Genomic DNA, 110,970 nt, shown 5'->3' on the forward strand with positions numbered 1-110,970 from the left:
GTGCCGAAGTGGCGCCCGTCCTGGCCGGTCTGGTCGACGACGCCGGGCTGTTCCCGCCCACCGCCCTCCCCATGGACGCCGCGCTGGCGCGGCACCGCCGGGATCTCGCGGCGGCGCACCCGATGCTGACGCACCGCTTCCTCTGCCCCGCGAGCCGCTGGGACGAGCTGGCCGGCCGGCTGCGTCCGGGCGAGGAGCGGCTCCGCGTCGGGGTGATCCTCGACGGTGTGCTGCCGCCCCTGGAGTCCGACCGGCACGTCGTCGAGCTGGTCGAGGTGCCGCTGGGCATGGGCGGGCGGGCCGCGGTGGCGGCGGTCCTGCAGCGGACGGCGGACGTTCCGGTGCCCGTGTTCGTCGAGCCCGTGCGCGGCCCGGACCAGGTCGCCGCGATCGGGCAGATCGCCGAATGGCGGGAGCGGGACGCCGCGGCCCCCCGGGGCGCGAAGGTGCGTTGCGGCGGGCTGCGGGCGGGCGCGTTCCCGGCGGGGACGGAGCTGGCGGCGTTCGTGACGGCGTGCGCCGGTCTCGGTGTGCCGTTCAAGGCGACCGCCGGCCTGCACCGGGCGCTGCCCTACGTCGATGCCGCGACGGGTTTCCGGCATCACGGTTTCCTGAACCTGGTCCTGGCCACGGCGCGCGCCGTGCAGGGCGAGGGTCCGGAGGAGGTCGCCAAGTGCTTCGCGGAGGGCGCGGACGTCCCTGCGGCGCTGGCGGCGCTGCCCGCCGATGTGGCGGAGCGGACGCGCGCGCTCCTGGTGTCCTACGGCTCGTGCAGCACGGACGAGCCGGTCGAGCAGGTCGCCCGGTACGGGCTGGCGAAAGGTGCGCTGTGATGGTCTGGCTCGATGAGGAGCAGGCGGGGTTCGGCATCGAGCACCTGCCCTACGGCGTGTTCTCGAAAGCCCCGGACGCGCCGCGCGTCGGGGTGCGGATCGCCGGACGCGTCCTCGACCTGGCCCCCGTGCTCGACGACGAGGTGTTCGCCGCAGGCGAGCTGAACGGCTTCATGAGCCGCGGCCCCGCGTTCTGGCGGACGACCCGCGACCGCGTCACCGAGCTTTTGGACGACCCGCGCCGCGCGGACGCGGTGGCGCCCCACCTCCACCGGATAGAAGACGTGCGCCTGCACCTGCCGTTCCAGGTCGCCGACTACGTCGACTTCTACTGCTCGCTGGAGCACGCCTCCAACCTCGGCCGGATCTTCCGGCCCGACGAGGAGCCGCTCAAGCCGAACTGGCGGCACCTGCCCGTCGGCTACCACGGCCGCGCCGGGACGGTGGTGGTGTCCGGGACGCCCGTGCGGCGCCCCCGGGGGCTGCTGGGACGTCCGGGCGGGCCGGTGTTCGGCCCGTCGGAGCGGCTCGACATCGAGGCGGAGGTCGGGTTCGTCGTCGGGACGCCGTCGCGGCTCGGCGAGCCGGTCCCCGGCGCGGCGTTCGCGGACCACGTGTTCGGGGCGGTGCTGGTCAACGACTGGTCGGCGCGCGACATCCAGGCGTTCGAGTACGTGCCGCTCGGCCCGTTCCTCGGCAAGTCGTTCGCGACGTCCGTCGCCGCGTGGGTGACCCCGCTGGCGGCGCTGGACGCGGCGCGGGTCGCGGGCCCCCGCCAGGACCCGCCGCCGTCGCCCCACCTGGCCCGGGGGGAGGCGGCCGGGCTGAACCTGATGCTGGAGGTCGCGCTGAACGGCGAGGCGGTGTCCCGGCCGCCGTTCGCCGGGATGTACTGGACGCCGGACCAGATGCTCGCCCACATGACGGCGAACGGCGCGGCCCTCCGCACCGGCGACCTGTTCGCGTCGGGGACGGTGTCGGGCGCCGCCGCCGCCGAGCGGGGCTCGCTGATCGAGCTGACCTGGAACGGCGCCGAGCCGCTCAAGCTCGCGGACGGGGGCCGCCGCGCGTTCCTCGAAGACGGCGACGAGGTCGTCCTGTCGGCCACCGCCCCCGGACCGGACGGCGCCACGATCGCCCTCGCCCCCGTCGCGGGCCGCATCGAACCCGCCCCGACCTCCCGCTGACCCTCTGGTCACGCGTCGTCGAGATGCGGCGTGTTGGGCACTTTCGATCTCCGAAGTGCCCAACACGCCGCATCTCGACGGGTGATGACCGCTCGGTCAGTGGACGTCGGACAGGACCGACCGGAAGGCGCCGTCGGGGTCGTAGGCGCGGCGGACGGCGAGCAGCCGCTCCAGCACCTGCGGCGCGTAGGCGGTCCGGATGCGGTCGGGGCCCTCGGTCAGCCCGAGGTGGTTGACGTCCGGGCCGCCCGCCGACAGGCGCCGCAGGCCCGCCCACGCCCGCTCCATCCAGGCGCGCTCGGCGGCGCCGTCGCCGTCCGCCCAGTTGGCGATCACCTCGACGAGGTGGCCGGCGGCCCGGTGGGAGAAGGGGGTGGCGGGGGCGTCCGGCGCGGCGATCGCGCCGCCGAGGGGGCGGAACAGCAGCTCGCTGAGCGGCGACCCCGCCTCCTCGATCGCGCTGACGGAGTGCTCGACGGCCGCGCCGTCCAGCCCGGTCAGCCACTCCGACCGCACGTCCCAGCGCATGCCGTCGGGGGCGGCCTCGTCGGTGGAGGTGTGGAAGGCGCAGAGGTCGGTGGGCCCGACGGTGTCCAGCAGCGGGCGCCCGATGCGCCGCAGCCGCGCCACGTGCTCGTCCTCGCCCGCGGTGGAGAACACCGGGAGCAGCAGCACCGGGCGCCCGCGCACCTCGGCGGGGAAGAACGGGTCGGGCGGCGCGCAGGTGAGGACGGCGGCCCAGCTCAGCGACGCGGGCGCATCCGCGGTCGCCTCGATCACCTGGGAGATCACCGACGCGGCGCCGGCCAGCGGGTGGACGAGCGTCCCGGCGGCCGGCCGGACGAGCGGGAACAGCCGCATCCGCAGCTCGGTCAGCACGCCGAGGCCGCCACCGCCGCCGCGCAGCGCCCAGTACAGGTCGGGATGGGAGTCGGGGCCGACGTCGAGGGTCTCGCCCTCGGCGGTCACGACGGTGGCGCCGAGCAGGTTGTCGCCGGCGAGGCCGTGGGAGCGGCCGAGCCAGCCGAGGCCGGTGCCGAGGGTGAAGCCGGGGACGCCGACCTTGGACACCGAGCCGCCGGCGGTGGCCAGCCCGTGCGCCTGCAACGCGGGGTCCACCTGCCCCCAGCGCAGCCCGGCGCCGATGCGGGCGACGCGGCGCGCCGGGTCGACGTCGACGCCGGTGAGGTCGCGCACGTCGATGACGACGCCGCCCTCCACCAGCGCCCGCCCCGCGAAGTTGTGGCCGCCCGACCGCACGGTCAGCGGCAGGCCCCGGTCGCGGGCGTGGCGGACGGCGAGCGCGACGTCGCGGGCGTCGGCGCAGCGCGCTATGAGCAGGGGGCGGGCCGTGACGGCCTCGTTCCAGACGCGGCGCAGGCCGTCGTAGCCGCCGTCACCGGGCGCGACGAGCCGTCCGCGGAATCCTTCGATCACATCGGGCACCGTAGGCCGGGCGGGTCCGCCCCCCGGACCGCGCCGGTCCGCTGACCGGACCCGCGTCAGGGAGCGGCGCAGGTCCGGCGGACGTGGTCCAGCGCGAGGGGCTCCAGCCGCTCGCGCAGGCCGAAGAACAGCTCGGCGGCCCGGTGGCCCGCCCAGTCGGGCGGCAGCAGGTCCCGCGGCAGGCCGGGGTCGAGGTAGGGGAACTTGCGCCAGTGGTAGAGCGCGAGGGTGTAGTCGACGAAGGCGCGCGCGGCGTCCCCGCCGGGGTCGCGCTCCCAGTGCTCGGCGATCGGCGCGCACCAGTCGACGAACTCGGCGTACAGGCCGGCGAGCTCGGCCAGGTCCCAGGCGTCGCCGACCAGGGCGGCGAGCTCCTGGAACCCGGCGTACTGCGCCTCGAAGACGAGGACGTAGCGCTCGAAGCCGAGCCGGGCGACGGTGGTGCGCAGCTCGTCGGTCATGCGGCGCGGCGCCATCCACAGGCCGTTGCTGAGGTTGCCGAAGCCGAGCCAGGAGAGCTGGGAGCGGAGGACGTGCCGCTTGGCGCGCTCGTTCTCGGGCACCGAGAACGACACGAGCACCCAGCCGTCGCCGAGGTAGGTGGGGCGGCGCGGGCCGTAGATGCGGCGCTCGGTGTCGGCGAGGGCGTCGAGGGCGTGGTCGGTGAGGCGCAGCCCGCGCGCGCCGCGCCGCCGCTCGGGCTCCAGCAGGCCCTTGCGGCGCATCCGCAGCAGTGCCGAGCGGGTGGCGGCCTCATCGACGTCCAGCTCGCTCATCAACTGGACGATCTTGGCGATGGCGAACCAGCCGCCGAGCGGCCGCATGTACGCCCCGCACACGTCCATGATCAGCATGCGCGGGCGGCCGCCGGCGGCGTCGGCCGCGGTGCCGGCCCGCGGCGACGCCGCCATCGACGGCGTGGCGCCCGTCCAGCCGCCGTCGATGTGCTCGCTCGCGGTCGCGTCCATGGACCCAGTGTGCCGGTCGGCGGGGGCGGGCGGGAAACCGGCGGGGGCCGGTCCGTCCAGCGGAACGGCGCCCTCACCTCCGGCGACGCGGCGGCGGTAGAACCGAGCCCACGATCGTCATTCGGGTGACGCTCGTCACAGGAACGATTGTCCGGAGGTGGCTATGACCGTGCGAGCACGACGCGCCGTGGCGGGACTGGCGGTGGCCGCGCTGCTCGGCGGCCTCGCCGCCTGCGGCGACGACGACGGGAAGAAGACGGCGGCGGGCGGCTCCGGCGGCGACGACGGCATCGGCTGCGCCGCCGCCAAGGGCAAGACGGTCGGGTTCAGCGAGCCGCTGCCCGACCCCAACTTCCAGGCCCTGGAGAAGATCCTCACCAAGTCGCTCGGCAAGTACGGCGCGAAGCTGAGGCCGGTCAACGCCAACCTCAACCCCGGCAAGCAGATCTCCGACATCCAGACCCTGCTCCAGCAGCGCGTGGACGTTCTCATCGCCAACCCCGTGGACCCGAACGCGACCCAGGGCGCGTTCGCCCAGGCGCGGCAGAAGAAGATCCCCATCATCGTGCTCGACACCAAGGTCGGCGGCCCCTACTACACGAGCGTCCACGACGACGTGGAGTACGCCGCCGCCGAGGGCGCCCGGCAGCTCAAGACGCTCGCCGCCGGCGGCAAGGTCGCCGCGATCTACGGGCCGAGCTTCGCCGAGCTGCTCAACTGGGAGAAGGCCGCCTTCGACGCCGCCGCCAAGGAGGCCGGGCTCGACGTCGTCGACCGCCAGGTCAACCAGAAGATCACCCCGGACGCGGCCAAGGGCATCGCCGAGGCGTGGCGGCAGAAGTACGGCGCGCAGCTCAAGGGCATCTGGACGTTCAACGACGTGTCCGCGATCGGCGCCGCGTCCGCGATCGGCGGCGACTTCAAGCCCGCCATCGTGTCCATCAACGGGCAGCCGGACGCGATCCCGCTGGTGCAGGCCGGGAAGATCAGCATGACCTTCGGCGTGCCCTACGACAAGACCGGCCAGGCGATGGCGTACGCGGCCCTGCGCGCCCTCTGCGGCGCCAAGGTGCCCGCCGAGATCACCGTGCCCACCGTCAAGATCGACAAGGCGGGCGCGGGCAGCTGGCAGCCGATCGCGCAGCGCGTCGACAACCCGTTCAAGGTCGCCTTCGAGCAGCGGGCCGGCAAGACCTACGTCAAGCTGGACTGAGATGACCGACGTCCCTGAGGGGCCGCCGCTGCTCCGCGTGGCGGGCGCGGCCAAGCGCTTCGGCGCCGTCCACGCCCTGCGCGGCGCCGACCTCGTCGTCCGGGCCGGCGAGGTCGTCTGCCTCGCCGGGGAGAACGGGTCGGGCAAGTCGACGCTCGCCCGGATCGTGGCGGGCTCGCTCGCCCCCGACGCCGGGACCGTCGAGCTGGACGGCGCGCCGGCGGCGTTCGGGAGCCCGCGCGCCGCCCTCGCCGCCGGCGTCTGCCTGGTGTCGCAGGAGCCGACGCTCGTCCCCGGCCTGTCGGTCGCCGAGAACGTCCTGCTGCACCGCTTCCGGGGGCCGCTCCGCCCGGTCCGCCGGTCCGCGCTGGCCGCCGAGGCGGCCCCGTACCTGGAGCGGGCGGGCCTGCGGATCGACCCGGCGACCCCGGCCGGCGCCCTGCCGCCCGGCGAGCGCGAGCTCGTCGAGCTGGCCAAGGCGCTCGCGGCGGGCCCGCGGCTGCTCGTGCTGGACGAGGCGACGACCCGCATGCCCGACCCCGAGCGCCTGTTCGGCGTCGTCGACCGGCTCGCCGCCGGCGGCACCGGCGTCGTCCTCATCACCCACCGGCTCCGCGAGATCCGCCGCGCCTGCGGCCGGGCGACCGTGCTGCGCGACGGCGCGACCGTCGCCGAGCTCGGCCCGGACGAGCTGACCGACGAGCGGCTGTCGGCCGCCATGGTCGGCCGCGACCTCGGCGAGTACTTCCACAAGCGCGACGTCGCGGTGGGGGAGGAGGTGCTCGGCGTCCGCGATCTGGTCACCGACCGGTCCCCGCACCCGATCACCTTCGGCGTGCGCGCCGGGGAGATCGTCGGGCTGGCGGGGCTGGTCGGCGCGGGCCGCAGCGAGCTGCTGGAGACGCTGGCGGGCGCGCGGCGCGCCCGGGGAGGCGGCGTCCTGCTGGACGGCGCCCCGCTGGCGGCGGCGTCCCCGCGCGCGGCCCGCCGCGCCGGGATCGCGCTGGTGCCCGAGGACCGGTTCGCGCAGGCGCTCGCCGCCGCGCACTCCATCCGCGACAACCTCGCCGTGCCGTGGCTGCGGGCGCTGCGCCGCACCGACCGCGCCGCCGACCGCGAGCGCGCGCACCGCGCCGTCGCCGACTACCGGGTCCGCAGCGCGTCGGTGGACGCCCCGGTCGCGACGCTGTCGGGCGGCAACGCCCAGAAGCTCGTGCTCGCCAAGGCGCTCGGGCACCGCCCGCGGGTGCTGCTCCTCGACGAGCCGACGCGCGGCGTCGACATCGGCGCCCGCTCCGACATCTACGAACTGGTCACCGGCCTCGCCGCCGAGGGGACCGCGATCGTGCTGGCCTCCTCGGACCTGCTGGAGCTGCTCGGTCTCGCCGACCGCGTCATCGTGCTCGCCGAGGGGCGCCCGGTGGGGGAGCTGGACCGGGACGAGGCCACCGAAGAGAGGATCGCCCTGCTCGCGCTGGGCGGAGGGGAACGTGATGACGCTGTCTGAAGCGGCCGACGACCGGACCCGCGACGCGGCGCCCGCGCGCGGCGCGGCGCGGGCGCGGGGCGCCGCGCAGGCCACCTCGCAGTACCTCGGGGTGCTCGCCGTCCTCGGGCTGCTGGTGGTGCTGCTCGCGGTGACGCAGCCGGAGTTCCTGACGGTCGACAACTTCCTGAACATCGCCGAGCTCAACGTCGTGCTGCTGCTGCTCGCCGTCGGCCTCACCTTCGTCCTGCTGACCGGCGGCATCGACCTGTCGGTCGGCAGCATGATGGGGTTCTCGGCGATCGTCTGCTGGAAGCTGCTCGGGACGATGCCCGCGCCCCTGGCGATGCTGCTGGCCGTGCTGGTCGCCCTGGCGGCCGCGTTCGCCACCAACGGCCTGCTGATCGGCCGGGCGGGGCTGTCGTTCCTCGTCGTGACGATCGGCACCGGCTCGCTGCTGCACGGCCTCGCGCAGATCTGGTCCGGCGGGCAGTCGCAGACCGTCTACCAGCACTCCTTCCTGGTCAGCGTCGGGACCAAGCACGTGGCGGGCGTCCCGGTGACCGTCCTGATCGCCGCCGGGGTGTTCGCCGTCGCGCTGGTGGTGCTGCGCTACAGCGGGTTCGGGCGGATGGTGTACGCGGTCGGCGGCAATCCCGAGGCGGCCCGCCTCGCCGGGATCAACGTCACCGCCGTGCGGGTGGCCGTCTACACGCTGTGCGGCACGCTCGCCGGGCTCGCCGGCGTCATCAGCGCGGCGCGGATCACCTCCGCCTCGCCCGACGCCGGCATCGGGCTGGAGCTGACGGCCGGCGCGGCCGTCCTGCTCGGCGGCACGTCCTTCATGGGCGGCCGGGGCTCGCTGCTCGGCACGCTGCTCGGCGTGCTGTTCCTCGGCGTCCTGCAGAACGGCGTGACTCTCGCCGGGGTGAGCCCGTTCTGGAGCAACGTCGTCTCCGGCGCGGTGCTGATCGTGGCGATCGGCATCGACCGCCTGCGCACCGGAAAGGCCATGCCGTGACTCCCGAACAGCACGCCCTGCGCGAGGCCGTCGCCGACTTCGCGCGCCGCCGCATCGTCCCGGCACTGCCCGAAGGCGACGCCGAACTCCCGCTGAAAACGCACCGCGAGCTGTATGCGGGCGCGGCCGAACTCGGACTGACCGGCCTGCTCATCCCCGAGGAGTACGGGGGCGGCGGCGGGACGCAGCTCGACAACGCCCTGGTCGCCGAGGAGCTCGGCGCCGCCGACGCGGGCATCGCCGCCGGGCTGAACCTCACCATGACCGTCCCCGGCCTCCTGCTCGCCGCCGGCACGCCCGAGCAGCGCGCGCGCTGGCTCCCGGACGTCGCGGCGGGCCGGACCGTCCTCGCTGGCGCGATGAACGAACCCGACGTCGCGGGCTCGGAACTGTTCAATCCCGCCCCGTCCGCAGACTCCGGCTACCGGACGCGCGCGCTTCGCGACGGCGACGGTTACGTCCTGCACGGCGCGAAAGCGCAATGGGTCACCAACGCCGGTGCGGCCGACGCCTACGTGGTGTTCGCCCGCACCGCCGAAGGCGTGCCCGGCGTCGACTCCACCAGCGCGTTCTGGGTGCCGGCGGACGCCCCCGGCCTGTCGTTCGGGCCGCGCAGCCGCCTGCTCGGGCTGCGCACCGGCTTCCACGCCGAGGTCGTGCTCGACGGCGTCCGCGTGCCCGAGGACGCCCGCATCGGTCCCGAGGGGCAGGCGCTGCGGCTGCTCATGACGAGCACGCCCGGCATGGCCGTCGGGCTCGCCGCGGTGTTCGTCGGCGTCGCCCGCGCCGCCGCCGACCTGGCCCGCGCGCACACCGCCGAGCGGCGGAGCTGGGGCCGCCCGCTGCGCGAGCACCAGGCCGTCGCGCTGGAGCTGGCGGAGCTGGCGGTGACGGTCCGCGCCGCGCGGCTGCTCGTCCACGAGGCCGCCAGGGCGCTCGACGAGGGCGCGGACCCGGCGGAGCTCGCCGTCCTCGTCCCTGCCGCCAAGACCCGCGCGGTGGACGCCGCGATCGACTGCGCGCAGCGCGCCGTCCGCCTGCACGGCGCCACCGGCGTCACCACGGGCGCGGGCCCGGAGAAGCTGCTGCGCGACGCCTGGACCGGCTACGCCTGCGACTTCACCCGCGACATGCTCCACCTCGGCATCGCCGCCGCCCTCGCGGCGGGCGGCTAGGCGGGGCGCTCGGTGAGGCGGACGGCCGACAGGCCCGAGGTGCGCGCGGCGTCCGCCAGCTCCTCCGGCGTCGGCTCGCGGTCGACGTTCAGCTTGACGCCGAGCCGGCCCGCCCCCTTGACGCCGACCTCGGCGAAGCGCCGCCGGTAGAGGTCGGCGACCTCGGCCGGGTCCTCGATCAGCTCCGCGCGCATCGGGACGGCGCGGCCGTCCAGGACCGCCTCGACGTCGGCGCCGCCGCGCAGGTTGGCGCGCCACGGGCTGCTGGTGAACACGTACAGCCCCTCGGGGAGGGGCTGGCGGGCCACCGGCAGCTCGAAGGCGCGCCCCGAGCGGCGGCCGGTGAAGCGCAGCAGCATCAGGCCCTGCGCGGGCTTGCCGCGGCCGCGCCGCAGCGACCGCCGCATCAGCGGGTTGACGATCTTCATGACGGCGTTCGGCGGGTGCCGCCGCACGACCGCCGGGGTGCCTTCGGCCATGGTGTCCTTCCTGGTGAGCGGGCTTTCGGTGCTATTGTGCCGCCCCCGCGCGAGCGGTCAGGACGACGGGGCGCCGAGGCGGGCGGACAGGACGTCGAAGAAGGGCGAGTCGGTGTCCAGGCCGCGCGGGTCGGCCGGGTGCCGCGCCGGGGCGGGCGGCGTCGCGAGGCCGGTGAAGCCGCCGCGGAAGAACACCAGCGGCCGCCCCCCGTCCGCGGACCCGAGGGCGGTGACGCGGACGAGCGCGAGCTCGTGGTCCCCGGCCTCGTGGACGGCGTGCGGCTCGGCGTCGAGCCAGGCGAGCGCGCCGTCCAGGACCGGGTGGCCCGCCGGCGAGGGCGTCCAGGCGACGGACCCGAACCGGTCGGCGCCCTTGCTCGCGAAGACCCGGCAGCAGTCCTCCTGGTCCCGGCCGAGCAGCGTGATCGCGAAGCCGGTGGCGCGGCGCAGCCGCGGCCAGGTCGACGACGTCGCGGCGGCGCAGAAGGACACCAGCGGCGGGTCCAGCGACACCGAGGTGAAGGAGTTGACGGCGAGGCCCTCGGGGCGGCCGTCCACCATCGCCGCGACGACCACGACGCCGGTCGGGAAGTGGCCGAGGACCCGGCGGAAACCTGCGGAATCGAACTTCTCTGTCACGGTCGTCATGCAACCGCACCGGCCGACCTCCGGCCATGTCCGAGGACCGCTGACCGAGACGGGGCTTCCCGTCGCGCCATCCTTTCGTTAGATTCATGACGGTCGTCATTCAAATGAAGGAGTTGTGGTGACCGGAGTCCGCGTCCGCGCCCTCGACGCCGAGATCGACGGCGCGACCACCCGCTACCTGGAGGCCGGCGAGGGCCCGCCGCTGGTGCTGCTGCACGGCGGCGCCTGGGGGGAGTGCGCCGCGACCGCCTGGACGGCCAACCTCGCGCCGCTCGCCGCCGCCGGCCGCCGGGTGATCGCCCCCGACTGGCTCGGCTTCGGCGGCACCGCCAAGATCGTGGACTTCGCCGACCGCGCCGGCCGGATGCTGCGCCACCTGGCCCGCCTGCTGGAGGCCCTGGACGTCGCCGAGGCCGACGTCGTCGGCCTGTCCATGGGCGGCTCGCACCTGCTGCGCGACCGCACCTCGCCCCGCCCGCTGCTGCCCGTCCGCCGGATGGTGCTGGTCAGCGCGGGCGGCCCGCCGCTCGCCGGACCGGTGCTGCGCGAGCTGATGGACTTCGACGGCACGGCCGAGTCGATGCGCGCGCAGGTCCGCTTCGCGTTCGCCGACCCCGCCTGGGCCGACGACGACGCGACCGTGCTGCCCCGGCTGGAGGCCGCGCTCGCCCCCGGCGCCTACGAGGCGTTCGCCTCGCTCGCGCTGCGCGCGCCCGGCGCCGTCCCGCCGCCGCCCGGCGACCCCTTCGACTACGACCGCATCGACGTGCCGGTCCTGCTGACGGCGGGCACCGCCGACCGGCTGAAGCCCGTCGGCCAGATCCGGGAGGCGGCGCGCCGCATCCCCGGCGCGCGCCTGGAGCTGTTCCCCGGCTGCGGGCACTGCCCGCAGATCGAGGCGGCGGACGCCTGGAACGCGGCCGTCCTCGCCTTTCTCGACAAGGAGACCCTGTGAGCGAAGTCCTGGAGGCCGGCGCCGCGCGCCGGCCCGCCGAGCCCGACCGGATCGAGGTGGACGGCCTGCCGGTCGCCTACCGCAGGGACGGCGCGGGCGACCCGCTGCTGTTCCTGCACGGGCACTGGCTGCCCGCCGGCCCGGACCCGCTGCTCGCCGCGCTCGCCGCGCACGCCGACGTCATCGCGCCCGAGGCGCCCGGCTTCGGCGGCACCCCCTGCCCCGGCTGGGTGACCGGCCGCTACGACGTCGTGCTGCTCTACCGGTCGCTGCTCGACGCGCTCGGCCTGGACCGCGTCCACCTCGCCGGCTACGGCCTCGGCGGCTGGCTCGCCGCCGACTTCGCGATCGCCCACCCGCACCGCGTCGCGAGCCTCACCGTCCTCGCCCCGTTCGGGCTGCGCGTGCCCGGCCGCCCCATCGCCGACGTGTTCATCGCGAACCCCGCCGGCTACGACGACCTGTACTTCAACGGCGAGCCCGTCGAGGGCGCCGTCCCGGGCCCCGGCACCCCCGAGCAGGGCGGCCCCGAGGGGTTCGCGCGCCGCTACGGCGACATGGGCGCGGCGGCCCGCCTCATCTGGGACATGCGCTACGACCTGAAGCTGGAGCACCGGCTGCCGCTGCTCGGCCTGCCCGCCCTCGTCGTGGCGGGCGAGGACGACCGCGTCGTGCCCGCCGAGCACACCGACCGCTGGGCCGACCTGCTCGGCGCCGAGGCCGCCGCCGTCCCCGGCGGCCACGCCTTCCCCTTCCAGCGGCCCGCGGAGACCGCGGACCGCATCGCCTCGCTCGTCTCGAAGGTGTCCCATGGCTAACCGGCTGCAGTTCCACGTCTTCCACCTCATGCCCTACCCGCACATCCCGCCGGGCGAGGAGCTGGAGTCGACGTGGGTGACGCTGCCCAACGAGTACTTCGACCCGCAGGTCGCGCACCGCCTCTACAACGACAACCTCGACCAGCTCGTCGCCTGCGAGCGGTTCGGGTACGACGGCATCCTCGTCAACGAGCACCACCAGAACGCCTTCGGCACCATCAACGCCCCGAACCTGTGGGCCGCGCACCTCGCCGCCCGCACCAGCCGCATCCGCATCGGCGTCATCGGCAACGCGCTGCCGCTGCACCAGAACCCGCTGCGGGTCGCCGAGGAGATCGCGATGCTCGACATCGTGTCCGGCGGCCGCATCATCTCCGGGCACGTGCGCGGCATGGGCGCCGAGTACCACTCCTCCGGCGTGAACCCGACGACGTCCAAGGCCCGCTTCTGGGAGGCCCACGACCTCATCGTCAAGGCGTGGACCGAGCCCGGCCCCTTCACCTGGCAGGGCGACCACTACGACATCGAGCACGTCAACCCCTGGCCCCGCCCCCTCCAGGACCCGCACCCGCCGGTGTGGATGCCCGGCACCGGCTCCACCGACACCATCGACGAGGTCGCCAAGCGCCGCTTCTCCTACATGCAGACGACGACGTCGAACTGGCTCACCAAGAAGTCGTTCAAGCTGTTCCGCGAGATCTGCCAGGAGAAGTACGGCTACGAGGCCGCGCCGACGCAGCTCGGCCGCGTCGTCCCGACCTACGTCGCCGAGACCGACGAGCAGGCGCGCCGCGAGTTCATGCCGCACGTCATGTGGTTCTTCCGCACCGGCCTGAAGATCCCCATGCACCACCTGATGCCGCCCGGCTACAACACCGCCGACTCGATGCTGCGCACCATCAAGGGCCGCCAGGCCGCCGGGGTGAAGAACTTCTGGGAGATGGAGTACGAGGAGCTGATCGACCAGGGCTACATCGTCGTCGGCTCCCCGCAGACCGTCATCGAGGCGTACGAGAGGATGATCGAGGAGTACGGGCTCGGCATGGCGATCAGCGCGGGCGGCCCGCTCGGGTCGATGCCGCACTGGATGGTCATGAAGAACCTGCAGATCATGGCGGAGGAGGTCATCCCGCACTTCCGCGAGCCCGACGGCCGCCCCGACCACCTGCGCCAGGACCGGCCCGCGCCCGAGACGCACGCCGAGATGGCGGCCCGGCACGGCGGCGCGAAGCTGACGCCCGTCGTCCGGCTCGCCGACGGCCGGGACCTGCCGACGCCGCTCGGCCACATCCCCGAGATCGCGGACGGCGCCGACACCCGGCCGCCCGCCCTCCGGTCATGATCGGCGGCGCGCCGGCCGACCGGTACGCCGGGCCGCTGCTCGGCAGCCCGAACCGGCTGAAGCTCGCGGTGTTCTCGGCGAACATGGCGGGCGGCGCGAACCTGACGCACGCGCCCGAGGCGCCGCAGGGGACGTGGACCGAGAGCGTCCGCATCGCCCAGGCCGCCGACCGGGCCGGGATCGAGGCGCTGATCCCCGTCGCCCGCTGGCGCGGCATGGCGGCCCCGGCGCGCCGCGAGGCCCACCGCTCGTTCGAGTCGTTCACCTGGGCGGCCGGGATCGCCGCCGTCACCGGCCGCATCCAGGTGTTCGCGACGTTCCACATCCCGGTCACCCACCCCGTCGCCGCCGCCAAGCAGATCGCCACCGTGGACCACATCTCCGGCGGCCGGTTCGCGGTGAACGTCGTGGCGGGCTGGAACGAGGACGAGTTCGGCATGTTCGGGCTGGAGCAGCGCGAGCACGACGACCGGTACGCCGTCGCCGACGAGTGGACGACGTTCCTCAAGCGGATCTGGGCCGCCGAGGAGGAGTTCGACTTCACCGGCCGCTACTTCACCGCCCGCCGCGTCCTGTCGGAGCCGAAGCCCGTGCAGCGCGGCCGCCCCGTCATCATGAACGCCGGGTTCAGCCCGGCGGGCCGCGACTTCGCCGCCCGCCACGCCGACCTCACCTTCGCGATGGTGCCGGGCGTCGAGCAGGCCGCCCGCGTCGTCCCCGAGCTGAAAGCCCAGGTGGAGCGCGACCACGGCCGCAAGCTGTCGGTGTTCGCCGGAGCGCACGTGGTGTGCGCGGGCACCGAGGACGAGGCGCGCCGCGCGTACGCGCGGATGGTGGACGAGGTCGGTGACCGGGAGGCCGCCGCCAACGCCATCCGGCTGCTCATCCCGAACTCGGCCAGCGGCGACTTCGACGCCGACGGCATGGCCGCCGCCGCCATCGCCGGGTTCTTCGCGCTGCCGCTCGTCGGCACCCCCGACTCGGTCGTCGCGCAGATGGCCGAACTCGCCGACGCCGGGCTGGACGGCCTCGCGCTGTCCTGGCTGGACTACCACGCCGGCCTCGACCAGTACGTCCGCGAGCTGCGGCCCCGGCTCATCGCCGCCGGGCTGCGGGAGAGGTGACGCCATGATCGTGCTGCTGCCGGGCGACGCGCCCCCCGACGCCCTCGGCCCGCTGCCCGGCGGCGTGGAGCTCGCCGTCCTGGACCGCGAGGCGCCCGCCGCCACCGAGTTCTGCGTCCTCGACCCGCGCCTGCGCGACCGCTTCGCGGCCGTGCTGCCCGAGCTCACCGGCCTGAAGGTCGTGCAGACCCTCAACGCCGGCGTGGACTGGGTGCCGAAGCTCCCGGACGGCGTCACGCTCTGCAACTCCGGGACCGTCCACGACGGCCCGGTCGCCGAGTGGATCGTGGCGGTGCTGCTCGCCACCAACAAGGAGCTGCCCCGCTACCTGGACCGCCAGCGCGCGGGGGAGTGGGACGCCGCGGGCAACACCGCGCACGCCGCCGGTCCCGGCTCCGCCGACCTCGCCGAGCAGCACGTCCTGGTCATCGGGCACGGCTCGATCGGGCGGGCGCTGGAGCGGCGCCTCGTCCCGTTCGGCACCCGCGTGACCGGCGTCGCCCTGCACCCGCGCGACGGCGTGCACGGCCCGGACGAGCTGCCGGACCTGCTGCCGCAGGCCGACGCCGTCGTGCTGCTCGCCCCCGCCACCGACCGCACCCGCGGCATGGTCGACGCGGCGTTCCTGGACCGGATGCGGCCCGGCGCGCTGCTCGTCAACGCCGCCCGCGGCGCGCTGGTCGACACCGGCGCGCTGCTGGACGCCCTGCGCGCGGGCCGCGTCCGCGCCGCCCTCGACGCCACCGACCCCGAACCGCTGCCCGCCGGGCACCCGCTGTGGAGCGCGCCCGGCGCCCTCATCACCCCGCACGTCGCCGGCTCGTCCGCGCACTGGCGCGGCCGCGCCTACCGCATGGTCGGCGAGCAGATCCGCCGCCACGCCGCGGGCGAGCCGCTCGCCCACGTCCGCCGCCACGGCTACTGATCAGGAGACCCCGCATGACCAACCCGATCGGCGTCCTGCTGCCCAACGGCGTGCCCGGCTGCTCCGGCGAGACGCTGCGCACCTGGATCACCGAGATCGACGACGGGCCGTTCAGCTCGCTCGGCGTCGCCGACCGCTACGTCTACGTCAACCACGAGATCATGATGACGCTGGCGGCGGCGGCCGCCCTCACCCGCCGCGTCCGGCTGCTGAGCGCCGCGCTGCTCTCGCCGCTCCGCCCGACGCCGCTGTTCGCCAAGCAGGCCGCCACCCTCGCGCTGCTCGCGCCCGGCCGCGTCACGCTCGGCGTCGCCATCGGCAACCGCACCAACGACTACGAGGCCGCCGGCATCCCCTGGGAGCGGCGCGGCCGCATCCTGGACGAGCAGCTCGCCGCGCTGGAGGACCTGCGCGACCTGAAGGGCGAGGACAACCGCGTCGGCCCCGAGCTCGGCGCCCTGGAGGTGCTGATCGGCGGCGCGTCCGACCCGGCGCTGCGCCGCCTCGTCGCGCACGGCGACGGCCTCGTCAGCGGCGGCCTGCGGCCCGAGGTGTTCGCCTTCGAGGCGTTCGCGACCGTCAAGGCGTGGGAGGGCGCCGGGCGCACCGGCCGCCCCCGGCTGGTGGCGAGCACCTGGTACGCCTCCAGCGAGAAGACCGACGACCTGGCCGCCGCCCGTCTCGCCTCCTACCTCAAGCACGGCGGCCCGCCCGAGCACGTCATCTCCGGCATCGCCCGCGGCCGCGACGGCATCGAGGCCGCCGTGCGCGGCTACCGCGACCAGGGCGCCGACGAGGTGGTGTTCTTCCCGCTCCTCGACGACCCCGCCGAGCTGGACTGGCTCGCCGGCGTCGTCGCGGACCTGCCCGACATCGAGCGCGGCGAGCCCCACCCCGACTTCTCGCTGTTCGCCGACACCCCCGGCATGGGCGGGCGGCACGCGTGACCGCCGCGCCGCCCGCCACGATGCGCGGCCTGCGGGTCGGCGCGTTCGGCCGCGTCCCCGAGGTCGCCGCCGACCTGCCGAGGCCCGCCGCCGGCCCCGGCACCACGCTCGTGCGGATGGCCGCGGCCGCGCTCGGCCACCTGGACCGCAGCGTCGCTTCGGGCACGTTCCCGCGCCGCCCGCCGCTGCCGTACGTGCCGTGCGGCGACGGCGCGGGCTGGGTGGAGGAGTCGGCCGCGTTCCCGCGCGGCGCCCTGGTGTGGCTGCGCGGCGGCGGCCTCGGCGTCGCCCGCGACGGTGTCGCCGCCGAGTACGCCGCCGTCCCCGACGAGGCGGTGCACCTCGCGCCGGACGGCGCGGACCCGCTGCTCGCGGCCTGCTTCTTCTCGCCCGCGACGTCGGCGCACCTGTCGGTGCACGAGCTGGCGGACGTTCGCGCCGGGCAGCACGTCCTCGTCACCGGCGGCGCGGGCGCCGTCGGCTCCCTCGCGGTGCAGCTCGCGCTGCGGGCGGGCGCCGACGTCACCGCGCTGGTATCGAGGCCCGAGCGGGCGCCGCTCGTCCCGGACGGCGCGCGCGTCCTCGTCGGCGGCGTCGACGGGGGCGCCGGCGACGGCCCCTACGACGCGCTGGTCGAGACCGTCGGCGGCCCCGGCCTGCCGGCCCGGCTGGACGCGGTACGGCCCGGCGGCGTCGCCGTGATCGTCGGCTACACCGCCGGGACGCGCGTCGAGCTGGACCTGCCGGCGCGCTGCGTCCACGACGTCGACCTGCGGTTCCTCAACATGATCCGGCGCGCGCCGCAGGCGTTCGCGCTCGCGGACGGCCTCCTGTCCCGCCTGTCGGCGGGGGACCTCACCCTCGCCGTGGACCGCTACCGGCTGGACGAGGCGGCCGCCGCCTGGCAGGCCCTCGCCGCCGGCGGCGCGCGGGGCCGGGTGGTGCTGGAGGCGACCGGTGATCGATGACGTCTTCGTGTTCGACCTGGTCGTGCACCTGCACGACATGAGCGAGGCGAACCTGCTGGCCGGGGCGCCGTGGGCGCGGCACGTCCGCGGCATGTCCCTCGGCCTCGGCGACGCGCTGCGCGCCGTGCACGGCGACCGCACCGCCTTCGACACCCGCCTCGCCGCCGAGACGATGGGCGCGATGGTGTTCGGCGACCCGCCCGGCACCGAGCCGACGGACGTGGCGATGGCGCAGGTCGTCCCGGTCTTCGACTGGTACGACGACTGGTGGGCGCCCGTCGAGCTGCAAGCGGAGTTCGCCCGCGCCTACCCGGGCCGCGCCCTGTTCTGCGGCGGCGTCGACCCCGGCCACCGGGGCGTCGCGGCCGCCCTGGAGCACCTGGAATGGCAGGTCACCGAGCTCGGCGCGGTCTCGCTGAAGTTCTACAACGGGCACGTCGAGCGCGGCTGGCGCTGCGACGACGAGAAGCTCGCCTACCCGATCTACGAGCGGGCCCGCGAGCTCGGCATCACCGTCCTGCAGTTCCACAAGGGCAACCCGTTCGGCACCGAGAACCTCGAACAGCTCCACCCCGGCGACCTCCAGGCCGCCGCCCGCGACTTCCCCGACCTCACCTTCGTCGTCCACCACCTGGCGATGCCCTACTTCGACGAGTGCGTCAACATCGCCGCCCGCTTCCCCAACGTCCACCTCGCCCTGTCCGCGACCGTCAACTTCCTGCCCGTCCGGCCCCGGCTGATCCAGCGGCAGATGGGCGAGCTGCTGGCGAGCGTCGGCGCCGACCGGCTGCTGTGGGGCTCGGAGGCCGCGCTCGCCGGCCCGCCCCGCCCCTACCTGGAGGCGTTCATGGCCCTGGAGATCCCCGACGACCTGCGCGCGGGCTACGGCTACCCGCAGATCACCCTCGACGACAAGCGCAAGATCCTCGGCCTGAACGCCGCCCGCCTGTTCGGCGTCCCGGTCCCCGGCGCGGAGGGGGAGGCCGATGGGCGACCCTGACGGCCCCGACGTCCCGGCGGTCGTCGGGGCGCTGAACACGGTGCTGCGCGGGCACGGCGGCGGCGTCCGCCTCGTCCGCGACGGCGCCGTGCCCGCCGTCCGCTACACCGGCATGTGCGCGGGCTGCCCCGGCCGCCCCGCCTGCCACGAGGGCCTCGTCGCGCCCGCCCTGCTCGCCCTGCCGGGCGTGCGCGGCGTCGAGGCGCCCGGCACCCGCCTGGACGGGACGGCGCGCGACCTCCTGCAGCAGTTCACCCGAGCCGAGGGAGGCTCAGCATGATCACCGCGTCCGCCGTCCGCACCGTCCCCGCCCTCGCCGCCGTTCCGGGCGGCGAGGCCGACACCGACTCCGTCCTCGGCAAGGTCCGCCTCATCCTGGAGGCGTTCGGGCCCGACGACGAGGCGCTGTCGCTCGCCGAGCTCGTCCGCCGCACCGGCCTCCGCAAGGCCACCGTGCACCGCCTCAGCCAGGAGCTGGTCGCCTGGGGCGCCATGGAGCGCGCCGGGCTCGGCTACCGCCTCGGCCTGCGGCTGTTCGAGCTCGGCCAGCGCGCGCCGCGCCGCCGCGTCCTCCGCGACATCGCGCTGCCCTACCTGGAGGAGCTCGCCGAGGCCACCCGCGAGACGGTGCACTGCGCGGTCCGCGACGGCGGCGAGGTCCTCTACATCGAGAAGCTCGGCGGTCACCGCAGCGTCGCCCGCCCGTCCCGCGCCGGCGGGCGGATGCCGCTGCACTGCACGGCGACCGGCAAGGTGCTGCTCGCCCACGCCCCCTCCCGCCTCGTCGAGGAGCTGCTCGCCGGGCCGCTGCCGCGCCTCACCGGCCACACCGTCGTCGCGCCGCGGCTGCTCCGCACCGAGCTCGCCCGCATCCGCCGCGACGGGTACGCGGTGGAGAGCGAGGAGACCCGCGTCGGCTACCTGTCGGTCGCCGCGCCGATCCGGGCCTGCCGCGGCCACGTCGCCGGCGCCGTCTCGGTCGCCGCGCCCACCTCCCGCAGCCGGCTCGGGCGCCTCGTGCCCGCCGTCCTCGCCGCGACCGAGAAGGTGTCGCGGCGCCTCGCCGAGCACGAACGAGAGAGGGAGGAACAGTGATCGTGGTGACCGGGCCGACCGGCAACGTCGGCGCCGAGATCGTCCGGCTGCTCGCCGGCGAGGCCGCCCCCGGCCCCTACCGGGTCGCCGCCCACGACCCCGGCCGCATCGCCCGCGAGTACGGCGAGGACGTCCCGGCGGTGGCGTTCGACTACGACGACCGCGCCACCTGGCCCGCCGTCCTGGACGGCGTGCGGACGCTGTTCCTGCTGTTCCCGCTGCCGCACCCGCGCACCGTCAAGACCCGCATGATCCCGTTCATCGACGCCGCCGTCGCCGCCGGGTGCGAGCACATCGTCTACATCACCGTGCCCGGCGCCGACCGGCTGCGGTTCGTCCCCCACTACGCCGTCGAGCGGCACATCGAGGCGACCGGCGTCGGCCACACGTTCCTGCGCTGCGGCTACTTCTCGCAGAACCTGTGCCGCGCGATCTCCACCCACGGCGTCGACATCATGGACCACGGCGAGATCTTCATCCCGGCGGGGCGCGGGCGCACCACGTTCCTGGACGCCCGCGACGCCGCCGCCGTCGCCCTCGACCTGCTCACCGGCCCGGCCCTCGAGGGCGGCGCGGCCCACACCCTCACCGGCCCCCGCCGGCTGGACTTCGACGAGGCCGCCGCCGTCCTCGCCGACGTCCTCGGCCGCCCCGTCCGCTACGCCCGCCCGTCCTACCCGCGCTTCTGGCGGCGCCTGCGCAGCCGCGGCGTCACCCGCGACACCCTGCTGTTCATGACGATCGTCTACACGCTCACCCGCACGGGCCGCAACGAGCCCCTCACCGGCGAGCTCGCGGCCCTCCTCGGCCGCGACCCGACCCCCTTCGAGCAGTGGGCCCGCGACTACAAGGACCGCTTCGAGCACCGCGCCTGGACCTGACCCCGCCCGGGTCCGCTGACCAGAACACCGCCCTGCCCGGCGCGCCCGGCACCGCCCCATCATGGCGGCGCCGGGACGCCCCCGCCGTCCCGGCTTCGGGGATCCCTGCCACGCCGAACCGAGGACGGTGATGTCGTCGATGACCACCGACGGCCCCACGCCCGACACGCCCGCACCCGATGACCGCGAGCCGGTCGCCTACCTGGGGCTGCCCGCGCGGCTCGCCCCCGCCCCGGACGGGCCCGCCGCCCCCGGCCCGACCCTGTACCGGACCGCCGGGGGCCTCGTCGCGGACGGCCTCTCCCCGAGCGCCGGTCCCGGCCGCCTGCTGCGTGTCGGCGCCTCCCCGCACGCGCCGGCCGGGACCGTGCGCGCCCGCGACGGCCTCGCCGAGTCCATCGTGATGGGACCGGTCACCGTCGCCCTGGACAGCCACCCCGCCATCGCCTACGGGCTGCGCGCCGGGCTGCTGGAGGCCGCCGAGGAGCCCGGCGGCGCGCCCGCCGGCGTCCGCGTCGAGGTGGACGGCCCGGCCGCGCTCGGCGTCGCCTGCACGGTCCGGCCCGCCCGCGACGCCGACGAGGCGCCCGCCTCCCAGCGCGTCCTGTACGGCTGGTTCCTCGGCATGCCGCTCGTCCACAACGTCGCGGTGCCCGGCTACTACGGCGGCACCGCGCCCGACGAGCCCGACCCCGCGCTGCCGTCCATGCGCTGCTACCTGACCGCGCCCGTCGACGAGGCCGCCCCCAGCTCGCCGGTGCGCCGCGTCCCGACCGCCGGCGGCATGCGGACGCTGCCCTCGCACCAGAACACCACCGACAAGCACCCCGGCCCGCAGCCGCACAACAACTACGGCTACTTCGTCGTCCCCGGCCCGGCCGCGACCGAGGACACCGTCCGGTCCCGCCCGGCCCCGCCCGACGGGCTGCCCGCCGAACCGCTCGCCTACGCCATGCGGCTCGGCGGCCGCTGGACCGGCCTGAACAACCACCTCGTCATCGAGCACGGCGTCGCCACCGGCCTGCTCGCGCTCGTCCCGCTGGAGTACGGCGGGCAGATGTGGACGTCGTTCCCCGGCCGCACGCAGCTCGCCGTCGAATGCGAAGGCAGCGGCGTCGTCCCCGACGAGGCGCCCGCCCGCCTCACCGAGGGCACGCTCGACATCAAGAAGGCCGACCTGGACCTCATGGGCCACCGGCCGAACAGCCCCGCCGCGCCCGGCGCCCGCCGCATCCCGGTGTCCTGCGCGGGCCTGGCGTTCCGCCCCGACCGGCTGCGGGTGCGGGCCGGCGAGGACGTCGCGATCGAGCTGACCGCCACCGACGTCATGCACAACCTGGAGATCGAGGACCTCGGCTTCTACGTGCAGGCCGACGCGGGCGAGACCGCCGTCGGCGGCCTGCGCGCCGACCGCCCCGGCACCTACGCCTTCCACTGCTCGCTGATGGCGCACCGCGCCGCCGGCATGACCGGGACGCTGGTGGTGGAGCCGTGACCGCCCTCGCGCCCGTCCCCGCCGAGGCGCCGCTGCCCGGCCGCCGCCAGACCCTCGTGGTGTTCGGCGGGCTGCTGCTCGCCCTGCTCGTCGTCGGCCTCGACCAGACGACCGTCGCGGTCGCCGCCCCCACCATCGTGCAGAAGCTCGGCGGCCTGAGCAGCCTGCCGTGGGTGTTCAGCGCCAACCTGCTCGCCGCGGCCGCCGCCGCGCCCCTGTTCGGCAAGCTCAGCGACCTGTACGGGCGGCGCCCGCTGTTCCTCGCCGCGCTCGCGGTGTTCGTCGCCGGGTCCCTGGCCTGCGGCCTCGCCCAGAACACCGGGCAGCTCATCGCGTTCCGCGCCGTGCAGGGCGTCGGGTCGGGCGGCATGACGGCCATGGTCGTGGTCGTCGTCGGCGCGCTCACCGGCCCCCGGTCCCGCGCCGCCTACCAGGGCTACATCGGCGCCGAGCTCGCCGTCGCGCAGGTCGTCGGGCCCTGGCTCGGCGGCTACCTCACCGACCACGCGAGCTGGCGGTGGGTGTTCCTGCTCAACGTGCCGGTCGGGCTCGCCGCGCTCGCCATCGCCTGGCTGACGCTGCGGGTCCCGCGCGCCACCGTGCGGCCCGCCATCGACTGGCTCGGCGCCGCGCTGCTGGTCGGCGGGCTGGCGAGCCTGCTGCTCGCGCTGTCGTGGGGCGGCTCCAAGTACGCCTGGTCGTCCGGTCAGGTCGTCGGGCTGCTGGCGGCGGGCGTCGCGCTGCTCGCGGCGTTCGGGTTCGCCGAGAGCCGCGCCGCCGAGCCGATCGTCCCCCTGGCGTTCTTCCGCAACCGGGTGTCGGCGGTCGCGCTCGTGCTGATGCTGCTGGTCGGCATGAGCCTGTTCAGCCTCACCTTCTACATGCCGGCGATGCTCCAGATCGTCATCGGCGTCAGCGCCACCGACTCGGGCTTCCTGGTGCTGCCGCTCCAGCTCGGCGTGCTCGCCACCTCGATCGCCTCCGGGCACGCGGTGGCGGCGACCGGCCGGTACCGCTGGTGGCCGGTCGCGGGGACGGTCGTCGCGGCGGCCGGCGTGTTCCTGCTGTCGCGGATCTCCCCGGACACCGGGCAGGCGACGGCGCTGCTGTTCATGGTGGTGGTCGGGCTCGGCCTCGGCTGCCTGGTGCAGCTCCTCGTCGTCGTCGCGCAGAACGCGGTGGACCGCCGCGACCTCGGCAGCGTCACCGCGTCGGCCGGGCTGTTCCGCATCCTCGGCGGCGCGGTCGGCGCGGGCGTGTTCGGCGCGATCCTGAACGCCCGGCTGCCGGACGCCGTCGCCGCGCACGTCCCGCGCGGCGCCCTGCCGCCCGGGATGCCGGTCGGGTTCCTCACCCAGAACCCGGCCCAGGTGAAGAAGCTGCCGCCGCCCGCGCGGACCGGGCTCGCCGCCGCGTTCGCCGACACCTTCCACGTCATCTTCCTGGCGGCGCTGCCGCTCGCCGCCCTCGCGATCGTCGCGGCCCTGCTGCTCAAGCAGATCCCGATGCGCGACGACGCGGAGGACGCCGGGCCCGCCGAGGACGCCGGGACGGTCCCGCCGGCGGTCGTGGAGGACTGACGCGCGCCCCCATGTTCCCCCAGGTCGGAGCCGGGGTAGGGCTCCGGTCGGGGGGAACATGGGGGAGCAGCGTGTCGTGGTGACGGGCGCGACCGGCAACGTCGGCCGGTACGTGCTGGAGGATCTCCGGGAGCGGGGCGTCCCGGTGCGGGCGGCGACGCCGCACCCGCGAGGCGGGGCCGCCCGGTTCGACTGGACGGACGCCGCCACCTGGCGGCCCGCGTTCGAGGACGCCTCGGCGGTGTTCGTGGTGCGGCCGCCGCAGCTCTCGGACGTCGCCCGCGACATGGTCCCGGCGCTGGACGAGGCCCGCCGCCTCGGCGTGCGGCGCTTCGTCCTGCTGTCGCTCCAGGGCGCCGAGCGCAACCCCGTCGTCCCGCACCACAAGCTGGAGCGGTACCTGCGCGCGACCGGCGACGGCTGGACGTTCGTCCGCCCGTCGTTCTTCATGCAGAACCTCAGCACCACCCACGCCGCCGACGTCCGCGACCACGACCGGATCATCGTCCCGGCGGGCGGCGGCCGGACCGCGTTCGTGGACGTGCGCGACGTCGCGGCCGTCGCCGCCGCCGCGCTCGCCGACGACGCCCACGCCGGCCGCGCCTACACCCCGACGGGTCCGGACGCCCTCACCTACGACCAGGTCGCGTCCGTCCTGTCGGCCGAGCTGGGCCGCCCCGTCGACTACGTGCGGCCGTCCGCGCTCCAGTACTGGTGGCACGCCCGCCGCACCGGCATGCCCCCGGCGATGGCCCTGGTCACCCTCGGCATCTACACCACCGCGCGCCTCGGCCTCGCCGCCGGCCTCACCGGCGACGTCGAGCGCGTCACCGGCCGCCCGCCCCGCGCCCTGGCGCGCTTCGCGCACGACGAGCGCGCCGCCTGGCTGCGCTGACGCTCGTCCGCCAGGCCGGTCAGGCCGCCTGCTCGGGCGCCCAGCGCAGCAGGCGGCGGCGGGCGAGCAGCAGCAGCGCGTCCAGCGCGAAGCCGAGCAGCGACACCGCCGCCACCGACACGTACAGCCGGTCGGTCTCCAGCTGCCGCCAGCCGGCCACCATCAGGTGGCCGAGGCCGTCGCTGGAGGCCACCATCTCGCCGATGTAGACGCCGATGACGGCGCCGACCAGCCCGATCCGCGCCCCCGACAGCAGGCCGGGCAGCGCGGCGGGCAGCACGACGCGCAGCGCGACGGCCGCCCGCGAGGCGCCCGCGGCGCGCGCCGACCACACCAGCGGCACCGGCACCTGCGACGCGGCCGCCGCCGTCGCGGCGGCGATCGGGAACACCGCCTCGGCGAAGCCGAGCGCGACCTTGGCGCCCGAGCCGAGCCCGAGCAGGATGACCAGCGCGGGGAACAGCGCGATCTTCGGGGTGGCGAAGCCGAGCCCGACGAGCGGCCGCAGCGCCGCCCGCGCCGTCGCCGAGCGGCCCATCGCGAGGCCCATGGCGGCGCCGGCGGCGAGCGCGAGCGCGAACGCCGCGAGCGTCCGGCCGAGGGTGACGCCGAGCTCGTGCGGCAGCGTCCCGTCCCGCCACAGGGCGGCGGCGGCGCGCGCCACCGCGCCCGGCGCGGGCAGCACGAACGGGTCGGCGAGCGCCCCGGTCGCCGCGGCGGCCCACCAGGCGCCGAGCACCGCGAGGACCGCGAGCAGCGGCCCGCAGCGGGCGAGCAGCCGGCTCATACCTCCCCCTCCCACCACGGCAGCAGCCGCCGGACGGCGAGCGCGTACCCGGTGTCCAGCACCAGGCCGGTCGCGGCGACCAGCACGGTCACCGCCCACACCCGCGTGTACTCGCCGATGTCGTAGGCGTCGAACAGGTAGGCGCCGACGCCCTGCCCGCGCACCAGCAGCTCCGCGCCGACCAGCGTGAACAGCGACACCGCGAGCGCGATCCGCAGCCCCGACAGCACCTGCGGCAGCGCGGCGGGCAGCACCACCGCGGCGAGCCGCCGGACCCGTCCCGCGCCCGCCGCGCGCGCCGTCCAGAGCAGCCGCGGCTCGACGCCGGCGGCCCCGTGCGCCGCCGACACGGTGAGCGGGATCAGGCAGCCGAGCGCGATCACCGCGACCCGCGCGGTCTCGTCCGCCCGCCCGGCCGGCATCCGCTGCCCGAGGACGAGCAGCAGCGGCACGACGAGCGCGACCTTCGGCACCGGGTACAGCAGCGCGAGCAGCGGCTCGACGAGGCGGCGGAGCAGCGGCGCCCGCCCCATCGCGACGCCGAGCGGGACGCCGGCCAGCACCGCGCAGCCGAGCCCGGCCGCCCACCGCGCCGCCGAGACCGCGAGCTGGTCGCGGAAGGCGGCGTCGCCGAGCACCGCCGCCGTCCCGGCGAGCACCCGCGACAGCGGCGGCAGCGACGCGTCCGGCGCGAGCCCGAGCCGGGGCGCGGCCTCCCAGCAGCCGCAGAGCACCGCGACCGACGCGGCCGACACCGCGAGGCGCCGCGCCGGGCTCATGCCGCCCCGCCCGCGCGCAGCAGCTCCCAGACGCGGGCGTGCAGGGCCGGGTAGGCGGGGTCGGCGAGGACCTTCTCGCGGTCGCGCGGCCGCGCGAACCCCGGCTCGATCACCTCCAGCACCCGCGCGGGGCGCCGCGACAGCACCACCACCCGGTCCGACAGGTACAGGGCCTCCTCCACGCTGTGGGTGACGAACACCACCGTCTTGCCCGTCCGCTCCCAGACGGCGAGCAGCTCCTCCTGGAGCAGCGCGCGGGTCTGGGCGTCCAGCGCGCCGAACGGCTCGTCCATCAGCAGCACGTCGGGGTCCTGCGCGAGCGTCCGGGCGATCGCCACCCGCTGCTTCATGCCGCCCGACAGCTCCGCCGGGTAGAGCCGCGCCACCTCCGCGAGCCCGACCGTCTCCAGCAGCCGCGCGGTCGCGGCGGGCCGCTCGGCGCGCGGGACGCCGCGCCGGGCGAGCGCCCACGCCACGTTCCCGGCGACCGTCCGCCAGGGGAACAGCGCGAACTCCTGGAAGACGATGCCGCGGTCGGGGCCGGGCGCGGTCACCGGCCGGCCGTCGCAGTCGACGGTGCCGCCGCTCGCCGCGACGAACCCGCCGATGATGTAGAGCAGGGTGGACTTCCCGCAGCCCGACGGGCCGACCAGGCTGACGAACTCGCCGGGCCGCACGTCCAGGTCGACGCCGCCGATCGCGCGGACGGTGCCGCGCCGCCGGCCGGTGTACTCCTTGGCGACGCCGGCGAGACGCAGCTTGGGCCGCGTCCCGCCCGGCGGCCCGGCGGCCGTCACGCGCCGTCCCGCAGGGTGAGCGACGGGTCGGTCTGCGCGGCCGCGTCGAGCTTCTCGTGCAGCACCCCGGCGCCCTGGAAGAAGTCCCAGGTGGCCTGGAGCGCGGCGACGTCCACCGCGCCGCCCGCCGGCCGGTGGTAGTCCTGGCGGGTCATCAGGTAGCCGCGCAGCGCCCCCGCCGGAATCTTGGCGATCTTCGCCTCGGCGGCGATGACGGCGTCCCGGTGGGCCGGGTCGGCGACGTACCGCGCGACGGCGGCGAAGTCCTTCATGAAGCAGCGCGCCGCCTCCGGGTGGGCCTTGACGAACCGCCGGTTGAACACCTGGAGGAGCTGCGGCATGTTGTCGTGCACGTCGGCGACCTGGAACAGCGGCCGGAACCGCCCGGTCGCCATCGCCTTGGCGTAGAAGGGCTGCGCGAACACGCCGGCGTCCACCCGGCCCGAGGCGAGCGCCTCCTCCTGCTGGGCGTAGGGCAGCTCGGGGTTCTGGTAGTCCTTGCCGGCCCGCAGCCCCGCCCGCTCCTGGAGGTAGCGGACCTGCACGTAGTAGGTGGGGGTGCCGATGCCCGCCGTCGCGACCTTGCGGCCCCGCAGGTCGGCGGCCGAGCGGACCGGGCCGTCCTTGCGCACCAGCCAGGTGGTGGTGAAGTTCGGCTTGCGCTCGGCGAACATCTCCCCGGCGACGACCATGCCGGCGCCCTTCTCCACCGCCGCGCCGACGGCGAGCGCCCCGACGGTCGCGCCGTCCAGCGTTCCGGCGGCGAGCTCCTGCGCGCCCTGCGCGGTGTTGGTGAGCTGCTTCCACACCGGCCGGTAGCAGCGCCCCTGGTTCGGGGCCGCGGCGGGCAGCGCCTGCATCACGTACTTGATCTCGTCGCCCGGCACGCCCCAGGCCATCCGGAGGGCGACCGGGCCGCTCCCGCCCGAGGATCCGCCGCAGCCGGCGGCCAGCGCCGCGACCGCGGTCCCGGCGAGGAGGGCCTTCATCCGCATGTGCTCGTCTCCCTCCGCGTCCGGGCCCGTCCGGCCCGGTGCGAAGAGTCTCGGTCGGCCGCTGGAACGTCCCAAGACGGCCGTTCCGTTGGACGGACCCCGTTCCTTGGATCGGAGCAGGTCACGGGCCGACGATCGTCGCGTGACACGAGCCGATTCGCAGACACGGAGCCGGGCGCCGGGCCGTCAGGACTGGTCCACCTGGCCGCACTACAACGCCGCGGCGGCCGGGTTCCGCGGCTACTGGTACCCGGTGACCTGGTCCAGCCACGTCACCGGGAAGCCCACCGGGATCCGGCTGTGCGGGGACGCGATCGTCCTCGTCCGCGACAGGGGGACGGTGCACGCGCTGCACGACCGCTGCCCGCACCGCGGCGTCCCGCTGTCGCTCGGCCGCCGCGAGTTCCCCGGCACGCTGAGCTGCGCCTACCACGGCTGGACGTTCGACCTGGCGGACGGCGACCTCGTCGCCGCGATCACCGACGGGCCGCGGTCGCCGATCTGCGGCAAGGCCCGCGTCGCGACCTACCCCGTCGCCGAGCGCCTCGGCATGGTCTGGGTGTACGTCCCGATCGCCGGCGAGGACGCCCCGCCGATCGACGAGCAGCTCCCCGAGGAGCTCGTCGGGACGCCCTTCGTCATGGGCGGCCGCATCGACGACCGCACCGGCAACTGGCGGTTCGCCTGCGAGAACGGCTACGACGAGGGCCACGCCAAGTACCTGCACCGCACGTCGCTGTGGCGCCTGTTCAAGGCGATGCCGACGTGGAACGTGACACGCATCGAGCAGCGCGGCCGCTGGATCTACCGCCGCCAGCTGGAGCAGTACTGGGAGGCCGACTTCCCCGGCCTCGGCCGCTGGACCAACAAGCGCTGGTGGAAGCTGTCGCCGCCCGCCGCCAAGGACGGCGCCGCCTCCAACATCGGCAACACCGGCGCCGCGAAGAAGGTCGACCCGGTCATCGCCGCCCAGGACTTCCCCGGCTTCGCGTCGGTGTCGATGCCGGGCGTGCTGCGCATCGCCTACCCCGGCTTCATCCACTACGAGTTCTACGTGCCCGTCGACGCCGACCACCACCGCTACGTCGGCGTGATGGTCAACTTCCTGGAGGGCGCCGCGACCGCCCGCTTCTACCTCAAGTACCTCGGCTGGATCCGGTGGCTGTTCCACGGCCAGTTCTCCGGCCAGGACGCCTGGATGGTCGACGTCACCGACGCCCCGCCCGAGAAGCTCTACCGCCCCGACGTGTCGCTGACCGCCTGGCGGGGCCTCGCCGAGAAGGACTACACCGCCAAGCTCGCCGCCGTCGAGAACCCCGCCGCCCCCAAGAACAAGGACGCCTGACATGCGCGCCCTCCTCCTCACCGCCCTCCTCGCCGCCGCCGGCACCGCCGGCTGGCGCTGGGCCCGCCGCCACAGCCGCACCCAGGTCCACCGGATCAACCAGTGAGCTGGACGGAGGCGGCGCGCGCCCGCATCGACCGGGCGCGCCTGCGCGAGCTGGTCTGCGGCCTGGTCGCCATCCCGAGCCCGACCGGCGACGAGGCGCCGCTCGCCCGCCACGCGGCGGCCGAGCTCGCCGCCGCCGGGCTGCGCGCCGGGACGCTCGACATGGACGACCGCCAGGCGTCCGCCTGGGCCCGCCTGCCCGGCGCCGGCCACGGCCCCGACCTGCTCCTCTACGCCCCCGTCGACACCCTGACGGCGGGCCGCGCCGACGCCGACGTCCCCTGGATCGGCCCGGAGCTGCGCCCCGACACGCGCCCCGAACCGGCCGTCCACGGCGACCTCGTCACCGGCCTCGGCGCCGGCAACCCCAAGGGGCACGCCGCCTGCGTTATCGCGGCCGCCGAGGCGATCGCCGCCGCCGGCGTCCCCCTCGCCGGAGACCTGCTCGTCGGGCTCGGCGCGGGCGGCATGCCGACGAACGCCCTCGCCCTGGACGGCGACCCGCGCCGTCACACCGGGCAGGGCGCGGGCTGCTCGTTCCTCCTCGAACAGGGCCTGTGGGCCGACCACGCCGTCATCGCCAAGCCCGGCTGGACGGTGTCGCACGAGGAGGTCGGCCTCGCCTGGTTCGAGGTGACCGTGCACGGCACCCACACCTACGTCGGCAGCCGCCACCGCCTGCCCTACCGCAACGCGATCGTGGACGCCGGGCGCGTCGCCGCCGCCCTGGACGGCTGGTTCGCCGAGTTCGCCGACCGGCACACCGCCGGGACGGTCGCGCCGCAAGGCGTCGTCGCCGCCATCGAGGGCGGCTGGATGCGGATGGCCGCCGTGACTCCCGCCGCGTGCCGCCTGCGCTGCGATCTGAGGTTGCCGCCGGACCTGTCCCCGATGCAGGCCAAACGCGAGTTCGCCCAGGCGATCGACGCCATCGCCAAGGAAACGGGTGCGGACCTGGACTGGGACATGGTCCTCGCCATCCCCGGCACCCGCACCGACCCGGCCGACCCCGTCGTCACCGCGACCGTCGCCGCCTGGGAGGAGGCCGCCGGCGCCGCGTTCGCGCCGGTCACCGGCAACTCCGGCGCCACCGACGCCAATATCCTGCGCGCGCGCGGCGTCCCGACCGTCCGCGTCGGGATGCCCAAGGTGCGCACGGACGCCCTGACTCCCGATCCGTCCGCCGATTTCCAGATGGGCATGAACACCGTGGACCTCACCGAGATGGAACGCCTCACCCGGCTGCTCGTCCGGGTCGCCGTCGACGTGATCGGGGTGACCGATGCCCGGTGAGATCGTGCTCGGCGTCGGCGCCTCCCACAGCACGCTGATGAACACCCACTGGGACCAGACCCGCGCGAAGGAGGAGGCGACGCGGTTCCGCGACGGGCTGCGCGAGGCCCGCGACCTCATCGCCGCCGCCCGCCCCGACACCGCGATCATCGTCGGCTCCAACCACTTCCGCGGCATGTGGCTCGACCTCGTCCCCGCCTTCACCATCGGCGTCGGCGAGTGCGTGGCCAGCGGCGAGTCCGGCACCCCGAAGGGGCCGCAGCCGGTGGACGTGCCGCTCGCCCGGCACCTCGCCGAGCAGCTCGTGGACGGCGGCTTCGACCCCGCCTTCTCGGCCCGCCTCCAGATCGACCACGGCCAGTCGCACGCCGTCCAGTACCTGCTGGACGGCCTGGACGTGGACCTCGTCCCGCTCGTGGTGAACGTGTTCGCGCCGCCGCTGCCGACCACCGCCCGCTGCCTGGACCTCGGCGCGGCGCTGCGCGCGGCCGTCCGCTCCTTCCCCGACGACCGGCGCGTCGCCGTCATCGGCTCCGGCGGCCTGTCGCACCGGCTGCCCTGGCCCGACTGGCGCGCCCCCGAGGGCGACGACGAGGAGTTCATGGTCGAGGCGTGGCTGAACGGGCGCGGCGACTGGTCCCGCTACGACACCCGCCGCCGCGAGATCATCCGCGCCGCGCCGAGCGTCATCACCCCCGAGTTCGACGCCGAGTTCCTGCACCTGCTGGAGACCGGCCGCACCACCCGCGTCGGCTGGCTCAGCACCGCCGACCTGGAGCGCGAGGCCGGCAACGGCGCCCAGGAGGTCCGCACCTGGCTCGTCATGGCCGCCGCCCTCGGCCACGCGCCCGGCCGCACCCTCGCCTACGCCCCCGTCCCCGACTGGCTCACCGGCATGGCCGTGGCCGTCATCGACCCCGCCGCCCCCGAGGAGACCCGCGCATGACCATCTGGACCGAGCTGACCGGCGTCGACGTCGCCCAGACCTTCGTCGACGCGGGCGGCGTCACCACCCGCGCCGTGCAGGCGGGCCCGGCGGACGGCCCGCCGGTCGTGTTCCTGCACGGCACGAGCGGGCACCTGGAGGCGTTCGTCCGCAACCTGCCCGCGCACGCCGCCGCCGGGTACCGCTGCCACGCGATCGACATGCTCGGGCACGGCTACACCGGCAAGCCCGACCACCCCTACGAGATCCCCCGCTACGTCGAGCACCTCGCCGCCTACCTGGACGCCGCCGGCATCGGCCGCGCGCACCTGGTGGGGGAGTCGCTCGGCGGCTGGGTCGCCGCCTGGCTCGCGTCCGAGGACCCCGGGCGCGTCGCGTCGCTGCAGCTCCTGGCGGCCGGCGGCACCAAGGCCGACCCGAAGATCATGGAGCGGATCCGCACCTCCACCCGCCGCGCCGTCGAGACCGACGACATCGACCTCACCCGCGCTCGCCTGCACCTCCTCATGCACGACCCCGAGCGCGACGTGTCCGAGGAGCTCGTGGAGATCCGGCACCGCATCTACCACCGGCCCGACTTCGTCGCCAACGTCGGCAACCTGCTCTGCCTCCAGGACATGGAGACCCGGCAGCGCAACCTGCTGCGCCCCGACCGCCTCGCCCGCATCACCGCGCCGACGCTGGTGGTGTGGGGCCGCAACAACCCCTTCGGGGAGGTGCCCGAGGCCCGCGCCATGCACGAGGCGATCCCCGGCTCGCGCCTGGAGCTGTTCGACGACTGCGGCCACTGGCCCCAGCACGAGCGCCACGAGATCTACAACCCGCTGTCGCTGGAGTTCCTCAAGGCGGCCTCGTGACCGTGCCCGCGACGACGTTCGGCTACGCGGCGACGCCGCGCGGCCGCGTCCACTACGCCGAGCACGGCGCCGGCCCGCCCGTCGTGCTGCTCCACCAGTCGCCGCGCTCGTGGGACGAGTTCCGCGAGGTGCTGCCGATCCTCGGCGCCCGGCACCGCGCCATCGCCCCCGACCTGATCGGGTTCGGGGCGTCCGCGCGCGGCGCCGAGCACTCCATCGCCTCCTACGCCGCCGGCGTCCTCGACCTGCTCGACGCGCTCGGCCTGGAGACGGTCGACCTCGCCGGCCACCACACCGGCGGCGTCGTCGCCTTGGAGGTCGCCGCCGCCGCACCCGCGCGCGTCCGGCGGCTGGTGCTGTCGTCCACCCCCTACCTGGACGCGGCGGCGCGCGCGCGCCGGAAGGACCGTCCCGCCGTGGACGAGGTCGCCGAGAAGCCCGACGGGTCGCACCTCACCGAGCTGTGGAACCGGCGCACCGCGTTCTACCCGCCGGACCGCCCCGACCTGCTGACCCGCTTCGTCCGCGACGCCCTGGCCGTCTGGCCCGACGTCGAGGCCGGCCACCGGGCCGTCAGCGCCTACCGGATGGAGGAGCGCATCGGCCTCGTCGGCTGCGCGACGCTGTGCGTCGGCGCCTCGGCCGACCCGTTCGCCTTCCCCGACCTGGAACCGCTCGCCGCGCACCTCGCCGACGCCGCCACGGCCGTCATCGAGGGCGGCATGGTGCCGCTGGAGTACCAGGCCGGCCCCTTCGCGCACCTCGTCCTGGACTTCCTGCGCTGACCCCGACCCCTTCTGGAGGAACACCCATGCTGGGACGGACCGAACCGCCGCCGGGCGCGTTCGTCGAGGCGGGCGACGTCACCTACCACCTCATCGAGATGGGACAGGGCGCCCCGACCTTCTTCCTGCACGGAGGCGGCCCCGGCTGCACCGCCTGGAGCGACTTCGGCCAGGTCGCGCCGCTGTTCGCCCGCGACCGGCGCTGCCTGCTGCCCGACCTGCTGCAGTACGGCCGGTCCGACAAGTGCACCATCACCGGGCCGATGTGGGACTTCCACGCCGCCCGCACCGTCGACCTGATGGACGCCCTCGGCATCGAGCGCGCCGACTTCGTCTGCAACTCCTGGGGCGGCACCATCGCGCTGAACCTCGCCGCCGAGTACCCCGAACGCGTCCGGTCCCTGGTCGTCACCGGCTCCATGCCGGTGTTCTACGGGCCGCTCGCCCCGCTGCCCGAAGGCGGCCGGCGGGGACGCAACGCGCGCGACGCCTACTACGGCGGCGACGGCCCGTCCTGGGCCAAGATGCGCGACCTCATCGCGCGCCTGGAGTGGTACGACCCGGGCGCCGTCCCCGACGAGACCGTCACGATGCGCTACGAGCAGAGCCTCGACCCCGACGAGATGGCGCTCGCCGCGCGCTCCGACAGCCCGCGCGGCGACTGGCAGGACCTCACCGGGCGGCTCGGCGCCATCGAGGCCCCCACCCTGTTCTGCTGGGGCATGCAGGACGCGTTCCTCACCCCCGACTACCCGCTGATGCTGGCCCGCATGGTGCCGCGCGGCCGCCTTTACGTCATGGACCGCGCGGCGCACCATCTGCAGGAAGAGCGCCCGCACGACTACCACGCCGCCGTCGCCGCCTTCCTGGACCGCGACGGCGCGTGACCGCGCCCGTCCCCCCGACCCCATGGGAGCTCCACCCGTGAAGCCCTTCGCCTCCTCCGCCGACCTCACCGAGAAGCAGCAGAGCCTGGAGGTCCTCGCCGACGGCGTCTACGCCCTCACCGCCGAGGGCGACCCCAACGTGGGCGCCGTCGAGGGCGAGGACTTCGTGGTCTGCTTCGAGGCCCTCGCGACGCCCGCCGCGGCCCGCGAGTGGCTCGCCCGGCTGCGCGAGCACACCGACAAGCCCGTCCGCTACCTGGTGCTCTCGCACTACCACGCCGTCCGCGTCCTCGGCGCGAGCGCCTTCGACGCCGACGTGATCGTCGCGCACGACCAGACCCGCGCGCTGATCGCCGAGCGCGGCGCCGAGGACTGGGCGAGCGAGTACGGCCGGATGCCGCGCCTGTTCAAGGACCCCGACTCCATCCCCGGCCTCACCTGGCCGACCGCCACGTTCAACGACCGGTTCACCATCCACCTGGGCGGCGACCGCGGCACGCTGGAGCTGCTGTACTGCGGGCGCGGCCACACCGAGGGCGACATCGTCGCCTGGCTCCCGCGCCACAAGATCCTGTTCGCCGGGGACCTGGTGGAATCCCAGGCCGCCCTGTACACCGGCGACGCCTTCCACCGCGACTGGGCGGCCGGCACCCTCGACCGCGTCGCGGCGCTCGGCGCCGAGGCCCTCGTCGGCGGCCGCGGCGCCGTCGCCCGCGGCCGGGACGCCGTCGACGCGGCCATCGCGCAGACCCGCGGCTTCCTCACCGTCATGATCGAGCGGGTCGGCGCCGTCCAGGCCCGCGGCGGCACGCTCAAGGAGGCGTTCCAGGAGGTGCACGCCGAGCTGGAACCCCGCTACGGCCGCTGGCCCATCTTCGAGCACTGCCTGCCGTTCGACGTCGCGCGCCTCTGGGACGAGCTGTCCGGCACCGAGCGCCCCCGCGTCTGGACCGCCGAGCGCGACCGCGCCGTCTGGGCCGAGCTCCAGGACTGACATGGACCCCGTCATCATCGTCGGCGCGGGCCCGGTCGGCCTCGCCACCGCGCTGTTCCTGGCCCGCCACGAGGTGCCGTCGACCGTCCTGGAGGCCGCCGCGCGCCGCGACGCCGTCGGGTCCAAGGCGATCTGCTTCCAGCGCGACGTCCTGGACCTCCTCGGCCGCCTCGGCCCCGCCCGCGCGCTCGTCGACCGCGGCGTGACCTGGACGACCGGGCGCACCTACTACGGCGACCGCGAGCTGTTCTCCGTCACCTTCCCGAGCCCCGACCCGGGCGCCGTCCCGCCGTGGATCAACATCTCGCAGACCGAGGTCGAGGCCCACCTCGCCGCGCTCGTCGCCGCGCAGCCCCTCATCGACGTCCGCTTCGGGCATCCCGTCATCGGGCTCCGCGACACCGGCGACGGCGTCGAGGTGGACGCCGCGACCCCGCACGCCCGCATCGGCCTGTACGGCAGCCACGTCGTCGGCACCGACGGGGCGCGCAGCACCGTCCGGCAGCTCCTCGGCGTGGACTTCCCCGGCCGCTCCTTCGCCGACCAGTTCCTCATCTGCGACATCCGCGCCGACCTGCCGTTCCCCAGCGAGCGGCGGTTCTTCTTCGACCCCGCCTGGAACCCCGGCCGCCAGGTCCTGCTGCACCAGTGCCCCGACGGGGTCTGGCGCATCGACTGGCAGGTCCCCGCCGACTACGACCTGGCCGCCGACCGCGCCTCCGGCGCCCTCGACGCCCGCATCCGCGCGATCACCGGCGACGCCCCGTACGAGGTGGTGTGGGCCAGCGCCTACCGCTTCCACGAGCGGTGCGCCGCGACCTTCCGCCGCGGCCGCGGCCTCCTCGCCGGCGACGCCGCCCACCTGTACGCGCCGTTCGGCGCCCGCGGCCTCAACTCCGGCCTCCAGGACGCCGAGAACCTCGCCTGGAAGCTCGCCGCCGTCCGGCACGGCCATGCCCCGGACGCCCTCCTGGACTCCTACGACGCCGAGCGCCGCGCCGCCGCCGCCGAGAACCTGCGCGTCACCACCCGCACCATGGAGTTCCTCGTCCCGCAGGACGACGACCAGCGCCACCGGCGCACCACCGCGCTGAAGGCCGCGCTCGCCGACCCGGACGCGCGCGCGTCCATCGACTCCGGCAAGCTCGCCGAACCGTTCTGGTACCTGGACTCGCCGCTCACGACCCCCGCCGGGTCCCTTGCGGACTTCCCGACGGAGCCGGGCGCGGCCCGCCCGCCCGTCCCCGGCGTCCTCTGCCCGGACGGCCCGTGCGACAGCGGCACGCGGCTCCGCGACCTGTTCGGCGACGGCTTCACCGTCCTGGTCGCCGACGCCGCCGACCGCGCGGCGGCCGAGCGCGACGCCGCCGGCGTCCCCTTCCCGGCCCGCGTCCACGCCCTGCCGGACCTGGACCCCGCCGGCGCCCTCGCCGGCGCCCTGGACGCCACGGACCGCAGCGTCCACCTCGTCCGCCCCGACGGGCACCTCGCCGCCGTCCTGCCGCGGTACGAGCCCGCCGCCTTCACCGCCGCGCTCCGCCGCGCCACCGGCCGTCCCTGAGGCCGCCGCCGCTTCGCCGGGTCCGTGGGGCATCATGGAGACGGCGAAGCGGCCGGGCCCTCCTTCACAGGGCCCGACCGCTCCGTCCTTACCGTTGCCTGCGGGCTAGTGCCGCGCGACCGTCAGCTTGAAGACGTTCGGGTAGACGACCTGCTGGACGGTCAGGGTGCCGTACGCGCCCGTCAGGCAGAGGTTCTGCGCCTCGTACCGCTCCAGCGCGCTCTCGTTGATCTCGCCGACCGCGGTGAACTTGCCCTGGGGGGTGGTCAGCACGTCGGTGCACACGCCGTAGTAGTCGTTGCCGACCTTGCGGGTGGTGGTGCAGCGGGTGCTGACCGAACCGACGGTGGCGCCGCCCTGCGTGTACGCCAGCGAGCCGTTGGAGATCAGCACGCTGCCCGCGCCGCGCGGGTCGCAGGTCGGGTTGTCCGGCCCCGGGATGCAGGCCGGGATGAACTGGGTGTCGCCGTCGGCGACGGTCTCGTAGTAGACGTTCGTGCTCGCGGCGGACGCCGGCACGGCCATCGCGCCGAGGGCCGCCGCCGTCACGGCGAGACCGGTGAGGAAGGTGCGCATCGAACCTCCTGGGGTGAGCGGGTGCGCGTTGGCCTCATGGTTGATCGCGGAACCGGCCCGAGACAGCGCGGCGGTCCGCCAGGCGGACCGTGCAGGTCAGCGCGGGCGGGTCAGCGCCGGGCCCCCGTCCAGCACGTCCCGCCGTACCCCGGCCACGACCGGTCCAGCGTCACCAGCCCGACCTTCGCCGCCAGCCGGATCACGGGGCCGCTCGTCAGCGCGACCCGGTGCCCGCCCACGACGACGGCGTAGGCGAGCGTCGCGCCGCCGTTCGGGTCCGGCCGGGTGAGGACCGTGCCCGGCCGCGCCCCCGCGGCGGGCAGCACCTGCACGCCGAAGCAGTCGGCGGGACCGTGCGGCCCGTCCAGGACGGTGTCGTGCACCGGCACGATGATCGGCTGCGGCGCGGGCGGCGACGGGATGACCACGCCCGGGTCCAGCGGGTTCGCCGGGTCCTGCGGCGCGGTGAGGAACACGTCGGCGTCGGGCCGCGCGTCGCTCGGGCCCGCGTCCGGCCCGTCGGGCGTGTCGACGTACAGCGTGATGAGCCGGTGCGCGACCCACGCCGACTCCACCTCGTCGGGAACGGGCGGCGCGGCCGAGGCCGGACCGGCGGCGACACCGGCGCCGAGCACGGCCGCCGCCGCGACGGCGGCGAACTTCAGGACTCCCATGCGAACCTCCGAGAGAAGGGGACAGTCCGCCCCAACCTGGAGTCCCGCGCCCCCCGCAACAACGCCGCCGTCCCGCCCACCGGACCGCCGCGACCGGTCCGCTGGCCGGAACGCCCGCCCTGGCGACCGCGACGACCGCGCCCACACTGCGAGGGAACCCCGGAGGCCACCATGCCCGAGCCCTCGCGCCCCTCCCACCCCGGCCCGACGCGCCGCCGCCTGCTCCAGGGCACCGCCGCCGTCGCCCTCACCGCCGCCGGCGGCCTGGCCGCCCGCGGCCTGTTCCGCCCGGCCCTCGCCGCCGACACCTTCCAGCGGCTCGCCCCCGCACCCGGCACCGCCGACATCGGCGGCCGCACCGTCCAGACCTGGCGCTTCGGCGACGCCGTGCCCGGCCCGCTCATCCGCGCCGCCGCCGGCGGCACCGTCTGGGCGCAGCTCCTCAACGGCCTGCCCGACCCGACGACCGTCCACTGGCACGGCGTCCGGCTCGCCAACGCCATGGACGGCGCCCCCATCACCCAGACCCCGACGCCGCCCGGCGGGTCCTTCGACTACCGCTTCACCGTCCCCGACCCGGGCACGTACTTCTACCACTCGCACTACGGCATGCAGCTCGACCGCGGCGTCTACGGTCCCCTGATCGTCGACGACCCGCACGAGCCGCTCGCCTACGACGCCGAGTTCGTCGTCGTCCTCGACGACTGGATCGACGGGACCGGCACCACCCCCGACGCCGTCCTCGCCCGCCTCCACGCCGGCACCCTCAACCCGCCGCCCATGTACAGCAACGCGCTCGGCGGCCAGGCCGGGCACGTCGTCTACCCGCACCACCTCGTCAACGGCAGGACCCCGGCCGCCCCCGTCACCTTCACCGCGTCCCCGGGCCAGCGCGCCCGCGTCCGCCTCATCAACGCCGCCTCCGACACCGCCTACCGCGTCGCCCTCGGCGGCCACCGCCTCACCGTCACCCACACCGACGGCTTCCCCGTCGAGCACGTCACCGCCGACACCCTCATCATCGGCATGGGGGAGCGCTACGACGTCCTGGTCACCCTCAAATCGGGCGTCCACCCGCTCGTCGCCGAGGCCGAAGGCAAGAGCGCCCGCGCCTTCGCCCTCGTCCGCACCGCCCCCGGCACCGCCCCGCCCGCCACCGTCACCGTCCCCGAACTGTCCGGCGACCTGCTGACCCTCGCCCGCCTCTCCGCCGACCCGTCCGTCGACCTGCCGCCCCGCCAACCGGACCAGACCGTCCGCCTCTACCTCGGCAGCGGCCCCCTCGGCACCACCTGGTCGCTCACCAACACCCCCGTCAGCCCCCCGGCCGGCCAGCTCAGAATCCCCGTCACCCAGGGCCAGCGCGTCAGGCTCACCTTCACCAACGCCACCCAGATCTGGCACCCCGTCCATCTGCACGGCCACACCTACCAGGTGGGCGGCGCGGGCACCGGCCCCCGCAAGGACACCGTCATCACCCGCCCCAACGAGACGATCACCGTCGACCTGGACGCCGACAACCCGGGCGAGTGGATGCTCCACTGCCACAACCTCTACCACTCCGAACTCGGCATGATGGCCACCCTCGGCTACGGCGCCACACCCTCCGTCCGAACCGCCCCCCTGCAACACACCGGCCACTGAACCCCCACCGCGCCGGGCTCAGCGCTCTTCCGCGCGCTCGGTCCAGTAGGCGAGATTGCGCCGCGTGACAACGCAGTCGGGATGGTCGGGACCCTGTACGCGCTCACGCTCGAGGAGCAGCGCGGCATACAGCTCGCGAGCGCGCGCGGCGTCCCCGGCCTCACCGGTCCAGCGGGCGAGGTTGGCGCGGGCGGTGAGGGTGTCGGGATGATCGGGCCCCTGGACGCGCTCACGGTGAGGGAGAAGCTCGATGTACAGGTCGCGGGCGTGCCCGGCGTCCCCGGCGTGGCCGGTCCAGTAAGCGAGATTGGCACGGGTGGTGAGGGTTTCAGGGTGGTAGGAGCCCAGGACGCGCTCACGGTCGGGGAGGAGCTCGGTGTACAGGTCGCGGGCGCGCTCGGCGTCCCCCGCGTGGCCGGTCCAGGCGGCGAGGTTGTGGCGGGTGGCAAGGGTGCCAGGGTGATCGGGACCAAGGATGCGCTCCTCGTGCGGGAGGAGCTCGATGTACAGGTCGCGGGCGCGCGCGGCGTCCCCGGCCACCCCCGTCCACCGGGCGAGATTGTGGCGGGCGGCGAGAGCTCCGATGTGGTCGGGACCGGAGATGCGTTCGCGGTGGGGGAGGAGCTCGGTGTACAGGTCGCGGGCGCGTTCGGCGTCCCCGGCCTCGCCCGTCCACCGGGCGAGATTGTGGCGGGTCGCGAGGGTGTCGGGATGGTCGGCGCCTTGAACGCGTTCGCGGTGCGGGAGCAGTTCGGCGTAAAGGTCCCGGGCACGTGCGGCGTCCCCGGTCTCACCGGTCCAGCGGGCGAAGTCGTGGCGGGCGGTGAAGGTCTCGGGGTGGTCAGGACCCAGGCTGTACTCCAAGGCGGTGATGCGGGTGGCGGCCAAGTCGCGGGCGGTGCGGTAGTCACCACTGGCGTCCAGGTAGTTCAGGACCCGTCTCATGGCATCGGAAGCGGGATGCAGGGCGGCGTGGGCATGCGGGACGAGTTCGCCCCAGACCGGCCATGACGCCAGCGACCGCGGATCTTCGGGGAAGGATCGGGCGAGCAGGTCGGCGGCCTGCTCCTGGTCGTCGGCGCGTTCGTCGTCGGTGAGGGCGGCGTCGGTGACGGCCTGGACGAGGCGGTGCACGCTGACGTGGCCGCCGTCCGAAGTCGTCTCGATCATGCTGTGAGCCGCCAGCAGCCCGAGCGCCTCCCCGACCTGCCAGGGAGCGGCGCCGGGCAGGCCGTCCAGGACGCGCCGGGGCAGGCGGTCGGGGGCGAAGCGGGCCAGTATCCGCATCACCCGTCCGGCCAGCGGCAGGGCGGCGGTGATGCTGTCCATGGTCAGCGTCCACGTCGCGGCCACCACCTGGCGGTCACCGCGCGCCGCAGCGCCGGCCGGCGGCCGGCGGGCGCGGCCCAGGCCGACCAGCGGCCGGGCCTGGAGCGCCCAATGCGGACTTTCGCGCAGGCGTTCCAGATACAGAGCGGGCGTCATGCCCGGGACCGTGGCGATATAGGCACCGGCCTGGTTCAGCGCCAGCGGCAGCCCGCCCAGCGCCTCGGCCAGCTCCCTCAGCACCCGCCCGCCCTCGCCGTCCCCGCCGTCCCCGCCTTCCACGCCGAAGCCGGCGCGCAGCGCGAGCGCGTCGAGCGAGGTGCCGGTGGTCTGAGCGAGCAGGTCGGCCCCTTCCGCAGCCGCCAGGACCGGCAATGCCAGGACGGTGGCGAGGTCGTCCCAGCCCGTGGCGCGGCGGCTGGTGATCAGCACCCGCCCGCCCACCCGTCCCTCTTCCCGCTCCGCGCGCGCTGGGCGGCTGCTCAGGCGCGCCAGCAGCTCGTCGAGGTCGGCGGGCTCCTCGGCGTTGTCGAGGACCAGCAGCCAACCGGAATGCCCGGCCAGCCAGGCGACCGCCCACCCGGCGGCCTCCGCCGCGGGGGCCTGCGTAGCGGCGGCCGAGTCCAGCGGCATGCACAGCTCGCGGCACAACCGGGCAAGCCCGGCCTGCACCTCCTCGGAGGTCTCGGCGTTGATCCACCACACCAGCTCGTAGCCGTCGGCGTGACGATGGGCGTACTGCAACGCCAGCTCGGACTTGCCGATCCCGCCCAGCCCCACCACGGCCCGTCCGTCCGGCACCCGCCCGCCCCCGCCCGGACCGGGATCGGCGACAGCGGGACGAGGCTGCTGGGTGATGACCTCGGCCTGCCGAGGCGCACCGGCACCGGCTCCCAGCGAGCGATGCAGCCCGGCCAGCACCTGGTCACGGCCGACGAACACCCGCCGCGGCGACCGCGGCAGCCCCACCAGATGCCGGGCGTCCACGCGATCGACCGGCGGCAACGGCCTGGACGGCAGGACCGGCGTCGCATCGTTGATGGTCAGGTCGCGACCGGCGTTGAAGACATCGGCCGCCGCGCTCACCCGCTGCCCGACCCCGCTCTCGCCGCCCGGACCGTTCTCGACCGCACCCACCCCGCCACTGTTCCATGAGTCCGTCGCGAACGCTTTTCGAAACTTGAAAAGGCCCGCGGAACAGATTCCTGCCGGCACGACCCCGGGCCGACGACACTGCACAGGCTCTCCCCGCCGCGCGGACACGACCGGCAGCCGCGCCCTCGCACCACCGATGCCGAGGATGCCGGAAAGACACCTTGACCCATCCGGCACTCGACGGAATGCTTGTCCCGCAAGGGCCGGATGCGGGCGGACCGGCCGCACTCCTTCGGCAAATACCGGGGCGCGGGAGGAATGTGCAGGTGATCGCTCACCCGGAAGAGCCCCAGGATCCGACCGCCGCTCCCCTCCACGGCGGCCCACGCGATCCGGAGAGCACGAAGACCATCTCCCCGGGCGCCGAGGCCGCGCGGCCGACCGCGCCGTCAACGCCTTCCCCGCCCCGCAGAACCGCTCCGTCCGCATCGTCCGAAGCCGAGACGGATTTCGCGGAGAGCGAGCCGACGCACGATCCAACCCTGAGGAACAGCGAAACGGGATCGGCGTTCGACCCGCACGTGCAGGGGCGCGTACTGCTCGGCCGCTATGAGATCTCACGAACGCTCGGCGCCGGCGGAATGGCGTCCGTGCACCTGGCGTACGACCGCACCTCGCATAGGCAGGTGGCGGTCAAGCTCATGCTTCCCGAACTGGTGCGCCGGGCCGAGTTCCGCCGTCGCTTCGAGCGCGAGGCGGCGGTGGTCGCGAGCCTCGCGCACCCGCGGATCGTGGCCGTCCACGAGAGCGGGTGCGCGTTCCTGGACGGCGACGACCTGCCCTACCTGGTCATGGAGTACGTCGAGGGCGAGACCGTCGCCGAGCGCGTGGAGCGGCTGCGGGCCGGCGGCGGGCGCCTGCCGGTGCCCGACGCGCTCGAACTGACCGCCCAGGTGCTCGACGCCCTGGACTACACCCACCGGAAGGGGGTGATCCACCGCGACATCAAGCCGAGCAACGTGATGATCGCCTCCGACGGGTCGATCAAGGTCATGGACTTCGGCATCGCCCGGATCACCCTGCCCGCCGCCACCAAGCTGACCGAAAGCGGAGCGCTGATCGGAACTCCGCACTACATGGCGCCCGAACAGGTCGAGGGACGCGACGCCGAACCGGCGTCCGACCTGTACGCCGTGGGCACGATGCTGTTCGAGCTGCTGACCGGTGAGACACCGTTCCACGGCGGCTCCGCCGTGGAGGTCCTCCTCGCGATCGTCCGCAACCGCCCGCCCGACGTGGCGGGGATCCGCCCGGAGGTCGGCCCGGAAGTCGCCCGCCTGGTCCGGCAGTCCCTCGCCAAGCGCCCGTACCAGAGGCCCACCAGCGCGCGGTTCATGGCTTCGCGGTTGCGCGAGCTCGCCGAGGATCACCGGCGCGGCAGGGTCGTCCTGACGGCCGACATCCGAAAGCCGAACCCGCCGGCACCGCGCAGACGCACACGCCTGCGGCGCCGGCTCACGCGCCCTGACACGAAACGGCGGCTGCTGATCCGCTTCACCGCCCTGGCCGCCGCCGTCGCAGCCGCCGCGCTGGTGGTGTCGGCGGAAGGCTGGCCGCTGGGCATCAGGCCCGTGGCGGCCCGCGCCCATCCGGCCGGCTGGCGCCCTTGGCGCGTCAAGACCGACGGCGCCTTCGCCATGCTCCCAGGACCCGGCAGCCAATCCTCCAAGCTCTTCGTGACGACGTCCACAGAACTGCTGGCCCTCGACAAGGACACGGGCCGCAGGCTATGGAAATTCGAACCGCCGACCCTGATGACATCGAATTCCGGCGATCTGGCGATCCCCACCGGCTCCGCGATGTACCTCACCAGCGATTCGACGGTCTACGCGCTTTCGCCCTCGGACGGCAGAACCCGGTGGTACCGCCGGCTCATCCCCGAAGCGGCCTCCGGAACCGTGAACGTGGCCGCATCGGGAGGCGCCGTCTACGCCGAGACACCCGATACCGTGATGCGACTCGACGCCGCGACGGGCGTCACCCGGTGGAAATGGCTGCCGAACCACTGCGGAATGGACACAGAAAAGGTGTTCACCGCCACCCCTGACGTACTCCTCGTGGCATGCCGCTCTTACACGGGGCGTTCCTCGCTGGACGCACTCGACACGCGGAGCGGCAAGGAACTCTGGCACCGGAACTTCTCGGCCGCCGGAATGCCGAGCATCCGCCAATCCGGCTCGCGGATCTTCTATCTGGGACCGGAGACATCCGAGGACAACAACCATGTGGCGACCGCGCTCGACCTGCGTTCCGGCGCCGTCCTGTGGCAGCACGAGACCGGGACGCACGCGTCACTGGACTACGTCGACCACCGCCTGTGGCAGTGGAAGGACGACCGGCTGTCCGTCCTGGACCCGGCCACCGGACGGGCCGTCCGAACGCTCCAAGTCCGGAACTCCGATACCGCTGACTCCCAACATGTCCTGGCAGCCTCCGCCGGCCTCATCGTCCTGGACCACTCGAACGACATCGACGCCTACCACCCCTCCGGCGGCCGAGCATGGCACTATCGCGCCGACGGTCTCGCAGGTTCGCTGACCGACAACATTCTGGTGCTGCTCACAGAGAACGGCCCCGTGGCCATAGACGCCGTCAACGGAGCAGGCCCCTGCAACTCCTTCTACTGCCCCGGCCAAGTCCCCTGACCAGACCCGCCATCGCCCCAAATACCGCCAACCGAGCCCACCACCAGTCCCAGCCACCCCGGCAAGGCCAAGGATGCTCTCGGCTGAGTCCATTGCTGCCAAAAAAGCCCCGAGCGATCTTCGCTCGGGGCTTCGTGCAGGTCACAGGTGTGGGCAGGGGCGGGGTCGAACCGCCGACCTTCCGCTTTTCAGGCGGACGCTCGTACCGACTGAGCTACCTGCCCAGAACGCGCATCCGCGCGTCTGCGGTCCTGACGGGATTTGAACCCGCGGCCTCCACCTTGACAGGGTGGCGAGCACTCCTAACTGCTCCACAGGACCTTGCTGCCCTCCGAGTCTAGCGCTTCGGAGGAGTGTCTCGGACCGGGCCTTTGGGGGCTTGTCCTTGGCGACGTGGATGAGCATACGGGATGCCCGAGGTGAGCGCCAACTCGATAAAGGACGTGGTCGTGCGCGGGGCCGGGAGCGCCGGCGCGGGAGGATGGGGCCGCGCTCGGTGACGGGGTGAGGGCGGAGCGTTCGGGGGTTCGGGGCGGGGCGGCGGGGTGCCGCTCGTCGGAGGGGAACGGGGGAGCGGGCATGGCGGAGGGTGAGGACGCGTACCAGCGGGGGCTCGGGGCGCGGCAGGTCCAGATGCTGGCGATCGGCGGGACCATCGGGACGGGGCTGTTCCTCGGGGCCGGGGCGAACATCGCGAAGGCTGGGCCGGGGCTCGTCGTCACGTACGCGGTGGCCGGGGTGATGCTGTTCCTGGTGATGCGGGCGCTCGGGGAGCTGCTGGCCTACCGGCGGGCGGAGGGCGGGTTCGCGGGGTACGCGCGGGAGTTCCTCGGCCCGTTCTGGGGTTACGCGACGACGTGGACGTACTGGGCGATCTGGGTGACGACCGGGATGGCGGAGCTCACCGCAGCCGGCGCGTACGTGCAGAAGTGGTTCCCGGACGTCGAGCGGTGGCAGACGGCGCTGGTCGCGCTGGTGGTGCTGTTCGCGGTCAACATGGTCTCGGTGCGGATCTTCGGTGAGCTGGAGTTCTGGTTCGCGATGATCAAGGTGGCCGCGATCGTGCTGATGATCGGGGTGGGGCTGGCCGTGCTGGCCTTCGGGTTCGGGGACGCCGGGAGGACGGCGTCGGTGACGAACCTGTGGGACGACGGCGGGTTCTTCCCGATGGGTGCCGGACCGGTGCTGATGACGTTGCAGATGGTGATGTTCGCCTACCTCGGCGTCGAGCTGGTCGGCGTCACGGCGAGCGAGGCCGAGGACCCCGAGCGGACGATCCCGCGCGCCATCAACGCGCTGCCGGTGCGGTTCGCGCTGTTCTACCTCGGGTCGCTGCTGGTCATCCTGTCGGTGGTGAGCTGGACCGAGTTCCGGGACGGCGCCAGCCCGTTCGTGCTGGCCTTCGACCGGATCGGCGTCCCGGGCGGCGCCGACATCGTCAACTTCGTGGTGCTGACCGCCGCGCTGTCGTCCTGCAACGCCGGCGGCCTCTACTCGACGTCGCGGATGCTGCGCACCGCCGGCGTGAACGGGGACGCGCCGAAGGCGTTCGCGCGGCTGAACGGGCGGGGCGTGCCGGTGGCGACCGTCGTCGTCTCGACGCTGATCATGGGGTTGGGCGTGCTGGTCAACGTGGTCGCGCCGGGCAAGGCGTTCGAGTACATCACCGCGGTCGGCACCGGCGGCGCCGTCCTGGTGTGGGGCGTGATCGTCGTCGCGCACCTGGTCTACCGCCGCCGGGCCGACGCCGGGGAGCTGCCGCGGTCGCCCTACCGGATGCCGGGCGCGCCCTACACGGGCTGGCTGGTGCTGGTCTTCTTCGCGTTCGTCGCCGCGACGATCGCGTGGGGGGACGACACCCGCGTCGCGCTCTACGTGATGGCCGGCTGGCTGGCGGTCGTCGGGCTGGGGTGGCCGCTCGCGCGCCGCGCCGCCGCCGCACCGCCCGCCGTCGAGGCCGAGCAGCCCGCCTGAGATCACGGATCTCGACGGGCCCGTGTGAGGGTTGCCATAGTGGGACCTACATCATGGGTGGCGGCGCGGTCCTGGACCTAGGCTCGATCCGACCTTCCGCACGGTCGACCGAGGAGGCGCCGTGTCCGGCAGAACGGTGGCGCGCAGCCTGGGCGCCCATCTGGAGCTGTACGGGGTGCCCCGCACGATGCTGGAGCTCCGCGTGCGGTGGGTCCTGCTCGTGGTGGTCGCGGTCGCCAATATCGGCGGCGCGGCGGTCGTCCTGCTCTTCGCGATGTTCGTGGTGCCGGACCCGCCGCTGGAGGACGTCGAGTACACGCGCCTGGTCAACACCGCCGCGTTCTTCGGCTATCCGGCCGTCATGGTGCCGTTCGTGCTGGTCGCTGGCCTGTACCTGTGGCGTCCGGTGGTGCGGCTGGCGCGCGACGGCGGCGTCCCGGACGCGGTGCAGCGCCGCGCGGTGCTGCTCGGACCGCTCCGGCTGACGCTGCTGCTCGGCGTGCTGTGGGCGAGCGGCGCGGCGGGCTGGGCGACCCTGAACTTCGTGCTGTTCGGCGCCCGGATGGGCGTGAAGACGGGCCTGACGTGCGTGCTCGGTGCGATGACGACCTGCACCATCGTCTACCTGATGTCGGAGCGGCTGCTGCGCCCTGCGGCGGCGCTCGTCCTCGCTACGGGGCAGCCGGGCCGCATCCGGCTGCCGGGAGTCACGACGCGGCTGATGCTGGCGTGGGCGCTCGGCACCGCGATTCCGGTGCTCGGCCTGATCTGCGTGGCGGTCGCCGCGCTCGCGACCCCGACGATCAGCGCGGGGGCGCTCGCGGTGACGATCCTCGGGCTCGGCGGCGTCGCCATCGTCGTGGGCGCCTACGTGTCCTACCTGGCGATCCGGGCGATCGCCGATCCGATCCACTCGGTCCGCGCGGGCATGGCGCGGGTCGCCCGCGGCGACCTCGGCACCGAGGTGGAGGTGTACGACGCGAGCGAGGTCGGCCGCCTGCAGGCCGGGTTCAACGACATGGTGACGGGGCTGCGCGAGAGCGAGCGGCTGCGCGACCTGTTCGGCCGGCACGTCGGCGAGGAGGTCGCGGGCCTCGCGCTGGAGAGCGGCGACATCGAGCTCGGCGGCGAGACCCGCGAGGTCGCCGTGCTGTTCGTGGACCTCGCCGGGTCCACCCGGCTCGCCGAGACCCGCAGCCCGGACGACGTCGTGGCGCTGCTCAACACGTTCTTCGGCGCCGTCGTCACCGCCGTCGCCGGCCACGGCGGCTGGATCAACAAGTTCGAGGGGGACGCCGCCCTCGCCATCTTCGGCGCCCCGACGGAGCTGGACGGCGCCGCGGGCTGCGCGCTCGGCGCGGCCCGCGAGATGGCGGAGCTGCTGCGCGAGGCGGTCCCGGACGTCGGGTTCGGCATCGGGGTGTCGGCGGGGCCCGTCGTCGCCGGCTACATCGGCGCCGAGCAGCGCTTCGAGTACACCGTCATCGGCGATCCGGTGAACGAGGCGGCCCGCCTCAGCGACCTCGCCAAGCTGGCCTCCACCCGCGTCCTCGCCGCCGCGCGGCTGCTGGACGCCGCGCCCGACGACGAGGCTGCGGAATGGCGGCCGGGACGCGCCGTCACGCTGCGCGGCCGCAGCAGCCCGACGCGGCTCGCCGCGCCCGTGCGCGACGAGGACGCGGACGCCGGCGAGGACCGCCGCGTCCGCGTGCCGCGCCCGCGGATCCGCCGCCGCAAGCCGCTGGTGCTGCCCCAGCCGCCGCCCGGCACCGGGTCGGAACCCGCCTGACCACGCATTCTTTGCCGCCTCTTGTGGGGCGTGGGGGCCGCCCGGCCGGATCGGGGCGCCGCCGGATGGTTACCTCACCCTCGGGGGAGGACGGGTGTTCAGACGGCGGCAGTGGTCCATTCGGGTGCGGATGACCCTCGGGGTCACCGCACTGGCCGTGCTGCTCAACATCGGGCTCTCGACGCTGGTGCTGTTCTCGGTGCGGAGCCGCGCCGACGACTACGAGCGCGAGCAGACGATCGCGGCCGCGCTCCGCACCGTCTCGATGGTGAAGCGCGACGACCTGCCGAAGGTGCTGAACGTCCCCGGCGTCTACGAGATCCAGGTGCTGGACGCCGCGCGCCGCGTCGTCGCCGCCAGCGACAACCTGCGCGGCGCCGGGCCGATCGCGGCGTTCCAGCCGAGCGAGGCGGACGTGTACGGCGACCGGGTGCTCTGCCCGGCCGCGGCCGGCCCGCCCGGCTGCATGAGCGTGATCGCCTTCCGGGTGTTCCAGGACGACGGCGTCTGGACGATCTACGCGGCGGAGCGGGCCGTCCCCTGGTACGTGAGCCCGACGCTGGTGCTGTTCCTGGTCGGCCTGTCGCTGGCGGTCGTGGTGCCGGCGGCGTTCGCGACCTGGCGGACCGTCACCCGCACGCTCGCGCCGGTGGACGCGATCCGCGCCGAGCTCGCGGAGATCTCCGCGACGTCGTCGGGGCGGCGCGTCCCGGTCCCGCCGAACCACGACGAGATCCGCAAGCTCGCCGAGACCGCCAACGCCACCCTGGACCGCCTGGACGGTGCGCTGGAGCAGCAGCGCCGGTTCACCTCCGACGCCTCGCACGACCTGCGCAGCCCGATCGCCGCCGCCCGGGTGCAGGTGGAGGAGGCGCTGCTCTACCCCGACGAGACCGACTGGCCGCGGGTCGGGCACGGCGTCCTGGACAGCCTGGAGCGGCTCCAGGCCATCGTCACCGACCTGCTCGACCTGGCGCGCCTCGACGCGCACACCGGGCAGGGGCACGAGCCGGTGGACCTGTCGCTGCTCGTGGCGGGCGAGCTGGACCGCACCGCGCGCGGCAAGCAGGTCCGGGCGCGGATCGCCCCCGGCGTCCGGGTGCGCGGCGACCGGCTGCGCCTCGTCCGGCTGCTGACGAACCTGCTCGACAACGCCGAGCGGCACGCCGACTCCACCATCAACGTGCGCGTGGTCGCCGACCGCGGCCGGGCGGTGCTGGAGGTCCGCGACGACGGCGAGGGCATCGCGCCCGCCGACCGCGAGGTCGTCTTCCAGCGGTTCGCGCGGCTGAAGGCGTCCCGCGACCGCGACGCCGGCGGCACCGGCCTCGGCCTGCCGATCGCCCGGCAGGTCGCCACCGCGCACGGCGGCACCCTGACGATCGAGGACAGCCCGCGCGGCGCCCGCTTCGTGCTGCGCCTGCCGCTGCTGGACGCGGCGGAGCCCGAGCCGCGCGAGCCGCAGGAGCGGCGGCTCCGGCCGGGCGCCGGTCAGGACGTGCGGTAGAGGTCACCATCGCGCCAGATGATCCTTCCGTCGGTGCCGAGCGCCTCGCCGGGCAGCACCGTCCGCCGCCGCGAGGCCAGGTCGTAGACGAGCGACCGGCCGGCGGCGCCGTCCGGGTGCACCGCCGAGTAGACGACGCGCCGGTCGCCGTCGACCGACAGCCGCACGTCGTAGGAGGGGTCGCCCGCGTGCGGCAGGCCGCGCAGGACGACGGGCGCGGCGCCGCCCGCCCGGATCGTGAGGGTGCCGCCGTCGGCCCAGGCCAGCACGCTCGCCGAGGCCGCGAACCCGCCGTCCGGCTCGCGCGCCGACGGCAGCCGCAGCCGCGTCACCTGGCCCGACCGGACGTCGAGCCGCTGCATCACCGCGCCCGACCGCACGTAGGCGTAAGGTGCGCCGAACGCCGCGAGCGTGCCCTTCACGGGGAACGTGCGGACGGCGCCGGTGCAGCCGACCACCGCGGTGATCGTGGCGCCGGAGTCCCAGACGAGGTCGTCGCCGCCGCCGTAGAAGCGGTCGCGGCCGCTCCACCCGCGGCCGAGCCGGTAGGCGGGGCCGCCGTCCGCGCCGGCGGGGAGGCAGGCGATGGACGTGCCCTCGGGCCAGGCGTGCGCCGCGCGGCTCTCGGCCATCGTCCACACGTACGGGACGTCCGCCGCGGGCACGTCCGCGAGGTGCCGGGGCGCCGCCGCGCCGGGCGGCGCGTACCAGACGCCGCGCCGCGGCTCGCCGTCGCGGCCCACCTCCAGGCCGAGCACGCCGCCGTCGGCGCCGACCGCCATGGCCCGGAACAGCGCGCCGTCCGGCAGGACGCGCGACAGGGCGGGCCCGGGGCCGACCGCGTCCGGCGCCGGCCCCGCCTCCGCGGCGACCACCGCGGCGCCCGCGGCGGCGGACGCGACCGCGACCGCGGCGGACGTCGCCGCCAGCCGCGCCCTGCGGCGGCGCCGCGCACCGTCCAGCACCCGCCCGGCGAGACCGGGCGGCGGGACGGCGGCGTCCCGCACCGCCCGAAGCCGCGCCTCGACCACGCTCTCGAAGTAGTCCGAGCGACCCCTCGCGCCGCCCGCTTCGCGACCGTCCGAGCCGCTTTCCACGAAGCCCTCCGCGCGACCGTCCGGGGGATCACTCGTGGGGTCGTGCCTGTGGTCAGCCACGGGTTCCCTCCTGCACTGCGGCCGCGCCGCGCAGCTTGGCGAGCGCCCGCGACGCCTGGCTGCGGACCGTCGCGGCGGTGCAGCCGAGCACCTCGGCGATCTCGGCGTCGGTGAGCTGGTCGACGTAGCGCAGCACCAGCACCGCCCGCATCCGCGGCGGCAGCCCGGCCAGCGCGGCGTCCAGGGCCGCGTCGGCGGTGATCCTGGTGAGCGCGCCGTCCTCGACGGCCCGGTCGGGCGGGTCGGCGGTGAGCCGCTCGCGGGCGGCGCCGCGCCGCCGGTTCAGCACGATCCGGACCATCGCGGTGCGGACGTAGCCCTCCGGATCGTCCTTGCGGCGCACCCGCCACCAGCCCGCGCCGGTGCGCGCCAGCGCCTCCTGCACCACGTCCTCGGCGTCGTGCCGGTCGCCGGTCAGCACGCAGGCGTAGCGGAACAGGGCGGGCAGGCGGTGCCGGACGAACTCCTCGAACGTCCGGGCGTCGGGTTGCGGCACGGCGGGCACCTCCTACCTCCAAGGACACCTCGCGCCGCCGATCCGCTGCACGCCTCACGCGGGGAACAGCGTCATCCAGCCCTTCAGTTCGGTCTCCTTCACCTTGACGGTGAGCTTCTTGTAGCCGCCGGGGGCGGTGTGCTGGGCGACGACGTTCTGGAAGACGTAGTCGGTGGTGATGAAGCCGAGGCCCGCTCCCGTACGGCCCATGCGCTTCTTGAACGGTCCGGCGTCCAGCAGCCGCGCCGCCTGGATGATGGCGAGGCCGGAGACGCCCTGCTCGTCGGGCGTCACCGGTCCGATCTGCAGGGCCACCCGCAGCTGGATGCGGCGGCCGGCGGGCGCGTGCCGGTTGTGCTCGGCGAGGCCGGCGGCGAGGCGGGCCAGCATCGGGTCGACGAGGGCGCGCGGCGGTGTCCCCGGCGGGACGACGGTGAGGGTGCCGTCGCCGCGATCCTCCTGGTGGCAGGTGGACCGGGGCACGTCGGAGGCGTCGAGGGCGTCCAGCAGCAGGCGGTACATGACGCTGCGGATCGCCAGCCGGTCGTCGTCGGTGCGGTGGGGCGAGCTGAACTTGACGATGTCGGTGAACAGGACCGAGCAGATCTGGCCCGCCCGGGACGCCCGGACCGGCGCCGGTGCCGGCGGCGGCGCGAGCTCGGCCGGCGCGGGCGCCAGGTAGGTGCCGGGCATGTACCGCACGCCGCCGGGGCCCTCGCCGAAGCCCTCGCCGTCGCGGCGCTCGGAGGCGTACCCGCCGTCGCCGGCGTTCTCGGTGAGGCGGTCGTAGAGCTGGCGCTCCAGCACCGCGAGCAGGCGGGGGAAGGCCGACAGGAACGCCGCGAACGCGGGCGTGGACATGCGCAGGAAGGTGACGTCGCCGAGCGCGACGATGTCGGCCGACCGCAGGCGCAGCAGCAGCGTCGCGCGCTCGCCGACCAGATGGCCGGGACCGCGCATCGCGATGATGCGCTCCCAGCCGTCGCGCTCCAGGCAGACCTTGACGTACCCGGACCGGATCACCAGGACGTGGTCGGCGACGTCCCCCTCACGCCACAGCACATGGCCGCTGCGGACCGAGAAGCACTCGGCCTCGGCGGCGAACTCCACGCGCTCGACATCGGTCAGCGAGTCCCAGAAGGACTGCGACACCCCCTGCTCGACCCGCCGCACGCCCACCGCCCGCGCCCGGAAGCGGCGCTCGGACGGCACGGGGTGCGTGGGCCGCGAAGTCTGCGGCACGGGCCGCGAAGTCTGCGGCGCGGGCTGCGCGGGCTGCGGCACGGCGAGCGCGCCGGGCGGCGGCCCGGGCGGCGGCACCAGCGTCTGCGGCGGCGGCGCCGGCGGCGGGACCGAGGCCGCGGTCCGCTGCGGCGGCACGACCGGTGCGGCGGCCGGCCGCCCTGACCTGACGGCCGGCGCCCCGAGGACGCCGCGGGCGGTGCCGCCCGCCACGACGCCCCCGCGCGTCCCGCCCGTCATCCGATCCGGGTCATGATCCCGCTTCGCCCCATTGATCAGCACGGCTCCACTCCAACCCCGGCTGTCGCGTGCCGAGATTCCGAGATTCTCACGAGGCACTGACAAATCGTGCGTCCCGTCCGCACCAGGCGGAACAGGCCGGGAGGCCGGGCGGCCCGATGCGGCCAGAACGCGTCGCCGAGCGGACGGTGACCGGCGCCCGGAATCCCGCTGTCACCGGACCGGCTGGAGGGGCGGACATTAATGGACGGGTTGTGCGTGCGGTTTATGGACAAGTCGAGACCCCGATCTCAACATTCCCCTCGATACCAAGTGCAGGTCGCCGCATCCGGCTGTCCGGTTTGGAGCGGTGCACCGATCTCGGGGCGCTTCACCTATAGCCTCCGCCGCCTTCCGGCGGTTAGACTCGGTGAGTCCGCTGTACACGTTTCCCCTGGTCAGCAAGTGCCTGATGGTGTCACCTCGGCACTTTCGCCGATCAGCGGGACGGTGCTCGCGGGCTCGAAGAAGGGTCGCCCTCCGCTCTGTGATCCGCCTGGCCGCTAACCGGTGATCGCAGGGGAGTGAGGGCGACTCTATTCATTTGTGGACAAGGCGGGAACGCCGCGGTCCATGCCGGCCCCCTCCTTTGTGTTCCTCGCTCGGCGTCGGTCCGGACCGCCGCGGGCGGTGCGGGGTGGCCGCCGCGGCCGTCAGGACACGTGCGCACTCTCTGTAGCCAAACCGCCCGCCATCGCGTAGCATCGTGCTCGGCTTCAGCCTGTCTGATGGAAGAGTGCTACCTAGCACGCTACAACATGTTGGTAAGATACGCAGCAGACCGCCATCGGGATTTTCAAGACATCCCCATATGGAGGCGGATGAGTCTCGCTAGGCTGGGGATCGGGGTAGGGCGGTACCTGACGCCGTGCCGTCACGTACCGCGTCACCTTTCGCCATGACAGGTTGCATTGCTACATGTTGCGTGATTACTAAAGGTGAGCATTGAGATGGCAGATGACCAGGGGCCGGTGGTCCAGAGCGCGCTGCTGCGCACCGAGCTCGTCAAGCTCCGCAAGGAGAAGGGGCTGACGCAGGAGCAGGTCGCGCGCACCCTCGAATGGAGCCCGTCCAAGCTGATCCGGATCGAGGGCGGCAAGAACGCCATCTCCCGCACCGACCTGCAAGCCCTGCTGTTCACCTACGACGTGGCGTCGGAGAGCCGCCAGGAGAGGTTGCAGGGGCTGGCGCGCGGGGCTCGCGGCCCCGCCTGGTGGTCGACCTACCGCGGCGACGTGAACGACGTCTACCTGAACTACGTCGGCTACGAGGCGGGCGCCGCGACCATCCGGCACACGCAGACCACGGTCATCCCCGGCCTGCTGCAGACCGAGCGGTACGCCGAGGTGCTCGCCGCCGGGCAGATCGGCCCGGTCAAGGTCGGCCCCGTGGTGAAGCTCCGGCTGGAGCGCCAGCGCCGGCTCGCCGAGCGGGAGTCGCCGTCGCGCCAGTTCCATTTGATCGACGAGGCGGTGATCCGCCGGCACGTGGGCGTGCGGGTGGATCCGGACATCATGCCCGCCCAGTTGCGGTCCATCGCCGACCGCGTCGAGACCGAGGACATCAGCGTCCGGATCATCCCGTTCGGCGCGGGCGCGCACTCGGCGCTCACCACCGGCCCCTACATCATCCTGGAGTTCGAGGGGGGCCTGTCCGACGTGCTGTTCCTGGAGGGTCAGCGGTCCTCGAGCGCTTTGATCACCGGGGACGAGAGCCAGATCGCCGACTACCGCGACGCTTTCGAGACGCTCGCCGAGGAGGCGCTCGGCGTCGAGGACTCGGTCGCCCTGCTGCGCCAGGCGGCCGAAGAACTGATGGACTGAGCGGCGCGTTTCGCGTCCGGGAAGGGAGGCGCGGTTCCACCCGGCCGGGAGGCCGGCAACCGCAGACCGAAATCCTGATCTTGTGTTCCCGGTGTAGGCGGGATAACTCCGACCGCCTACACTCTTAACGGGAAATCATCCACAAGGTCGTGGTCCGTTGTGCCCTGCTCGATTCCGGCTTGCTGGATGGCTCCCCTGTCCGATCGGCAGCGAGACAGGGCCCGCCGCGAAAGGATGGAGGGTCACTGGATGGCCGGCAGAGCGAACCGCTTCTCTGATCTCGTCTGGCGCAAGTCGACGAAGAGCAGTACCGACAACGAATGCGTCGAAGTGGCGGAGCTGCGTGCATCGGTGCTGGTCAGGGATTCCCGTGATCCGGGCGGTGCGGTCCTGGAGCTCGACGTCCCCCGGTGGCGCGCTCTGCTCGACGGAATCCGGGAGCGTTGACCGCGCCCTTTTCACGGCGACGGTGAAGGGCTCGTATCGCACTTCGGCGCTCGCCTGCAGAAACCGCCGACGTTCGCCTCGCGGTTTGTGTGTAATTGACATCGCGCCGTCCCGGATCGAACGCGGAAAGTCACCTGCCGTGCACGGTTCGGCGCTTCGCGGTCACGGCCGCTGAAGGAAAGCCGAACACGGGCACCCGCGAAGTAAGTGAACCCTTGCGTCCCTCGGGTGCTCCGTCTACGTTGACGGCACCCGGGTGTACTTCCAGCGCCTCCGGGCTCGGAGCAGCAGCCACCGCCCACCCCCGGAGGACGCGATGCCCGGTCGCCGTCGCCTGCCCGTTCTCGCCGCGCTCGCCACGGCCATCGCCTTCGGCGGCATCGCGCCGGCGGAGGCGGCGGCCGCCCCGCCGCCGAAGTACCCCGTCGGGAACGTCGGCAAGGCCCTGGAGAACTACCTCACCAGTCCCGGCCGGGTCGCCGGAGCCAACGACTGGAACTGCCGGCCGAGCCGCGCGCACCCGGTGCCCGTCGTGCTCGTCCACGCGACGTTCGCGAACCAGGGCGCCAACTGGGCCGTCCTCGCGCCGACGCTCGCCAACGCCGGCTACTGCGTCTTCGCGCTCAACTACGGCATGACGCCGCTGTCGGCCGACCGGGCCGGCGGCCTCGGGGACATCGCCGCCTCGGCGGCCGCTCTGGACGCCTTCGTCGACCGGGTGCGGGCGGCGACCGGCGCGCGGAAGGTGGACGTCGTCGGCCACTCGCAGGGCGGCATGATGCCCGGCTACTACATCAAGCGCCTCGGCGGCGCGGCCGAGGTGCGGCGGTTCGTCGCGCTGGCGCCGAGCAACCACGGCACCACGATCCTCGGTCTCGTCGAACTCGGACGGCAGCTCAACTTGCTGGGTTTCGCCAACGACGTGCTGAAGACGGTCGGCGCGCCCGGCCTGGTCCAGCAGGAGGCCGGCTCGGACTTCCAGAAGGCGCTGTTCGCCGACGGCGACACCGTCCCCGGACCCGCCTACACCGTGATCGAGACGCGCAACGACATCGTCGTCACGCCCTATACCAACGCGTTCCTGCACGGTCCGAACGTCACCAACGTGCTGGTGCAGGACCAGTGCCCCGGCGACTTCGTCGGCCACGTCGGCATGTTCAACGACGGTCCCGTGATCCAGAACGTGCTGAACGCGCTCGGCCCGGCGAAGCGCGGCTTCCGCGCGGCCTGCACGGACTACGGCCTGCCCGTCTGATCGCCGCCGCCCGGCCCTGCCTAGGGTGGGGCCATGGACGACGGGACGGCACCGCGCAGGGACGCCGCGACGCGCGCGGCCTACTCCGGCGACGCCTCGGTGTTCCGCCGCGTCCCCGCCGCCGTCGCCGAACCCCGCACCGTGGACGACCTCGCGCGGCTGCTCGCCGCCGGCGGCCCGGTCACGATGCGCGGCGGCGGCACGTCCATCGCGGGCAACGCGATCGGCCGCGGCCTCGTCGTGGACACCTCCCGGCACCTCACCGCGATCACCGCTCTCGACCCGGACGCCCGCACCGCGACGGTGCGGCCCGGCACGGTCCTGGACGACCTGCGCGCCGCCGCGGCCCCGTACGGGCTGACGTTCGGCCCCGACCCCTCCACGCACGCGCGCTGCACCCTCGGCGGGATGATCGGCAACAACGCGTGCGGATCGCACAGCGTCGCCTGGGGCACGACCGCCGACAACGTCGTCGCGCTCCGGCTGCTGCTGCCGGACGGCCGCGCGCTGCACGCCACCCGCGGCGGCAGCGGCGACGACCGGATCGACGACGCGTTGCGCCGCCTCCGTGACTCCCACCTAGCGCCGCTCCGCACCGAGCTCGGCCGTTTTCCCCGCCAGGTGTCCGGCTACGGCCTGCATCACCTGCTGCCCGAGCGCGGCTTCGACGTCGCCAAGGCCCTCGTCGGGTCCGAGGGGACCTGCGCCGTCTTCACCGAGGCGACGGTGCGGCTCGTGCCGGTCCCGGCGGCCCGCGCCCTCGCCGTCCTGGGTTTTCCCGACGTGTTCGCCGCCGCCGAGGTCGCCCCGCGCGCCGCCGCTGCGGGCGCGCTCACCGTCGAGGGCATGGCCGCCGACCTGCTGACGGCGCTCCGCGCGCAGCCCGGACGCGGCGGCGCGGGCGCCGACCTGCCACCCGGCGGCGCTTGGCTGTACTGCGAGGTCGGCGGCGTGACTCCCTCAGAGGCCCGCGAAGCCGCGCACGCGCTCGCCGTCACGCTCGGCGCGCCCGCACACGTCGTCGTGGACGATCCCGTCCGCACGCGCGCGCTCTGGTGGATCCGGGAAGCGGGCGCCGGCATCGTCACGCGCCTTCCCGATGGGGGAGAGGCATGGCCCGGCTGGGAGGATTCGGCCGTCCCGCCAGAACGCCTCGGCTCCTACCTGCGCGAGCTGTACGACCTCATGCGCGCGCACGGACTGCGCGGCGTCCCCTACGGCCACTTCGGCGAGGGCTGCCTACACCTGCGGCTCGACTTCGCCCTGGACGACCCGCGCGGCGTCGGCCGCTACCGCGCGTTCATGGAGGACGCCGCCGGGCTCGTCGTCGCGCACGGCGGTTCGGTGTCGGGCGAGCACGGCGACGGCCGCACCCGCGGCGAGCTGCTGTCCCGCATGTACTCGCCGGAGCTGATGCGCGCCTTCGCCGCCTTCAAGCGGATCTTCGATCCGGAGGGCCGCCTCAACCCGGGCGTCCTGGTCGACCCCGAGCCGTTCGACCTGGACCTGCGCCCCGGCCCCGGCCGCGACGCCCTGCCCGTCACGCCCGTGCACGCCCTGTCGCGCGACGGCGGCTCGCTCGCGGCCGCCGTGGACCGCTGCGCCGGCGTCGGCGCCTGCCGCACCCTCCACACCGGCGCCATGTGCCCGTCGTTCAAGGCCACCCGCGACGAGGTGCACTCCACGCGCGGACGCGCGCGCGTCCTCGCCGAGCTGCTGCGCGGCGCGTCCCTGCCGGACGGCTGGCGCTCCACCGCCGCGCGCGACGCGCTGGACCTCTGCCTGTCGTGCAAGGCGTGCGCGAGCGAGTGCCCCGTCAACGTGGACATGGCCACCTACAAGGCCGAGTTCCTGCACCGCCACTATGCGCGCCGCCCGCGGCCCCTGGCGCACTACTCGATGGGCTGGCTGCCGCTCTGGTCGCGCCTCGCGACCGCGTCGCCCCGGGCGGCGCGCGCGGCGAACGCGGCGCTGCGCGTCCCGGCGATCGCGGCCGCCGCGAAGCGCGCGGCGGGCGTCGAACCCCGCCGCGACATGATCCGCTTCGCCGCGCCGACGCTGCGCGCCTGGCTCCGCGAGCGCGGCCCGAGCGCGCGCGGCGGCAGCCCCGTCGTCCTGTGGCCGGACACCTTCACCGACCTCCACGAGCCGGGCGCGGGACGCGCCGCCGTCGAGGTCCTCGAAGCGCTCGGCCACCGCGTCCTCGTCCCGCCGCGCGCCGTGTGCTGCGGCCTGACCTGGCACTCCACCGGCCAGCTGAAGGTCGCCCGGAGCGTCCTGCGGCGCAGCCTGGACGTGCTGCGGCCCGCGCTGGAGGCGGGCCTGCCGGTCGTCGGCCTCGAACCGTCCTGCACGGTCATGCTGCGCGAGGAGGCGCCCGAGCTGCTCCCCGGCGAACCGCTCGCCGCCCTGCTCGCCGCGCGCACCGTCACCCTCGCCGAGCTCGTCGACCGCCACGAGGGGCCCTGGCCGTTCGGGCGCCTGGACGCGGCGGCCGTCGCGCAGGTCCACTGCCATCAGGAGGCCAAGGGCTCCTACACCGCCGACCTCTCCGTCCTCGCCCGGCTCGGCGTGGACCCGGACGTCGTGGCGGCGGGCTGCTGCGGCCTCGCCGGCAACTTCGGCTTCGAGCCCGGCCACTGGGACGTCTCGCAGGCGTGCGCCGACCGCGAGCTCTACCCGAAGGTGAACGCCGCCGGCCCGGACGACCTCGTCCTCGCCGACGGCTTCTCCTGCCGCACCCAGATCGCCCAGGGCACCGAGCGCCGCGCCCTGCACCTCGCCGAACTCCTCCGCGCCGCGCTGCCGTGACCGCGCCTGGGAGTCAGAACAGCGGCGGAAACGCGGGCAGATGCCCGGCGAGGCGGATGCCGTCCGCGCGGCCGGTCAGCCAGGCCAGCAGGTCCGCCTGCGTCCCCTCGACGAGGCCGCCCTCGTCGCCGAGGCGGAGGCCGGTGTCAGTCGCGTGCACGCGGACGCGCGGGACGCCGGGACGGCGCGCGTAGGACGCGAGCGTCCGGGCGAGCTGGTCGGCGACGAACGCGCCCGGCCAGTCGGCGGGCCCGAACCCGGCGTCCAGGTCGACGTGATGGAGCAGGACCTCGGTGAGGCGGGCGTCCGTCGCCCGGCGGACGGGATGCTCGGCGCCGCCCGTCCAGCGGACCGGCACGTCCCAGCGGTCGCCCGGCATCGCGCGGCAGGCGTCCGCGAAGCGGGTCGCGCTCGCGCGCACGTCCGCGACCAGCTCGGCGGGCGCGCGCCCGGCGCCCGCCTCGATCTCGGCGGCGCGCGCTTCCGCGCTCGCGTACTCGTGGCTCTCCTGGCCGGTCCGCGCCCAGACGAGGAGGCGCGTGCCGCCGTCGGCGTTGCGCGCGACATGGGTGAGGACGTGGCCGCGCGTCCAACCGGGCAGCAGCGACGGGCCGCGCACCGCGGCCTCGTCCAGCCGCGCGGCGTCCGCGACGAGACGCGCCGTCGCGGCCTCGATCTCCTCGATGGGAACGCGCGTCATGAGCCGAGCTTCGCGGCGTCCTCGGGGTCCAGCACGATCCCGAAGACCTCCTCCAGGACCCGCGGCCGCTCCCGGACGTCCAGCTCTCGCACCTCGCGGCCGCCGTCGGGCCGCAGCGACGTGAGCGTCAGCGCGTCCAGCGCGTGGTGGACGTCGGCGGCGAACCGCTGCACGTAGGGGCGCGCGGCGAAGGGGGAGCGGGGATGCGTGGCGACGAAGTGGTTGCCGACCTCGAAATCGATCGGATACTGCGGCTCCAGCGTGAACTCGTGCCGGCGCGCCCACCCGTCCGGACCGTGCTGGTGCAGCGTCCACAGCTCGCCGCCCGTCGCGGTCGCGCCGAGCGCGACCCGGAACCGCCAGCCGTCCTGGTCGACCTCCTCGCCGTCGCGCAGCCGGATCGGCTCCAGCGGACCGCCGCCGAACCCGACGTCGCAGATCCACGGCTCGCCTTTGACGAGTACGCGCAGCAGCGCGTGCGTCGCGGGCCGCCGCACGTCCGAACCGAGCGTGACGCGGCCGTGCACCGCGACGAAGTCGTACCCGAGCCGCTCCAGCACACCGGCGAACAGCCGCACGTGCTCGAAGCACCAGCCGCCGCGCGGCCGCCGGACCAGCTTGTCCTGCACCGCCGCGACGTCCAGCGGGACCGGGCGGCCGAGCATGACCTCCAGGTTCTCGAACGGGATGGACGTCACGTGCCCGCGCTGCAGCTTCCGGAGCGTCCCCAGCCCTCCGTCAGCTGTCCCGTCGTGGCCAATGCGGGCGAAGTAGGCGTCCAGATCGATGGCGTCGCCGTCCCAGGTCATGCCCTCGACGTTAACCCGCCGGCGGTGAAAAGCGGCGATCAGTGTGACTCGTGGGGCGGAAGTTCTCCAAGCCGTGGTTAAGGATCATGCCGGAGGGCAATGATGGAGTCGCGGAGAGTAATGCACGGCCCACCGCACCCGGGAGACCGGACCGTCCGCCGACCCCCGGAACCGGCGCTCTCGGCGCGGTGGGCCGTTTCCGCGCTCACGGCCAGGCCAGCGGGCGCCCGTCCCGGAAGAAACCGCCGGTCGGCCCGCCGTCCGGCAACGTCGCCGCCCACACCACGCCCGCCGCGCCCTCCGCGACCGGACGCCCGCCCGCGCCGCCCATGTCGGTCGCGACCCAGCCGGGACACACCGCGTTGACGAGCATCCCGTCCAGCTCAGCGGCCAGCATCCGTGTCAGGGCGTTCAGCCCGATCTTCGACAGCGTGTAGGCGGGCGTGCTCCCCGACGGCGCCACCTCGCTCGACACGTTCACGATCCGCGGATGCGCGCTGCGGCAGCACGGCCTGCACCAGCCGCCATGGCCCGTACAGGTTCGTCTCGGCGGCGCCGCGCACCACGTCCAGATCGGCCGTCGCCGTCCGCTGCCACGTGTCGTAGGTGATGGCGGCGTTGTTCACGAGCACGTCCAGCCGCCCGTACCGGCTTTCCACCTCGTCCGCGACCCGCCGGGCGTCCGCGTCCGACGTCACGTCCAGCACCACCGGCACGGCACCGACCTCCCGCGCCGCCTCCGCGGCCTTCTCCGGCGCCCGCGCGCCGAGCAGCACCTCGTCACCGCGCGCCACGAGCTGCCGGCACACCTCCCGCCCGATACCCCGGTTGCCGCCGCTCACCAGCACGATCAACCGGACGCCGCCAGCAGGATGATCACCAGGAACAGGACGACCGGGATGAACAGCCCGATGACGGCCGTGGGCCGTGCCAGCAGCCGCGGCCCGGGATCCATCGGCTGCCGCCCCCCGCCGGCCGGCGGCGCCAGGTGCGCGACCTTCCCCCGCCGGAACAGGTTGATCAGCACCGTGATCGGCGTGATCACGAACGAGGCGTACCCGTACCAGCCCTGGATCAGCGTGTCGGCCGTCAGCCGCCGGAACGTCGCCATCCCGCAGTCGCGGCAGAACGGCCCCTCCAGATGCCGGAACGACATCACCACGATCATCCCGCGATGCGCCCGGAACGTCGCCTTGGCCGCCGGCCCGCTCCCGCAGAACCGGCACACGAGATTCCCGGCCTGCCCGTACCCGACCTGCTGGTAGGGCTGCTGCGGCGCATACTCCTGCGGCTGCCCGTACCCGGGCTGCTGCTGATACCCGTACGGCTGCTGCGGCGGGGGCTGGTGCCCGTAAGGCTGCTGTTGCTGCTGCGGATGCCCCGGATAGGGCTGAGGTTGCTGCGGCGCCGCATACCCCTGCGGCGGCCACTGCGCTTCTGGCGAGGGGGGATAAGTCATCGCGCAACCCTGACAGAACCCCCAAGCCCCCGCCAGGGAGTTCCCCCACCGTTCAAGTCCGCATCCGGTCGCCGAAAACCACTCCGCTCAGAGCAAGATTTCACAGTCCCCAGCGCCAGCAGGCGCTATACCTACGGCCGCTGTTCGTCCAGCAAAGCGATCCAAGCGGTCGGCGAAGCTGCAAGCCTCGCCCCATCTGGATCCTTGGAGTCGCGCACCAGGATCCTGCCGTCCGAGACGGCGACCTCCACGCAATCACCGCCCTCACCGCTGTGGCTGCTCTTCATCCACAAGAGGTCTTCCCGCGTTGCCATGGCCTGCCTCCTCGCCTGAGTTCACCGATACGAATCGATCATCCTCGTGAGGTGAGTGTCCGTCTCCTCGGGGGAAAGCGCCAGAGCGGTCAGATGGCCGAACATCAGCGTGTAGCGGCGCACCTCGTCCTCGGCCTCAAGCGCGAGCCCGCTGGTGGCCTGCTCCAGGTAGATGACGCCGGCGTCTTGCGGATCTGGAAATTCCAGCATGTAGAAGGGGCCTTCCAGAGCTGGATGGGCGCCCGCTGCGTAGGGCAGCAGTTGAAGCGTCACGTTCGGCAGGCGAGCTTGCTCGACGAGCTTTTCCAGCTGTTCCCGCATCACTGTTGGCCCGCCGACCTGACGGTGCACGAGCGCCTCATCCAAGACGGCCCATAAGCGGAGAGGGTCCCTTCCGGTCAAACGCTGCTGCCTACTTTGCCGAAGCTGCACCTTGGCCTCCAGGCCCTCCGGATCCTCGTTCATGCGGATGCCGCGGATGGCAGCCCGGCTGTAGTCCTCCGTCTGCAGGAGTCCTGGGACATAGAGGGATTGATAGGTCTGGACAGCGGCGGCCTCGGATTCGAGTCCGACGTACAGCCCGAATCCGTCCTTCAGCATGTCGCGGTGAGCGTGCCACCAGCCGCGTTGCTTGGCCTCCTTGGCGAGCTTCTGCAGAGCTCCCCGCCTGTCGCCTGAGACGCCGTAGATCTCCAAGAGCACGCGCAGATCGCCTTGCCGAGGCACTCGATCGCCGGTCTCCCACCGTCCCACCGTGGCCGCGTTGAAGGCGCCGTCTGAAAGATCGGCGACGCGCTGCAAGGTGTGACCGGCCTCCTGGCGGAGCCGATGCAGCTCGATCCGCAGCCGCCGGGCGCGAACTGTCGGACTCACGTGACCAGACATAACGCTCCTTTGTCCCGTAAGCACCCTTACGGAGACATCTTTTTGGAGATTCTCCAGAAACCGCTTGCCATTTGGATGGCTCCAATGGACGCTGACAGCGTGCCACAGAATCGCTCCATTGCGTGATCGGAAGTGGTGAAGATGATGGAACCGCCTCGAAGGCTGCTGCTCTTGGTGGGCCTCGCCGCTCGCCTGACCGAGCGGCAACGGACCTGCGCGATCGCGATCCCGCACATCGGCGGCCCCGTCCTGTACGTCTACCGCCTCGACGGGCGACGGCTGAGCGTACTGGCGATGCCACAGAACGCTCGATGGTGGTTCATGTGGGGGCGCTATCGCTCCAGCCCGGCCGAGGAACTCGAAGCGACGGCCCGCATCCTCGCCGAGGAGACGGCAGGATGAAGCTCCCCACCCTTGTCGCCACGCTCTCTCTCCAGGGGAAGCCGGAGAGCGTCCCTGCCGCCCGCCGCTGGTTCCGCGCAACACTCGGCCCCGACCACCCAGCCGCCGACGACGTCGAGCTGGCCGGCTGCGAGCTGGTCACCAACGCCCTGCTTCACAGCGAATCAGGCCACGGCGGTCACATCGCCCTGATCCTGGACGCCGACGAGAACCGCGTCCGCGTCCACGTCACCGACGACGGCACCGCCACCGAACCCCGAGCAGGCAACGTCACCATGTGCGCCGAGTCCGGCCGCGGCCTCCTCATGGTTGAAGCCCTCACCCACGACTGGGGCACCCACCACCAAGCCGACGGCCGCACCACCTGGTTCGAGATCAGCCTTCCGGGACTGGGTGGATGAACAGGTCGTGATGCGCGGCAGGGCCAGGGAAAGACCCACCGACCGTAAGGCGGTACCAAGCCGCTGAGCGTGCTTGGGGTAACCGCACTGGCTCACACCACTACCTCACCAAGATGGTTCGGACGGTGTCGGCGGACGCTCAACGCCGACACCGCCCTGGACTCCGCCCAGGTCACCCCGGCATCGACGCGCTGTCCGCTGCCTACGCCTGGCCTGCAAAGGCGGACCGGGCGTAGGAGGCAGTGGTGACCTTCACGAACCAGCACCGTTTCAGCGGACGTGTCTTCTGATCGGCCTCATTTAGGGGTGCTGCTTTGCTGCGGCAACGACTTCGCGAAGTTCCGCGACGGTAGGCCAGGTTCCACTCTTCTTGAGACGGCGATGGCTCATCTTGTGACAGTTGGCGCAGAGAAGCGCGAGATCCTCCAAGCGGGTTTCCGTCTCACCAGACTCGTGGAGAGGGGTGGTGTGATGGATCTCGACGTAGCCGGAACCGTGCTGACCGTAGAACGTGGAGAAGTTGAAATCACAGACCTCGCACGCTAGCGACGACCCAGACGTTAGAACTTTCCGGATTTTCGCCGCTCGCAGCTTCGGGTTGCGTTCCCTGTGCAGACGTATCCGCTCGATGAGGCGCCCTTCGCTGGCTGAGATATCGGGCTCGTCCACCGCGGGTCTGGAGATACTTTGGAGCAGTTCGGGGTCTCCCGAGAAGATGGCTTCTCGAACGGTGTCCGCAGCAGCAAGCATCGCTTCGGGCCGCCGGATGAACTCCTCGACTACTTCACGGGTAAGGCTGCCGCCCTTGGTGGTCTTGCCTGGATAATCGGGGTGCGCGGTCGCCAGATCGGCGGTCTTCCGCTGCACGCTGCTATCGCTGCGGAAATTTTCTCCCCGGATTTCCGGTGGATGAATCGGCAGCGCCTGAAGCAGGTCTGACAGTTCTATCGCCCGCTGGTCCGTCCGCTTCACTTCGCGCCACCCGTTCCGGTACACAAGCGCGCAGGCGAGAATCAGCTCATCCCACGTCCATGGAGGTTGGCGCAGGCCCTCACCTTCGCTCTGCCCGTGAGGGCTCGACAGCGGAGGCGTCCTGGCGTCATCGGAAACCGACATGATCCAATAGTGCCCGAATGTTGCCGCTTTGCGCGAGGGTCCGGAGTGGCGGGAGACGCTGCGGCGTCCAGCTGGCCCTCACCCGAGCAGTGGCTATGACCGTGTCGAGGACTGGGTAAGGGTGTCGATGTCGCAGCGGCGCTGTCCAGGGATGGAGGCTCGTTGGACGATCCGACAGTCCCGCGTGCTCAATCCTGCCGCTCGGCGCTGGATCAATTGGTCTGTCACGCTGTCGGCGTTCCGGTGCTGGATCACTTGTCACGTCTCGGATCGATGGTCATGGATGAGGTCAAACTGATGGATTCTGGAGTGAATCGATCAATCTTGTCCTCCTGCGACTGGTTGCTCTGTAGCCTCATGTTCACTGCGTCGCCGTCTCCGCCCTAGGAGCTGACGCGTGTCACCGTCGCCCCCACTGGGGTGCTGACACACGAGGAGAGAAGTCCATGTCCGACAAGGGCTACAGCTACGCCATCCCGGACCACCAGATCGAGTACCCCAAGATAGACCCGAGGTCTATCAAGTTCGATCCTCGCGCTCAGCGCAACCTCAACAAGGCGCGTGCGCGGACGATCGCCGAGAAGCTGGTTCCTTCCGCGCTCGGAACACCAATCCTTTCGCAGCGTGCCGACGGCCTGTACGCCGTTGACGGTATGCACCGCGTCTATGCCTGTCAGCTCGTCCTGGCCGGCGAGGTCGAGGTCCCGGAACAGGTCCGCGAAGCCGTTCAGATGATCTCCTGCGAGGTCCACTTCGGTCTGTCGATGGCCAACGAGGCGTCGCTGTTCATCATCAAGAACAAGGAGTCCTCGAAGGTCGGGCCGAACGACGAGTTCAGGATCGGTGTACTGGCAGGGCACCCGCTCTTCGTGGACACCAACGCGGTGCTGGAGAAGCACCAGCTCAAGGTCGGCAGTCGCACCACCAACGGAGTGCGGGGCATCAAGGGGATCCTGAGTATTGTCGAGGAGCATGGTCCCGAGGTTCTGGACCAGTCACTTTCCATCGCCGAGGAAGCGTGGGGCCGTACTCCCGACACCTGGCACTCCGTCACCATCGGGGGCATCGCCAACGTGATCTCCAGTCACCCTGATGTGGTCAAACCGCAGGAGCTGGCTCAGAAGCTCAAGCGTCAAGGTGACCCCTTGTCGTTCAAGGCCAAGATTCAGACCATCGCCACCAACAACAACACAAGGGCGGACGGTACCCGGGGTCGTCTCAAGGCCGCTCACCTGGCGGTTGCTTCGGCCTGGAATTCCAACCGACGGGTCAATCGGATTCCTGTCCCGAACATCTTCGAGTAGCCCTTCGGGCGTGATGAAAAAAATTCTCTTCTGATCGCCATGATGTTGCGGTAACTGGCTCACCTGAGATCGCTCTTCATGGTGAACTCGGCAGTTCAGGGCAGATCGCATTGCGATTATGCGGCTAGTGATGCCTCTGGCGTGGATAGTGAGGGTCGGAATCCCTTGCTGCTGCCAGGGGCTTCGCTGTTGATGGAATTGTGTCTTCCGGGTCCCGGCCCGCCTGCTCCAAGCCGATCGCCTGGCCGCCGGCGCCGGCGCAGATCTCAAGACTGGTGAAGCGCGTCATCGCCCACTCCTCGATCTTGGGTCTGCTGGAGATTATCCGCGTACGGGGCGTTCGTCGGTGGGGACTTTCCGTACGGTTGGGGCGTGAGCGTCGAGCGGCCGGTGGGCGCGTCCAGTGAGGGTGTGCGGAAGAGCATGCAGAGCAACAAGTCACGGGACACCAAGCCGGAGATGGCGCTTCGGCGGGCGGTGCATGCGATGGGGTTGCGCTATCGGGTGTCGGCGCGGCCGTTGCCGCAGCTGAGGCGGACGGCGGATCTCGTGTTCGGCAAGGCCAAGGTCGCCGTTTTCGTGGATGGGTGCTTCTGGCACGGGTGTCCTGAGCATCACACCAAGGCGGCCACGAACGCCGGGTACTGGTCGGACAAGGTCGTTCGGAACCGGGAGCGGGACGCCGACACGAACGAGCGGCTGGCCGAGGCGGGGTGGGCGGTGCTGCGCTTCTGGGAGCACGAGGATCCGGTGAAGGCCGCCGCGGTCGTGGCGGAGAAGGTGCGGGAGCGACGGCGGGGGTGAGGGTCAGCGGACGTTGTGGGGGCGGTATTGGATGCTGATTCGGGGGCTTTGGGGGCGGGCGGACTTCGGGATGGCGTGTTCCCAGGTGCGTTGGCAGGTGCCGCCCATGACGAGGAGGTCGCCGTGGCCCAGGTCGAAGCGGCGGGTGGGGGAGTCGCCGGCGCGGGGGCGCAGGAGGAGGGGGCGGGGGGTGCCGAGGGAGACGATGGCGATCATCGTGTCCTCGGTGGCGCCGCGGCCGGTCTGGTCGCCGTGCCAGGCGACGCTGTCGCGGTGGTCGCGGTAGAGGCAGAGGCCCGCGGTGGTGAAGGGCTCGCCTAGCTCGAGGGCGTAGTGCTCGGTGAGGGCGTCGCGGGCGGCGGTGAGGAGGGGGTCGGGGAGCGGGTCGTGTTCGCGGTAGAAGGCGAGCAGGCGGGGGACGTCGACGACGCGGTCGTACATGCGGCGGGAGCCGGCGTGCCAGGGGACGGCGTCGAGGAGGCGCTCGAAGAGCGGGTCCGCGCCGGCGATCCAGGACGGGCGCAGGTCGATCCAGGCGCCGTGGGGCAGGTGGGTGCGGCGGACGGTGCCGGCGAGCGGGGTGAGCGTCGGGGTGTCGGCGGTGTCCAGGAGTGATGCTTGGAAGGCGCCTGTCATGGGGCCAGGATAGTTGATCGTCGAACGTTTGTTCGGTGTGGTTGCGGGGTGTTCATCTGGTGGATGGTGTGGCTTGGTGGTGAGAGTGGGGTGCCTGGGGGAGGGTGGAGTGTGGCCGGGGTGCTTCAGGGGTGGGGCGCTCGCCTGGTCGGACGGTCGCGGAACCGCTGTCGCCGAGGATGGGGAAGTGTGGCGGCGGTGCCGCGATCGGCGGAAGGGGCCGCCGTGGGCGGGGGATGGATGCAGCCCCGGGTGATGGCCGGTGTGGCGGTTTCGGCAGTATGTGAGTAAAAGGTAACAGTACGTATCGCGGGAGAGGTGTACAGTCGGGTTCGCCGAGGCGACCGCGGAAGGACGACGAGAGTCCGCGCGGCCCTGGCGACCAGACTTTCGGTCCCGCGTGGGACCACGGACGAGCCGCCCGGCCCCGCCCCCCGCGGGCCGGTGGGCGATCGCCGGACGTGCGGCCCGGCTCGCGGCGAGCGGCCCCGTCCGGACGGCAGCCGCCGCCTGAACCTCCCGATCGGAGACACTATGCATCCCGGCAGCATCGCCGAGGACCGCGTCACCATGACCGTGCGCCATCTTCCCGACCATACGATCATCGCGCTGAGCGGCGAGCTGGACCTCGCGTCCACCGCCGCGCTGCGCGAGAAGATGCTGGTCGCGCTGAACCGCGCCGGCGCGCCCGTCGTCATCGACCTGTCCGCCGTGACGTTCTGCGACGCCGCGGGCCTCGCCCTGCTGGTCGGCATCCGCCGCCGGGCGCGCGGCAGCCGGCTCGGCCTGACGCTCGCCGCGCCGCGCCCGCCGGTCCGCAAGCTGCTCCGCATCACCGGCCTCGACCGCGCGTTCACCGTCCACGAGTCGCTCGCGCAGGCGCGCGGCGCGCTGGACCGGCCGACGCTGCTCTGAGCGGGGCGTCCCGCCAGGCCGTCCTCCCGGAACGGAGAGGGCGGCCTTTTCACGTGGGTCAGCGCGCGCCGAGCAGCTCGGCGAGGCCGGTGATCTCCATCAGTTCGGTGAGCAGCGGCGAGGTGCGGACGACGACGAGCTCGCCGCCCGCCTCGTGCATGCGTTTCCAGAGCCGGACGATCGCGTTGAGGCCGATCGAGTCGCAGAACTCCAATCCCCCGAGGTCGAGCAGCATGCGCCCCGGGCCCGTCTCGGGGCCGAGGCGGTCGGTGAGGCGGTCGGCGTTGCCGTAGTCGAGTTCACCGGCGACGGTCGCGAGCACCTGGCCTTCGGCGAGGTGCTCGACCCCGACGGTCAGCGTTCCGTCCGGCGGCGTCATCTGGACTCCATCATCGTGCCGCGCCACTACCCCGCGAGAGGCGGGCGAACCCTGCGGGGGAGCGGGCGGCCGCGGGGCCGGTTCCCGTAGAGTGGGTTTGTTTTTCCAACCTTGCCGATGGGGGCGTTCTCCGTGACTTCTGTTCTGCCGTCTTCACCTGGGCGGATGCTTGCCGCGGCCGGGGAGGGGCATGTCGTTCCCGATGGCCGGTTCGCGGGGTTCGGCGGCCTGCACGGCGGCCTCGTGCTCGCGCTCGCCACGGTCGCGATGCAGCGGCGGGTGCCGGACGCCCGGTTGAGGAGCGCGTCGGCGCGGCTGTACCGAGGCGTCGATCGTCCTTTCGGGCTTTCCGTGGAAGTGCGGCGGGCGGGGCGCATCGCGATGCTCGCCGCTGGATTGGCGGCCGGTGGCGAGCCGCTGGCGGACGCTTCGGCGGTCTTCTCGGTGCCGCGTGGGGGTGCGCATCCGCCGGTGGCTCCGCCGGCGCCCGCGGCGCCGCCGCCTGGGGAGTGCGAGGTTTTCGTCGTGCCGCCGGAGTTCGTGCCGATCTCGGCGTTCTGGGAGGTCCGGCCCGTCGGCCCGAACCGGCCGTTCGCGGGCGGCGCCGAGCCGGAGCTGACGGCGTGGGTGCGGCTGACCGAGGACGACGCGCCGCCCGACGCGCACCGCCTGGTGCTGCTCATGGACGCGCTCGCCCCCGCCTACGCCGCGATCCTGCCCGGCCTGGCGCAGGTGCCGACGCTGGAGTACGCGGTCCGGCCGGCGGAGGCGCTGGCGGGCGCGTCCTCGCCGTGGGTGCTGCTGCGCGCTCGTGCCGGCGGGGCGGACGCGAGCGGGTGGAACGAGGAGGTCATCGACGCCTGGGGGCCGGACGGGGCCCACCTCGGGACGGCGCATCAGCTCCGGTTGGCGCGCTCGGTGGGCTGACGGCCGGGGGGTGCCGGGTTGTCCTGGGAGGGGCGGGGTTGTTACGGTCGCGCAGTGGGTTGGGTTTTCCAACTCGCTGGAAGGGCGGAGCGGGCAGTGGAGGACGTGCGTTGAGCGGTGTGAGCAGTCGGGCGGGTGTCCCCGCCGGGCCGGTGGTGGCGCGGGTCAGGCCGGGGGCGGTGTTCGCCGTCGTGGCGGCGGGGGTGGCGATGTCCAACCTGGACATGTTCATCGTGAACGTCGCGCTGCCCGACATCGGCCGCCAGTACGCGGGGGCGTCCCTGTCGGAGCTGTCGTGGGTGCTCAGCGCCTACGCGGTGGTGTTCGCGGCGCTGCTGGTCCCGGCGGGCGGCCTCGCCGACCGGGTCGGCGCGCGCCGCGCTTACCTGGCCGGGCTGGGGGTGTTCACCGCCGCCTCCACGCTCTGCGCCGTGGCGCCCGGCGTGTGGACGCTGGTCGCGGCGCGCGTCGTCCAGGCGGCGGGGACGGCGCTGCTGATCCCCGCGTCGCTCGGCCTGCTGCTCGCGGCGGCGCCGCCGGACGGGCGGACGGCGGCGGTGCGCCGGTGGGCCGCGATCGGCGGGCCCGCGGCGGCGCTCGGCCCGGTCGTGGGCGGGCTGCTCACCCAGTTCGACTGGCGCTGGGTGTTCCTGGTCAACGTGCCGATCGGGCTGGCCGCGCTGGTCGGCGGCGCCGTCGTGCTGCCGCGCCCGCCGGCGCGCCCGGACGGGCCGTGGCCGGACCTGCCCGGCGCGGCGCTGCTCACGGCGGGGACGGCCGCGCTGATGCTCGGCGTCGTCAAGGGCGGCGACTGGGGCTGGACGGCGCCGCGGACGCTCGGCGCGCTCGCGGCGACGGCCGTCCTGCTCGCGCTGTTCGCGCGGCGGAACCTGCGCGCCCCGGCGCCGCTGCTGCCGCCCGCGCTGCTCCGGCTGCCGGGGTTCGGCCCGGCGCTGCTCGCCAACCTGCTGTTCGCGGTCGCGTTCGCCGCGATGCTGCTGTCGGCGGTGCTGTGGTGCCAGGAGACGTGGCACTGGTCGGCGCTCCGCACCGGCCTGGCGATCGCGCCGGGACCGCTGATGGTGCCCGGCCTCGCGATCGGCGCGGCGCCGATCGCCAGGCGCGCCGGTGCGGGCCGGCTCGCCTTCGCGGGATGCGTGGCCTTCGCCGCCGGCATCGGCTGGTGGGCGCTCTGGGCGGAGGACGGCTACGCGGCGGGGATGCTGCCCGGGATGCTGCTGACGGGCGTCGGCGTCGGCCTGGCGCTGCCCACGCTGATCGGCGCGGGCCTGGCGGCGGTGCCGCCGCAGGCCTTCTCGACCGGCTCGGCGGCCGTCACGATGGCCCGCCAGGTGGGGACGGGGCTCGGTGTCGCGATGCTCGTCGCCGTCCTCGGCGCGGACGGCGCGTTCGACGCCGGCTGGCTGTGGACGCTCGCCGTCACGGCGGCCGCCGCCGCGTCCTGCCTCCTGCTGACCCGCCGCGCCGGCCGGCCCTCGGGGTAGAAGAGGAGCGGGCGTCGGGAAGGGCTCGCGGGCGGGGGCGTCCTGGACGGCCGGGACGGTGATCGTGCTGGTGGTACCCCCTACCGGATTCGAACCGGCGCTACCGCCTTGAAAGGGCGGCGTCCTAGGCCGCTAGACGAAGGGGGCCCGTGGCGGTGGGCAGTCCACCACCGATGCCGTCCAGCATAGAGGACAACCAGATGGGACGCGCAAACGGTTACGGGGCGCGGGTCGCGGGCGGGGTCGCGGGCCGGGTCGCGGGCGTGGTGGACGGCGCGGCGGGCGCCGGGGCGGGGCTCGGCGGGGCCGGCGGGGTGATCGGGCGGTCCGGCTTGGGCTCCAGGTGGCGCTCGATCTGGGCGGTGGTGAGGCCGAGGCCGCCGAGGCGCAGGTCGTCCCAGCCCTGGAGGCGGTGGGTGATGCGGTTGAAGTACAGGACCGACAGCTCGATCGGCGTCGGCTCCTCGTGCTCCAGGCCGCGGAGGCCCGCGCCGCCGGTGGAGCCCTGGACGAACAGCCGCGAGCCCGACGGCAGCAGCTCGGTGGAGCGCTGGTGGGTGTGCCCGGCGAGCAGCAGGGGCGCGAGGCCGGTGAAGGAGCGGGTCTCGTTCGGGTCGTGGACGGCGATGATGTCGGGCGGCGTCGTGGTCGGGCGCAGTTTCGCGGCGAGGGCGGAGCCGGTCGCGGCCATCTGCTGCGGGGTGACGTAGTCGTCGCCGGTCTTCTTGTCGGGCGTGTAGCGGGGGTCGCCGGCGCCGTAGATGCGCAGGCCGTCGACGGTCTTCATGGCGTCGTCGAGGACGATCGCGTTCTTCTGGCGGGCGACGGCGGCCTGCGTGCCGCGCGAGTCGTGGTTGCCGCGGACGTAGACGTAGGGCGCCCCGATCTTGGAGATGTCGGCGGCGAACTTGTCCTCGGCCTTGGTGCCGTGGTCCATCAGGTCGCCGGTGTCGATGACCAGGTCCACCTTGAACTGGGTGACGACCTGCTTGATCACGTTCCACGCGGCCGGGTTCAGGTGGATGTCGGACACGTGCAGGACGCGCAACGTCGCCGGGTCGGGCTCGTAGGTCGGCAGCGTCGAGGCGGCCGCGTACAGCTGGGAGATGTTGCCGACGAGGTGGGCGAGCTGCGCGCGGTAGGCGGTGAAGCGGTCGACGACGTTGCGGCTGTCGCCGACGACCTGCGGCGCGTTGGCGAGCAGGCCCGTGTAGCGGGGCTCGGCGAGGGAGTTCGTGTTGAAGGTGAGCCAGCCCGTCAGCAGGACGAGGACGAGCGCGCCCGCCGCCGTCCCCATCGACGCGAGGGCCCGCCGCCAGGACCGGAAGACGACCAGGCCCGCCAGGAACGCCGCGACGAGCGCGACGACGGCGGCGCGGATCATCATCTTCACCACGCCGCGCCAGATCTGCTCGGCGATCCGGTCGGTGAGCTCGTCCGTGTCCCCGGCGTTCTCGACGAGCTTGGTGGCGGGCTTCAGGTGCAGCTCGGCGACCTGCGCGCGGATGCGGATCGGCCCGGCGTGGGTGTCGAGGTCCAGCGCGCCGAGGGGCGGGATCTGCAGCTGGGTGCCGCCCGTCCAGGACGGCCGGAGCGACAGGTCGACGTCGGTCGGCCCGGCCGGCGTGTGCACGCGCCCGCCCGCGAGCAGCCCGGCGAGGCCGCCGAGGAGCCCGACGGCGACCACCGCCAGGACGCGGCAGGCGAGCAGCGCGCGCGGGCCGGTGAGCCGGTCGAGCAAGGTTCCTCCAGGGGATCGCGCAGAATGGACGGATGATCGAGATGTCGCGGGAGGACTTCGAGGACCTGGTGGGGCAGGCCCTCGACACCATCCCGACCGAGCTGACCGACCACATGCGCAACGTCGTCGTCCAGGTGGAGGACCACGCGCCCGAGCCCGGCCTGCTCGGCCTCTACCAAGGCGTACCCCTCACCGAGCGCGGCGACTGGTACGCGGGCGTCCTGCCCGATCAGATCTCGATCTACCGCGACCAGATCCTGACGATCTGTGACTCTCGCGATCAGGTCGTGGAGGAGGTCCGCATCACGGTCGTGCACGAGATCGCCCATCACTTCGGCATCGACGACGAGCGGTTGCACACGCTCGGGTACTGACCGGGTCCGGCCGGGGCGCCGAAAGTGCGTCCCCGGTCATGTCTTCCACCGAATGGGCACGGTAGGTCACATAACTGCAACGCAGCGTGAGTTAATAGGAGGGGTGCCCGAACCGGACACACGGACTTGGAGCGCGCGTGGCGGGAAGGCAGAGCGGCCGGCACCGGCGGCCGCCGGAGGCGCAGGCCACCTATCGCGAGGTGTTCGCGGTGGGGGAGTTCCGCGCGCTCTGGCTGGCGCAGGCGCTGTCGTTCGTCGGCGACCAGCTCGCGCAGCTCGCGCTCGCCGTCCTCGTCTACTCCCGCACCGGGTCGGCGCTGCTCACCGCGCTCACCTACGCGCTGACCTACCTGCCGCCGATCGTCGGCGGGCCGGTGCTGTCGGGCCTCGCCGACCTGTTCCCGCGCCGCACCGTCATGATCGTGTGCGATGTGGCGCGGGCCGTGCTGGTCGCGCTGATCGCCGTCGCGGCGCCGCCGTTCTGGGCGCTCTGCGCGATCGTGTTCCTCACCGTGCTGCTCGGCGCGCCGTTCACCGCGGCGCGCGCCGCGATCCTGCCGGACGTGCTGGCCGGCGACCGGTACGTGGCCGGCGCGGCGATCAACAACATCACCCACCAGGCCACCCAGATGCTCGGCTTCGTCGCCGGCGGCGCGATCGTCACGCTGGTCGGCGAGTACGAGGCGCTCGCGCTGGACGCGGCGACCTTCGGGCTGTCGGCGGTGATCCTGGCGGTCGGGCTGCGCGGCCGGCCGGCGCCGAAGAAGCGCGACGACGCCTCGCTCGGCCTCTGGCGCGGCACCCGCGACGGCGCCCGGCTCGTCTTCGGCGACCCGCTGCTGCGGTCGCTGGTCCTGTTCGCCTGGCTCTGCGCCTTCTACGTGATCCCCGAGGGGCTCGCCGCGCCCTACGCGGCCTCGTTCGACGACGGGCCGGTCACCGTCGGGCTGCTCATGTCGGCGATGCCGACGGGCATGGTGCTCGGCGCGTTCCTGTTCAGCCGGTTCGTGCGGCCGACGAACCGGATGCGGGCGATGGGCTGGATGGCGATGCTGGCCTGCGCGCCCCTCATCGTCGCGGGCGTGCACCCGCCGCTCTGGGCGATCGTCGCGCTGTGGGCGCTGTCGGGGATCGGCAGCGCCTACCAGCTCGCGGCGAACGCCGCGTTCGTCGCGGCGGTGCCCGCGGCGGGGCGCGCGCAGGCGTTCGGCCTCGCCCAGTCGGGCATCCTCGCCGGCCAGGGGCTCGGCATCCTCGCGGCGGGCGCCGTCGCGCAGGTGCTCGGGCCCGAGACGGCGGTGGCGCTCGCGGGCGCGCTCGGCCTGTCGGCGGCGGCGACGCTGACGCTCAACTGGAACCAGGTCCGCGGCGAGGTGATCGCCCGGATGCGCGGGCGCGAGCCGGCGCCCGCGCCCGAGCCGGTCCCGGCCGCCGACGCCGAGATCGCCTCCTGACCGCCCGCCGGGTCAGCGCGCCTGCCGGTCCTTGTTCAGCGAGTCCTTGGCCTTCTGGACGGCGTCCTGGACGCGCGGGTCGGCATTGGCCTTGCGGAACAGGTCCTCGCCGACGGACGTCGCGGCGCCCTCCTCGGGCAGCAGCAGCCAGGCGGCGGCGTACAGCAGCGCGCCCGCGCCGCCGAACAGCGTGAACGCGGCGAGGCCGAGGCGGACGAGGTTCGGGTCGACGCCGAAGTAGCGGCCGGCGCCGGAGCAGACGCCGGCGAGCATGCGGCCGTCGCGGGTGCGGACGAGCCGGCGGTCGGCGGGGGGCGGGGTGTCGGCGGGCGGCGGGGCGGCGGTGGTGTCCTTGTCGAAGTCCATGTCTCGATGATGCCCCGCCGGAGAGTCGAGTTATATCGGGAATCCCCCCGAATCGACCCTGAGACGGCCCCGGAGGTCCCCGGGGCTACCCTGGCGGCGGGACCGCGGGAGGGGATCGCATCATGGACGTGCTGCGCGTGGACGACCGGCTCACCGGCGAGGAGCGGCTGGTCCGCGACACGGTGCGCGCGTTCGCCGCCGAGAAGGTGGAGCCGCACGTCGCGGGCTGGTTCGAGGACGGCACCTTCCCCGCCCGCGAGCTCGCGCCCGAACTCGGCAGGCTGGGCCTGCTCGGCATGCACCTCCAGGGTTACGGCTGCGCCGGGACGAGCGCGGTCGCCTACGGCGTCGCGTGCCGGGAGCTGGAGGCGACCGACTCGGGGCTCCGCAGCTTCGTGTCGGTGCAGGGCTCGCTCGCGATGGCCGCGATCCACAAGTTCGGGTCCGAGGAGCAGAAGAGCGAGTGGCTGCCGCGGATGGCGGCGGGCGAGGCCATCGGCTGCTTCGGGCTCACCGAGCCCGACCGCGGCTCCGACCCCGGCGACATGCTGACCCGCGCCCGCCGCGACGGCTCCGACTGGGTGCTGGACGGCGCCAAGATGTGGATCACCAACGGGTCGGTCGCCGACGTCGCCGTCGTGTGGGCCCGGACCGACGAGGGCATCCGCGGGTTCGTCGTGCCCGCCGGGACGCCCGGGTTCGGCGCCGCCGACATCCACCGCAAGATCTCGCTGCGCGCGTCGGTGACGTCCGAGCTGACCCTCGACGGCGTCCGGCTGCCCGCGGGCGCGGTGCTGCCGGGGGTGACCGGCCTGAAGGGGCCGCTGAGCTGCCTGTCGGAGGCGCGCTACGGCATCCTGTGGGGCGCGGTCGGCGCCGCCCGCGCCTGCTACGCGGCCGCGGTGGACTACGCGACCACCCGCGAGCAGTTCGGGCGGCCGATCGGCGGGTTCCAGCTCACCCAGGAGAAGCTCGCCCGGATGGAGATCGCCGTCGGGCAGGCGGGGCTCGTCGCGCTCCAGGTGGGGCGGCTGAAGGACGAGGGGGCGGTCACGCCGCAGCAGGTGTCGTTCGGCAAGGTCGCCAACGTCCGCGCGGCGATCGACGTCGCCCGGCAGGCCCGGACGATCCTCGGCGCCAACGGGATCACCCTGGAGTACCCGGTGATCCGGCACATGAACAACCTGGAGAGCGTCCTCACCTACGAGGGAACCGAGGAGATCCACCTCCTCACGCTCGGGAAGGCGATCACGGGCCTGGACGCCTTCCGCTGACGGCCGTTCCGTCACTCAGGGTGACGGAACGGTGCGGCGGGTAGGACGGAGAGTGACTCGGGGGGAGCGTCACATGTCCGTCGTTCAGATCGTGCTGCTGGTGGCCGGGGCGCTACTGGTGGCGTTCCTGCTCGTCCTGCTCGTCGGCGTCGTCCTCGCCAAGGCGAAGGTGGGGCCGTTCCGGTTCGGCGACGGCGACCTGGAGACCGTCCGCGACGCCGCGACCCACGACGCCGACGCGGTCCAGTCCGACGACCGCTTCTTCCGCACCGACGGGCCCGGCAGCCGCGGCGACGGCACGTGAGCGCGGACGGGACATGGGTGTAGCAGCGCTTAAGGTCGTGCGTAAGGGTTATTGACTGGACGTGCGTCCGGTGACCTGGGCAGACTTCCGTCTGCCCAGGTCACACGTTTTTGCGCGGAGGAGCGGCATGAGAATCGGGATCGTCGGGGCCACCGGTCAGGTCGGCGGGGTGTTGCGCGCGATCCTCGCCGAGCGGGGATTCCCGGTGGAGGAGCTGCGGCTGTTCGCCTCGGCGCGCTCGGCCGGGCGGACGCTGCCGTGGGACGGCGGCGAGGTGACCGTGGAGGACGCCGCCGCGGCCGACTACCGCGGCCTCGACATCGTGATCTTCTCGGCGGGCAAGACCACCTCCCTGGAGCTGGCGCCGAAGGTCGCGGCGGCCGGCGCCGTCGTCATCGACAACTCCTCGGGCTGGCGGATGGACCCGGACGTGCCGCTGGTCGTCTCCGAGGTCAACCCGCACGCGGCGCGGCAGCGCCCGAAGGGCATCATCGCCAACCCCAACTGCACGACGATGGCCGCGATGCCGGTGCTGCGCCCCCTGCACGAGGAGGCCGGGCTGGAGGCGCTCGTCGTGGCGACCTACCAGGCCGTGTCGGGCAGCGGCCTCGCGGGCGTCGCCGAGCTGGAGGGGCAGGCGTCCGCCGTCGCCGCGGGCGCCGGGAGGCTGGCCTTCGACGGGTCGGCCGTCGCGTTCCCCGACCCGAAGGTCTACGTCGCGCCGATCGCGTTCAACGTGCTGCCGCTGGCCGGGTCGATCGTGGACGACGGGCGCGCCGAGACCGACGAGGAGCAGAAGCTCCGCAACGAGTCCCGCAAGATCCTGGACATCCCGGACCTGAAGGTGTCGGGCACCTGCGTGCGCGTCCCGGTGTTCACCGGCCACTCGCTGCAGATCAACGCCCGGTTCGCGCGGCCGGTCTCCCCCGAGCGGGCGTACGAGCTGCTCGGCGGCGCCCCCGGCGTGGTGCTCGCCGACGTCCCGACGCCGCTGCGGGCCGCCGGGCAGGATCCGACCTACGTCGGGCGCATCCGCCGCGACGAGACCGTGGACAACGGCCTCGCGCTGTTCGCCTCGGGCGACAACCTGCGCAAGGGCGCGGCGCTCAACGCCGTCCAGATCGCCGAGCTCGTCGCCGCCGAATAAGGGACGGCCGCCCCGCGCGGCTAGGCGCGCGGGGCGGCCGGTCCGCCGCGCACCTCCAGGGCGTCCAGCAGCGCGGCGGTGCTCGCCGCGATCTCGGCGACGGCGCGCTCGAACGCCTCGGCGTTGCGGGCGGCGGGCGCGCGGAAGCCGGAGATCTTGCGGACGTACTGGAGGGCGGCGGCGCGCACGTCGTCGCCGGTCACCTCGTCGGCGAACGGGGGCCTCAGGGTCTTGATGCTGCGGCACATGGCCCCAGTGTGACCCCCGCCACCGACAGAACGGCGCGGCGGCCGCCGGAGGTCACTCGCCGATGCGCTCGCACAGCCACGCGAGGGCCAGCGGGTAGCGGTAGTCGATGCCGCCGTGGGCCGCGTTGAAGATCTCGAAGTGCACCCGGTCGGCGGGGACGCCCGCGTCGAGGACGGCGCGGTGGAAGGCCGCCGCGCCGACGTCGAGGTACCACTCGTCTCGGTTGCCGCCGTCGATCCAGATCGCCCGCTGGGCGCCGAGCGCCTCGGCGTGCCCGGCGGCCATCCGGACCGGGTCGACGTCCAGCCAGCGCCGCCAGACGTCCTCGCGGACCACGCCGGTCTCCGGGTCGAACGGCAGGACGGGCGTGCCGTCGGGGTCCGCCGAGTAGCAGGCGGTGTAGGCGTACAGCTCCAGCAGGTCCATGTCCTCGGGCTTGGTGAAGGACGTGCGGGAGGTGAAGTCGCTCCACCAGGCGGCGATGTCGCCGTCCCAGGACCGCAGGTGCCGGACGGCCTGCGGGAACCCGGGCTGGTAGGCGTACTCGAACAGGGCGTCGCCGGCGTGGGTGGCGAGCGCGCCGAACAGGTCGGGCCGCAGCATCGGCGTGATCATCGCGCCGTAGCCGCCGCTGGACTTGCCGCTGATCGCCCGGTGCCGCGGCGCGTCGAGCGTCCGGTAGCGGGCGTCGACCCACGGGACGACCTCGTCGCACAGGTAGGAGTGGTAGGCGCCGGTGCCGGGCGAGTCCAGGTACTGGCTGCCGCCGTAGGACGTCCAGGCGTCCACGAACACCACGATCGCCGGGGGCGCCTCGCCGCTCGCGAAGACCGCGTCGGCGGTCTCGGGGAAGGTCCGGCGGAACGGCGCGCGCTGCCGCCAGATGTAGGCGGTGCCGGTGAACCCGGTGATCACGTAGACGGACGGGTAGCGGCGGCCGGGATCGGCGTCGTAGCCGGGCGGGGTGTAGACGAGGACGGGCCGCTCGTGCGGGTCCCCGAGCGGGTTGCCGCGCAGCAGCGCGCTGTCGATCGTGTGCTCTTCCAGGCGTCCCGCGAGGTCGGCGGACCAGGGCAGCATGCAGACTCCTTCGTACGATGCCTGCCGCCAGTCCACCACGCCCCTCCCGGTGGTCCGGACGAGGGGGGCGGGCGGTAGAAACGGTGCCATGACCGACTACGCCGCGCTGCGCGCGCTGCACCGCCCCGGCGATCCGGTGGTGCTGGCCAACGTCTGGGACGCCGGGAGCGCCCGGGTCGTCGAGGAGGCGGGCCATCCGGCGGTCGCGACCGCCTCGGCGGCGATCTCGGCGATGCTCGGGTACCCCGACGGCGAGGGTGCGCCCGCCGGCGAGATGTTCGCGGCCGCCGCCCGCGTCGTCCGCGCCGTCTCGGTGCCCGTGACGGTGGACGCCGAGGCGGGGTACGGGCTCGCGCCCGGCGCGCTCGCCGAGCGGCTGCGCGCGATCGGCGCCGCCGGGCTGAACCTGGAGGACAGCCGCGGCGGGACGCTCGTGGACGCCGCCGAGCAGGCCGCCTACCTCGCGGCCCTGCGCGCCGCCGACCCCGACCTGGTCATCAACGCCCGCGTGGACGTCTACGCCGCCGGGAACGGCGACCTGGCCGAGGCGGTCGAGCGCGGCCGCCGCTACCGGGACGCGGGCGCCGACTGCGTCTACCCGATCCTGGTGACGGACGAGGCGGCGATCTCCGCGCTGGTGGAGGCGCTCGGCGCCGTCAACGTCCTCTGCCTGCCGGGGATGACGGTGCCGGGCCTCGCCGCGCTCGGCGTGGCCCGGATCTCGTTCGGCCCGGCGTTCTACCGGCGGGCGCTGGACGGGCTGCGCGAGGCCGTCACCGCGCTGCGCTGATGCCGGCGCGGATCTCGTCGGCGCCGAGCGGGCCGTCCGCCGCGAGCTCCTCCGGGGTGCGGCCCGCGCGGACGGCGTCGGCGTAGGCGACGAGCAGGTCGGCGCGGGCGGCGCCCGCCTCCTCGGCGGCCTGGCGGTAGCGGGTGACGGCGAGCTGGACCTTGGCGTCGGCCTCATCGGGGTTCATGGCCGGGGCCCTACCCCGCGCCGCGCCGCGCTCACCTGCCGGGGGCGGGACGGCCGCTGCGGGACGCGCGGCGAGGGCCAGGCGGCGGCCTCGGCGGCGCGGGCGAGCTTGTCGCTCCACGGCAGCGGGCGCGGCGCGTTGCGCAGGTAGTGGCGGAACAGGCGGGCGGTGGCGCGGGCGTCGTCGAGGGCGGCGTGCGCGTTGTCCAGGGGGATGCCGACGGCGGCGCAGCAGTCGGCGAGCTTGCGGACGCCCGGCGGCAGGAACGTCCCGGCGAGCCGCTGCGTGCAGAGCGTCTCGGGCGCCCAGGCGCCGGCGCCGAGCGCGCCCGCCTCCGCGCGCAGGAAGCGCATGTCGAAGGACGCGTTGTGCGCCACGATGATCCGCCCGGCGAGCCGCCCGCCGATCTCGCCGGCCAGCTCCCGGAACGTCGGCGCGCCGCGCACCATCGCCGGGGTGATGCCGTGCACCCAGTCGGCGCCGACGGGGCCGCGCGGGTCCAGCAGGCTGTCCCACTCTTCGACGATCTCCCCGGCGGCGTCCAGCAGCACGATCGCGATCTCCAGCATCGCGTCGCCGCGGGCCGGCGAGAAGCCGCTCGTCTCGGTGTCGAGGACGGCGTAGACGGCCGCGCCGCCGGGCTTGCGGAGCGCGTCGAGGGCGAGCAGGGCGTCGTTGGTCATCGGGGCGCTTTCCGGAGGCGGTGGTGGGCTGCGCGGAGCGTCCAAGCCTAGCGGCGCGGGCGTTAACCTGGGCGGACGATGGAGCGCATGGCGACGCCCTGGGGCGAACCGGAGCTCGGCCGCTTCCCCGAGGACCCGCGCGACCGCCTGCGCGCCTGGGACGCCGCCGACGAGTACCTGCTGCGGCACCTGGCGGACGAGGGCGTCGACCTGTCCGGCGCGGTCGTCGTGGTCGGCGACCGGTGGGGCGCGCTGGCGACGGCGCTCGCGCGGCACGCGCCCGTCCAGATCTCGGACTCCTTCCTCGCGCAGGCGGCGACCCGCGCGAACCTGGAGCGCAACGGGGCGCCCGGCGCCGTCCGGCTGCTGACGACGCGGGACGCGCCGCCCGTCCGCGCGGACGTGCTGCTGGTGCGCGTCCCGAAGAGCCTGGCGCTGCTGGAGGACCAGCTGCACCGGCTGGCGCCCGCCGTCCACCCGGGCACGGTGGTCGTGGGCGCCGGGATGGTCAAGGAGATCCACACCTCGACGCTGCGGCTGTTCGAGGAGGTCCTCGGGCCGACCCGCACGTCCCTGGCGGTCCGCAAGGCCCGGCTGATCTTCTGCGCGCCCGATCCGGCGCTGCGCCCGCCGCCGGACCCGTGGCCGCTCACCTACCGGCTGCCGGAGGGCATCGGCGCGATGTCGGGGCGGCCGGTCGTCAACCACGCGGGCGTGTTCTGCGCCGACCGCCTGGACATCGGCACCCGCTTCCTGCTGGAGAACCTGCCGGACGCCTCCCGGTTCGCGCGGATCGCCGATCTCGGCTGCGGCAACGGCGTCGTCGGCACCGCCGCCGCCCTCGCCGCGCCGGACGCCGAGGTGCTGTTCCTGGACGAGTCGTTCCAGGCGGTCGCGTCCGCCGAGGCCACCTACCGCGCGAACGCCTCGGACGGCGCCTCGGGCAAGGCGGAGTTCCGGGCGGGCGACGCGATGGCGGCGGTGCCGCCCGGCTCGCTCGACCTGGTGCTGAACAACCCGCCCTTCCACTCCCACCAGGCGACGACCGACGCGGCGGCGCTGCGCATGTTCGCCGGCGCCCGCGACGCGCTCGCGCCCGGCGGCGAGCTGTGGGTCGTCGGCAACCGGCACCTCGGCTACCACGTGCGGCTGCGCCGCCTGTTCGGCGGCTGCACCGTCGCCGCGTCGCACCCGAAGTTCGTCCTGCTGCGCGCGGTGAAGCGGGCGCGCGGCTGACGGGGGCGCCGACCTCGCTCACCTGGGGGCGGACGGCCCCGCGACGGGATAGCCTGCCGCGTGGCGGTGCGGACGGCCGAGGAGATGATCGTGGACGTGCTCTGGGAGCGCAAGGACGGGCCGCTGGACGTCCGGCTGGTCCGGCGGACCGGCTGGCGGGTCGTCGTGGCGGCGGGCGAGATCGACATGTCCTGCGCGCCGCTGCTGCTGCAGGCCGTCGAGCAGGCGCTCGGCCTGGACGCCGCGGAGGGCGAGGACGGCCCGCGCGTCGCGATCGACCTCCAGGACGTGCGGTTCTGCGACTCGCTCGGCATCAACTCGCTGGTGCGCTCCTGGCGGCGGGTGCGCGGCGAGGGCGGGACGCTGGTGCTCGCCCAGCCGAACGAGTCGATGCGGCACATGCTGCACATCACCGGGCTGGACCAGCACCTCACGGTCGTCGAGACGCTGCCCGGGGACGGGACCGGCTGATCCCCCCGGAGCCGCACCCCCATGACCACCTGGTCGCCGTTCGTCGAGATGCGGCGTGTTGCGCAGTGGGAGCGCTCCCAGAGGGCAACACGCCGCATCTCAACTTTCGGTGACCGGGGGGTCAGGGAGGAGGAGGTCGAGCATCCGGGCGTCGTCGCCGGGGGGCGAGGGGACGAGGTAGCCGCCGGCCCAGGCGCGGAGCATGAGGAGGGCGCGCAGGCGCGCGTCGTCCGGGTCGCAGCCGAGCTGCTCCAGGCAGGCGGAGATGTGCCCGAGCAGGGCGCGGTCGGCGTGCCGGACGGCCTCCTCGGCGGCCGGCTCGTGCTGCGCCCAGAGCCGCATGGCGCGGTCGACCGGCGCGATGTCGCGGCCGAGCGCCTGGATGCGGCGGAGCCGCTCGCGCGGGTCGGCGGTGCTGCCGAGCGCGAGGCCGAGCATCTCGTCGGTGCGCTCGTGCGCCCACCGGTCCAGCAGGGCCGCCATCAGCTCGCCGCGGTCGGTGAAGTGCCAGTAGAAGCTGCCCTTGGTGACGCCGAGCCGGGCGGCCAGCGCGGTGATCGCGACGCCGCGCTCGCCGGCCCGCGCGAGCTCCCGGTAGGCGGCCTCGATCCAGTCGCGCCGCGCCACTTTGGTGCGGGCCGTCCCGCCGCGCCCGTCCATGCGTCCCCCCAGTCCCGCTCTCACGCCGTCAGAGGAGGGTCGGCGCGCCCGGGGAGAGCCGCAGCTCGACCTTGCCGTAGAGGGCGTACGCGGCGTCCGGGTCGAACACCACATGACCCGAGATCGTATTCACATCGCGCTGCGCCCGCTGGAACGGCGACGCGGTGAACTGGGCGCTCGCGCCCGCCGCCGCGCAGAGCTCGTTGACGACGGCGCGGGCCGTCCCGACGACGTGCGCGGCGACGAGCCGGGCGTGCGCGCGGCGGCCGATGTCGGCGCCGCCGGCGTCGGCGGCGGCGAGGCCGCGCACCGCGTCGTCCAGCAGGAGCCGGGCGGCGGCGAGGTCGGCGGTCGCGCGGGCGAGGCGGATCTGGCCGCTCATCAGGTCGCGCTGCCGCTCGCCGCTGTAGGCGAGCGTGCGGGTGCGCAGCCGCTCGGTGAAGCGGGCGAGGACGCCCTCGGCGACGCCGAGGACGGGCGCGGCGCCGGTCAGCGCGAACACCGGGACGAGCGGGATCCGGTAGAGCGCGGCGGTGTTGACCAGCGCGCCGGGCGCGCGGCCCTCGGACAGGTCGGCGAGCGGGACCGAGCGGTGCCCGGGGACGAGCGCGCCCGCGACCTCGATGTCGTTGCTGCCGGTGCCGCGCATGCCGCTGGTGTGCCACACGTCGTGGACGGTGACGTCGGCGCGGGGCAGCAGGAACAGCCGGGGCTCGATGGCGTCGCCGGCGGTGACGAGCGCCATCACCATGACGTGGTCGGCGTGCATGACGCCGCTGCCCCACGGCCAGCGGCCGGTGACGCGGTACCCGTCGCCCTCGCGCGCGGCGGTCCCGGTGGGCGACAGGACGCAGGGGATCAGCGCGTGCGGGCGGTCCGCCCAGACCTCCTCCTGGGCGCGCTCGGGGAACAGCGCGACCATCCAGTTGTGCAGCGTGTAGATCACCGACAGCCAGCCGGTGGACGCGCAGCCCGCCCCGGCGGCGCGGAAGGCGTCCACCAGCGGCGCGAAGCCGAGCTCGGCGCCGCCGAAGCGCTTCGGCACGAGGGCGCCGAACAGGCCGGTCGCGGCGAGGTCGGCGACGGTGGCGTCCGGCAGGCGCCGCGCCTCCTCGGCCTCGGGGGCGCGCTCGGCGAGCGTCGGGGCGAGCGCGCGGACGCGCCGGACCAGCTCATCACCGTACTCCATGGTACGGAAACATACTTCAGAGTATGGAAGCTGTACAGAGGGGCGGTAAGGGAGTGCTTGCGCAGGTGGAGGGGCCGGTCAGTGCGCGCAGCGCCAGCGGGGCGCCGGCGAGCGGTCCGCGCCGTCGTCGTCGGGGAGGGGGAAGCGCAGGGCGCGGTCCAGCGTCGGGACGATGGGGACGAGCTGGTCCAGGCCGGTGACGGCGAGCACCGTCGCGACCTGGGGGCGCAGCTCGGTGAGGCGCACCGGCAGGCCGCGCCGGGCGGCGCCCTCGGCGAGGGAGGCGAGCACGCCGAGCCCGCTGGAGTCCATGAACGGCACGCGGTGCAGGTCGAGGACGAGCGGCGCGGACGCGTCCGCCACGGCGGCGAGGAGGCGCTCCCGGAGCGCCCGCGCGGTGCTGATGTCGATCTCGCCGCACACGCTGACCAGGTGGCAGTGCCGGAGGCGGCGGTGGTGCACTTGCAGTGCTGGAGTTCTCAAGGCCCGGTCCTCGGTGCAGGACGACGGCGGTGGGCCGCGCTGTTGGACCCGGAGGCATGAAGGGTAACGCTCGGGTGGCCGCGAGGCCATACGCGCGGGGCGGCGGTGTGGAGGGCGCGCGGCCCGGGTGACCCGGGCCGCGCGCCCCTCCCGCCACGTCCGGCCGATGCTCGACGGTCTCCGCGCTGGTTCCCCCCGAAGCCAGGGCGTCCACCGGAGCGGGCCGGACGAGAAGAACGTTAGCCGCCCGGAGGCCCCCGCGGAGGCGCCGGAAGCCCCGCCGGGGCGACCGTGCGACCGGCGGCCGTTCTGGTGCGCCCAGCGGCCGGTCCCGCGCGACGGACGGTCGCCGGGCCGCGGTGACCGGGACGGCCGGGCGGGCGTCAGCGGGACCGGTCGTCGCCGAAGCGGCCGGGGGTGGTGCCGAAGGCGGTCCGGAACGCCTGGACGAACGCGCTCGGGGTGGCGTAGCCGCAGGCCGCGGCGGTGCCCGTCACCGACGCGCCGCCCGCCAGCATGATCAGCGCGCGGTGCAGCCGTACCTGGGTGCGCCACTGCGGGAACGACATCCCGGTCTCGCGGCGGAACAGCCGGCTGAGCGTCCGCTCGGACGCGCCGACGGCCCGCCCGAACGCGGCGAGGCCGCGCGGGTCGGCGGGGTCGGCGGCGAGCGCGGCGGCGACGGCGCGCAGCCGGTCGTCGGCGGGCAGCGGCAGGTGCAGGGGCAGCTCGCGCACCTCGCGGAGCTGGTCGAGCGCCACCCGGAGCAGGTTGCGGCGCGGCCCGTCCGCGAGGGCCTCCCCGGGGCCGGCGGTCAGCGCGACGATGACCTCCCGGAGCAGCGGCGACACCGCCAGCACGGTGGGCCGCACGAGACCCGCCACCGGCCGCCCGCCGGGGAAGTTCACGGTGCGCAGCTCGGCGGGGCCGTGCGCCTCGTGCGCGTGCGCGATCCCGGCGGGCAGCCAGACGGCGCGGTGCGGCGGCACGATCCACGACCCCGCCCCGGTCGAGACCTCCAGCACGCCGCGGCTCGGGTGGGCGAGCTGGTGGTGAGGGTGGACGTGCCAGCCGACGCGCTCGCGGGACGCCAGCGGGATCAGCCGCGCCGTACCGTCCGGATGTTGGCGGATCTGCGACATATACGGGCAGGATATCGGCAGCCGGAAGGACCGTCCGGCGGCGATGCTGGCCGGGTGGCAACGATCGCTGAAGGAGCCGGGGCGCCGTCCGTCCCGCGGCGCATGTGGATGTGGGCGTCGGTGCACGCGGCCGACGACTTCTACCAGGGGCTCGTCCCGGCGAGCATCCCCTATCTCGTCCTCGAACGGCACTACGGCTACGTCGCGGCGAGCGGCCTCACCCTCGCCGCGACGCTCGGCGGCGCGCTGCCGCAGCCGCTCGTCGGCGTCGCGGTGGACCGGCTCCGGCTGCCCCGTCTCGCCGCCGCGGGCGTCCTGCTAGCTGGGCTCGGTTTCGCGGCGGCGGGCCTCGGCGGCCCGTACGCGGTGGTGTGGACGCTGCTCCTGCTGTCCGGGCTCGGCACGGCGATGTTCCACCCGGCGGCGGGCAAGGCCGCCCGGGACGCGGCGGGCGGCAGCGTCACCGGCATGAGCGTGTTCGCGGCGGGCGGCACCGTCGGGTTCTTCCTCGCGCCGGTCCTCGCGGTGCCGGTGCTGGGCGCGTGGGGCGCCCGCGGCACCGCCGCGTTCCTGCCGCCCGCCGTCCTCGCGGCGTTCGTGCTGGTGCGGGACGCGCGCGGGCGCGGCGGCGCCGCCCCGGCGGCGGCGCCCGGACGCGACCGGTGGCGGCCGTTCGCGGTGCTCACCGGCATCTCGGTCGTCCGGTCGGCGATGTTCTCGGCGATCGCCACGTTCATCGGGCTCTACTGGATCCGCCACCTCGGCGGCTCGGCGGTGCTCGCCGGGGCGGCGCTCGCGTGCTTCCTCGGCGGCGGCGTCCTCGGCACGATCGCGGGCGGGCGGATCGCGGACCGGGCCGGTCCCGTCCGGGCCGTCCGGATCGGCGCCGCGCTCGCCGTCCCCGTGCTGGCCGGGCTGCGCCTCGCGCCGGGGCCGCTGCTGCCGCTGCCCTTCGCCGTCCTCGCGGGCGCCGCGGTCAACGTGCCGTTCGCCGTGCTCGTCCGCCTCGGCCAGGACTACCTGCCGGGCCGCCCCGGCACCGCCGCCGGGGTGACGCTCGGCCTCGGCGTCAGCGCCGGCGGCCTGCTGGCGCCCGCCTTCGGGCTGGCCGCCGAGGCCCGCGGGACGCCGCTCGTGTTCACGCTGCTCTGCTTCGTCCCGCTCGCCGCCCTCGCCCTCGCCCTCCTCCTGCCTCCGCCGGACCGCGGCTGAAGATCGGCTGAAGGGTTCGGGCCGCCCGGCCGGATCAGTGCAGCGCAGCGGGTACTTTCGGGCGAACCTGAACTCGTTGGTCTTTCGACGCATCTCAACAGCCGTTACGCGAGATGTGGTCACGTGGGGTGTGCGATGCGATATGGCAAGGCGGGGCGTCTGCTCGGCGGGGGACTGGCCGGGACGGCCGTCCTCGCGCTCTCGGCGTGCAGCGGCGGGGGCGTGGCCGGGCTCGCGGCGGCGGACAAGCCGGTCGCGGTGACGATCACGCCGGCGACCGGCGGGACGGCGGTGAAGCCGGACGCGCCCGTCCAGGTGACGGCCGGCCACGGCAAGCTCCAGCAGGTCACCGTGCAGCCCGCCGGGGGCGCGCCCGCGGTGACCGGCGCGATGGACGCGGACGGCACCGGCTGGAAGTCGGCGGGCAACCTGAAGCCGGACACCAGGTACACCGTGACCGCGACCGCCAAGGGCGACGACGGCAAGGTGACCACGACGACCAGCGCGTTCAGCACGCTGAAGCCGTCGGTGTCGCTCGCGGTGTCGGACGTCACGCCGAGCATGCCGGGCGAGACGGTCGGCGTCGGCGTGCCGATCATCGTGAGCTTCGACCACGCGGTGAAGGACCGGGCGGCGGTGGAGAAGGCGCTGACGGTGAAGGCGGAGAAGCCCGTCGAGGGCGCCTGGCGCTGGGTCGGCAACACCCAGGTGATCTACCGCACCAGGACGTACTGGCCCGCGCACCAGAAGGTCACCGTCTCGGCCAAGCTGACGGGCGTCGCGGCGGGCGGCGGCGCCTGGGGCGTCAAGGACATCACCAAGACCATCAAGATCGGCGCCGCGCACGTCAGCACCGTCAACCTGCGGGCGGGCCGCATGACGGTGAAGAGCGACGGCAAGACCGTCCGCTCGTTCCAGGTCAGCGGCGGCAGCGGCGAGACGCACGAGTACACCACCACCAGCGGCGTCCACCTGACGATGGAGAAGAGCGACCCGGTGACCATGGAGTCGCCGGGCCGCAAGCCGGGCGACCCCGGGTACTACAAGCTGGAGGAGCGGTACGCGGTCCGCATCTCCAACAGCGGCGAGTACGTCCACGAGAGCGACCCGACGGCCGCGAGCCACGGCTGCATCCACGCCGGCACCTCGAACGCGGCCTGGTTCTTCGACTTCGCCCAGCGCGGCGACGTCGTCAAGGTCACCGGCACCGACCGCGAGCTGCCCTGGGACAACGGGTGGGGCTACTGGCAGCTGCCCTTCGACCAGTGGAAGAAGGGCAGCGCCCTCACCTGATCACGACCCGCGTACCCGACGTCCCGACGGCCGTGCGGACACCGGAGCCCTTCCGGACCGCACGGCCGTCCGCGTCCCCGGCACCTTCGTCGTCGCGGGTGACGCGTGGGCGCGGATGCTCATGCGGTCGGGGACTGGAAGCCTTGCTTGGGCCGGCCCGGGAAGCGGGGTCAAAGGAGCGCATCGACCGGGCGCCCCGTCCAGATCCATATCGGGGCACTGGTGCGCTTGACCTCGGCCAGAGCCGCGCGGAAGCCGGGGAGGGAGGGTACGGTCAGGTCGCCGTACGCGGTCTCGGAGAGAGCGAAGGCCAAGTCCGCCGCCGATGCCGTCAGCGCGTCGCGGATGGACGGTGCGTCCACCAGCCTGAACGTGTGATTCACCGGGGTGCCCGCGACTCCGTACCGGTCGCGATGCACGATGCCGGTGTGCAGAGCGGCGCGTAACCGCATCCGATCCGGCGGATCGGCCGACCGGTTGTGCTCGGCCAGCCCGCGGACCAGGCGGCGGACGAGTCCGCGGACGACCGGCTCGATCGACACCGGGACCGGGACGACGACGAGGACTCCGTCACCGCGGTCCTCGTGCAGGCGGAGCCGCCATGGCAGCCCGGCGCCGTCGAACGCGTGGGCGACGAGCGGGAAGAGGACGCGACGAAGGGCCAGCTGCGCCTGGTCGTCGCGCCTGCTGAACTCCATGATGTCGGCCACGAAGATCACGCAGTGCCGTGCCGAGTCCGCCGGGAAGAACTCGAGCCGCTGGTCCCGGCCGAAGCGTGGGGACGAGCGGGTGGTCGCGGGCGGTCCCGCCAGGGGCGGCCGGACAGGACGCTCCTCTTCCCTTCTCGCATCGCTGCCCGGACGTGGGCACTCCGCAGCCCGGGTCTTCGCGGTAACCTTCTCAGCGTGGTTCACTTTGCATCATCTCGAATCAATCAGAATCAAACGAAAGCGGGTGAGGGCGCGCTCACCCTTGTGGTCACAAGGCTTATGTCACGAAACGGTACCGGCGCGAACCAGAACGTGCCGACTCGCGTCGTATCCATGAAGTTCATATCGGGTCACGGGGCGGCACCGATGACGGCGGGAGCGGTGGTCGGACGCCATGACGGATGAGGAGCGGGATGGGCGGGCCGCGGGGGATCGCGTTCGGCTGGCGGCCGAGCTGCGCGGACTGCGCGAGCTCGCCGGGCTGTCGGGGCGCGAGCTCGGGAGGCGGATCGGCATGAGCCAGTCCCAGATCTCCAGGATCGAAGCGGGACGGGTGCTGCCCAAGCTGCCGCAGGTCAAGGCGTGGGCGGCCGCGGTCGACGCGCCCGCGGAGAAGCGGGCGTGGCTGGCCTCGATGATCGAATCGATGTACACCGAGGTCGACACCTGGTCGGCGGCGCTGCAGGGGCGCACCGACCTCCAGGGCGAACTCAAGGACCGGGAGACCGGAGCGCAGTGGGTCCGCTCCTTCCAGCCGGGCATCGTGCCCGGCCATCTGCAGACCGCCGAGTACGTCAAGCGCGTCTTCGCGATGTACCCCGAGTTCCCCTACGGCAAGGACGAGCTCGCCGCCGCCGTGGCCGGCAGGCTCGACCGCCAGCTCGCGCTCTACGACGCCGGGCGCCGGTTCGACTTCCTCATCGGCGAAGCCGGGCTGCGCTGGCGTCCGGGGCCTCCGTCGGTGCAACTGGCCCAGCTCGATCGCATCGCCTCCCTCGCAACCCTTGAGAACGTCACCATCGGCCTGATCCCGCTGCGGTCCGCGGCCGTCACTTATTTGTCGCACGGTTTCGTCATCTTCACCGACGGTGAAGAACCCGGTCATGACACCTACGTGACGATCGAGACCGTCCACGCGGGCATTACCGTGCACCGCCCCGAGGAGACGCGCCTTTACGAAGGACGCTGGGCGCTCCTGGAACAGATGGCGGTTTTCGGCGACGAGGCCGCTGCACTGCTCGGCGAGATCGCCGCCGATATCCGCGAGGACGCCCGATGAGCCCGCACCAGGCCGCGGTCCGGGCGGTCGCCGCCGCCCGGACCCCGGCCCGCGCGTCAGCGCAGGTCGAACTCGCCCCGCTTGACCCCCTCCAGGAAGGCGACCCACTCGGCGCCGGTGTACCAGAGGACCGGCCCCTCGGGGTTCTTGGAGTCGCGGACGCCGACCCAGTAGTCGACAGTCACCTCGACGCAGTCGCCCATTCCCTCGCTCCGGCTGCTCTTGCGCCAGACGGCGTGCTGGAGGCGGCTCTCGGACTTGCTCATGGCGTTTCTCCTTCTGCTTTCCGCGGCGGCTCTTCCGCCCGGATGGAAAGAGCATCAGACGGGAACACCGCGGTTTTTCACCCGGTCGATACCGCTGTTTTCGCCGCTGTTTTTCGCGGTGGCCCGCAGGCCCGCCGTCAGTTCCGCACGCGATGCAGAGGAGGTCCGTCGTGAACGCTGAGGACGGCGCCCCGCCCGTGACCCCCGTCCCGGGCGAGATCGCCTTCACCTTGCTGGGCCGTGTCGGGGGGCGGCTCGGCGACCGCGTCATCGAGCCGGACGAGCCGAGAGCGCGGCTGATCCTCGCGATCCTGCTGTGGCACGCCGAACGTCCCGTCCAGCGCGATTACCTGCGCCAGAACGTCTGGACGAGTGTGCTCGGAGAGGCCGGCAAGCTCGAGGACAACAAGAAGATCGGCGACCACATCGGCCGTATACGCAACGAGCTCGCCAAGGTGGATCCCGAGGCCGGGAAGCTACTGCCCCGCGCGTCCCAGGGCGTCTACCGGATCAACGCTCCGGCCCGCCAGATCGACCTGCTGCGCTCCCGCGCTTTGGGCAGGCATGCGTCCTCGCTGAGGGGCAAGGACGACGCTGGCGCCGTGTACTACTACCGTCGTGCTCTGGACCAGTGGGGGGAACTGCCCGACGGCCCGTGGACGGCGGAGCTCCTGGGCGGTCTCATGCCCCTCCCGTGGGTCGAGAACAAGCGGGCCCAGCTCATCGGAGAGTACGAGGAACTGCTGTTCCCCTGCGTGGAGCTGGAACTCGGACTCCGGCCGATAGGGGAGGTCCTGTCCGGGCTACGCGGGCTGGCCGCCGGAACCGACCGCCCCAAGGACAGGCTCATCGGCCTTCTGATGCGCGCCCTCTACCTGGCCGGGGAACGCGCGGAGGCGCTGGAGGTCTTCGAGCGGCACGGCGAACGCAACTCCGGCCGTCCCGGCGCCGAATCCACGCGGATCGCCCGGCGGATCCGGGACGACGATCCGGCACTCCTGCCGCAGTCCTTTCCACCCCCCGACGGCACGATCCCCCTGGGAGCAGGCATGTCCGAGAACGAGTCCGCCGAAGAGCCCCGGAACGGCCGCGACAGCGCTCAGGAAGCCGAGGAGATCGGCGAGGCCGCTGTCGCGGTCATCGTCGAGACGGCGCGATGCCGACTCGGCAACGACTACTACCTCCCCGGGCCCGCGGCTCGCGCCTTGATGGAAGCGGTGGAGAGCGGCCTTCGGAACAGCTCCGAGGCCGCGATGGCGCTCGCCGCGGTCCAGCGGGACCCGGAGCGGGGCGCTGCCGCGCTGCACACCGTGCTGGTGGCGCGCATGCTCGCCGACGCCGGGTTCATGGCGACGCTGCGCGAGCACACGGAGCGGCTGGCCGACGAGACGTCGTCCCGCCACGGACGAGGAGTGGTGATCAACTCCCGGAAGATCGACAACGTCGTGACCATCCAGGCCAAGCGCGTCGGGACCCTGAACTTCGGCGTCTCGGACTCCTGACCGGCCGCACCGAACGCGCCGACCACGCCCGCCGCGTCACCTCATCCCCCCGGCGAACGACGAGAGCGAAAGGCCATCGGTATGGCCGAAGAAGCGGAAGCGAAACAGAGTGGGCAGGGAGCCGAGGCGCGCGGACGTCCCGAAGACGACCGCCGCGATCGGAGGGCCCGGGAGCCCGAAGCGTCCGAGCCCGAGACGCGGGAAGGCGCGGATGCCCCGCGGGACCGCCCCGCTCCGGGAGAAGAAGGGTTCCCGTCGTCGCAGGAGGACGCCCTGCGCGCTCTCGGCGGCGACGGCGGCCAACCTTCCCAGCACGCTCAGTTCATGGACCTCGCCAAGCGCTTCTTCGAGCGCCATGCCGCCGAGGGGCCGGGACCGTCGATCGGAACCCTGGCGCTCTTCCAGGACAGCGTTGAGATCAGCGACTTCAACGCCTCCGGTGTCGCCCCGCGGCGGCGCGGGCAGAGCAGCTCGAAGATCGACCTGTCGCGCCTGGAGACGCACCTGTCCACGTTCGTGGCGCCGCCGGAGTTCCACCGCGCCAGTACCGTCCTGATGCGCGAACACCTGCTGATCCTGGCCCTCCCGCCCGGCAGCGGGCGCGAGACGCTCGCCTACAACCTGCTGCACCGGCTGGAGACCCGCGACGGCGAGGCCGGGGTCGAGTGCAGGCTGCTGTGGGACACCAGCGGGCTGGAGGCGCCGGGCTGGCGTCCCGACTCCGACGGCTGCGCTTTGGTGGTCGATCTGGACGGGGCCATGGGCGACCGCGCCGAAGAGGGCGGGATCAGCGCGGACCGGATCGACGACCGCTGGATCACCGAGACGGCCGGAGCCTTGCAGGACGCGCAGAGCTTCATGGTGGTGCTGACCGGGCCGGCCCGCGGCTCCCTGGTGGACGCCGCACCCCGATCATCACTGGTGTTCACCAGCCTCGGCCGGGTGGTCTCCATGGACATCATCGAGAAGCGCGTCCTCGGCACGGTCCCTACGCCCGACCAGCGGACCGAGCTGCGCGGGCGGCTCGTCGCCTGCGGCGCCGAGGAGCTCCTCCGCGAGCGCCCCGAGCCGCGGGTCGCGGTCCGGCTCGCAGAAGCGGTGATCGAGGGACGGGACCTCGGTGCCACCGTCCGCGACCTGCGCGACCCGACAGGTGAGGTGCACCGCCGGCTCAGCCGCTATCGCGACCCCGAGTACATCAGTTTCGCGCTCGCGACGGCCGTGCTCGAGGACACCGGATACCTCACGGTGTCCGACGCGGCGCTCGACCTGTACGCCATGCTCGTGCCCGAGGAGGACGAACCGCCTCTCGGCCGGCTGCGATTCCGGGACCGGCTGGGCGCCGAGCACGACTGGATCGAGGTCGTGGTGCCGCCCGTGGACGACGGGCCGCGGCAGCCCCCGCGGGTGAGGTTCCGCCGGCCCCTCCTTCAGCAGGCCGTCCTGGAATACGCCTGGATGTACCTGGACAGCGACCGCCCGGCGCTCGTGGCATGGCTCCAGCGGCTGGTGACGCACGCCGACGTCGAGATCCGCGCCCGTGCGGCCGTCGCGGCCGCGGTGCTGGCGAGCAGCGACCCGGTCCACGCTTTGAACCGCTTCATCCGGCCGTGGGCGCTGCACGGCTCGCTCCTGTTGAGGCAGGCGGCCGCGGCCGTCCTGGATCTCCTGGGCGGCGGGCCGTCGCTCGCTGGGGAGGTCTGGGGGCTGCTGGAGGAGTGGGCGGCCGAGAGCGGGACCGAGCAGGCGTCCCGGCGGCTGGTCCTCACCGCGGCCACCGCGGCCGGCGGGATCATGGGAGCCCGCGATGCGGAGCGCGGGCTCGGCGTGCTCCGTACCGCCCTCGACCACGAGGACTGGGCGGCCCTGCCGTCCGTCGCGCTGAGCCTGCTGCGCATGATCGAGCAGGGATGCGTGCGGGAGACGCTCGCGGCGCTGCTGGAGTGGAGCGAGGCGCAGGACGGCTCGCCGCTGGTGGTCAAGGCGCTGTCGGCGTTCGTCTTCGCGGCGACCGAGCCGGCGCCCGAGTTCGGCCGGGTCGCCGAGCATCCCCGGTCGCGGCTGCGGCTCACCGCCCCGGAGGACGCGGAAGCCCGGCCGCTGCTGCTGGCCCGCGTCGCTGACCACCGCCCGCAGCTCGTGCAGCTGTGGGCCCGCGCCCTCGGCCGCAAACCCGTGCAGACGCAGGCCCTGGACCGTCTCCGCCACTGCCTGGAGACCTATGCCGACGAGGACATGGGAATCCGTTCCCACATGCGCGACCTCCTGCTGGGGATCGCCGCCCTGCCGGGCCACCACCGTCAGCGGCTCATCTACCACCTCGGCCGCTGGGCCCGCGACACCGATCGTCCCTGCGAGGCAGCCCGGCAGATTCACGCGGCGCTGGAGCGCAGCACGCCGCCCGCGCCCACCGCATTGCCCGGACCGGACGGTGCGGCATCGATGACGTTCCCCTGGAAGGAGCTGTGACATGGACCAGCCGACCTACGACCCGATCATCGAAGAGCGCGACATCCCCCGGATCAGGGTGCTGAACCCCGTCAGGGCGCCGCGCGCGCAGGAGGCGGTGGTCTTGGAACCGGGCGACGGACCGCTGCGCACGTTCCGGCACGGCGCCCCGATCCCCGGTGCGAGGCTCAGCGACTACCGGCGGATGTACCTGGTGGACGTCTCCGAACACCGGCTGCTCCTGGACTTCGCGTTGCTCAGCCACGACCCCAACTACGCGTTCATGGCGAGGGCGGACCTGTTCTGCCAGGTCTCCGATCCGGCGAAGGTCGTGCAACGCAACATCCGCGATGTCAGCGGGGCGCTGCACGGCCCCCTGCGCCGCATGCTCCAGGACGTCAGCAAGCACTACGACGTCTCCGCCTTCCACGCGGCGCAGGAAGCGCTGAACGAGGAGATGCGCTTCTTCTCGGGGGACGCCGCCCTCGAACTGCACGGCATCAGCATCGAGCTGCTCATCGACGACGAGGAGATGGCCGAGAGCGGGCGCGAGCTCCGCAAGGTGGTCCGTGAGCAGCGGCTCGGTGACATGCGGGCGGACCATCGGCTCGACCGGCTCCGCCGCGACGGCGTGGAAGGCGTCATCGCCGAGATCATGGAGAAGCAGGGCGCCGCCGCGGCGCTCGACCGCATCCAGGACATCGAGCGGAGCGAACGTCAGGAACTCCTCGCGGCATGGGACACCGTCCTCAAGCACGGCGGCGACGAGCTGGAACCCCACCAGCTCGCCGAGGCCCAGCAGCAGCTCCTGAATCTGTACACGGAGGGTTCCTCGGCGCCGTTCGGCGGGACGCGACCGCGGCGGCTTCGTGGATCGATGGCTCCGGAGCTGGAGGGGACGGTGAAGCCCGCGCTCCCGGCGCCTGCCCGGGCCGACGAGGCGGCCGGCCGCCGCGCGCCGGTGGTGCATCCCGGATCCGTCGGCGGGGAACCTGCTCCGCCGTCCGGCGAGAGGGCCGTGACGGAGCCTCCCGAGGACGAGCCGCTCGGCGGATCCGCCGTTCCCGACGCGTCCGGCGGAGCCGCCGTCCCGCCCGGACCGCCTGCCGCCGGGCCGCGGGCCAGCAGGCTGCGCGGCTTCCGCACCGGGGAGCCGGACCGGTGAGCGAAGCCCCAGCCGAACGCGGTTCCGTGCAGGTCTGGGAGCAGAAGAGGGACGACCATCTGGCCGGCGGCGTGTGGACGGAGGCCGTCACCGGCCGGGGCGAGGACGCCGAACCCCTCTACGCCCATCACAGCGCTGCGGGTCGCGGAATCCTCGGCGTGTTCGACGGTGCCGGCGGCGCCGGCTCGGCACCGGCCTTCCGGAGCAGGGACGGCATGCAGCGGACGGAGGCGTGGCTCGCGGCCCGGCTCGCGCGCATCGGCGTCGAGTCCTGGTTCTGCCGGAACGTGCAAGGCGAAGGACGGTTCCGGGTCTCCGATCTGGAAGGTGAGCTGGCCGGCCTGCTGGCCGGGTGGCGCACGTCCACACCGTCCCGCGTCAAGGGGCGAATGCTCAAAGAACTGCCGACGACGATGGCCACCGTCCACTACCGCGTCCAGCCGCGCAGCACGGACTGCCGGATCCTGTGGGCGGGGGACAGCCGCGCCTACTTGCTTTCCCCCGACACCGGCTTGCAGGTGCTCACCAGGGACGACACCGAAGAGCAGGACGGGCTCGCCCAGCTGCTCCAGGATCCGCCGCTGACCAACCTGGTGTCTGCGGACGCCCCTTTCACCGTCCGCGAGCACCTGCGGCTTCTCCCGTGGCCCTGCGTCCTGCTGTGCGCGACGGATGGCTTCTTCGGCTACGTGGAGACCCCCGCGGACTTCGAGTACCGCCTGCTGAACGCCCTGCGGGACGCGGACTGCATGCGGGACTGGATGGATCGGATCGGTGCGGACGTCATGAACTACAGCGCTGATGACGCCTCGCTGAGCATGGTCGCGCTCGGCCATTCCCACCTCGATGACCTGCGGGCCGCGTTCGGCGAGCGCACCGTCCGGCTGGAGGAGCTGTACGGACGCGGCCGGCCGGACGCGGTCGTCGATCCCGCCGCGCCGGGGGCCGGCGGGATCGACGACCGGACCCGGCGGTGGCGCGAGTGGACCTGGGCCGGCTACCGCGACGGCTACGAACGCCTCATGCCGCCCTTGCTGGAGGAACGATGAAGATCGGTGACACGGTCAACGGGTATCGGCTGATCACCCGCCCCTGCAACGAGGATGCGGGCAAGAGCGTCTGGGCGTTCGCCGAGCGGGACGGCACCGAGTACTTCATCAAGCGGTTCCTGGAACCCAAGCGCCCGCAGGCGGGCTCTGGCGCCAGCGCGCGGAGCCGCGAGCTGCGGCTGGCCGAATGCCGGGACTTCGAACGGCGCCACAGCGAGGTGGGCGAGGCGCTGCGGCAGCGGCGCAGCGATTCCGGCAGCGGCAACCTGGTGGTCCCCCTCCATTTCTTCGTGGCCGGCTCCACCTACTACAAGGTCACCGAGAAGGTGGTGGTCGCGGACGCCGACCCCACGTCGTTCAGCGCCAAGGAGAAGCTCGTCCTGCTCCGGACGCTCGCCCTCAGCGTGCGGGTGCTCCATGGCATCGGCATCGTGCACGGCGACCTGAAGCCGACCAACGTCCTCATCGAGAGGAGGCCGGATGCGACCGCCTTCCATCCGGCCAAGCTCATCGACTTCGACGACTCCTACCTGACCGGGAGGCCCCCGGCGCCCGGTGTGGTGGGCGGCGACCAGCTGTTCGGGGCGCCGGAACTCTTGAGGTACATGCGCGAGGATCCCGGGGTCCCCGCCGGCGCGCTGACGGTGGCCGGCGACATGTTCTCGGTCGGGCTGCTGGCCCACTACTACCTGACCCGGCGGCTGCCCGACCACGACTCGGAATTCGGTGTGCCCGGCGAGGCAGTGGCCGCCGGAGCGGCGCTGGCGTTCGACGAGCGGCTGCCGGCGGCGACGCGGGATCTGCTCGGCGCGCTCACGTCACGGGAGCCCGCGGCACGTCCGAGCATCGACGCCTTCCTCGCCGCGATGGACGATGCCCGGCTCTGCGAGCTCGCCGGGAGCCCGCTCCCGGCGACCCCCGCCGCCTCGTCCCGCCCCTCCGGGTCCCGGCTGCACATGCCCTCGTTCGAGGCGCCGCCGCCGGGAAGGTCCGCTGCCGAGGCCGTGCGGCCGCCCGACGGCGCCCCCCGCCGATCCCGACTGAAGATCAATCTGGGTGGCGGCGATCACCCCTGACCCCGAAGGGAAATGATGAACGGATATGACCAGTACCGCGGCAACCTGCGTTATGCGGTCGACATCGTCATGTGCATCGACGCGACGGCGAGCATGGGACCCGTGCTGGACGAGGTCAAGCGGAGCGCCCTGCGGTTCCCCGAGCGCCTCCAAGAGGACATGGCGCAGAAGCGCAAGGCCGTGAGCCAGCTGCGCCTGAAGGTCATCGCCTTCCGCGACTTCGCGGATTACGCCGACGACGCGCTGCAGGAGAGCGAGTTCTTCACGATGCCCGGTGAGGCCGACAAGTTCGAGGCTTTCGTGCGCGGTCTCTCCCCGGTCGGCGGCGGCGATGTCCCCGAGTCGGGACTGGAAGCCCTGGCAATGGCCATCAGGGCTCCTTGGGAACGCGGGCTGGACCGCCGCCGGCACGTCATCGTCATGTTCACCGACGCCCCTGCACACCCGATCGGTACGCCGGAGGCGCGTGACGCCCACACCTATCCGGCGGGCCTGCCGCGCGACTCGGACGCCCTGCTGGAGGAGTGGGGCTATGCGCGCAGCCAGCAGGCACTCATGGAGAACTCGGCCAAGCGGCTGGTGCTGTTCGCCCCGGACGCGTCGCCATGGGACGGCATCGCGGAGGAGTGGAACATGACGATCCTGTTCCCTTCCACGGCCGGGCAAGGTCTGGAGGAGTTCGAGATGGGCGAGATCATCAACACGATCGCGAACAGCATCTGAGATGAGCCGTCCGGGAAAGGGAAAGCACGCCGCACCCCCCGGCCCGTCGGTTCCCGGCAGCCGGGCGGCGGGCGCGTCGCCGCCCAGGCTTCAAGGCCGGGACTGCGCCGTCGAGTTCGATGGCGGTGTCCTGCGCTTCCTGCATGGTGAGGCGAACGTCGCCATGCCGATCAGCTGGTGCGACCGCGTTGGATCGCACCGCGTACCGGAGAACGGGGAACTGCAGCTGGTCTTCCACTTCGCCCTTCCTGCGGGGGCGGGAAGGGAGGCGGCCCTCCTCATGGTCACGCGTCTCTACGTGCCCTGGTCTCACCGAGAAGAAGCGGAGGGTTTCTTGGGCATGTTGCGAGCCGAGGGGTCTGCGCTGCTCGCCGGCACGGGCGGAGAGCGGACGGGACATCCTTCCCGGGCCCTGCCACCCGGCGGCGGGGGACCGCCCGGAGCGCCGTCCGAACCGGACCCGTTTCCGGAAGGGTCGCAACGGCCGGTTCCCCGGCCGATACATGGTCTGGCGGAGTTCTCCTCGCCGGACTGGACGTTCTTCGCCGCCTTTCCCGCCACGTACGAGGTCCGCGAGGACTCGGTCGGGCAGGCTCCGGGCGGGACGCACGAACCGTTTTCACGTTCCTGAGGAGTGCGCACGGTGAGCGAGAACTGGAAGTGCGCATCCTGCAGCACGTGGAGCGACGGGAAAGACGGGACTTGCATCGCCTGTGGATCGTCCCGTCCGGCCGAACCGGTGCGGGAGGAGAGCGCCGGCGCGGCGTGGAATGCGGATTGGGACACGGCCCGGGACACGCGGCGGGACGCGGCGCGGACCCGTCCGGCCCCCGAGCCTTCAGGGGAGCGGGCGCCTCGCCGCAGGCCCGGCGACCGTTCAGAAGAGATCTTCATGCCGCCGCGGTCGGTGGGGTACCGGCCTGGCACGACGGTGCCCGGCCCGCCCCCGCCGCCGGCCTCGCGCCCGTTCGCACCCGCGCCGCCTCCGCCACGCAGATCCAGCGGTACGTTGAAGGGCATCGCGATCGCCGCCGGTGCGGTAGGCGCCCTCTACGTGGGATCGAGCGTTCTGGGCGGACTGGTGCACAGCATCGGGACGCACCGACCGGGCGGCTCGGGACGTACCGGTTCCTGCCCCGCCCAGGTCACGCCGGCCGATCCCGTGAACGGCCGGTTCGACCTCGTCGCCGCCTACCGGACTTCGGCGCACGACGTCCTGGTCTGCCGGACGGCCACGGGGCGCTACTACTACCACGGGGAGGTGACGGGCGACCGGAACTCGGCGATCGACCTGCCCGCCACGCGCACGTCTACGGGTTTCATCGCCCGCAACCGCTCCTACACCTACGAGATCCGCAACAGAAGGATCATCGTTCGGCACGACGGGGTGGTACTTGGCACCTACGCAGGTCATCCCTTCACCCCCTGAACGGGCGTGACCGCCTTCCATCCGCAGCGTTCACGCGCCGGTTTCGCCGTACCGTCAGGGGCGGTCGCGGGTGATGGTGTCGTAGGTGCGGAAGCCGCGGCGGTGGTAGTTGGGCAGGGCGTTCGGGTGGTCGAGGCTGGAGGTGTGCAGCCAGACGCGGCGGACGTGCGGGTGGAGGTTCCAGGCGCGGCGGACGCCGAGGGTGAGGGCGGGGCCGCCGAGGCCGCGGCCGACGAAGGCGGGGAGCAGGCCGAACGAGCCGATCTCGACGTCGCCGGCGTCCTGCTCGTCGAGGGAGACGATCCCGGCGGGCTCGCCGTCGTGGCGGAGCAGCCAGAAGGTGCGGCGGGGGTGCTCGGCGAACCAGCGCTCCCACTGCTCGGGGGTGCGCGCCGAGCTGCGCCATCCGTAGGCGGCGCCGACGCGGGCCAGCAGGTCGGGGACCAGGGGCGCGGCCCGGTCGAGGGGCTCCAGGACGAGGCCCGGGGCGGGCGCGGCCGGGACGAGCCGGGCCGGGTCGGTCATCTCCACGTACGTCACGGTCTCTTCCATCGGGTCGAGCGTAGGGGGCGCCGGCAGGCTCGGGCGTCCGGAGACTGGAGTGGCGGCTGACGGCGCCCCGCGCGGGCGTGCTGCCGTTCCTCATCGGCTGGGGCCGGACGCCGCACCCCGCCGCGGGCCTGCCCGTCGTGCCGCTCGCCGCGCTGGAGGCCGTCCACCCCGGCCCCGGAGCCGTCCGCGGCCCGCTCGCCGCGCTCGGCGCCGCCGATCTGATCACCGTGCGGGCGGGCCGGCCCGCCGCACTCACCGCCCGCCTGGACGCGCCGTCCGGTCCCGTCGTCCTCGGGCCGCCGCCCGCCGGGTGATTCAGCGCCGCCGTACGGGATAGGGGTCGCAGGCACCGGTACCGAGGCGGAATGAGGGATCGGCATGGCGACCACCGTCGCGGACTTCGTGCTCGAACGGCTGCGGGCGTGGGGCGTGGAGCAGGTCTTCGGCTATCCCGGCGACGGCATCAACGGGCTGCTGGCCGCCTGGGGGCGGGCGGACGACCGGCCGCGCTTCGTGCAGTCCCGGCACGAGGAGATGAGCGCGTTCGAGGCCGTCGGCTACGCCAAGTTCAGCGGCGACGTCGGCGTGTGCGCGGCGACGTCGGGACCCGGCGCGATCCACCTGCTGAACGGGCTCTACGACGCCAAGCTGGACCACGTCCCGGTCGTCGCGATCGTCGGGCAGACGGACCGCAGCGCCATGGGCGGCTCCTACCAGCAGGAGGTCGACCTGCTGTCGCTGTTCAAGGACGTGGCGAGCGACTACGTCCAGATGGTGACGGTCCCCGAGCAGCTCCCGAACGTCCTGGACCGGGCGATCCGGATCGCGGTCGCGCAGCGCGCCCCGACCGCCGTCATCATCCCCGCCGACGTGCAGGAACTCGAATACAGCGCGCCCGGGCACGCGTTCAAGATGGTCCCGTCCAGCCTCGGCGTCGAGTGGCCCGCCGTCGCGCCGGACGGCGCGGCGGTGCGGCGCGCCGCCGACCTGCTGAACGCCGGGTCCAAGGTCGCGATCCTGGCCGGGCAGGGCGCCCGGGGCGCCGCCGCCGAGCTGGAGCAGGTCGCCGACCTGCTCGGCGCGGGCGTCGCCAAGGCGCTGCTCGGCAAGGACGTGCTGCCCGACGACCTGCCGTACGTCACCGGCTCGATCGGCCTGCTCGGCACCCGCCCGAGCTACGAGCTGATGCAGGGCTGCGACACCCTCCTCACGGTCGGGTCGAGCTTCCCCTACAGCCAGTTCCTGCCGGAGTTCGGCCAGGCCCGCGCCGTCCAGATCGACGCCGACGCCAAGCTGATCGGGATGCGCTACCCCTACGAGGTCAACCTCGTCGGGGACGCCGCCGCGACGCTGCGCGCGCTGGTCCCGCTGCTGGAGCGCAAGGCCGACCGGTCCTGGCGGGAGGAGGTGGAGGGCGGCGTGGCGCGCTGGTGGGAGACCATGGAGCGCGAGGCCATGGTCGACGCCGACCCGGTCAACCCGATGCGGCTGTTCCACGAGCTGTCGTCCCGGCTGCCCGCCGACGCGATCGTGGCGGCCGACTCGGGGTCGGCGGCCAACTGGTACGCCCGCAACCTGCGGTTCGGGCGGGGCGTGCGCGGGTCGCTGTCGGGGACGCTCGCCACGATGGGCCCCGGCGTCCCCTACGGCATCGGTGCCAAGTTCGCCCATCCCGGCCGGCCGGTGATCGTGTTCGAGGGCGACGGCGCGATGCAGATGAACGGCCTCGCCGAGCTGATCACCGTGGCGCGGTACTGGCGCGAGTGGGCCGACCCGCGCCTGGTGGTCGCCGTCCTGCACAACAACGACCTGAACCAGGTGACGTGGGAGATGCGGGCGATGCAGGGCGCGCCCAAGTTCACCGCGTCCCAGACGCTGCCGGACGTCGACTACGCGCGGTTCGCCGCCGACCTCGGCCTCCTCGCCATCACGGTGGACGAGCCCGGCGACGTCGGGCCCGCCTGGGACGCCGCGCTCGGCACCGACCGCCCGACGCTGCTGGACGTCCGCACCGACCCCGACGTCCCGCCGATCCCGCCGCACGCCACGTTCGAGCAGGCCAGGGACGCCGCGAAAGCGATCGTCAAGGGCGACGAGAACCGGGCGGGCGTGATCAGGGAGGGCGTGAAGGCCAAGGTGCAGGAGCTGCTGCCGCACCGGGACGGCTGACCGGCCGGAGCGCGCCCGGTCCGCCGGTAATCTGGCGATCATGCGAGCGACCCTGATCTACGGTGCCGGCGACGTGCGCGTGGAGGACGTGCCCGACCCGGTGCTGCGCGAGCCGACGGACGCCCTGGTGCGGGTGCTGCGGTCGTGCGTCTGCGGCAGCGACCTGTGGCCCTACGGCTCGATGCCGGCCAAGGAGAAGGGCCGCCGGATCGGGCACGAGTTCCTCGGCGTCGTCGAGGAGACCGGCCGGGACGTCGCGGGCCTCGCGGCGGGCGACCTGGTCGTGGCGCCGTTCATGTGGTCCGACAACACCTGCGACTTCTGCGCCGAGGGCCTCCAGACGTCCTGCCGGCACGGCGGCGGCTGGGGGATCCCGGGCGTGGACGGCGGCCAGGGCGAGGCGGTCCGCGTGCCGCAGGCGGCCGGGACGCTGGTGAAGCTGCCCGTCGCGGCGGACTCGGCGCTGCTGCCGTCGCTGCTGACGCTGTCGGACGTGCTCCCCACCGGCCACCACTGCGCGGTGACCGCCGGCGTGAGCGCCCGCACGACCGTCACGGTGATCGGCGACGGCGCGGTCGGCCTGTCGGCGGTGCTCGCCGCGCGCCGCCTCGGCGCCGAGCGGATCATCCTGATGGGGCGGCACAAGGACCGCACCGACCTCGGCCGCGAGTTCGGCGCGACCGACGTCGTCGCCGAGCGCGGCGACGAGGGCGTGGCGCGCGTCCGCGAGCTGACCGGCGGCGACGGGACGCACGCCGTGCTGGAGTGCGTCGGGCTGCGGCCCGCGATCGAGACGGCGCTCGCGGTCGCCCGCGACGGCGGCGTCGTCAGCCGCGTCGGCGTCCCGCAGGACCCCGAGGTGCCGATGGGCCGCGACGCGTTCATGCGCAACATCACCCTCACCGGCGGCGTCGCGCCGGCCCGCGCCTACATCGAGGAGCTGCTGCCCGACGTCCTCGACGGGCGGATCGAGCCCGGCCGCGTCTTCGACCGGACCGTGGACCTGGACGGCGTCCCGGACGGCTACCGCGCCATGGCGGGCCGCGAGGCGCTGAAGGTGCTCATCGAGCCGTGATGCGGCCTTGTTAGGCTGGTCGGAGCACGTGCAGGTCGCTCGCGTGTGGTGTGCCGGGAAGTCTGGTCGGCGGTCGTTCCCGCGTTCCCGCCGACCGGAGGTCCGATGCCGCACCCGCCCGCACCCGACGACCGGAACCCGCTCTTCGGCCGGGGCACCTGGCCCGAGGCCCGGCGGATCGCCGAGATCCTCCGCAAGGAGACGATCGGCGGCGTGCTGCTGCTGGCCGCCGCCGTGGTCGCGGTGGTGTGGGCCAACTCGCCCTGGTCGGGCGCCTACGAGAGCGTCCGGGGGTTCACTTTCGGCCCGTCCGCGCTGCACCTGCGGCTGCCGCTGGAGGGCTGGGCCGCCGACGGCCTCCTGGCGATCTTCTTCTTCGTCGCCGGGCTGGAGCTCAAGCGCGAGTTCGTCGCGGGCGACCTGCGGCAGCCGCGCCGTGCCGTCGTGCCCGTCGCGGCGGCGGCGGGCGGTGTCGCCGTGCCCGCCGTGCTGTACACGATCGTCACCTGGAGGACGCCGGGCGCCGGGTCGGGCTGGGCGATCCCGACGGCGACCGACATCGCCTTCGCGCTCGCGGTGCTCGCCGTCATCGGCCGGTTCCTGCCCTCGGCGCTCCGCACCTTCCTGCTGACGCTGGCGGTGGTGGACGACCTCATCGCGATCGTCATCATCGCGGTGTTCTACACCGGGCACCTGTCGGTGGCCCCGCTCGCCGCCGCGCTCGTCCCGCTCGGCCTGTTCACCGTCCTCGTGCAGCGGCGGGTGCGGTCGTGGTGGCTGCTGCTGCCGCTGGCGCTGGCGGCCTGGGCGCTGGTGCACGCCTCGGGCGTGCACGCGACCGTCGCGGGGGTGCTGCTCGGCTTCGCGGTGCCGGTCGTGCGGAGCGACGCGGCGGGCGGCCCGGACGCCGGGCCGGGCCTCGCCGAGCACTTCGAGCACCGGTTCCGGCCGCTGTCGGCGGGCGTCGCGGTGCCGGTGTTCGCGCTGCTGTCGGCCGGGGTGCCGTTCGGCGGCGCGGGCGGTCTCGGCGCGGCGCTGCACGAGCCGGTCGTGCTCGGCGTGCTGGCCGGGCTCGTCGCCGGCAAGCCGCTCGGGATCGTCGGGACGACCTGGCTGCTCGCCCGCTTCACCCGCGCCCGCCTGGACGGCGACCTCGCCTGGGCCGACCTGGCCGGCGTCGGGCTGCTCGGCGGCATCGGCTTCACCGTGGCGCTGCTCATCGGCGACCTGGCATTCGGCGCGGACACCGCGGCCGCCGCCGACGTCAAGATCGCCGTGCTGGCCGCGTCGGTCACCGCGACCGCCCTCGCCGCCGTGCTCCTGCGCACCCGCGACCGCGCCTACCGCCGCATCCGCAAGGCCGAGACGGTCGACGCCGACCACGACGGCATCCCGGACGTCTACCAGGACCGCTGATCAGAGGGAGACGACGACCTTGCCGCGGGCGTGGCGGCCCTCGACGTGGCGGACGGCGTCGGGGAGCTCGGCGAACGGGTACGTCCGGTCGATGACGGGCGCGATCCGCCCCGCCTCCAGGAGGCCCGCCAGGTGGCGCAGGTCCGCGCCGTCGGGCGTCCAGCGGACGACGGCGACGCGGCGGCCGGTGAACGGCCCGGCCGCGACCGCCCGGAGCTGCTGCGCCACCGGCCCGAGCAGGCGGCCGCCGCCCGCGGCGATGCCGCCGACGAGGACGAGCGTCCCGCGCGGGGCGAGCGCGCGCCGGAGCCGCGCGAGCGGGTGGTTCCCCGCGATGTCCACCAGCACGTCGCAGCGGCCCGCCCGCTCGGTGAAGTCCGCCCGGGTGTAGTCGACGACGTCGTCCGCGCCGAGCGACCGGACGAGGTCCAGGTTGCGGGTGCCGCAGACGCCGGTGACCTCGGCGCCGAGCGCCTTGGCGAGCTGGACGGCGAACGTCCCGACGCCGCCTGCGGCGCCGTTGACCAGCACCCGCGAGCCCGGCGCGACCCGCCCGTCGTCGCGGACCGCGCGGAGCGCCGTCAGCGCGGCCATCGGCACGGCCGCGGCCAGTCGTCGCGCGGGTCCGGGCCGCCGGCGCCGTCCGCCGCGTCGACGATCTCGCCGAGGACCAGCTCGGCGACGCCGTCGAGGACGGCCTCCTTGCTCGCCACGTGGTGGTACAGCGACATCGCCTCCACCCCGAGCTCCTGCGCGAGGCGGCGCATCGTCAGGGCGCCGAGGCCGTCGCGGTCGGCGATCGCGACGGCGGCGCGCAGCACCCGCCGCCGGCTCAGCGGGACGCGGGGCCGCTCGGTCGCCTCGTCGGCGTCGGTGCGTGGTGGCATGGACCGTCCTCTCCGGCGCACTCTATCCGCCGGAACGTCCGAGGCGTCTGCGACACTGCCCGGATGTCCGACGACGAGGTGTACACCGAAAGCTTCACGCCCCGCTTCTACGAGATCGACAGCCAGGGCGTCATGTTCAACATGTGGTACCTGGGCTATGTGGACCAGGCGGTCGACGGCTTCTTCATCGCCCGCGGCCTGCCCCACTCCACCTGGCGCGAGCTCGGCGTCGACAGCCACGTCGTGCACGTGGAGGTCGACTGGTCCGGCCCGGTCCGGCACGCCGACCGGACCGAGGTGCAGATCTCCCCGGCCCGGATCGGGACGCGCAGCTACACCCTGGACTTCGCGTTCCGCCGCGACGGGGAGACGACGGCGACCGGCTGCGTCGTCCACGCCACGGTCGCCACGGACGGGTCGGGCACGATCCCGCTGCCCGCGCGCCTGGTCGCCGCGCTCGGCGAGCCGCGCCCGCTGCGCGCCGCCCGCGCGGGCTGAGCCGGCTCAGACCCCGTGCCCCTCAGACGCTGCGCAGCACCGACACGACGATGCCGAGGACGGTCGCCTCGTCGCCGTCGATGACGTCGTAGGCGGGGTTGCGGGGTTCGAGCAGGACGTGCCCGCCGCGCCGCCGGTACACCTTGACGGTCGCCTCGCCGTCGATCATCGCGGCGACGATCTGGCCCGAGTGCGCCTCGGGCTGGCGCCGCACGACCACCATGTCGCCGTCGCAGATGGCGGCGTCGACCATCGAGTCGCCGCGCACCCGCAGGGCGAACACGGTGCCGCGGCCGGTGAGCTCGCGCGGCAGCGTCAGGGTGTCGTCGAGGTGCTCCTCGGCGGTGATGGGGACGCCGGCGGCGATGTCGCCGACGACCGGCACCGCCACCGCGCCGCCGGTCTCGCGGGCCCGCTCCCTCGGCAGGAACGACCGCACGTCGATCGGCCGGGCGACGGCGGCGCCCCGGCGCAGGAAGCCCTTGTCCTCCAGGCTCGCCAGGTGCCGCGACACCGACGACGCCGACCGCAGCCCGACCGCGTCGCCGATCTGCCGGGTGGACGGCGCGTACCCGTAGCGGGCGGCCCAGTCCTGGATGACGGCGAGGATCCGCTGCTGGCGCGGGGGGAGCGCGGCGGCGTCCAGGCCCTCGAACGCGCCGGTGTCGTCGTAGGCGGTCACCCCGCAAGTCTAGAGGTCGCGGTCCCTCGACAGGGCGGCCGCGCCGGGGTAGCGTGCGACCGAACAAGCGCTTGATCAACGCAAAGGACATCGCCGCGATGGGTCGTTTCTCGCTGCCCGAGCAGGCTCCGCAGGGGCTCGCCTCGCCTGCCGCCGCCCGCGCGATCAAGGTGATGTCGCGGGCGCAGGTGCGGGTGTTCAAGCTGACCGGCGGGCGCGTCGGCGGGAAGTGGCGGGTCGGGGCGGGCTTCCGCGAGCCCGTCCCGACGCTGCTGCTGGAGCACCGCGGCCGCAAGACGGGCCGGCTGTTCACCACGCCCCTGCTGTACCTGGAGGACGGCGACGACCTGGTCGTCGTGGCGTCGCAGGGCGGCCTGCCCGACAACCCGCAGTGGTACCGCAACCTGCTGGCCGCCCCCGACACCCGCGTCCACCTGCCGCGCCGCCGCGACGTCCCGGTCCGCGCCCGCGAGGCGACGGGCGCGGAGCGGGACGCGCTGTGGCCGCGCCTCGTCGCGCTCTACGCCGACTTCGCCAAGTACGCCGCCTGGACCGACCGGGAGATCCCCGTCGTCGTCCTCGCGTCCCGCCCGCCCGCTAGCTGATCTTGGGGGAGGTGCGGCGGCCGAGGATGGCCCGCGCCGGGATCAGGATCGCGGCCGCGCCCGCCCCGCCGACGCCGAGCAGCACCACCGCCGACGTCGCGGGCGACACCGACGGCAGCGGCAGCCCGGTGACGGCCGTCGCGAACGCCATCAGCGTCACGGCGGCGATGAGGCCGCCGGTGGCGATGCCGGTGCCGAGCACGATGACCGCCTCCAGCCGCAGCATCCGCAGCACCTGCCGGCGGGTCGCGCCGACGAGCCGCAGCAGCGTCAGCTCGCGGCGCCGCGCGGCGGTCGCGAGCGCCAGCGTGGTGACGAGGCCGATGACGATGAACCCGGCGATCGCCACGACGACGACGTAGTTCACGAACCCCTGCAACCGGACGTCCTGCGACAGCCGCGCGTCGAACGCGGCCCGGTCGACGGCGCGGGCGCCCGCGTAGGGCGCGAGCGCCGCGCGCAGGTCGGCGCGGCCCCGGACGAGGACCTGGTCGTCCAGCGACGTGGTGGCGTGCGCGGTGGCCAGGTCGTGGGGCAGCAGCACGTCGCCGAAGCCGAGGCCGCGCTCGTAGACCGCGACGACGCGGGCGTCCACGCGGGTGCCGTCGCCGAGCCAGAGCGGGGCGGTGGAGCCGACGGGGTGCCCGCCGGCGACGTCCGCGCTGAGCGCGACGGCCGTGCCGCGCAGCCCGGCGAGGTCGCCGGCCGTCACGTCCGGGTCGAGGGTGGCGGCGGCGTCCGCGCCGATGCCGCGCGCGGTGAGGGTCCGCAGGTCGCTCTCGCCGAGTTCGGAGACGGCCATGACGACGGAGGTGTTCTTGACGGGCGTCGCCGCCGTGACTCCCGGGGCGCGCCGCACGGCGGCGGCGACGTCGCGGGGCAGGCCCGGCCCGGCCGAGACGACGATCTGGTCGGCGCGGTTGCCGGCGGCGGACTGCTGGGTCGTGGCGTGGACGACGGTCGGCTGCGCGAAGAGCTGCGTCCCGGCGAACGCGACGGCGAGCGCGACGGGCGTGATGACCGACCCGGCGCGCGCGGCGGCGGCGGAGCTGGCGTGCTGGGCGAGGCGCCCGGCGACGGGCGAGACGCCGGCGGCGGCGCGGCCGAGGACGCGGTTGCCGAGGCGGGCGAGCAGCGGGCCGAGCAGCGCCGTCGCGACGATCAGGGAGGTGACCAGGCCGCCGATCGCGGCGCTCGCGGCGGCGCCGCTCGTCACGGTGGACGATCCGAGCGCGCCGAGCCCGGCGAGCAGGAACACCGCGCCCGCGATCCGCCGCCAGCGGGGCAGCCCGGCGGGTTCGGCGGCGGCCTCGCCGAGCGCCTGCACGGGCCGGATGCGGGACGCGCGCAGGCAGGCGAGGAGCGCGATGAGCAGCGCGGCCAGCAGCGTGATCGCGACGGCGGCGAGGACGGGGTAGGCGCTGAGCGTCAGCCCGAACCCGTCGGGCAGGACGTGCTTGCGGACCATCGCGGCGTGCATGCCGGCGCCGATCGGCAGCGCGAGCAGCCCGCCGAGCAGCGCGGCGGGCGCGCCCGCCAGCAGCGTCTCGCGCAGCAGCGCGCGGCGGACCTGCCAGGGCGTCGCGCCGATCGCGCGGAGCAGCGCGAACTCGCGGGCGCGCTCGCGGACCGACAGGGCGATGAGCCCGCCGACGACGATCAGCGCGGTCATCACCGCGACGCCGCCGAGCGAGGCGCCGAGCTCCAGGATGTCGGAGCGGACGGCCGCGACGGCGAGGTCCTCGGCGTCGCCCCGGGCGGCGCCGGTCGCGACGGTGAGGCCGGGCGCGGCGGCGCGCAGGGCGGCGGCGTCCACCTTCCCGGCGCCGAGGACGGCGAGCGCGTCGGCCTTCCCCGGACGCCCGTAGAGCGCGGCGGCCGTCTTCGGGGCGAAGAACGCGGCGGCCGGTCCCGCACCGACGAGCCCGGTCACGCGGAACGGGCGGGCGGGGCCGCCGACCTGCACGTGGACGGTCTGCCCGATGCGGGCGCCCGCCGCCTGACTCACGACGACCTCGCCCGGCGCCTGCGGGGCGCGTCCGGAGGTCAGCGTGTAGGGGCGAAGCGGCGCGGAGTCCCATCCGTGGCCCGACAGCGCCGCTCCCGTAGACAGCACGACGGGGAAAGTCACGTCGG

110 protein-coding genes and 3 tRNA genes (1 of these 113 only partly in view) are annotated in these 110,970 nt (G+C 74.0%); 68 read left to right on the plus strand and 45 right to left on the minus strand.

Annotated elements, in window-relative coordinates; all coding sequences use genetic code 11:
* Positions 1-833: hypothetical protein (locus K1Y72_RS25935; RefSeq protein WP_308287234.1), on the plus strand; the 833-nt coding region annotated here is incomplete at its 5' end.
* Positions 833-2,020 carry a fumarylacetoacetase gene (gene fahA, locus K1Y72_RS25940; RefSeq protein ID WP_220169089.1) on the plus strand — a complete coding sequence of 396 codons (1,188 nt, stop codon included), beginning with the start codon at positions 833-835 and terminating at the stop codon, positions 2,018-2,020. The genes K1Y72_RS25935 and fahA, both read left to right, overlap by 1 nt.
* A 96-nt stretch (positions 2,021-2,116) precedes the next feature.
* Here the strand turns inward: fahA and K1Y72_RS25945 are convergent, their stop codons facing one another.
* Positions 2,117-3,457 (minus strand): FAD-binding oxidoreductase, encoded by a 1,341-nt coding sequence (locus tag K1Y72_RS25945; protein ID WP_220169090.1) that lies wholly within the window; start codon positions 3,455-3,457, stop codon positions 2,117-2,119.
* Between the two features lie 65 nt (positions 3,458-3,522).
* Positions 3,523-4,434 (minus strand): PaaX family transcriptional regulator, encoded by a 912-nt coding sequence (locus K1Y72_RS25950; protein ID WP_258573761.1) that lies wholly within the window; start codon positions 4,432-4,434, stop codon positions 3,523-3,525.
* A 169-nt stretch (positions 4,435-4,603) separates the two neighbouring features.
* On the opposite strand from K1Y72_RS25950, the gene K1Y72_RS25955 reads away from it, so the two are divergent.
* Genes K1Y72_RS25955 through K1Y72_RS25970 form a run of 4 tightly spaced genes read left to right on the plus strand, consistent with a single transcriptional unit; the run spans position 4,604 to position 9,329 of the window.
* Positions 4,604-5,647: a sugar ABC transporter substrate-binding protein gene (locus K1Y72_RS25955; RefSeq protein WP_220169091.1), complete on the plus strand. Its 1,044-nt coding sequence runs from the start codon at positions 4,604-4,606 to the stop codon at positions 5,645-5,647.
* 1 nt (position 5,648) lies between these two features.
* Entirely contained in the window at positions 5,649-7,154 is a 1,506-nt protein-coding gene (locus K1Y72_RS25960) for a sugar ABC transporter ATP-binding protein (protein WP_220169092.1), read from the plus strand.
* Positions 7,141-8,154, plus strand: a complete 1,014-nt coding sequence (locus K1Y72_RS25965; protein WP_220169093.1) for an ABC transporter permease — start codon at positions 7,141-7,143, stop codon at positions 8,152-8,154. Before K1Y72_RS25960 ends, K1Y72_RS25965 begins: the two co-directional genes overlap by 14 nt.
* Positions 8,151-9,329 (plus strand): acyl-CoA dehydrogenase family protein, encoded by a 1,179-nt coding sequence (locus K1Y72_RS25970; protein WP_220169094.1) that lies wholly within the window; start codon positions 8,151-8,153, stop codon positions 9,327-9,329. Before K1Y72_RS25965 ends, K1Y72_RS25970 begins: the two co-directional genes overlap by 4 nt.
* Here the strand turns inward: K1Y72_RS25970 and K1Y72_RS25975 are convergent.
* Together K1Y72_RS25975 and K1Y72_RS25980 are read right to left on the minus strand one after the other, a co-directional pair.
* The gene (locus K1Y72_RS25975; RefSeq protein WP_220169095.1) at positions 9,326-9,808 is read right to left on the minus strand and encodes a hypothetical protein; all 483 of its coding nucleotides are present in this window, start codon (positions 9,806-9,808) and stop codon (positions 9,326-9,328) included. The two genes, K1Y72_RS25970 and K1Y72_RS25975, sit on opposite strands and share 4 nt — an antisense overlap.
* Before the next feature lie 57 nt (positions 9,809-9,865).
* The gene (locus tag K1Y72_RS25980; protein WP_220169096.1) at positions 9,866-10,456 is read right to left on the minus strand and encodes a flavin reductase family protein; all 591 of its coding nucleotides are present in this window, start codon (positions 10,454-10,456) and stop codon (positions 9,866-9,868) included.
* Between the two features lie 118 nt (positions 10,457-10,574).
* On the opposite strand from K1Y72_RS25980, the gene K1Y72_RS25985 reads away from it, so the two are divergent.
* The 14 genes from K1Y72_RS25985 to K1Y72_RS26050 all read left to right on the plus strand — a co-directional run bounded on the left by K1Y72_RS25985 (position 10,575) and on the right by K1Y72_RS26050 (position 24,481).
* The gene (locus K1Y72_RS25985) at positions 10,575-11,411 is read left to right on the plus strand and encodes an alpha/beta fold hydrolase (protein ID WP_220169097.1); all 837 of its coding nucleotides are present in this window, start codon (positions 10,575-10,577) and stop codon (positions 11,409-11,411) included.
* The gene (locus tag K1Y72_RS25990) at positions 11,408-12,229 is read left to right on the plus strand and encodes an alpha/beta fold hydrolase (RefSeq protein ID WP_220169098.1); all 822 of its coding nucleotides are present in this window, start codon (positions 11,408-11,410) and stop codon (positions 12,227-12,229) included. Before K1Y72_RS25985 ends, K1Y72_RS25990 begins: the two co-directional genes overlap by 4 nt.
* The gene (locus K1Y72_RS25995) at positions 12,222-13,571 is read left to right on the plus strand and encodes an LLM class flavin-dependent oxidoreductase (protein WP_220169099.1); all 1,350 of its coding nucleotides are present in this window, start codon (positions 12,222-12,224) and stop codon (positions 13,569-13,571) included. The genes K1Y72_RS25990 and K1Y72_RS25995 overlap by 8 nt, the downstream gene beginning before the upstream one ends.
* The gene (locus K1Y72_RS26000; RefSeq protein ID WP_220169100.1) at positions 13,568-14,695 is read left to right on the plus strand and encodes an LLM class flavin-dependent oxidoreductase; all 1,128 of its coding nucleotides are present in this window, start codon (positions 13,568-13,570) and stop codon (positions 14,693-14,695) included. The genes K1Y72_RS25995 and K1Y72_RS26000 overlap by 4 nt, the downstream gene beginning before the upstream one ends.
* A 4-nt stretch (positions 14,696-14,699) precedes the next feature.
* Complete coding sequence (locus tag K1Y72_RS26005; protein ID WP_220169101.1) at positions 14,700-15,620, plus strand: 2-hydroxyacid dehydrogenase; 921 nt, start codon at positions 14,700-14,702, stop codon at positions 15,618-15,620.
* Between the two features lie 14 nt (positions 15,621-15,634).
* Positions 15,635-16,567 carry an LLM class flavin-dependent oxidoreductase gene (locus K1Y72_RS26010; protein WP_220169102.1) on the plus strand — a complete coding sequence of 311 codons (933 nt, stop codon included), beginning with the start codon at positions 15,635-15,637 and terminating at the stop codon, positions 16,565-16,567.
* Positions 16,564-17,535, plus strand: coding sequence for a quinone oxidoreductase family protein (locus tag K1Y72_RS26015; RefSeq protein ID WP_220169103.1), 972 nt, complete (start codon positions 16,564-16,566; stop codon positions 17,533-17,535). The genes K1Y72_RS26010 and K1Y72_RS26015 overlap by 4 nt, the downstream gene beginning before the upstream one ends.
* Positions 17,525-18,535: an amidohydrolase family protein gene (locus tag K1Y72_RS26020; protein ID WP_220169104.1), complete on the plus strand. Its 1,011-nt coding sequence runs from the start codon at positions 17,525-17,527 to the stop codon at positions 18,533-18,535. Before K1Y72_RS26015 ends, K1Y72_RS26020 begins: the two co-directional genes overlap by 11 nt.
* Positions 18,522-18,815, plus strand: coding sequence for a NifU family protein (locus K1Y72_RS26025; RefSeq protein WP_220169105.1), 294 nt, complete (start codon positions 18,522-18,524; stop codon positions 18,813-18,815). Before K1Y72_RS26020 ends, K1Y72_RS26025 begins: the two co-directional genes overlap by 14 nt.
* Positions 18,812-19,630: an IclR family transcriptional regulator gene (locus K1Y72_RS26030; RefSeq protein ID WP_220169106.1), complete on the plus strand. Its 819-nt coding sequence runs from the start codon at positions 18,812-18,814 to the stop codon at positions 19,628-19,630. The genes K1Y72_RS26025 and K1Y72_RS26030 overlap by 4 nt, the downstream gene beginning before the upstream one ends.
* Positions 19,627-20,511 carry an NmrA family NAD(P)-binding protein gene (locus K1Y72_RS26035; protein ID WP_220169107.1) on the plus strand — a complete coding sequence of 295 codons (885 nt, stop codon included), beginning with the start codon at positions 19,627-19,629 and terminating at the stop codon, positions 20,509-20,511. The genes K1Y72_RS26030 and K1Y72_RS26035 overlap by 4 nt, the downstream gene beginning before the upstream one ends.
* Before the next feature lie 130 nt (positions 20,512-20,641).
* Complete coding sequence (locus tag K1Y72_RS26040; protein WP_220169108.1) at positions 20,642-22,006, plus strand: cupredoxin domain-containing protein; 1,365 nt, start codon at positions 20,642-20,644, stop codon at positions 22,004-22,006.
* Positions 22,003-23,586, plus strand: a complete 1,584-nt coding sequence (locus K1Y72_RS26045) for an MDR family MFS transporter (protein ID WP_220169109.1) — start codon at positions 22,003-22,005, stop codon at positions 23,584-23,586. Before K1Y72_RS26040 ends, K1Y72_RS26045 begins: the two co-directional genes overlap by 4 nt.
* A 58-nt stretch (positions 23,587-23,644) precedes the next feature.
* Positions 23,645-24,481, plus strand: coding sequence for an NmrA family NAD(P)-binding protein (locus tag K1Y72_RS26050; RefSeq protein WP_220169110.1), 837 nt, complete (start codon positions 23,645-23,647; stop codon positions 24,479-24,481).
* 19 nt (positions 24,482-24,500) lie between these two features.
* Here the strand turns inward: K1Y72_RS26050 and K1Y72_RS26055 are convergent, their stop codons facing one another.
* The 4 genes from K1Y72_RS26055 to K1Y72_RS26070 are packed head-to-tail and all read right to left on the minus strand — an operon-like array spanning position 24,501 to position 27,839.
* The gene (locus tag K1Y72_RS26055; RefSeq protein ID WP_220169111.1) at positions 24,501-25,268 is read right to left on the minus strand and encodes an ABC transporter permease; all 768 of its coding nucleotides are present in this window, start codon (positions 25,266-25,268) and stop codon (positions 24,501-24,503) included.
* Positions 25,265-26,047 carry an ABC transporter permease gene (locus tag K1Y72_RS26060; RefSeq protein WP_220169112.1) on the minus strand — a complete coding sequence of 261 codons (783 nt, stop codon included), beginning with the start codon at positions 26,045-26,047 and terminating at the stop codon, positions 25,265-25,267. The genes K1Y72_RS26055 and K1Y72_RS26060 overlap by 4 nt, the downstream gene beginning before the upstream one ends.
* A complete protein-coding gene (locus K1Y72_RS26065) occupies positions 26,044-26,844 on the minus strand; it encodes an ABC transporter ATP-binding protein (protein ID WP_308287235.1) in 801 nt (266 codons plus the stop codon). Before K1Y72_RS26065 ends, K1Y72_RS26060 begins: the two co-directional genes overlap by 4 nt.
* Positions 26,841-27,839, minus strand: coding sequence for an ABC transporter substrate-binding protein (locus K1Y72_RS26070; protein ID WP_220169113.1), 999 nt, complete (start codon positions 27,837-27,839; stop codon positions 26,841-26,843). The genes K1Y72_RS26065 and K1Y72_RS26070 overlap by 4 nt, the downstream gene beginning before the upstream one ends.
* A 142-nt stretch (positions 27,840-27,981) precedes the next feature.
* Between K1Y72_RS26070 and K1Y72_RS26075 the strand changes: the two genes are divergently transcribed.
* The 8 genes from K1Y72_RS26075 to K1Y72_RS26110 all read left to right on the plus strand — a co-directional run bounded on the left by K1Y72_RS26075 (position 27,982) and on the right by K1Y72_RS26110 (position 36,612).
* Entirely contained in the window at positions 27,982-29,184 is a 1,203-nt protein-coding gene (locus tag K1Y72_RS26075) for a Rieske 2Fe-2S domain-containing protein (RefSeq protein ID WP_220169114.1), read from the plus strand.
* Between the two features lie 102 nt (positions 29,185-29,286).
* Positions 29,287-30,582, plus strand: a complete 1,296-nt coding sequence (locus K1Y72_RS37355; protein ID WP_220169115.1) for a peptidase dimerization domain-containing protein — start codon at positions 29,287-29,289, stop codon at positions 30,580-30,582.
* Positions 30,572-31,528, plus strand: coding sequence for a DODA-type extradiol aromatic ring-opening family dioxygenase (locus K1Y72_RS26085; protein ID WP_220169116.1), 957 nt, complete (start codon positions 30,572-30,574; stop codon positions 31,526-31,528). The genes K1Y72_RS37355 and K1Y72_RS26085 overlap by 11 nt, the downstream gene beginning before the upstream one ends.
* Positions 31,525-32,385, plus strand: a complete 861-nt coding sequence (locus K1Y72_RS26090; RefSeq protein WP_220169117.1) for an alpha/beta fold hydrolase — start codon at positions 31,525-31,527, stop codon at positions 32,383-32,385. Before K1Y72_RS26085 ends, K1Y72_RS26090 begins: the two co-directional genes overlap by 4 nt.
* Positions 32,382-33,170 (plus strand): alpha/beta fold hydrolase, encoded by a 789-nt coding sequence (locus K1Y72_RS26095; RefSeq protein ID WP_220169118.1) that lies wholly within the window; start codon positions 32,382-32,384, stop codon positions 33,168-33,170. The genes K1Y72_RS26090 and K1Y72_RS26095 overlap by 4 nt, the downstream gene beginning before the upstream one ends.
* A 26-nt stretch (positions 33,171-33,196) precedes the next feature.
* Complete coding sequence (locus K1Y72_RS26100; protein WP_220169119.1) at positions 33,197-34,057, plus strand: alpha/beta fold hydrolase; 861 nt, start codon at positions 33,197-33,199, stop codon at positions 34,055-34,057.
* 22 nt (positions 34,058-34,079) lie between these two features.
* Positions 34,080-35,051 carry an MBL fold metallo-hydrolase gene (locus K1Y72_RS26105; RefSeq protein ID WP_220169120.1) on the plus strand — a complete coding sequence of 324 codons (972 nt, stop codon included), beginning with the start codon at positions 34,080-34,082 and terminating at the stop codon, positions 35,049-35,051.
* A gap of 1 nt (position 35,052) precedes the next feature.
* Entirely contained in the window at positions 35,053-36,612 is a 1,560-nt protein-coding gene (locus K1Y72_RS26110) for an FAD-dependent monooxygenase (RefSeq protein WP_220169121.1), read from the plus strand.
* 105 nt (positions 36,613-36,717) lie between these two features.
* On the opposite strand, the gene K1Y72_RS26115 is transcribed toward K1Y72_RS26110, so the two are convergent.
* On the minus strand, positions 36,718-37,188 hold the full coding sequence (locus K1Y72_RS26115; protein ID WP_220169122.1) for a hypothetical protein: 471 nt from the start codon (positions 37,186-37,188) through the stop codon (positions 36,718-36,720).
* Positions 37,189-37,298: 110 nt separating this feature from the next.
* Complete coding sequence (locus K1Y72_RS26120; RefSeq protein WP_220169123.1) at positions 37,299-37,862, minus strand: hypothetical protein; 564 nt, start codon at positions 37,860-37,862, stop codon at positions 37,299-37,301.
* A 171-nt stretch (positions 37,863-38,033) separates the two neighbouring features.
* Between K1Y72_RS26120 and K1Y72_RS26125 the strand changes: the two genes are divergently transcribed.
* Positions 38,034-39,506 (plus strand): multicopper oxidase family protein, encoded by a 1,473-nt coding sequence (locus tag K1Y72_RS26125; protein ID WP_220169124.1) that lies wholly within the window; start codon positions 38,034-38,036, stop codon positions 39,504-39,506.
* Between the two features lie 18 nt (positions 39,507-39,524).
* Here K1Y72_RS26125 and K1Y72_RS37360 read toward each other — a convergent pair whose 3' ends face one another.
* Complete coding sequence (locus K1Y72_RS37360) at positions 39,525-41,969, minus strand: tetratricopeptide repeat protein (protein WP_220169125.1); 2,445 nt, start codon at positions 41,967-41,969, stop codon at positions 39,525-39,527.
* A 284-nt stretch (positions 41,970-42,253) separates the two neighbouring features.
* Between K1Y72_RS37360 and K1Y72_RS26135 the strand changes: the two genes are divergently transcribed.
* On the plus strand, positions 42,254-44,632 hold the full coding sequence (locus tag K1Y72_RS26135) for a serine/threonine-protein kinase (RefSeq protein ID WP_220169126.1): 2,379 nt from the start codon (positions 42,254-42,256) through the stop codon (positions 44,630-44,632).
* A 150-nt stretch (positions 44,633-44,782) separates the two neighbouring features.
* Here the strand turns inward: K1Y72_RS26135 and K1Y72_RS26140 are convergent.
* Positions 44,783-44,856: transfer RNA gene (locus K1Y72_RS26140), tRNA-Phe, on the minus strand.
* A 22-nt stretch (positions 44,857-44,878) separates the two neighbouring features.
* Positions 44,879-44,953, minus strand: a tRNA-Asp gene (locus K1Y72_RS26145).
* 258 nt (positions 44,954-45,211) lie between these two features.
* Here K1Y72_RS26145 and K1Y72_RS26150 point away from each other — a divergent pair.
* From K1Y72_RS26150 to K1Y72_RS26160, 3 genes are all read left to right on the plus strand, one after another.
* On the plus strand, positions 45,212-46,606 hold the full coding sequence (locus K1Y72_RS26150) for an amino acid permease (RefSeq protein WP_220169127.1): 1,395 nt from the start codon (positions 45,212-45,214) through the stop codon (positions 46,604-46,606).
* A gap of 121 nt (positions 46,607-46,727) precedes the next feature.
* Positions 46,728-48,395, plus strand: a complete 1,668-nt coding sequence (locus K1Y72_RS26155; protein ID WP_308287237.1) for an adenylate/guanylate cyclase domain-containing protein — start codon at positions 46,728-46,730, stop codon at positions 48,393-48,395.
* A 130-nt stretch (positions 48,396-48,525) separates the two neighbouring features.
* Positions 48,526-49,902 carry a sensor histidine kinase gene (locus K1Y72_RS26160; protein ID WP_220169128.1) on the plus strand — a complete coding sequence of 459 codons (1,377 nt, stop codon included), beginning with the start codon at positions 48,526-48,528 and terminating at the stop codon, positions 49,900-49,902.
* Here the strand turns inward: K1Y72_RS26160 and K1Y72_RS26165 are convergent.
* Genes K1Y72_RS26165 through K1Y72_RS26175 form a run of 3 tightly spaced genes read right to left on the minus strand, consistent with a single transcriptional unit; the run spans position 49,887 to position 53,037 of the window.
* Complete coding sequence (locus K1Y72_RS26165; protein WP_220169129.1) at positions 49,887-50,999, minus strand: hypothetical protein; 1,113 nt, start codon at positions 50,997-50,999, stop codon at positions 49,887-49,889. The two genes, K1Y72_RS26160 and K1Y72_RS26165, sit on opposite strands and share 16 nt — an antisense overlap.
* A 52-nt stretch (positions 51,000-51,051) precedes the next feature.
* Positions 51,052-51,555: a SigE family RNA polymerase sigma factor gene (locus K1Y72_RS26170; protein ID WP_220169130.1), complete on the minus strand. Its 504-nt coding sequence runs from the start codon at positions 51,553-51,555 to the stop codon at positions 51,052-51,054.
* Positions 51,556-51,609: 54 nt separating this feature from the next.
* Entirely contained in the window at positions 51,610-53,037 is a 1,428-nt protein-coding gene (locus K1Y72_RS26175; RefSeq protein WP_220169131.1) for a Crp/Fnr family transcriptional regulator, read from the minus strand.
* Positions 53,038-54,026: 989 nt separating this feature from the next.
* Here K1Y72_RS26175 and K1Y72_RS26180 point away from each other — a divergent pair.
* From K1Y72_RS26180 to K1Y72_RS26195, 4 genes are all read left to right on the plus strand, one after another.
* Complete coding sequence (locus tag K1Y72_RS26180; RefSeq protein WP_220169132.1) at positions 54,027-54,899, plus strand: helix-turn-helix domain-containing protein; 873 nt, start codon at positions 54,027-54,029, stop codon at positions 54,897-54,899.
* 249 nt (positions 54,900-55,148) lie between these two features.
* Complete coding sequence (locus tag K1Y72_RS26185) at positions 55,149-55,346, plus strand: DUF397 domain-containing protein (RefSeq protein ID WP_220169133.1); 198 nt, start codon at positions 55,149-55,151, stop codon at positions 55,344-55,346.
* A gap of 316 nt (positions 55,347-55,662) precedes the next feature.
* Positions 55,663-56,601 carry an esterase/lipase family protein gene (locus K1Y72_RS26190; RefSeq protein ID WP_220169134.1) on the plus strand — a complete coding sequence of 313 codons (939 nt, stop codon included), beginning with the start codon at positions 55,663-55,665 and terminating at the stop codon, positions 56,599-56,601.
* A 33-nt stretch (positions 56,602-56,634) separates the two neighbouring features.
* Positions 56,635-59,412, plus strand: coding sequence for an FAD-binding and (Fe-S)-binding domain-containing protein (locus K1Y72_RS26195; protein WP_220169135.1), 2,778 nt, complete (start codon positions 56,635-56,637; stop codon positions 59,410-59,412).
* Between the two features lie 13 nt (positions 59,413-59,425).
* Here the strand turns inward: K1Y72_RS26195 and K1Y72_RS26200 are convergent, their stop codons facing one another.
* The 7 genes from K1Y72_RS26200 to K1Y72_RS26225 all read right to left on the minus strand — a co-directional run bounded on the left by K1Y72_RS26200 (position 59,426) and on the right by K1Y72_RS26225 (position 63,579).
* Entirely contained in the window at positions 59,426-60,112 is a 687-nt protein-coding gene (locus tag K1Y72_RS26200; protein ID WP_220169136.1) for a maleylpyruvate isomerase family mycothiol-dependent enzyme, read from the minus strand.
* Entirely contained in the window at positions 60,109-60,921 is an 813-nt protein-coding gene (locus tag K1Y72_RS26205) for an arylamine N-acetyltransferase family protein (RefSeq protein ID WP_220169137.1), read from the minus strand. The genes K1Y72_RS26200 and K1Y72_RS26205 overlap by 4 nt, the downstream gene beginning before the upstream one ends.
* 205 nt (positions 60,922-61,126) lie before the next feature.
* A complete protein-coding gene (locus K1Y72_RS36645) occupies positions 61,127-61,402 on the minus strand; it encodes an SDR family oxidoreductase (RefSeq protein WP_308287238.1) in 276 nt (91 codons plus the stop codon).
* Positions 61,305-61,769: an SDR family NAD(P)-dependent oxidoreductase gene (locus K1Y72_RS26210; protein WP_308287244.1), complete on the minus strand. Its 465-nt coding sequence runs from the start codon at positions 61,767-61,769 to the stop codon at positions 61,305-61,307. The genes K1Y72_RS36645 and K1Y72_RS26210 overlap by 98 nt, the downstream gene beginning before the upstream one ends.
* 2 nt (positions 61,770-61,771) lie before the next feature.
* Positions 61,772-62,380 (minus strand): hypothetical protein, encoded by a 609-nt coding sequence (locus K1Y72_RS26215; RefSeq protein WP_220169138.1) that lies wholly within the window; start codon positions 62,378-62,380, stop codon positions 61,772-61,774.
* 131 nt (positions 62,381-62,511) lie between these two features.
* Complete coding sequence (locus tag K1Y72_RS26220) at positions 62,512-62,694, minus strand: DUF397 domain-containing protein (protein ID WP_220169139.1); 183 nt, start codon at positions 62,692-62,694, stop codon at positions 62,512-62,514.
* Positions 62,695-62,715: 21 nt separating this feature from the next.
* Positions 62,716-63,579, minus strand: coding sequence for a helix-turn-helix domain-containing protein (locus K1Y72_RS26225; protein ID WP_220169140.1), 864 nt, complete (start codon positions 63,577-63,579; stop codon positions 62,716-62,718).
* Between the two features lie 132 nt (positions 63,580-63,711).
* Between K1Y72_RS26225 and K1Y72_RS26230 the strand changes: the two genes are divergently transcribed.
* Both K1Y72_RS26230 and K1Y72_RS26235 read left to right on the plus strand, forming a co-directional pair.
* A complete protein-coding gene (locus K1Y72_RS26230; RefSeq protein WP_220169141.1) occupies positions 63,712-63,981 on the plus strand; it encodes a hypothetical protein in 270 nt (89 codons plus the stop codon).
* Complete coding sequence (locus tag K1Y72_RS26235) at positions 63,978-64,382, plus strand: ATP-binding protein (RefSeq protein ID WP_258573778.1); 405 nt, start codon at positions 63,978-63,980, stop codon at positions 64,380-64,382. The genes K1Y72_RS26230 and K1Y72_RS26235 overlap by 4 nt, the downstream gene beginning before the upstream one ends.
* 300 nt (positions 64,383-64,682) lie before the next feature.
* Here the strand turns inward: K1Y72_RS26235 and K1Y72_RS26240 are convergent, their stop codons facing one another.
* Positions 64,683-65,498: an HNH endonuclease gene (locus tag K1Y72_RS26240; RefSeq protein ID WP_220169143.1), complete on the minus strand. Its 816-nt coding sequence runs from the start codon at positions 65,496-65,498 to the stop codon at positions 64,683-64,685.
* 446 nt (positions 65,499-65,944) lie between these two features.
* Here K1Y72_RS26240 and K1Y72_RS26245 point away from each other — a divergent pair, with 446 nt between their 5' ends.
* Positions 65,945-66,802 carry a DUF6551 family protein gene (locus K1Y72_RS26245; protein WP_220169144.1) on the plus strand — a complete coding sequence of 286 codons (858 nt, stop codon included), beginning with the start codon at positions 65,945-65,947 and terminating at the stop codon, positions 66,800-66,802.
* 372 nt (positions 66,803-67,174) lie between these two features.
* The gene (locus tag K1Y72_RS26250; protein ID WP_308287239.1) at positions 67,175-67,606 is read left to right on the plus strand and encodes a very short patch repair endonuclease; all 432 of its coding nucleotides are present in this window, start codon (positions 67,175-67,177) and stop codon (positions 67,604-67,606) included.
* Between the two features lie 3 nt (positions 67,607-67,609).
* On the opposite strand, the gene K1Y72_RS26255 is transcribed toward K1Y72_RS26250, so the two are convergent.
* Positions 67,610-68,242: an alpha-ketoglutarate-dependent dioxygenase AlkB gene (locus tag K1Y72_RS26255; RefSeq protein ID WP_220169145.1), complete on the minus strand. Its 633-nt coding sequence runs from the start codon at positions 68,240-68,242 to the stop codon at positions 67,610-67,612.
* A 534-nt stretch (positions 68,243-68,776) separates the two neighbouring features.
* Here K1Y72_RS26255 and K1Y72_RS26260 point away from each other — a divergent pair.
* Positions 68,777-69,157, plus strand: a complete 381-nt coding sequence (locus tag K1Y72_RS26260; RefSeq protein ID WP_220169146.1) for an STAS domain-containing protein — start codon at positions 68,777-68,779, stop codon at positions 69,155-69,157.
* Between the two features lie 58 nt (positions 69,158-69,215).
* On the opposite strand, the gene K1Y72_RS26265 is transcribed toward K1Y72_RS26260, so the two are convergent.
* Positions 69,216-69,536 (minus strand): STAS domain-containing protein, encoded by a 321-nt coding sequence (locus tag K1Y72_RS26265; RefSeq protein ID WP_220169147.1) that lies wholly within the window; start codon positions 69,534-69,536, stop codon positions 69,216-69,218.
* Between the two features lie 165 nt (positions 69,537-69,701).
* Between K1Y72_RS26265 and K1Y72_RS26270 the strand changes: the two genes are divergently transcribed.
* Complete coding sequence (locus tag K1Y72_RS26270) at positions 69,702-70,463, plus strand: acyl-CoA thioesterase (RefSeq protein ID WP_220169148.1); 762 nt, start codon at positions 69,702-69,704, stop codon at positions 70,461-70,463.
* Between the two features lie 119 nt (positions 70,464-70,582).
* Positions 70,583-71,968: an MFS transporter gene (locus K1Y72_RS26275; RefSeq protein WP_308287240.1), complete on the plus strand. Its 1,386-nt coding sequence runs from the start codon at positions 70,583-70,585 to the stop codon at positions 71,966-71,968.
* A 71-nt stretch (positions 71,969-72,039) separates the two neighbouring features.
* On the opposite strand, the gene K1Y72_RS26280 is transcribed toward K1Y72_RS26275, so the two are convergent.
* A tRNA-Glu gene (locus K1Y72_RS26280) sits at positions 72,040-72,115 on the minus strand.
* Between the two features lie 70 nt (positions 72,116-72,185).
* Positions 72,186-73,709, minus strand: a complete 1,524-nt coding sequence (locus K1Y72_RS26285) for a metallophosphoesterase family protein (RefSeq protein WP_258573781.1) — start codon at positions 73,707-73,709, stop codon at positions 72,186-72,188.
* 32 nt (positions 73,710-73,741) lie between these two features.
* Here K1Y72_RS26285 and K1Y72_RS26290 point away from each other — a divergent pair, with 32 nt between their 5' ends.
* Entirely contained in the window at positions 73,742-74,083 is a 342-nt protein-coding gene (locus K1Y72_RS26290; protein WP_220169149.1) for a metallopeptidase family protein, read from the plus strand.
* A gap of 137 nt (positions 74,084-74,220) precedes the next feature.
* Complete coding sequence (locus tag K1Y72_RS26295; RefSeq protein ID WP_220169150.1) at positions 74,221-75,537, plus strand: MFS transporter; 1,317 nt, start codon at positions 74,221-74,223, stop codon at positions 75,535-75,537.
* Positions 75,538-75,549: 12 nt separating this feature from the next.
* On the opposite strand, the gene K1Y72_RS26300 is transcribed toward K1Y72_RS26295, so the two are convergent.
* Positions 75,550-75,903, minus strand: coding sequence for a PspC domain-containing protein (locus K1Y72_RS26300; RefSeq protein ID WP_220169151.1), 354 nt, complete (start codon positions 75,901-75,903; stop codon positions 75,550-75,552).
* A 122-nt stretch (positions 75,904-76,025) separates the two neighbouring features.
* Here K1Y72_RS26300 and K1Y72_RS26305 point away from each other — a divergent pair, with 122 nt between their 5' ends.
* From K1Y72_RS26305 to K1Y72_RS26315, 3 genes are all read left to right on the plus strand, one after another.
* Complete coding sequence (locus K1Y72_RS26305; RefSeq protein WP_220169152.1) at positions 76,026-77,177, plus strand: acyl-CoA dehydrogenase family protein; 1,152 nt, start codon at positions 76,026-76,028, stop codon at positions 77,175-77,177.
* 73 nt (positions 77,178-77,250) lie between these two features.
* Positions 77,251-77,481, plus strand: a complete 231-nt coding sequence (locus K1Y72_RS26310) for a hypothetical protein (RefSeq protein ID WP_220169153.1) — start codon at positions 77,251-77,253, stop codon at positions 77,479-77,481.
* A 127-nt stretch (positions 77,482-77,608) separates the two neighbouring features.
* Entirely contained in the window at positions 77,609-78,628 is a 1,020-nt protein-coding gene (locus K1Y72_RS26315) for an aspartate-semialdehyde dehydrogenase (RefSeq protein WP_220169154.1), read from the plus strand.
* A gap of 20 nt (positions 78,629-78,648) precedes the next feature.
* On the opposite strand, the gene K1Y72_RS26320 is transcribed toward K1Y72_RS26315, so the two are convergent.
* Both K1Y72_RS26320 and K1Y72_RS26325 read right to left on the minus strand, forming a co-directional pair.
* On the minus strand, positions 78,649-78,876 hold the full coding sequence (locus K1Y72_RS26320; RefSeq protein WP_220169155.1) for a DUF2277 domain-containing protein: 228 nt from the start codon (positions 78,874-78,876) through the stop codon (positions 78,649-78,651).
* 52 nt (positions 78,877-78,928) lie between these two features.
* Positions 78,929-79,957, minus strand: coding sequence for an alpha/beta hydrolase-fold protein (locus tag K1Y72_RS26325; RefSeq protein WP_220169156.1), 1,029 nt, complete (start codon positions 79,955-79,957; stop codon positions 78,929-78,931).
* An 88-nt stretch (positions 79,958-80,045) separates the two neighbouring features.
* Here K1Y72_RS26325 and K1Y72_RS26330 point away from each other — a divergent pair, with 88 nt between their 5' ends.
* Positions 80,046-80,747 carry an isocitrate lyase/PEP mutase family protein gene (locus K1Y72_RS26330; RefSeq protein ID WP_220169157.1) on the plus strand — a complete coding sequence of 234 codons (702 nt, stop codon included), beginning with the start codon at positions 80,046-80,048 and terminating at the stop codon, positions 80,745-80,747.
* Here the strand turns inward: K1Y72_RS26330 and K1Y72_RS26335 are convergent.
* On the minus strand, positions 80,731-80,934 hold the full coding sequence (locus K1Y72_RS26335; protein ID WP_220169158.1) for a hypothetical protein: 204 nt from the start codon (positions 80,932-80,934) through the stop codon (positions 80,731-80,733). The two genes, K1Y72_RS26330 and K1Y72_RS26335, sit on opposite strands and share 17 nt — an antisense overlap.
* Positions 80,931-81,617, minus strand: coding sequence for a 3'-5' exonuclease (locus K1Y72_RS26340; protein ID WP_220169159.1), 687 nt, complete (start codon positions 81,615-81,617; stop codon positions 80,931-80,933). The genes K1Y72_RS26335 and K1Y72_RS26340 overlap by 4 nt, the downstream gene beginning before the upstream one ends.
* Positions 81,618-81,704: 87 nt before the next feature.
* On the opposite strand from K1Y72_RS26340, the gene K1Y72_RS26345 reads away from it, so the two are divergent.
* Together K1Y72_RS26345 and K1Y72_RS26350 are read left to right on the plus strand one after the other, a co-directional pair.
* On the plus strand, positions 81,705-82,853 hold the full coding sequence (locus K1Y72_RS26345; RefSeq protein ID WP_258573786.1) for a methyltransferase: 1,149 nt from the start codon (positions 81,705-81,707) through the stop codon (positions 82,851-82,853).
* 60 nt (positions 82,854-82,913) lie between these two features.
* The gene (locus K1Y72_RS26350) at positions 82,914-83,324 is read left to right on the plus strand and encodes an STAS domain-containing protein (RefSeq protein ID WP_220169161.1); all 411 of its coding nucleotides are present in this window, start codon (positions 82,914-82,916) and stop codon (positions 83,322-83,324) included.
* 99 nt (positions 83,325-83,423) lie between these two features.
* Here the strand turns inward: K1Y72_RS26350 and K1Y72_RS26355 are convergent, their stop codons facing one another.
* The 4 genes from K1Y72_RS26355 to K1Y72_RS26370 form a co-directional block, all read right to left on the minus strand.
* Positions 83,424-84,008, minus strand: coding sequence for a TetR/AcrR family transcriptional regulator (locus tag K1Y72_RS26355; RefSeq protein WP_220169162.1), 585 nt, complete (start codon positions 84,006-84,008; stop codon positions 83,424-83,426).
* Between the two features lie 4 nt (positions 84,009-84,012).
* Positions 84,013-85,173 (minus strand): acyl-CoA dehydrogenase family protein, encoded by a 1,161-nt coding sequence (locus K1Y72_RS26360; protein WP_220169163.1) that lies wholly within the window; start codon positions 85,171-85,173, stop codon positions 84,013-84,015.
* A gap of 78 nt (positions 85,174-85,251) precedes the next feature.
* Positions 85,252-85,656 carry an STAS domain-containing protein gene (locus tag K1Y72_RS26365; RefSeq protein ID WP_220169164.1) on the minus strand — a complete coding sequence of 135 codons (405 nt, stop codon included), beginning with the start codon at positions 85,654-85,656 and terminating at the stop codon, positions 85,252-85,254.
* Between the two features lie 383 nt (positions 85,657-86,039).
* Positions 86,040-86,798, minus strand: a complete 759-nt coding sequence (locus K1Y72_RS26370) for an AraC family transcriptional regulator (protein ID WP_220169165.1) — start codon at positions 86,796-86,798, stop codon at positions 86,040-86,042.
* 54 nt (positions 86,799-86,852) lie between these two features.
* On the opposite strand from K1Y72_RS26370, the gene K1Y72_RS26375 reads away from it, so the two are divergent.
* Positions 86,853-88,010: an MFS transporter gene (locus K1Y72_RS26375; protein ID WP_308287241.1), complete on the plus strand. Its 1,158-nt coding sequence runs from the start codon at positions 86,853-86,855 to the stop codon at positions 88,008-88,010.
* A gap of 135 nt (positions 88,011-88,145) precedes the next feature.
* On the plus strand, positions 88,146-89,303 hold the full coding sequence (locus tag K1Y72_RS26380) for a L,D-transpeptidase (RefSeq protein WP_220169167.1): 1,158 nt from the start codon (positions 88,146-88,148) through the stop codon (positions 89,301-89,303).
* A 170-nt stretch (positions 89,304-89,473) separates the two neighbouring features.
* On the opposite strand, the gene K1Y72_RS26385 is transcribed toward K1Y72_RS26380, so the two are convergent.
* Positions 89,474-90,022, minus strand: a complete 549-nt coding sequence (locus K1Y72_RS26385) for a hypothetical protein (RefSeq protein WP_220169168.1) — start codon at positions 90,020-90,022, stop codon at positions 89,474-89,476.
* Between the two features lie 385 nt (positions 90,023-90,407).
* Here K1Y72_RS26385 and K1Y72_RS26390 point away from each other — a divergent pair, with 385 nt between their 5' ends.
* Entirely contained in the window at positions 90,408-91,292 is an 885-nt protein-coding gene (locus K1Y72_RS26390) for a helix-turn-helix domain-containing protein (RefSeq protein WP_220169169.1), read from the plus strand.
* 56 nt (positions 91,293-91,348) lie between these two features.
* Here K1Y72_RS26390 and K1Y72_RS26395 read toward each other — a convergent pair whose 3' ends face one another.
* Positions 91,349-91,558 carry a DUF397 domain-containing protein gene (locus K1Y72_RS26395; protein ID WP_220169170.1) on the minus strand — a complete coding sequence of 70 codons (210 nt, stop codon included), beginning with the start codon at positions 91,556-91,558 and terminating at the stop codon, positions 91,349-91,351.
* A 170-nt stretch (positions 91,559-91,728) separates the two neighbouring features.
* Here K1Y72_RS26395 and K1Y72_RS26400 point away from each other — a divergent pair, with 170 nt between their 5' ends.
* Positions 91,729-93,060: an AfsR/SARP family transcriptional regulator gene (locus tag K1Y72_RS26400; protein WP_220169171.1), complete on the plus strand. Its 1,332-nt coding sequence runs from the start codon at positions 91,729-91,731 to the stop codon at positions 93,058-93,060.
* A 36-nt stretch (positions 93,061-93,096) separates the two neighbouring features.
* Here K1Y72_RS26400 and K1Y72_RS26405 read toward each other — a convergent pair whose 3' ends face one another.
* Entirely contained in the window at positions 93,097-93,417 is a 321-nt protein-coding gene (locus tag K1Y72_RS26405; RefSeq protein ID WP_220169172.1) for a hypothetical protein, read from the minus strand.
* On the opposite strand from K1Y72_RS26405, the gene K1Y72_RS26410 reads away from it, so the two are divergent.
* The 6 genes from K1Y72_RS26410 (at position 93,385) to K1Y72_RS26435 (ending at position 100,950) form a co-directional block, all read left to right on the plus strand.
* Complete coding sequence (locus K1Y72_RS26410; RefSeq protein ID WP_220169173.1) at positions 93,385-95,529, plus strand: amino acid adenylation domain-containing protein; 2,145 nt, start codon at positions 93,385-93,387, stop codon at positions 95,527-95,529. The two genes, K1Y72_RS26405 and K1Y72_RS26410, sit on opposite strands and share 33 nt — an antisense overlap.
* Position 95,530: 1 nt before the next feature.
* Positions 95,531-96,673, plus strand: a complete 1,143-nt coding sequence (locus K1Y72_RS26415; protein ID WP_220169174.1) for a hypothetical protein — start codon at positions 95,531-95,533, stop codon at positions 96,671-96,673.
* A complete protein-coding gene (locus K1Y72_RS26420; RefSeq protein WP_220169175.1) occupies positions 96,670-97,722 on the plus strand; it encodes a protein phosphatase 2C domain-containing protein in 1,053 nt (350 codons plus the stop codon). The genes K1Y72_RS26415 and K1Y72_RS26420 overlap by 4 nt, the downstream gene beginning before the upstream one ends.
* Positions 97,719-98,798, plus strand: a complete 1,080-nt coding sequence (locus K1Y72_RS26425; protein WP_220169176.1) for a protein kinase domain-containing protein — start codon at positions 97,719-97,721, stop codon at positions 98,796-98,798. The genes K1Y72_RS26420 and K1Y72_RS26425 overlap by 4 nt, the downstream gene beginning before the upstream one ends.
* 15 nt (positions 98,799-98,813) lie before the next feature.
* On the plus strand, positions 98,814-99,521 hold the full coding sequence (locus K1Y72_RS26430; RefSeq protein ID WP_220169177.1) for a vWA domain-containing protein: 708 nt from the start codon (positions 98,814-98,816) through the stop codon (positions 99,519-99,521).
* A 1,009-nt stretch (positions 99,522-100,530) separates the two neighbouring features.
* On the plus strand, positions 100,531-100,950 hold the full coding sequence (locus tag K1Y72_RS26435) for a hypothetical protein (RefSeq protein ID WP_220169178.1): 420 nt from the start codon (positions 100,531-100,533) through the stop codon (positions 100,948-100,950).
* A 54-nt stretch (positions 100,951-101,004) separates the two neighbouring features.
* On the opposite strand, the gene K1Y72_RS26440 is transcribed toward K1Y72_RS26435, so the two are convergent.
* Positions 101,005-101,502, minus strand: a complete 498-nt coding sequence (locus K1Y72_RS26440; RefSeq protein WP_220169179.1) for a GNAT family N-acetyltransferase — start codon at positions 101,500-101,502, stop codon at positions 101,005-101,007.
* A gap of 77 nt (positions 101,503-101,579) precedes the next feature.
* On the opposite strand from K1Y72_RS26440, the gene K1Y72_RS26445 reads away from it, so the two are divergent.
* From K1Y72_RS26445 to nhaA, 4 genes are all read left to right on the plus strand, one after another.
* A complete protein-coding gene (locus K1Y72_RS26445) occupies positions 101,580-101,816 on the plus strand; it encodes a hypothetical protein (RefSeq protein WP_220169180.1) in 237 nt (78 codons plus the stop codon).
* A 64-nt stretch (positions 101,817-101,880) separates the two neighbouring features.
* Positions 101,881-103,671, plus strand: coding sequence for a thiamine pyrophosphate-requiring protein (locus K1Y72_RS26450; protein WP_220169181.1), 1,791 nt, complete (start codon positions 101,881-101,883; stop codon positions 103,669-103,671).
* 40 nt (positions 103,672-103,711) lie between these two features.
* The gene (locus K1Y72_RS26455) at positions 103,712-104,746 is read left to right on the plus strand and encodes a zinc-dependent alcohol dehydrogenase family protein (protein ID WP_220169182.1); all 1,035 of its coding nucleotides are present in this window, start codon (positions 103,712-103,714) and stop codon (positions 104,744-104,746) included.
* Between the two features lie 105 nt (positions 104,747-104,851).
* A complete protein-coding gene (gene nhaA / locus K1Y72_RS26460) occupies positions 104,852-106,162 on the plus strand; it encodes a Na+/H+ antiporter NhaA (RefSeq protein WP_220169183.1) in 1,311 nt (436 codons plus the stop codon).
* On the opposite strand, the gene K1Y72_RS26465 is transcribed toward nhaA, so the two are convergent.
* Both K1Y72_RS26465 and K1Y72_RS26470 read right to left on the minus strand, forming a co-directional pair.
* Positions 106,163-106,756 (minus strand): NAD(P)-dependent alcohol dehydrogenase, encoded by a 594-nt coding sequence (locus K1Y72_RS26465; protein WP_220169184.1) that lies wholly within the window; start codon positions 106,754-106,756, stop codon positions 106,163-106,165.
* The gene (locus K1Y72_RS26470) at positions 106,744-107,049 is read right to left on the minus strand and encodes a TetR/AcrR family transcriptional regulator (RefSeq protein WP_220169185.1); all 306 of its coding nucleotides are present in this window, start codon (positions 107,047-107,049) and stop codon (positions 106,744-106,746) included. The genes K1Y72_RS26465 and K1Y72_RS26470 overlap by 13 nt, the downstream gene beginning before the upstream one ends.
* Before the next feature lie 63 nt (positions 107,050-107,112).
* Between K1Y72_RS26470 and K1Y72_RS26475 the strand changes: the two genes are divergently transcribed.
* Positions 107,113-107,547, plus strand: a complete 435-nt coding sequence (locus tag K1Y72_RS26475) for an acyl-CoA thioesterase (RefSeq protein ID WP_220169186.1) — start codon at positions 107,113-107,115, stop codon at positions 107,545-107,547.
* 22 nt (positions 107,548-107,569) lie between these two features.
* On the opposite strand, the gene lexA is transcribed toward K1Y72_RS26475, so the two are convergent.
* Positions 107,570-108,229, minus strand: coding sequence for a transcriptional repressor LexA (gene lexA, locus K1Y72_RS26480; RefSeq protein WP_220169187.1), 660 nt, complete (start codon positions 108,227-108,229; stop codon positions 107,570-107,572).
* A 98-nt stretch (positions 108,230-108,327) separates the two neighbouring features.
* Here lexA and K1Y72_RS26485 point away from each other — a divergent pair, with 98 nt between their 5' ends.
* Positions 108,328-108,834, plus strand: a complete 507-nt coding sequence (locus tag K1Y72_RS26485) for a nitroreductase family deazaflavin-dependent oxidoreductase (RefSeq protein ID WP_220169188.1) — start codon at positions 108,328-108,330, stop codon at positions 108,832-108,834.
* Here K1Y72_RS26485 and K1Y72_RS26490 read toward each other — a convergent pair.
* Positions 108,827-110,970 carry the 3' portion of an FtsX-like permease family protein gene (locus K1Y72_RS26490; protein ID WP_220169189.1) on the minus strand. Its footprint extends 289 nt past the window's final position, so the window shows 2,144 of its 2,433 coding nt (coding positions 290-2,433); its start codon lies off the right edge, out of view; it ends in the stop codon at positions 108,827-108,829. The two genes, K1Y72_RS26485 and K1Y72_RS26490, sit on opposite strands and share 8 nt — an antisense overlap.

This window comes from Actinomadura parmotrematis, assembly GCF_019458805.1.
GTDB classification, from domain to species: Bacteria; Actinomycetota; Actinomycetes; order Streptosporangiales; family Streptosporangiaceae; genus Spirillospora; species Spirillospora parmotrematis.

Bases quoted from the DNA above. Each gene is read 5' to 3' on its own strand.
- fahA (WP_220169089.1), top strand. From the start codon at position 833: ATGGTCTGGCTCGATGAGGAGCAGGCGGGGTTCGGCATCGAGCACCTG.
- K1Y72_RS25950 (WP_258573761.1), bottom strand. From the start codon at position 4,434: ATGGACGCGACCGCGAGCGAGCACATCGACGGCGGCTGGACGGGCGCC.
- K1Y72_RS25960 (WP_220169092.1), top strand. From the start codon at position 5,649: ATGACCGACGTCCCTGAGGGGCCGCCGCTGCTCCGCGTGGCGGGCGCG.
- K1Y72_RS25965 (WP_220169093.1), top strand. From the start codon at position 7,141: ATGACGCTGTCTGAAGCGGCCGACGACCGGACCCGCGACGCGGCGCCC.
- K1Y72_RS25975 (WP_220169095.1), bottom strand. From the start codon at position 9,808: ATGGCCGAAGGCACCCCGGCGGTCGTGCGGCGGCACCCGCCGAACGCC.
- K1Y72_RS25980 (WP_220169096.1), bottom strand. From the start codon at position 10,456: ATGACGACCGTGACAGAGAAGTTCGATTCCGCAGGTTTCCGCCGGGTC.
- K1Y72_RS25995 (WP_220169099.1), top strand. From the start codon at position 12,222: ATGGCTAACCGGCTGCAGTTCCACGTCTTCCACCTCATGCCCTACCCG.
- K1Y72_RS26000 (WP_220169100.1), top strand. From the start codon at position 13,568: ATGATCGGCGGCGCGCCGGCCGACCGGTACGCCGGGCCGCTGCTCGGC.
- K1Y72_RS26005 (WP_220169101.1), top strand. From the start codon at position 14,700: ATGATCGTGCTGCTGCCGGGCGACGCGCCCCCCGACGCCCTCGGCCCG.
- K1Y72_RS26010 (WP_220169102.1), top strand. From the start codon at position 15,635: ATGACCAACCCGATCGGCGTCCTGCTGCCCAACGGCGTGCCCGGCTGC.
- K1Y72_RS26025 (WP_220169105.1), top strand. From the start codon at position 18,522: ATGGGCGACCCTGACGGCCCCGACGTCCCGGCGGTCGTCGGGGCGCTG.
- K1Y72_RS26030 (WP_220169106.1), top strand. From the start codon at position 18,812: ATGATCACCGCGTCCGCCGTCCGCACCGTCCCCGCCCTCGCCGCCGTT.
- K1Y72_RS26040 (WP_220169108.1), top strand. From the start codon at position 20,642: ATGTCGTCGATGACCACCGACGGCCCCACGCCCGACACGCCCGCACCC.
- K1Y72_RS26050 (WP_220169110.1), top strand. From the start codon at position 23,645: ATGGGGGAGCAGCGTGTCGTGGTGACGGGCGCGACCGGCAACGTCGGC.
- K1Y72_RS26055 (WP_220169111.1), bottom strand. From the start codon at position 25,268: ATGAGCCGGCTGCTCGCCCGCTGCGGGCCGCTGCTCGCGGTCCTCGCG.
- K1Y72_RS26060 (WP_220169112.1), bottom strand. From the start codon at position 26,047: ATGAGCCCGGCGCGGCGCCTCGCGGTGTCGGCCGCGTCGGTCGCGGTG.
- K1Y72_RS26070 (WP_220169113.1), bottom strand. From the start codon at position 27,839: ATGCGGATGAAGGCCCTCCTCGCCGGGACCGCGGTCGCGGCGCTGGCC.
- K1Y72_RS26085 (WP_220169116.1), top strand. From the start codon at position 30,572: ATGCCCGGTGAGATCGTGCTCGGCGTCGGCGCCTCCCACAGCACGCTG.
- K1Y72_RS26090 (WP_220169117.1), top strand. From the start codon at position 31,525: ATGACCATCTGGACCGAGCTGACCGGCGTCGACGTCGCCCAGACCTTC.
- K1Y72_RS26100 (WP_220169119.1), top strand. From the start codon at position 33,197: ATGCTGGGACGGACCGAACCGCCGCCGGGCGCGTTCGTCGAGGCGGGC.
- K1Y72_RS26105 (WP_220169120.1), top strand. From the start codon at position 34,080: ATGGGAGCTCCACCCGTGAAGCCCTTCGCCTCCTCCGCCGACCTCACC.
- K1Y72_RS26110 (WP_220169121.1), top strand. From the start codon at position 35,053: ATGGACCCCGTCATCATCGTCGGCGCGGGCCCGGTCGGCCTCGCCACC.
- K1Y72_RS26115 (WP_220169122.1), bottom strand. From the start codon at position 37,188: ATGCGCACCTTCCTCACCGGTCTCGCCGTGACGGCGGCGGCCCTCGGC.
- K1Y72_RS26120 (WP_220169123.1), bottom strand. From the start codon at position 37,862: ATGGGAGTCCTGAAGTTCGCCGCCGTCGCGGCGGCGGCCGTGCTCGGC.
- K1Y72_RS26125 (WP_220169124.1), top strand. From the start codon at position 38,034: ATGCCCGAGCCCTCGCGCCCCTCCCACCCCGGCCCGACGCGCCGCCGC.
- K1Y72_RS26150 (WP_220169127.1), top strand. From the start codon at position 45,212: ATGGCGGAGGGTGAGGACGCGTACCAGCGGGGGCTCGGGGCGCGGCAG.
- K1Y72_RS26160 (WP_220169128.1), top strand. From the start codon at position 48,526: ATGACCCTCGGGGTCACCGCACTGGCCGTGCTGCTCAACATCGGGCTC.
- K1Y72_RS26175 (WP_220169131.1), bottom strand. From the start codon at position 53,037: ATGACGGGCGGGACGCGCGGGGGCGTCGTGGCGGGCGGCACCGCCCGC.
- K1Y72_RS26180 (WP_220169132.1), top strand. From the start codon at position 54,027: ATGGCAGATGACCAGGGGCCGGTGGTCCAGAGCGCGCTGCTGCGCACC.
- K1Y72_RS26185 (WP_220169133.1), top strand. From the start codon at position 55,149: ATGGCCGGCAGAGCGAACCGCTTCTCTGATCTCGTCTGGCGCAAGTCG.
- K1Y72_RS26190 (WP_220169134.1), top strand. From the start codon at position 55,663: ATGCCCGGTCGCCGTCGCCTGCCCGTTCTCGCCGCGCTCGCCACGGCC.
- K1Y72_RS26195 (WP_220169135.1), top strand. From the start codon at position 56,635: ATGGACGACGGGACGGCACCGCGCAGGGACGCCGCGACGCGCGCGGCC.
- K1Y72_RS26200 (WP_220169136.1), bottom strand. From the start codon at position 60,112: ATGACGCGCGTTCCCATCGAGGAGATCGAGGCCGCGACGGCGCGTCTC.
- K1Y72_RS26205 (WP_220169137.1), bottom strand. From the start codon at position 60,921: ATGACCTGGGACGGCGACGCCATCGATCTGGACGCCTACTTCGCCCGC.
- K1Y72_RS26215 (WP_220169138.1), bottom strand. From the start codon at position 62,380: ATGACTTATCCCCCCTCGCCAGAAGCGCAGTGGCCGCCGCAGGGGTAT.
- K1Y72_RS26220 (WP_220169139.1), bottom strand. From the start codon at position 62,694: ATGGCAACGCGGGAAGACCTCTTGTGGATGAAGAGCAGCCACAGCGGT.
- K1Y72_RS26225 (WP_220169140.1), bottom strand. From the start codon at position 63,579: ATGTCTGGTCACGTGAGTCCGACAGTTCGCGCCCGGCGGCTGCGGATC.
- K1Y72_RS26235 (WP_258573778.1), top strand. From the start codon at position 63,978: ATGAAGCTCCCCACCCTTGTCGCCACGCTCTCTCTCCAGGGGAAGCCG.
- K1Y72_RS26240 (WP_220169143.1), bottom strand. From the start codon at position 65,498: ATGTCGGTTTCCGATGACGCCAGGACGCCTCCGCTGTCGAGCCCTCAC.
- K1Y72_RS26245 (WP_220169144.1), top strand. From the start codon at position 65,945: ATGTCCGACAAGGGCTACAGCTACGCCATCCCGGACCACCAGATCGAG.
- K1Y72_RS26255 (WP_220169145.1), bottom strand. From the start codon at position 68,242: ATGACAGGCGCCTTCCAAGCATCACTCCTGGACACCGCCGACACCCCG.
- K1Y72_RS26260 (WP_220169146.1), top strand. From the start codon at position 68,777: ATGCATCCCGGCAGCATCGCCGAGGACCGCGTCACCATGACCGTGCGC.
- K1Y72_RS26265 (WP_220169147.1), bottom strand. From the start codon at position 69,536: ATGACGCCGCCGGACGGAACGCTGACCGTCGGGGTCGAGCACCTCGCC.
- K1Y72_RS26270 (WP_220169148.1), top strand. From the start codon at position 69,702: ATGCTTGCCGCGGCCGGGGAGGGGCATGTCGTTCCCGATGGCCGGTTC.
- K1Y72_RS26290 (WP_220169149.1), top strand. From the start codon at position 73,742: ATGATCGAGATGTCGCGGGAGGACTTCGAGGACCTGGTGGGGCAGGCC.
- K1Y72_RS26300 (WP_220169151.1), bottom strand. From the start codon at position 75,903: ATGGACTTCGACAAGGACACCACCGCCGCCCCGCCGCCCGCCGACACC.
- K1Y72_RS26305 (WP_220169152.1), top strand. From the start codon at position 76,026: ATGGACGTGCTGCGCGTGGACGACCGGCTCACCGGCGAGGAGCGGCTG.
- K1Y72_RS26310 (WP_220169153.1), top strand. From the start codon at position 77,251: ATGTCCGTCGTTCAGATCGTGCTGCTGGTGGCCGGGGCGCTACTGGTG.
- K1Y72_RS26315 (WP_220169154.1), top strand. From the start codon at position 77,609: ATGAGAATCGGGATCGTCGGGGCCACCGGTCAGGTCGGCGGGGTGTTG.
- K1Y72_RS26320 (WP_220169155.1), bottom strand. From the start codon at position 78,876: ATGTGCCGCAGCATCAAGACCCTGAGGCCCCCGTTCGCCGACGAGGTG.
- K1Y72_RS26325 (WP_220169156.1), bottom strand. From the start codon at position 79,957: ATGCTGCCCTGGTCCGCCGACCTCGCGGGACGCCTGGAAGAGCACACG.
- K1Y72_RS26330 (WP_220169157.1), top strand. From the start codon at position 80,046: ATGACCGACTACGCCGCGCTGCGCGCGCTGCACCGCCCCGGCGATCCG.
- K1Y72_RS26335 (WP_220169158.1), bottom strand. From the start codon at position 80,934: ATGAACCCCGATGAGGCCGACGCCAAGGTCCAGCTCGCCGTCACCCGC.
- K1Y72_RS26340 (WP_220169159.1), bottom strand. From the start codon at position 81,617: ATGACCAACGACGCCCTGCTCGCCCTCGACGCGCTCCGCAAGCCCGGC.
- K1Y72_RS26345 (WP_258573786.1), top strand. From the start codon at position 81,705: ATGGCGACGCCCTGGGGCGAACCGGAGCTCGGCCGCTTCCCCGAGGAC.
- K1Y72_RS26360 (WP_220169163.1), bottom strand. From the start codon at position 85,173: ATGGAGTACGGTGATGAGCTGGTCCGGCGCGTCCGCGCGCTCGCCCCG.
- K1Y72_RS26370 (WP_220169165.1), bottom strand. From the start codon at position 86,798: ATGTCGCAGATCCGCCAACATCCGGACGGTACGGCGCGGCTGATCCCG.
- K1Y72_RS26380 (WP_220169167.1), top strand. From the start codon at position 88,146: ATGCGATATGGCAAGGCGGGGCGTCTGCTCGGCGGGGGACTGGCCGGG.
- K1Y72_RS26390 (WP_220169169.1), top strand. From the start codon at position 90,408: ATGACGGATGAGGAGCGGGATGGGCGGGCCGCGGGGGATCGCGTTCGG.
- K1Y72_RS26395 (WP_220169170.1), bottom strand. From the start codon at position 91,558: ATGAGCAAGTCCGAGAGCCGCCTCCAGCACGCCGTCTGGCGCAAGAGC.
- K1Y72_RS26410 (WP_220169173.1), top strand. From the start codon at position 93,385: ATGGACCTCGCCAAGCGCTTCTTCGAGCGCCATGCCGCCGAGGGGCCG.
- K1Y72_RS26405 (WP_220169172.1), bottom strand. From the start codon at position 93,417: ATGGCGCTCGAAGAAGCGCTTGGCGAGGTCCATGAACTGAGCGTGCTG.
- K1Y72_RS26415 (WP_220169174.1), top strand. From the start codon at position 95,531: ATGGACCAGCCGACCTACGACCCGATCATCGAAGAGCGCGACATCCCC.
- K1Y72_RS26425 (WP_220169176.1), top strand. From the start codon at position 97,719: ATGAAGATCGGTGACACGGTCAACGGGTATCGGCTGATCACCCGCCCC.
- K1Y72_RS26430 (WP_220169177.1), top strand. From the start codon at position 98,814: ATGAACGGATATGACCAGTACCGCGGCAACCTGCGTTATGCGGTCGAC.
- K1Y72_RS26440 (WP_220169179.1), bottom strand. From the start codon at position 101,502: ATGGAAGAGACCGTGACGTACGTGGAGATGACCGACCCGGCCCGGCTC.
- K1Y72_RS26450 (WP_220169181.1), top strand. From the start codon at position 101,881: ATGGCGACCACCGTCGCGGACTTCGTGCTCGAACGGCTGCGGGCGTGG.
- K1Y72_RS26455 (WP_220169182.1), top strand. From the start codon at position 103,712: ATGCGAGCGACCCTGATCTACGGTGCCGGCGACGTGCGCGTGGAGGAC.
- nhaA (WP_220169183.1), top strand. From the start codon at position 104,852: ATGCCGCACCCGCCCGCACCCGACGACCGGAACCCGCTCTTCGGCCGG.
- K1Y72_RS26465 (WP_220169184.1), bottom strand. From the start codon at position 106,756: ATGGCCGCGCTGACGGCGCTCCGCGCGGTCCGCGACGACGGGCGGGTC.
- K1Y72_RS26470 (WP_220169185.1), bottom strand. From the start codon at position 107,049: ATGCCACCACGCACCGACGCCGACGAGGCGACCGAGCGGCCCCGCGTC.
- K1Y72_RS26475 (WP_220169186.1), top strand. From the start codon at position 107,113: ATGTCCGACGACGAGGTGTACACCGAAAGCTTCACGCCCCGCTTCTAC.
- K1Y72_RS26485 (WP_220169188.1), top strand. From the start codon at position 108,328: ATGGGTCGTTTCTCGCTGCCCGAGCAGGCTCCGCAGGGGCTCGCCTCG.